The organism is Roseovarius halotolerans, from assembly GCF_900172255.1.
Taxonomy (GTDB): Bacteria; Pseudomonadota; Alphaproteobacteria; order Rhodobacterales; family Rhodobacteraceae; genus Roseovarius; species Roseovarius halotolerans.
Genome location: NZ_FWFU01000003.1, coordinates 111,651 through 221,800, shown reverse-complemented (window position 1 = coordinate 221,800; position 110,150 = coordinate 111,651). Strand labels below are relative to the sequence as shown.

Sequence of the window (110,150 nt, the reverse complement as noted above, 5' to 3'; positions counted from 1 at the left end):
GGTGAGGACGGCACCAACCCAGAACCGCCGGGTGAAGTCGACCAGTTCGGGGTTCGGGCCTTCGTCCTCTGCGCTGACGGTCGCGGGCTCCAGCCCCATACCGCAGATCGGGCAGGAGCCAGGGCCGGGATGCCTGACTTCGGCGTGCATCGGGCAGGTGTAAATCGTTCCGGTGTAGCCTTCGGGCACGGTGTCGTATTCACCCCCCTTGACCCCCACGGTCGCGGCCCCGTGGGCGTGACTGTGACCGGAGTGATCATGGCCGTGGTGGGCGTGGTCCATGGACTCGCCCTCGGGGGCCAGGAACATGCCGCATTTCGGGCAACTACCTTCTTCCGTGCTGCGTATCTCGGGGTGCATCGGGCAGGTGTAGACCGTCCCGGCGTAGCCTTCCGGAACTGTGTCCAAGGTTTCGTGGCCTTCGGTCTTCCTGGCTGGTTGGCTTTTGCTGTCGTTCATCTTGCGTCCTTTCCTGTCCCGTTCCGGCGAGATGCTGTCTATCGCCGGACCGAGAACTCGAAAATGTGCCGGCGCCCGGCGGAAATCAGGTGTCTTCGCTGACCCGTATTCAGACAGGCGTGTCTTTCAGCTTTTCCATCTGCCGCGCCGCCCCGTTCCTCGGTTGCAGTCGATGCCGGGGCGGGTCGGACAATATCGGCACTTCACGCTCCTTTCTTTGCCGAAAAGAAATTGAATGTCGGCACGAAGATCACGGCGATATACCAGCCATAGGCAAAGCTCTCGACCAAGCCCAAAACGGCGCTGGACCAGCTGATCCAGGTCACGCCGGGCAGCAGCGGCAGCCAAGCCTGATACATTGTGGCACCGGGAAACACGAGGCCGAAGACAACGCACAGCAGGAAGCTGACCGCCAGCAGGGTCCCAAGCGCCATGCCTATGGGAACAATGCGAATAGATGCGAAATCCGACATGATTTCTCCTTTCAAACCACTTGGAGCGATCCTGTTATAGAGGTGGATGCACCCACAGACGCGCGAGTGTCACGAGGTTTTCTGTATCGTTTTGTCGCAATAACCCTCGAGGAAATCGGCCGTTTTAGGATGCCGGTCGAGGAAAATCGGGATGGCAATTTCGCTATTTCGCAGCGAGCGAGATGAGTGGATTAGAAGCAGGGTAGAGAGCCCTACAATTGCGCTTAGCGTAATCATGACTGTGATCTCCTTTCATTGCCGAATTACTGGCCTGACCTTCTCGCCATGTAAGGTTTCTTCGCGATTAGCTTCAGGTTTTGCTGCAACAGCATCCCTTGGACCGTGAAGCAGTCGCCCGGGCCACGGGCTTGACATCGGCGGCCAAGGTGACGGAATTACTGCCACAGCACCCGCCAGATTTTGGGCTTTCGGTTTGAGAGTTTTCGCTTTGGGTGGTTTTCTGGTCCATTTAGGCCTCCTTCAATTAAGGTTTCAGATCGGAGACGCCCACCACGACCTTCCATTACAGGGAGAACTGTAGATTTCGCGTATTTTCTGCTAGATCATGCAATTCCAACCTTCAGCAGCAGATCGGACCCGAGACTATAAGGCGGAAAATCGAGGTTGCGCGGTGCGGGACCTTTTCGAATTCGGCCTGATAGATCGTAATGCGATCCGTGACACGGACAGAACCACCCGCCGAATTCTCCAACGCTGGACCCATCTTGACCGATCGGCACACAGCCAAGGTGCGTGCAGATGCCTATCACGATCAACCACTCGCCAGCTTCATCGGCCGCTCGGTTCCCGTCAAGGGCAGGCAAGGGTTCACTGATATTGGGATCCCCCTCGCTGTCATCAATCGGATCAGGAAGATCATCAAGCAGTGTGGCCCTTGCCTTTGCGACGGTCTCAGGCGTGCGACGCCAAATGAAGACTGGCTTGCCAGCCCATTTAACGGTTATCCGCGTCCCCAATTGTACGCCGGTCAAATCTACGGCAATCGTTGACTGACTGATCACATCGGCCGAGGGGTTCATGGAATCGACCAATGGCCAGACCGCGGCCCCTCCGGCAACTGTTCCTGCTGCTGCGGTTGTATAGTAAAGAAAGTCGCGTCGGTTGGTAGCTTCTACACGGTCAGCAGTTTGTTGTAAAAGGGCATCGTGCTCTCCTTCGCTTGCCTTTGGTCGGTTCCGCGACAATCAGAGGCCTCGTGGCGGCCCTGTTTCTTAGCTGCCAAGGCGTCAATCTGGCGGCTTTGAATCGCTCTTGTGGTCTGCAAAATTCTGTTACGACGTCTGGAAATTCAGCAGCAGCTCACAAGTTCGGTCGCTATGTCGCGACGTAATCCGGCAGAGAGATACGCGCCGTCTATGGACCAGAGGCCCAGAAGCATCGCGGCTTCAACCAAGGTCCGGACTTCGCCTCCTACCCGCAGAAACAGTTCCTGTGAAATCGGCGCATCGACATGGCGCGAACTCGCGGCGCATGTGCGACTCAAACCCTGAACAAGGCCAAGCATTTCCTCCCAGGTGACGAGACGCTCGGGCGTTGCCGGATCCGACATATACCCCCTCGGTATATCATTTCGGGGTCTCCCGTCGTGGTGCCCGAAAACGGGCTTTTCACAGGAGTGGACGCTCCCTGACGTAAACCATTACACTTAGTCGAGTCAGTACTCGCCTATTTGGCTACGTCCCTTGGAGCACAATGCAACTCGTCTTCCGGGCTTTCACAGCCGATCGGAGGGCAGTAGCAATCGTCCCATCCTGTCTTGCAGCACTTTCCACAATGGCCCGTCAACGCGTCACGTAAGGCCATGCGGGCTCGGTGAAGCCGTACTCCAAGCGCGTTCCGCGTAAGGCCCATGTCGGTGGCAACAGTGGCGCGGTCCTCCTCGCCAAGGTCAATCCGACGGATCAGGTCGGCATCCGCATCGCGCAAGGTGGGTATCAGACCGTTCACGCAACGGCAAAATTGCGCCATCTGTTCGGGGGCATCATGAGCTAGTTCCTCGGGTTCTCCGCCATATGCTTCGGTCAGGCGCCCTCGACGTGCCGCCTTGCGGAAATGATCGTTCATCGTCGAACGCAATATGGCGTAGAGCCAAGAATCCACCCGTTCCACATCGCGCAATTGTTCTTTGCGCGTAAGCACGCGGATGCAGAATTCCTGCAAAACATCCTCGGCATCCGCTTTGTTGCCCAAACGGCGCATCAGAAAGCCCCAAAAAGCCTGCCTGCCTTCTGAAAGCGCCATTCTGGCTGCGTCGTGATCATGCGTGACTCCGCACGATTTATTTTCTGTGCCCGTCATACTTCGCCGCCTCCTGATTGAGATGCTGGCCGCTCGCTATCAACTTCATTTCCAAGCATCGCTTTCCGCCGGTGAACTAGCGCTATACCCAAGAATATCATAACGATCCCGATGATCTGCAAGAGCGATAGACGCTCGCCATAGATCACGAAACCCAAGGTCAACCCGAAGACTGGAATGAGAAAGCTGAAGGCGTTGGCCCGGTTCAAGGGAACCGTTTCAAGCGCCGTAAACCATAACCAATAAACAAGAGCGGAACCTGCCAAGGCCAAGGCAAGAAGTGAAGCTATAAACGTGAACGTCCAATTTATTGTGGTAGGCTCCTCCGTGACCAAAGCCGCAATGGCCAGTGGTACGCTACCCAACAGCATCTGCAATCCCATCGCCGAAAGGCTATCAACCTTTCCTGCGATGGATTTAATCATGACGTTGCTGAACGTAACGCCTGCGGCTGCAAGAATGATGTAGAGAACGCCAATTGCATAACTCTCGTTTCGTTCCGCAAGAAAATCTGGCAACGCAATCAGCACGATTCCCGCGAAGCCCGCGAACAAACCCGAGCTACCTCGGATAGACAACTTTTCTCCCAGCCAAAGCGCCGCGAGAACAGCTGCCAGGAGAGGTTGTGTATTCGCTATCACTGTAGCAAGACCGGGCGAGACGAACTCTGCCGCATGAAACATCCCAAGAAAGCCGAGACTTGTCGCACCTAGGCCAACTCCTGAAAGCGTCATCCAAACCCGCCATCCGCGCGGAAAGGGTCGACCCAGGACAAGCGCCAAAAGCGTAAGAATAATGCCTGCCAGGGCCGCCCTCATAGCTGCGAAGGTCAGGTGGGGCGAGTATTCGAGTCCGGCCACGATGACGGGAAAACACAACGCCCAAAGCACCATGGCAAAGACAATCTTCAAAGTCGCAACTGGTGTCATGGGTAGTCCCAACGTCAAAAAATAACACCTTCGTCCTCAGCTGCATTTACAGGATAAAGCGCCGCTTGCCGCGGAAATCTGTCACCAAATGTAACCAGTTGGGGTTTTGCGACAGAACGTTACACGACCACTCCATGAGCCCGTTGCATAGCACATCCGATTTGCCATGTTTGTCAGGCAAAAAGCCAAAAGGAGGCATTCTATGAAACGCAACACAACACTTATCCTCGCAACCTTGTTTTCCACAGCGCTCGGCGGAGCCGCACTCGCAGACATGGGGTATGTAACCGGGCATCACGAACTGCCCGACCGCGACAACAATGTTCACATGAATGACACGATGCGCGGACATTTCGATCACGCAGACCAGAACGATGACGGCAAGGTCACGCGCGCGGAAATGGAAGCGCACATGGAGGCGGCATCAGAGTTCAAGAGCATGTTCGAAGAGCGTTTTGACAATCCGCAGAGAGGCCAATGAGGCTACCGAACAGCCGCTCTGGCTGAAAATCGAGAGCCATCGTGTCTGCAAGTGGGAAATGGCTGCGGCGCTTGATATGCGCCGCAGTCAGGGCCGACATCGAGCGGATAATGACCATGATGTCTTCCAAGCATTGGCTCCGTTCGAATGGCGCACGATCAACACTGCGCGCCCGTCTTAGCGGCATACTGGGATCAACGCCGACACAGAAAAGCTAAGTCCGAAAGAGGAAACGATCTTATGAGAACTCCGCTCATGACTATTGGGGCTGCATTAGTGGCTAGCAGCGCTGCAATAGCCGATGTCTACATTCCTGAGGGAGAGCTCGGAACGGTTCTTCATCTGGACGAAAATTACGAGGTGGCGGGCCGCATAGAAGGGCTTGACAATGTTCACGGGCTGGCAGGCGCACCGAAACGAGGCATTCTGGTGGCCGGCAGTCTTTCGGAAACCCGAGGCGATAAGATGGCCAAGCCCTCCCAAGTTTCCGAGGAAGATCACGAAGCCCATCACGGCGGCGGAGCAATGGCTGAGCCAACCGCGGCGAGTCTGGTCACCTTGGTCGATGCCGACAGCCACAAAATACTGCGCCGCACCGAAGTGCCCGGCATTGTTCACCATGTTGGCATTTCTATAGATGAGCGCTTTGCGGCAGTGACGCATCCCGGCCTTGATGCCGTCTCGTTGATAGACCTCGACAGCGGCGACGTAACGGGCACAATCGCTACGGGACCGATCCCCGAATATGTGGTTGCGGATCCGGAGACTGGGACATTCTTCGTTTCGAATGCGGGAAACAACACAATCAGCGAACTCGATCCAGACGACGGGATCGTAACTCGGAGCTTCAAATTGCAAGGCCCACCCAAGCACATGCTGCTGCTTGCAAAAGCCCGTCAACTGATTGTCAGCGAGTCTGATACCGGCAGGGTTTCCATAGTCGATGCCGACAATGGCGAAACTCTTGATACGTTCGAAATTGGCGGCGACCTTCATGGCGTCGCGGCCGACAACGGCGCAATCTGGTCAAGCGCACGCGAACGCGACCGGGTGGTGCGCATTGATCGCAACACAGGTGAACGCCTTGAAGTTAAAGTCGGACCTGAACCCTATCATATGGCGCGCGTCGGCGACGCGCTTATGGTGAGCAGCGCCGTCAAGAACGAGCTATGGGTTCTCGATCCGAAAACGCTTGATCTGCTCGTGATTGTCGAGACGGACAGCACCGGGCATCAATTCGTCCCTATGCCATAGACGAAGCGAACCAAGGTTGCGGGCGCAAACGTACCCGCCACCGCACCGATCAGCCGATGGGTCAAACTTCATCCGGTTAACGCATTTTTGCCTACAATTATACGCCCTTAAAGTTGACATCTTTCTCGAGTTCCAAGGACTTCTTTCGGGCACTTTCCCTGACCTGCCCCCCGAAACTTCCCTCGTTTTGATGTAGAGTTTGCTCAATCTTTCGAAGGAGCAAACGAATGCGAAAGAGCCGTTTCAGCGAAGCCCAAATCATCGGGATGATCAAAGAGCAGGAGGCCGGGATGCCGACAGCCGAGGTGTGCCGCAAGCATGGCCTCAGCCAAGGCACCTTTTATAAATACAAATCGAAGTATGGCGGCATGGAGGTGTCCGACGTCGCGAAGCTGAGGGCAATGGAAGACGAGAACGCCCGGCTTAAACGCCTGCTGGCTGACACGATGCTGGACAATGCTGTTCTGAAGGATCTGCTGGGAAAGAACTGACGACGCCGATTGAGCGGCGAGAGGCAGCGCTCAGGGCGATGCGGGATCACGACATCTCGCAACGCCGGGCCTGCCGACTTGTCGGTGTCGATCCAAAGACGGTCCGGCGTGAACGCCCGCCGGATAACCCTGAGATACGCAAAGAGATGAAAGCGGTCGCCGCCAAGCGCCGCCGGTTCGGCTACCGGCGGATCGGGGTGATGCTGGAACGCAAAGGGATGATCATGAACCACAAGAAGCTGTATCGGCTTTACACCGACGAGAAGCTGGGGGTCCGGCGACGACGGGGCCGCAAACGGGCCCGCGGATCGCGGACACCAATGCCAGACGCTTTGAGACCCGGCGAACGCTGGTCCCTGGACTTTCTGTCCGACACCTTCGGGACCTCGCGCCGGTTCCGCATCCTGGCGGTGAACGATGATTGTTGCCGCGAGAACCTGTGCCTGATGGCGGATACCAGCATCTCGGGTGCTCGGGTCGCGCGGGAGTTGGATGCACTGGTCCGGGTCTATGGAAAGCCCGGCAGTATTGTCAGCGACAATGGAACCGAGTTCACCAGCCGGGCGATCCTGAAATGGGCAAACGACAATAACGTCGGGTGGCATTACATCGACCCGGGCAAGCCGCAGCAAAATGCCTTCATAGAGTCATTCAACGGCAGCCTGCGTGATGAACTCCTGAACGAGGAGATGTTCGACAGCCTGGACGATGCTCGCCGGAAGCTGGCGCTTTGGCGCTACGACTACAACAATGTCAGACCGCACTCATCGCTCGAAAATCAAACACCCGCAGAAGCGCGCCGGACGCTTGAGCAATTTGAGGGCTCCGCGCCCGGCGCGCTTGCCCAAACTGACGACGAAGAATATGAAAACCAGACCCGCAGACTCTCGTTATGAATGAGGGAGCCTCGGGGGGCAGGTCACAAGCTCGAAAACGAGCTGCTGGTCGGCGGTGTTGTGTTCTCCGAGTGGACAACACTGATGTCATACGAGGCGCACAGTTGTTTTGTCGCTGGTTTAGACATATCGACGATAATTATCTGTGCTAGCGCTTGCGAATCCTACCTTCGCTCGGAAGCCGAAGATTTCGACTCACCACTTTATCATCTCATTAATGTGTCAGATATTCCTTTAGATTTACGTGAACGGTTGCATGGGCTCCGAAAGGCTAGAAATGAATGGGTGCATTCTCTTAACGCAGAGAAAAACCAAGAGCCAAAGTGTTATTCTACAGTGTATACGCCTGTTTTGGAAAAGCAGGCGCAACTCGCTTATGAGACCATGCTCCAATTATTGCTGGTTGACCAATCAATCTAGCAAACACTACCCGCTTTTCTTGCTTGTCGTTGCCCAGTTTTAACATCGGTTTAGGCGCGGGGAGAACTCGCGAAGTGTGCTAGGGTTTTGGCCGCCACAAACATCTGGTTCTTCTCGCGCCGGCAACCCATAAAATGGGAGTATTGAAGCGTGAAGTCTGGATGGTTCTGGCGCACAGCTTTTGCGTCAATCCGCTGTGAGCGATCAGTGCGTTCTACCGACTGTCGCTTTTCGCTTCGCGTTAACCCCGCCTTAACCATCCTGGCCTCATCCTGCATCTCATGCAGAATCGAAACTCACCCCTGTCGCCCGACATCTGGCTGCGTGACCTCTTTGCATCCAAGGCGGTGCAGCAGGGCGAAGTGATCCGGCGCAAGGCGCGGGATGTGGAACGTTTCGCGGGGATGGAGCGGTTCATGCGTGAAATCCACCGGCGGGGATACCAGGTGGTGGAAAACTCGGGGCAGATCGTGATCTTCTGCAACCGTGCGCCGGTCCGTTGGCTCACGCCCGGCGCACAGCCGATTTCTTCAAAAGAAATCGTTCAGAAATCCCTTCGGGATTTCGCTTCCACCGCAGGCCCAGACAGCTGAACGTCCGGGTCCGCCTGATGGTGGGGCCGCGTCCTCACTTTGTCCAGTGCGCGCCCACGTCGAAGCCTTCGGGTCGGGGTATCTCGGCCAGGTGGTCCGCCATCCTCTTCCAGAGCGCGGTCACCTTGTCGGCATTCGCGTCCGAAAGTTCACGGGTCTCGACCACTGACACCACGTAACCTTTGCCGTCCTCATTCATGACGTTGATGAATTCCTTCAGGCCCGGCAGCGCCATGATGTCGGCTTTCATGCTTTCCATCGTGGCCATCGCCGCGTCGCGGGTGCCGGGCTTCAATTGAAATCGCGTAATGCGTGCAAACATGGCACGTCCTCCCTCTTATTATGATTTGTTCGTTTGAGGCGCCCCTTATTGACGCAACGTCAATATAGCACGCATCGACCTTGCAGAGGTGGCTTTTCTCGGCACCGGCCGCCAGGGATGCCAAACGCGTGAGCAGTTGACCCTGCGGCCTCTTCGCATTGGCTCACCTCACCGAAGCGGCGAGACAGCTATGACAATGCGGCCTGTTCGGATTATCTCGGCGCACTCTGCCGGATGCCGGACGGGCAGGCGCATGACTGCGCACTGCCCGACGTTTCGCGCTGAAGCCTCAGAAGTCGAACAGGTCTTCCAGGAATCCGCCACGCTTCTTGCGCTTGTAATCGCGCGCGTCGCCGCGGGGGCCGTGTTCGCGGTGTTCACCGGTTCCGCCCTGCGGGGCCGATCGCTCGACGATCTTGTCCAGTTCACCGCGATCCAGCCAGACGCCCCGGCATTTGGGGCAGTAATCGATCTCGACTCCGGCGCGGTCGGTCATGACCAGGTTCTCTCCGTCGATCGGGCATTGCATGGGCGTCATCCTTCCTGAAGTGAACATATGCCTTCAAGATGGGGTCGCGCCTCACGCGCTCAAGCCCGCTCAGTCGCCTGTGACAGAAAGCCCCAGAACGCGCCAGCTCTGCATCCCGCCGCGATAATAGAAGATCCGCTCCGCCGGATAGCCGGCCGAAATCATGTTGCGGATCGCCGAGGGGCTTTGCCCGCACCAGAGACCATTGCAGAAAAGCGCCACGCGGCGGGCGTTCTCGCAATCCCAGCCGTCGAAATCGATCTCGCAGCCCAGATCGCCCAAGCGGTCCACCACCTGCGTATAGGGAATGTTGATCGCGCCGGGGATGGTGCCGCCCTCGAACCAGTCGGGCGTGCGGCTGTCCACCAGCACGGTTTCGGAATCCTCCAGCATGTCCAGCAATTCCAGTTCGCCGATGGTGGTCACGCCCGGCGCCGGGGTCATCGGCTGGATGCAGAAGGGCGGGCAGGGGCGCGAGGTGCGCGCCCATTCGCCGGTGATCTCGTGGTCGTTGTCCTGAAGCCGCTTGATCTCGACCGGGCCATTGGGGGTTTCGACCGTGACCGAGGGGCGGTCGGGCCGGATATTCACCGGCTCCTGCGCGGCCAGCGGCGCGGCCCCAAGGCCAAGGCAAATGGTCGCCAGCGTGATGATCGCTCGCATGATGTCCTCCCGTCCTGTGGATCGGGCGGCGCCGGGGCCATATCCCCCGCGCCGCCATGTCTCGCAATCGCGTGCCGCCAGTCTAGCGGATCACATGCACCGCGCAATTGGCATGGCGCACGACCTGACCCGCCGTGCTGCCCAGAAGCAGGTCCTGCATGCCGGGGCGGTGGCTGGCGATCACGATGCAATCGCTGCCGTTCTTTTCGGCATAATCAAGGATCGTGCGGCTGGAATGGCCGCTCACCACTTCGCTCGCGCCATTGGCCAGCGGTGCCGCCATGTCGCGCAGCTCGGTTTCGATCGCCTGACGGCTTTCGACAAGGTAGTTTTCAGGCACATAGCTGATCGCATAGCCCGGAATTTCTTCCATGACATGCACCAGCGTGATCTTGCCATCCGCGCCTGCCAGCGTTTCGGCCACCTTGATGGCGCCTGCAGCGTCGCGGTCTTCCTCGAATGAGATGGGAACCAGAATATTCTTGTACATGCTATCCTCCAGTTATGAATTCGGCCCATCCTCGCAGAACGCAAGATGCGCCACATTGATACAGGTCACACCGGCGTCACCGCGGTGCGGTCACTCCACACTGGCCTCGATCTGGCGAAGGATCTCCGAGACCCATTCCCCGATGATCGGCAGGAACTCCACCTGGCTCAGCGCCCATGCCACCAGCGACAACAGAACAGACGCCCCCAGCACCGTGCCCAGACCGAACGCCAGCCCGCGCGCCAGGTTGAACATCAGGAGTCGCGGGATCGAATTGTGAATCCGCACGAAACGATGCGCATTGAGCTGCGCCACCTCGGCGCGCAGCGCGTGCAATTCCTCGGCCAGCGGGCTTTGCGGGGCGTCGCCGTCGTTCTTCATGGTCAATCGAAGGTCGCCGTCACGTCATACATCACCGGCTCGAAACTCTTGCACATCTCGTTGATCCGCCGGTTGCGCGCGCGCATCTCGTCGCTGCGCAGCATCGCCAGGAAATCCTCGCGCCGGCGCCATTGGGAATAGTTGGCGATCCGGGTCTGGGCATCGTTCACATGCAGCCCCGCAGCGATGAACCCGGGCTGTTTCGAGATGAATTCCCGATAGGCCTCGGTCAGCTCGTCCATCAGGTCCTGACAGGTGCCGGGGGTCGTTTCGAAGGTGGTGATGACGGTTTGGTAACTGGTCGACGTCTCGATCTTGGGCATGGCACACCTCCTTGGCCGAGTCGCAGCCTAGCAGCTTGACCGCGCAGGGCAAATTCTTCTCTTCGGTTCCGGCCTGCGGCGTTTTGAGCGCGAAACCCGGCGTTAACCCTTGGTTTACCTCTATTGACGATAAGTGAATCCGGAGGTGAGCCATGCCTGTGCTGTTGATGCTCCTGCTGATGTTTCATGCCCTGCCGCTTCATGCGGGCCCGTGGCTGCGCGAAAAGGGCGAGTCGTTCCTGTCCTTCTCGCTCGAGGCCGATCTGCTCGAGGGCGGAGATTTCGCAGCCTTCTACGGCGAATATGGCTGGAGCGAGAGGACAACCGTCGGCCTCGACCTTGGCGGCCATTCCGGCGAGATGTCCAAGGCGCTCATCTTCGTGCGCCGCCATTTCGGCACGGCGCCCGGCGGCATGTTGCTGGCGGTGGAACTGGGCAGCGGTCTTGCCGGTGGCGACCGGGCGCTGCGTCCGGGCCTGTCCTTCGGGCGCGGGTTCGACTGGAAGGGGCACAGCGGCTGGCTGGTGCTCGATGCGCGCGCGCTGATCCTCGACGAGGGGCGCGAGACCGCCTGGGAAGGCGACCTGACCTTCGGCTTCCGGGCCTTTCGCAAGTCGCGCGCAATCCTGCAATTGCAGGCGCGCCAGCCCGTTTCGGGCGATGCGCAGATCAAGCTGGCGCAATCCTGGGTCATTGAACGCGCCCCCGGCCGCCACCTCGAGATCGGGATGACGGCCGGCATCAGGAACAGTGACGCGCTGGCGCTGAAACTGGCGCTTTGGCACAGCTTCTGACACCCGGCACCTCAGAACGGATCGTCGATGCGCAGCTTGATCATGACCGTGCCTTCGACCGGCTCTTCCCATCGCAGGGTGATGCGGTCGTTGTTCGGCCCCTGCTTGGCCAGATAGTAAGGCGCGCCATAATGGACCGCGCCGCTCGCATTCCGGACCGGCCCTTCGGCGATGACCGACTCGACCACCTGCGCCCAGGCATCGAATGGCAGCTTCCCCGCCGCGTTCACGTCCCAGGCCTGCGACGGGCTGGCCTCGGTATGTTCGATGACCACCGGGCTTGCGACCGGCTTCGCCACGTTGTTGAAGGTGTTGTCGCGGAAGGTCACGTTGTAGAAGCGGTTGTAGTCGAGATCGGCAAAGCTGGTATCGACCTTCTCGACCCGGTCGATCTCGTCGCCGATGACCCTGAACGCATTGCCGGTGACGGTCAGCCCGTTTACGAAATGCCCCGGACCCATCGGCTTGATCACCAGCCAGTTGAACCAGGGCGCCACATGGCTCACGATAAATGTGTTGTCAGTGATGCTGAGTTGGCTGAACGAGAATTCAGACGCAAATTCAGGTGCTTGGTCGTGCTCGTTCACCCATTCGATGAAGTTGTTGTCGATGTAGTTCCCGTCGATCGTGCCGCGGTTGTTGATGCGCGTGAGAACCAGCCCGCCCACGCGCGGCGAATTCTGCAGCGTGTCGCCCTGGAACCAGTGATTGCCCGAGATGATCGAACTCGACCCCCCGATCACCGCGAAATGGCGGAAATGCACCGCGCGGTTGTTGCGCAGCTTAACGTCATTGGCGTTGGTATTGATGGCGATGGTCTTGCGCTCGGTCGCGGGCAGCGGGCTTTCGTCAGACAGGAACTGGCAGCGGTCGACCAGCATCCCCTGGCAGCCCTCGCCGTGGCTGGTGATGCCGCGATCCTTGGGGCGCGTGATGAAGCAGTCGCGCAGTGCAAAGACACTGCCCTGGGGCGGCAACAGGATACCGCTGCACTCGCCGCTGCACTGAAGCTCGATATCCGCCAGGTGAAAGCGCCCCAGGTCCGAGAAGCCGCTGAAATCGAGGATGTATTTGAACCGCCGGAAGGTAAAGACTTGGGTGCCGTCCGCATCATAAAGCGGCGCGCTCAGATCCAGGGTCTGCGCGGCGATGTTGCGGTCGCGCACATAGACCTCCCGCCCCACGCCATTGCCCTCGATCAGGGACCCAACCGGCACATTGGCGACGTTCTGCACCCCGGTCAGACGCTTGGGATCGTTCGGCGAATAGCTGGCCTGCGACGTGACCACCTCGGTGTCCCATGCGCTGCCGGGATAGACCGAGAACTGCCCGTTGCGGATCACCCGGCGCTGGTTGAAAAAGGTCCGGTTGGCCAGCGCCCCCTGCAGGTCGATCGGCGCGCGCACCCCGATCAGCCGTCCGCCAAGGTCCAGCTCGTTATGCCCGGCGGTATTCAGCAGCGCCTGAAACGCCTTCTTGAAGGCCAGTTCTTCGTCATCGCCAAAGGCGTCTACATAGGTCGGCAGGTCGAAATTCTTGGTCAGGCCGAGAATCTTGTCCTCGGGCATGGTCAGCGTTCCCTCAAAGCGCACGCGGCTCTGGAAGGTGACGCTGTCGCCAAGGAAATAACTGCCCGCCGAGACCAGCACCTCGCGCCCGTTCGCGGCCGCGTCGGCGGCCTCGAAGGCGGCGCTGTCGTCGCTCACCCCGTCGCCCATTGCGCCGAAATCGCGCACGTCCACCATGCCCAGCATGTCGCGCAGGAAAACCTGCGTCACGTCCTCGATCTCGATATCGTCGATCCGCAGGATGCCGCCATTGGGGCCGGTCAGGTCGAGTCCGACATGGGCATAGACGGGCGCCGTGCCCCAGGCCATGTCGACGCCGTTGCGCTGGCCGGGTCCGATGATCGCGCTCAGTTCGACCACCTCGCCATAGGCGGACAGACTGACCTGCGGGCCGGTCTCGACCAGTCCGGCGACATGGACGCCGCCCGCGCCACCCGCCCAGGCGGCGATGCGCAGGCTGGGAAGGTTGCCGCTCATCGCCTTGGCGCGCACCCGCACCTGCAGATAGCAGCCCGGCAGGATCGGGGTTTGCCCCATATAGCGCAGCTTTTGCAGGGTCTCGGTCTTGATCAGCTCAAGCGCGCCGCCGAAATCCTGGTCGATGGGCACGAAGGCCGCATTGATGGCACCGTCATAGCTGTCCGAGCCCGGAACCCCGTCGCCGCTCGACCACATGTCGAGCCCCGCCTCGAAGGGCGGCGGCATGAAGACGACCCCATCGGTGATAGCCTTGTTCATCGAATATCCCTTTCCGCATCCGGGCGGCGCCACGGATGCCCCATGTTTCTGCGTCCACGGGAAGGGGAAATATCAACGGGGGGTTAACGGTGCCCGACAGCACCGTGACGGTGGTGGCGCGCAGGCGCAACAGGCGCCGCGCGCCGCCGCTCTAGTCGTCCTTCAGCAGGCGGTCGGCCTTCTTGCGCACCAGAACCGAGCGCAGGTCATGCATCGCCAGCAGCAGAGCGTCGGTGATGTTGTCCAGCTGCTCATTGGTGGCGCGGCTCTGCACCCAATGGGTGGTCTGATTGAGATAATCCACGGCGCGGTGAATATCGTCGATGTCGCGCTCCGCCAGCAGGGCGTTGCGGTCCTCCATCCACTCCTCAATCTCGCGAAGGTCCTCCGGGGTCAGTTCACGGTCGCCATGCGGCTTGATCTGGCCGTTGCGGATGTTGACCACCGCGATCTGTTCCATGTCGATCCGGCGTTGCCGGTTCTCGGTGTCGACGCGAAACACGAAAGCGCCGTTCTCACGCACCCTGAAATAATAATCAGGCAGGTCGCCCGCCATCGTATCCGCCCCTTCACTCACTTCAGTGCGGCGCAGAATGTCTGGATCCGCCCGCAGGCCTCTTCCAGGGCCTCATCCGCGGTAGCGTAGCTCACACGGAACGCCGGGGAAAGCCCGAAGGCAGCGCCGAATACCACTGCAACGCCGGTTTCTTCCAGAAGCGCGGTGGCGAAGGCCTCGTCATCGGTGATCTTCGTGCCTGCCTTGCTGGTCTTGCCGATCAATCCCGCGATCGACGGATAGACATAGAACGCACCCTCGGGCACCGGGCACTCGATCCCCTCGATCGCGTTCAGCTTCTCGACCACCAGGTCGCGGCGGCGCTTGAAGACCGCGTTATTGGCCTTGATGAAATCCTGCGGCCCGTTCAGCGCCTCCAGCGCCGCCCACTGACTGATGGTGCAGGGGTTTGAGGTGCTCTGCGACTGGATCTTGCGCATCCCCCCGATCAATACCTCGGGGCCGGCCGCATAGCCGATCCGCCAGCCGGTCATCGCATAGGCCTTCGAGACGCCGTTGCAGGTCAGCGTCCGCTCGTAAAGGCCGGGTTCCACCTCAGCGGGGGTGCAGAACTCGAAATCGTCATAGGCCAGGTGCTCATACATGTCGTCCGTCATCACCCAGACATGGGGATGGCGCATCAGCACATCGGTCAGCGCCTTCAGCTCCTTGCGCGAATAGCCCGCGCCGGTCGGGTTGCTGGGCGAGTTGAAGATGAACCAGCGCGTCTTGGGCGTGATCGCCGCCTCCAGCGCCTCGGGTGTCAGCTTGAAGGCGGTCTCGATGCCCGCGGGCACCACCACCGGCTCGCCGCCCGCCAGCAGCACCATGTCGGGGTAGCTGACCCAATAGGGTGCCGGAATGACCACCTCGTCGCCGGGATTGAGGGTCGCCATCAGCGCATTGTAGAGGATCTGCTTGCCGCCGGTGCCGACGCTGACCTGCGCTGGGCTGTAGGTCAGCCCGTTCTCGCGCGCGAACTTCTCGCAGATCGCCTGCTTCAGCTCGGGAATGCCGTCGGGCGCGGTATATTTCGTCTTGCCCTCGTTGATTGCACGAATGCCCGCTTGCTTGATATTGTCGGGCGTGTCGAAATCGGGCTCGCCCGCGCCCAGGCCGATCACGTCATGACCCGCCTGGCGCATTTCCGCCGCCTTGGTGGTGACCGCGATGGTCGGAGACGGTTTGACGCGAGATAGTGTCGCGGAAAGGGGGTTCATGACGGCCTCCGGTTTGTATAGCGATAACGCATGTCATAGGTTCTGTGCCAACCCGGATCAAGCATCCCGGCAAGACCACTTGAAAGGAAGACAGATGAACGACGATTCGACCGAAGGCTGGTTCGACCCCGACGCCACCACATTCGGCGACCGTGTCGCCGGCGCGCGCGAACAGGCCGGGATGACCCAGGCCGAACTCGCCAAGCGCCTCGGCGTCAAGCTCAAGACCCTCAAGGGCTGGGAAAACGACCTCAGCGAACCGCGCGCCAACAAGCTCTCGATGATGGCCGGGCTCCTGAACGTGTCGCTGCTCTGGCTTCTCTCGGGCGAGGGCGAAGGCCCCGACGGCCCCGGCGAAGACCGCGAACTGTCGCGCGACGTGACCGAAATGCTGACCGAGATCCGCGATATCCGCACCCATCTCGTGCAGTATACCGACCGGCTCGGGCGCCTTGAAAAGACCCTGCGCGCCAAGCTCAAGGACGAGGCCGGTGCCTGAAGAAGACCGCGACACCCGGATCAGGCGCCTGGCCATGCGCTCGATGCGCCGCGGCATCAAGGAGATGGATATCATCCTCTCGCGCTACGCCGCGGCCCGTCTCGATGCGCTTGGCGAGGCGCAGCTGGACCTTTATGACCGGCTGCTCTGCGAGAACGATCAGGATCTTTACCAGTGGGTCACCGGCCAGGTCGCGCCGCCCGATCCCTTCGGCGACCTCGTCGCCGAGATCGCGCTCTTGTCGGACGCCTCGCGTTCAGCGGTGAAATAGCGCGCATTTTAGACGTTATTGCTTCGGTTTACGGATTTTTCGGTATTTTCGCTCAACCTCCTCTCCAAGACCAATCGCACGGAGACGAAGATGAGCTTGCACACCCAGATGGCCGCGGCCGAACAGCAGAGCTTCGTGACAGGCTATCTCGATGCCCTGTCACTGGTGGAGCGCCTGCACCGGCTGCTTCTCGATGTCATCAAGGACGAATTTGAACGCCTGGGCGTGCTCGAGGTGAACCCGGTTCAGGCGCTGCTGATGTTCAACATCGGCGAGAACGAGGTGACAGCGGGCGAATTGAAGACCCGTGGTTACTACCAGGGCAGCAATGTCAGCTACAATCTCAAGAAACTGGTGGAAATGGGCTACATGCACCACCAGCGATGCGAGATCGACCGCCGCTCGGTCCGGGTCCGGCTGACAGAAAAGGGCCGCGCGGTCCGCGATGTCGTCGCTGCGCTATTCGGCCGCCACGCCGACGGGCTGCAGGGCAAGGGCGTGCTTGGCGCCGACGGGATCGACCAGATCACTGGCGCGCTGCGGCGGGTCGAACGCTACTGGACCGACCAGATCCGCTACATCTATTGAGCCGTCGGGCCGGCCGGGCAGGGCGCCCAGCATGATGTCGTTGATCTCGCGGAACAGCTTGCGCGACATGGCGCGCCTGTAGTCGTCGTAACCGCTCGCGACCTCGACAAAGGCATTGGTCCCGCGGATCACCTCGCTGCGGTAGAAATCCAGGACCTCGGGCGCATCGCCCAGCACCACCAGCCCGTTCACGGTGACATTGCTCAGCGGGAAATGCCGATAGGCCAGGCGCGGGCCGAACCCCTCGTTGTTGACGCCGTCGCCCGACACATCGATCACCCGGCGCGCACAGACGGGCGCGCGCGCCAGAAGCCCCGCCGCATAGCCCAGACCATAGCCCATCGCGGTCGGAAACTCGGATTCGCTGCGCGTCGCGCGCGCCAGCGCCGCGACCGCCCGGTCGATATCGCCGTGTCCCTGCAGCAGGCTCCAGTCCAGCAGCATCGCCTGCTTGTAGCGCCCGCTCCATTCATAGATCGCCAGCGCCACATGGCCCTTGCCACCCTTCAGGATCGCGTGGCGGATCTCGGGCGCATTGAGCGCGCCCGCCAGCCCGGTGCGCTGCAATTCATATTCCTGCGCATCCACCGAAGATGACACATCCAGCGCCAGGACCAGCGCAAGACGACAGGTGGCAGCGGCAGGCCATGCGCCCGCCGCCCACAGCCCCGCCGCCAGCAACGCGGCCCTTACCAATGGCCTGTATTCTCCATGCTCGCCCAAGGCTCCTCGGGGGGCTTGGCATCGCCCGCCTGCAACAGCTCGATCGAGATATTGTCGGGGCTGCGCACGAAAGCCATCCGCCCGTCGCGCGGCGGGCGGTTGATGGTCACGCCATTGGCCTGCAAATGCGCGCACATCGCGTAGATATCCTCGACCTCGTAGGCCAGGTGCCCGAAATGGCGGCTGTCCGAAGGCAGCCCTTCATCGCCGTCCCAGTTCCAGGTCAGTTCGACGGGGCATTCCTCCTGCCCCTCGGGAGCCATGAAGATCAGCGAGAACCGCCCGGCCTCGACATCCATCCGCCGGGTCTCGCGCAGGCCCAGCAATTCATAGAACTTCATGCTTTCCTCAAGGTCCTTCACCCGGACCATCGTGTGCAGATATCGAATGCGCATTGCCTGTCTCCTTGTTGCCTTCGCCCCACAGAATAGTCCCATTCCGATCCCTGTCGACCCACCCGCATGGCGGCGCGGCAATTACACCCGATATTGGCGTTTTCACCGATGGCCTCCGCAAGATATAGTGGGGCGCGACTCGCGACGATGGCTTTGCACCGAAAGGATTCCCCGATGCCCCTCACGCCCGACCAACAGGCCGAAATCGACAGCCTGCGCAGCCAGCCCCAGGACACGCTTCGCACCGTCGCGCCGGGGATGGAAAAGCACCTTTACACCGCGCATCCGGTGCTCGATCATGGCTTCGTGCGGGTGGTGGATTACATGGGCGACGATGCCGCCATCTGCCAGGCCGCGCGCGTGAGCTACGGCAAGGGCACGAAATCCGTGTCCAATGACGAGGGGCTGATCCGCTATCTCATGCGCCACTGGCACTCGACCCCGTTCGAGATGTGCGAAGTGAAGCTGCATGTGAAGCTGCCGGTGTTCGTGGCCCGCCAGTGGATCCGCCACCGCACCGCCAACGTGAATGAATATTCCGCGCGCTATTCGATCCTTGACCGTGAATTCTACATCCCCGCGCCCGATGCGCTGGCCGCGCAGTCCACCACCAACAACCAGGGAAGGGGCGCGGCGCTCGAGGGCGAAGAGGCCGACCGCGTGCTGCGCATCCTCCAGGACGACGCGATGCGCTGCTATGACAATTACGAGGCGATGATCTCGGACGAGGGGCAGCAGGGGCTCGCGCGCGAACTGGCGCGCATGAACCTGCCCGCCAATATCTACACCCAATGGTATTGGAAGGTGGACCTGCACAACCTGCTGCATTTCCTGCGCCTGCGCGCCGATACCCACGCCCAGTATGAAATCCGCGTCTATGCGGATGCGATCTGCAAGATCACCGCAGACTGGGTGCCCGCCGCCTACAAGGCGTTCGAGGATTACCGCATGGGCGGCGCCACGCTCTCGGCCCGCGCGCTCGACTGCGTGCGCCGCATGATCCAGGGCGAAGAGGTCACCCAGGAAAGCTCGGGCATGTCCAAGGGCGAATGGCGGGAATTCAAGGAGGTGATTGGCTGATCACCTCGTCCGCACCCTGGCGATCAAGACGTTGGGCGGTGATCGCGCCGCCCACCACCCCCCGCCCGTGACCTTGTCACGGGCCGCGCCCGACCCGCCCCAAGGGCGGGCGCGTCTGCACCGTTGTCCACGCCGCTGAACGTCCGCTCACTCAACCCGTCCTCTCCAACGCATTGTCCCAAAGCGCCCGCCCCGGTCCGGGCGCGCCCCTTTGTTGTTCTCACCAAACCCGCGATCCGTTAACATTTCCCAACCCCAGCGCACGCCTGAATCCGATCCAATCCGCCCCTTCCCGCGTATCCATTCCAAAGACCCCAGACGCCGAAAGGGCCGACATGCTCAACATTCTGCTGCTTTACCTTGTCACCGCCGCCGTGTTCCTCGGCCTTGATGCGATCATGCTCAAGACCGTGATGAAGCCACTGTTCGAGGCCCATATCGGCGACATGATGGCCGAGGAGATCCGGCTGGCCCCGGCGGCGCTGTTCTATCTCTTCTACGTGGCGGGCGTCTTGTGGTTCGTCTCGCTGCCCGCGCTGCGCGCCGGTGCGCCGCTCAACGCGCTGCTGGCGGGGGCGGCCCTGGGGGCGATGGCCTATGGCACCTACGAGTTCACCAATTTCGCCACCCTGCGCGGCTGGGACTGGCGGATGGTCGCGACCGATGTGACCTGGGGTGCGGTGCTGACCGGGGTGTCGGCCTGGTCCGGGGTGATGGTGGCGCGGGCGACCGGATGGCAGGGCTGAAACGGGGGCTTTCGGAGCCCTGATCGGGGCGCTCTGGCGGGTTTTGTACAAAACGAACCGGGCCACGCGCGGATTCGGTACAAAACCCGCGTACAAACCGGACGTTTTGTACAGCGTCCGGCTGTGTCGATCTCCCTCACTGCGGGGCTGCGCAGCCCCGCGCCGGGGTCATGATTGGATGATTATAACAGCTTCAGATCGCTCGCCATCTGGCGTCCGTCGCGCCCCTCCTGCAGGTCGTATCCGACCTTCTGATTGTCAGCCAACCCGGTCAGTCCAGACCGCTCGACAGCCGAGATGTGAACGAACACATCCTTGCCCCCTTCGTCCGGCGCGATGAAGCCGTATCCCTTTGTGGTATTGAACCATTTAACGGTGCCTGTGGGCATTCCGTCTCTCCTTCTTGTCGTCCTTCTTCCCGGAGAACCGGGTGTTCTTCACCACAAGCGCCGCTCAAAATCCGGCCCGCGAAATAAGCTGGCCGAGCCTGACGACGCCTCTGGCGCGTCCGATGATTGCACGGGCCATGTAAAAAGCAAGCAAAACACAGGTGACGCCACCGCCGCTGCCCGTTATTGAGGCGATATGAGCTGGAGGCTGCGATGATCCTGTATGGTCTGAAAACATGCGATACCTGCCGCAAGGCATTGAAATCACTTCCGAATGCGACATTCGTGGATGTCCGCGCCGAGGGCGTCCCCGAGGCGGTGCTGAAATCCGCCCATGCTCGTTTCGGCGCCGCTTTGCTCAATACGCGCTCGACCACATGGCGCGGCCTTGACGATGCAGACCGCGCCCGCAACCCACTGGAATTGCTTAAGGATCACCCGACCCTGATGAAGCGCCCGCTGATCGAGGAGGCGGGCGAGCTCTATCTTGGCTGGGGTCCGGATTCTCAGGCCGCATTGCTCGGCTAAGCCACGGGGCATCAGCCCGAAGGAGACGAAATCATGCGCAACGCGGCCCTTGTTCTTGGCATCATCGGCGGGCTTTTCGCCATGCTGGTCGGGTTCTTCAGCTTCGGCTATACCGAATTCATCAACGAATACGGTGAGATAGAGGGCCTTGCGCGACAGGTCGACAGGGTCGGGCTTATCCGCACGGTCAGCTTCCTCGCGCCGCTTCTGGCGATTGCCGGGGGTGCGATGGCGCGGGTCCGGGCGCTCTGGGGCGGGGTGTTGATGCTGATCTCGGCGGGTGCGATGTATTACGCCTTTGATTTCAACGTCTTCACCATGTTCCCCATCGGCTTCACGGCGCTTGGCGCTGTGCTGGCGCTGGCCGCGGGGAAGCCTGACGAGCCCAAGGCGCATTTCTGAGAACCAGCCGGTCCAGCGAGATCGGCCCCGCACCCTTGATCGCCAGGACCACCAGAACGAACACCCAGAACGCCCGCTGATCCGCGATGACGGAATCCGGCAGCCTGTCGAACCACGCGCCGATCGTGCCGGGCTCGGCGATGGCGCCATGACCGAAAAGATCTGTCAGCGTCTGCAGCGCGACAAATCCGATCATCCCGAGCGCGGCCAGCCGTGTGAGAAGGCCCGTAACGATCAGAAATGACAGTAGAAATTCAGCCCATGTGCCGGCCAGAACCACCAGCCAGTGAAGCACGCCAAGCTGGCCGTGATCATAGCCGACCGCCTCCATCGCGCGGGGGAATATCTGCGCATAGGCACCGGCGGAGGGCATGAAGATCCCAAACAACCCGTCGCCCAGCTTTGTCAGGCCCGACACCCAGAAATAACTCAGAAGAACCCCGGCAAAGACCAGCCGCGCAAGTGTCGGCACCAGCCAATCCGCGCGCGCCATCAGGGCGCAGAAACGGAGGTAATAGGTGACAAGGATCATGTGGCTTGCTCCTTAGGGGGAAAGATTGCGGTGATGGCACGACCCGTCAGAAGCAGTGACAGCATCCCCGCCAGATCGAAATCCTGCGCCTCGCCAAGTGCCGCATCGACCGCGTCCGACAGGCTTTGCGCGCTCAGAAGCGCGGTCACGAACACCGCGCCACCGGGCGGCAGAAGCTGAACGACGGGATCGAATTCCGGTCGGGTGATCAGGACATCCTCGGCCACGGCCGAAGGCTTGGGCGCGCCACCGTCGCAAGCATAACGCCAGATCCCATGTACCGGCCAGGGCGACCGCAGCACGCGCAGCGCAGGCGCCAGTTCAAGGCGCGCCTGTGCCATCAGATCAGGGGACAGGCGCTCAAGTCTGTCCGCCTCGACCGGGGCGCGGTCGGCCGCGTGGTAGGCCTCGCGCTGTGCCTGTTCAAGGCGCGCCACATCGCCCAGGTAACGCAGATGCGAGAGCGGAGCGAAGCGTTCAAGAAAGTCTGGAAATTCAGTGCCATACTGCATGATCATCGGTGTCGATGGCGGGTGCTGCCGCAGGTAGAGGCCCGCCACCTTCTTGAAGTTTTCAGGCCCGATCAGCGAACGGATGGCAGGAAACCCCACCTCAAGCGCCTCGGTGAGGCTGACCGCGACATTGTTGCGATAGACATCGAAACGCCGCCCCGCCGCGCGGCCCTGGCCGTCGCTGAGGCCATCAGGGATCGGGGCGCTGCCATCAAGCAGCGCGCGGTGAAACACGGTCTGGGTCGGACTCATGCCGGAACCTGCTGCAGGGCGTTGGCGGCGCGTTGCGCCTCGGCGGCCAGGACATGCCAGTCCGGCACGTCGGAATCCCACTCGATCAACAGTGGACGCGCACCCGCGCGCGCCAGCGTGTGGTCCAGCAAGGCCCAAACCGGATCGGCCACCTCGCGCCCGTGGCTGTCGATCAACAGCGGCGCGCCGTGATCGTCATGGTCCTCGTCATGCCCGCCAAGATGGATTTCACCCACCTGCGCAAGCGGGAAGGCGTCGATATAGGCGCGCGGGTCCAGATCGAGATTGGTGGCCGAGACGAATACGTTGTTCACGTCCAGCAACAGCCCGCAGCCCGTGCGCCGCGCGACTTCGGTCAGGAATTCCGTCTCGCTATAGGTGCTCTCGTCAAAGGCCAGATAGCTTGACGGGTTCTCCAGCAGCATCTTCCTTCCGATTGTTTCCTGCAGCGCGTCGATATGGTCGGCGACGCGGGTCAGCGTTTCCCCGGTATAGGGCAAGGGCAGGAGATCGTTGAGAAAATGGCTGTCATGGGTCGACCAGGCAAGGTGCTCGGAGAAGCTGGCGGGTTGCAGCCAGTCGCACAGATACCTGAGCCGCGAAAGATGATCGGGATCGAGCCGCCCCTCGCCGCCGATGCTGAGACCGACGCCATGAACAGAGATCGGAAATTGTTCTGCCAGGTGACGCAACTGCGCCAAAGGGCGCCCGCCATCGCCCATGTAGTTCTCGGCATGGATCTCCAGCCATTCGACCGGGCGCGGATCATCCAGGATGGCGGTGAAGTGCTGTGGTTTGTAGCCGACGCCAGGACCGGCGGGCAGGGTGGGAAAATGTGAAACTGCATCAAGCATCGCAAGCCTCCTGTCGCAAAACTCTGTCGGGACGGGATGCGCGGTGACCGCGCATCCCCAGCGTCGCGTTTACGAGGGCAGGTCGCGGTCCAGCGGTTCGAGCGAACCCATGCGTTCCGACCCGTCGGCCATTGCGGGCAGGTCGATATCGGCGCAGGTGCCTTCGGGGACCAGCGTCCAGGCATTGCCCTGGTAGTCGACGGTCGAGGAACCGGCACAGGTGGTTCCGGCACCTGCCTTGCAATCGTTTTGCCCGGCCAACGAAACGCCATAGCATTTTTCCTTGGCGTCCTGAGCAGCGGCGGGGCTGCTGTAGGCGGTCAATGCGGCGGTCATGGCGCCGGCGATGGCAACGGTCTTCATGGTCTTGGACATAGTGTCTCTCCCTCACTGGGTTGCAGGTCATATCGCCGAGGATACCCGACGATAACGCAAGGGTAGAGCGGAAGGCGCGCGCGGGCCTATTCACGAGGACGTCAGACACGGAGCCGTCAAAAGCCGTGAAGACAAGCGGTAGCGCAAGGTGCTTGAAAATCAAGGATTTCGTGTCGGCCCCGGCGCACGCCGTAACAATCGCGTGCCGGAACCGAGGATCAATTTCGCCCTTTGTTACAGCTGGTCGGGCGGCGTGGCCTCGCGCGAAAGGGCTGTGATCACGTCATCGAGCGCCTGCACGCTGGTCTGTTTCTCACCAAGGCGGCGCAACGATACCGTGCTTTCCTCGACCTCTCGCAAGCCGCAGGCCAGGATCACCGGGACCTTGCCGACAGAGTGTTCGCGCACCTTGTAATTGATCTTTTCGTTGCGGATGTCGGCCTCCGCCCGCACACCAGCGGCGCGCAGGGCTTCAACCACCTTGGCGACGTAGGCGTCGGCTTCGGACACGATCGAGGCCACCACGACCTGCCGCGGTGCCAGCCAGAAAGGCAGTTTGCCAGCGTGTTCCTCGATCAGGATACCAATGAAGCGCTCGAAACTGCCCAAGACCGCGCGGTGCAGCATGACGGGACGATGCTTGGCGCCATCCTCGCCGATATAGGTCGCGCCGAGCCGTTCGGGCAGGACAAAATCCACCTGCAGCGTTCCGCATTGCCAATCGCGCCCGATTGCGTCGGTCAGCACGAATTCCAGCTTTGGACCATAGAAAGCGCCTTCGCCGGGGTTGAGCTCGAATTCGGCTCCGGCGGCCAGTGTCGCGGATTTGAGCGCGGCTTCGGATTTGTCCCAGACCTCGTCGCTGCCGGCGCGCTTTTCGGGCCGGTCCGAGAACTTCACGGCGAATTTCTCGAACCCCAGATCGCGATAGATCTCGGACAAAAACCCAATGAATTTCTGGGTTTCCGACTCGATCTGATCTTCGCGGCAGAAGATATGCGCATCGTCCTGCGTAAAGCCGCGCACCCGCATTATTCCGTGCAGCGCGCCCGAAGGTTCGTAGCGGTTGCAACTGCCGAACTCGGCCATGCGCAGGGGCAGATCACGATAGGACTTGAGGCCCTGGTTGAAGATCTGGACGTGACAGGGGCAGTTCATCGGCTTGAGGGCGTTGATGGATTTCTCGCGGGCGTGGTCTTCGTCGACTTCGACGATGAACATATGCTCCTGATACTTGTCCCAATGGCCTGACGCCTCCCACAATTTGCGGTCGACAACCTGCGGGGTGTTCACCTCGACATACCCGCCACTGCGCTGTTTGCGGCGCATGTAGTCTTGCAGGGTGGTGTAGATCGACCAGCCATTGGGGTGCCAGAAAATCTGTCCCGGCGCCTCTTCCTGCATGTGGAAGAGGTCCATTTCACGACCCAGCTTGCGGTGGTCACGCTTCTCGGCTTCCTCAAGGAAGTTCATGTATTCCTTAAGTTTTTCGCGATTCATGAAGGCCACGCCATAGATGCGTTGCAGCATCTGGCGGTCGGAATCCCCGCGCCAGTAGGCACCGGCGACGGACATCAGCTTGAAGGCGTCGGCGGGGACCTGGCCGGTGTTCTGGAGGTGGGGGCCGCGGCAGAGGTCTTGCCAGGGGCCGTGCCAGTACATGCGCAGGGGTTCGGTGCCGGGGATGGCCTCGATCAGCTCGACCTTGAAGGGTTCGCCATTGTCCTCATAGTGCCGGATTGCGCGCTCACGGTCCCAGATCTCGGTCCGCACGGGGTCACGCAAGCTGATGATTTCCTTCATCTTTTTCTCGATTGCGCCGAGGTCTTCGGGGGTGAAGGGCTCGGCGCGGTCGAAGTCGTAGTACCAACCGTTCTCGATGACGGGGCCGATGGTGACCTTGACGTCGGGCCAAAGTTCTTGGACGGCGCGGGCCATGATGTGGGCGAGGTCGTGGCGGATCAGTTCGAGCGCCGGAGCTTCGTCCTTCATGGTGTTGATTTCAATGGAAGAATCGGCCTCTATCGGCCATTGGAGATCCCAGTGCTGGCCGTTCACATTGGCCGAGATCGCCTTTTTGCCAAGCGAGGTCGAGATATCTGCCGCCACTTCGGCGGGCGTGATCCCGGCATCGTAGTGGCGTTGGCTATCGTCAGGAAAAGTAAGGGAAATCTGGGCCATTGGCCTGAAGCTCCTCGTCGGTTTGGCGCCCACGGAACGCCCGGTTGCGGGTATGGTCTGGTTCGACCCGGTTTTACGCCTTGAGGAGAGCAAGTCAAGCCGGGTGTTTCCGTACAAAACGTCTGTTTTGTACGGCGGTTTTGTACCGAAACCGCGGATGTAGCGCCAGGGTTTGTACAAAACCCGGAAATCCGCCCCGAAACGCGCGCCAAAACGGTTTGCTCAGGGCCGCGCCGGGATGCAAGATTGGCCGCAACATGACACAGCATCAAACAGCGATGAAGCGAGAAGGGCCGGCATGAGCGACGCAGATATCCTGACCACAGCCGAGGGGCGCAGGCTGGCCTATCACCGGAGTGCGGGCGCGGCGCCGGGCGTCGTTTTCCTGGGCGGGTTCAAATCCGACATGGAGGGCACCAAGGCGGTGCATCTGGAGGCCTGGGCACGCCGGAACGGGAGAGCGTTCCTGCGGTTCGACTATTCCGGGCACGGGCTGTCATCCGAAGAGTTCACAGATGGCTGCATCGGCGATTGGACGACTGATGCGATGACGGCGATCAGCGAGCTGACCGAGGGGCCGCAGATCCTGGTCGGGTCGTCGATGGGCGGCTGGATCGCGCTGTTGTGCGCCCGGGCGATGCCCGAGCGGGTGGCAGGGCTGGTGACAATCGCCGCCGCCCCCGATTTCACCGAGGATTCCATGTGGGCGGGGTTCGACGAGGCGCAGCGCGCCGCGCTGATAAATGAAGGGCAGGTGGCGCTGCCAAGCGACTACGGCGAACCCTATGTCATCACCCGCCGCCTGATCGAGGACGGGCGCGATCACCTCGTGCTGCGTGCGCCCTTGTCGCTGCCGTTCCCAGTGCGGTTCCTGCAGGGCACGGCGGATGAGGATGTGGAAATGGCGGTGGCGTTGCGGCTGCTGGATCATGCGCGCGGCCCCGACATGCGCCTGACGCTGGTCGATGGCGCGGATCATCGGTTTTCCGACCCCGACTGCCTTGGGTTGATCGAGGCCGCGCTGGAGGAGGTATTGTCGCGGGCGGGTGGTGGCGCTTGACGCTGCGCAGGCCTGTGGCAAGGTGGGCGGGCACGATCCCGAAGTCAGAAGGAACAGAGCCGTATGCGTGATCCCTTGGTGCTGCTGCCGGGATTGATGTGCGATTCCCGATTGTTTCGAGACCAGATCGAGGCGCTGAGCGCCGATCACGCGGTCATGGTCGCGCCGGTGTCGCAGGGCGAGCGGATGGAGGAGATCGCCTCGGCGTTGCTGGATCAACTGCCGCCGCGCTTTGCGCTGGCGGGGCATTCGGTCGGCGGGATGGTGGCGATGGAAATCCTGCGCCGCGCACCCGATCGGGTGCTGCGGCTGGCGCTGATGAATACATCGCCTCTGGCCGAGACGCCGCAAGCGGCGGCGGATTACGAGCCCGCGATCATCAAGCTGAAATCGGGCCGTCTGGACGAGGCGGTGCAGGCGTTGATACCTGCCGAGTCACTGGCGCCGGGCAGTCGCCGTCAGGCGATGGTGTCCGAACAGGTGGCAATGGCGGCGCGGGTCGGCGAGGGCGCGATCATCCGCCAGATCAGGGCGATGCAGCGACGGCGCGATTACCAGCCGGTATTGCGCCGCTGCCGGGTGCCGACGCTGGTTCTGTGCGGGGCCGAAGACGCGTTGATCCCTGTGAAGCGGCATGGATTCCTGGCGGAACTGATCCCCTATGCGCGCCTTGAGGTGATAGAGGGCGCGGGCCACCTGACGCCGATGGAGGAGCCGGAGGCGACGACGGCGGCGCTGCGGACCTGGATCGCGCAACCCTATGTCCTGCAAAGCCGCACGGATGCCTGAACCCGGACAGAGCTGGCAGGCGCGGCTGCGGCGCAGCCGGCGGCGGGTCCAGGTCTGGAGCAAGCGGAGGCTGCCGCCGGGGACAAGACTGCTGGCGGGGCTGCTGCTGATGCTGGGTGGGGTCTTTGGATTCCTGCCGGTGGTCGGGTTCTGGATGTTTCCGCTGGGTGTGGCGGTGGCCGCCCTCGACGTGGTCCCTGTCTGGCGCTGGCTGCGCTGGCGCTGGCGCGGTGAAGGCAGGGACGGGCGCGACAGCGGCCCGGATCGCTGAGGCGCATCCGGGCCGCGCTGTCGGATTTCTCAGGCCGCCTTGGATTTCCTGGCGCCGTCCTTCTTTTTCTTCTTGCGCGGTGCGGTGCGGTTGCGCTGCGCCGGTGCTTCGGAATTGGCGTCGATGAAATCCAGAACCAGCGGGCGGATATTGTTGCGCCAGCTGCGCCCGGCGAAGATGCCGTAATGCCCGGCCTCGGGCTCGACATGGCTGGCCTTCATGCTGTCGGGCAGGCCGGTCAGAAGATCGAGCGCGGCGACGCATTGACCGGGGGCCGAGATGTCATCCTTGGCACCCTCGACTGTCTTGACCGCGACCTTGGTGATCGCGCCGATATCGACCTTGTGGCCGCGCACGGTGAAGGCATTGCGCGCGATTTCGAGGTCCTTGAAGATGCGTTCCACCGTGGACAGGTAGAATTCCGCGGGCATGTCCATGACGGCGAGATACTCGTCGTAGAACTTGTTGTGCGGGTCGCGGTCGCTGGCCTCGCCGCGGCTGACGCGCAGGATCTGATCGGAAAACGCCTTGGCGTGGCGTTCGCCGTTCATCGACATGAAGGAGGAAAGTTGCAGGAGACCCGGATAGACCGAGCGCCCGACGCCCTTGTGCTTGAAGCCGACGCGCTGGATCATGGTTTCCTCGAGCTGGCCCATCGTGACGCGGCGGCCGAAATCGGTCACGTCGGTCGGGGTGGCGTCGGGGTTGATCGGGCCGCCGATCAGGGTCAGCGAGCGGGGCTGGGATTCAGGTTCGAGTTCAGCGAGGTAGGCGGTGGCGGCCAGGGTCAGGGGCGCGGGCTGACAGACGGCGATGACATGCAGGTCGTTGCCGAGCGCGCGCATGAAATCCATCAGGTAGAGGGTGTAGTCCTCGATGTCGAAGCGGCCGGCGGAAACCGGGATGTCGCGGGCATTGTGCCAATCGGTGACATAGACTTCGCAATCGGGCAGCAACGAGCGCACGGTCGAGCGCAGGAGAGTCGCGTAGTGACCCGACATCGGCGCCACCAGAAGCACGCGGCGGTCCATCTCGTCGCGTCCGGCGACGTCGAAATGGATGAGGTCGCCGAAAGGGGCCTCGACCACGGTTTCGATATTGATCAGGTGATCGCGCCCGTCTTCGCCGGTGATGGATTCGATGCCCCAGTCGGGCCGGGCTGTCATGCGCTGAAAGGTGCGTTCCGTAACCTCGCCCCAGGCGGCCATCCATTGCAGCGCGGGGTTTGGCGTCATGGCGAAAACCGGATAGGATGCAATCGACAGGGCCGATGCGCCCAACCATTGGTTCGTGTTCCGGAAGGTTTCCATCAGGTCATATGTCATCATGTAACGCATCGACGTCTCCTTCTGAACCGGCGGATCGGTTCGTTTCGCCGCACTGTCCGGCCGGAAGGTGGACGGTATGCTGCATAGCAGAAACTTAAAAGGGATTCGTGAATATGGCAACGAATGAGGAGGTCGCGGGTGAGACTCTCGATAAAATGACCGAGAATCTGGCGCGGATCGAGGAGTTGTCGCAACGGTTGATCAAGGCGCTTTCCGCAAGAAACCCGCCCAATCCGGGGTTGAGCGGCCCGTCGCAGGAGCTGTTCGCGCGTGCGGCGTCGTCCTATTGGGCCGAGATGCTGGAAAACCCCGGCAAGCTCTATGAGCGGCAGTTGCAGTACTGGGGCGAATCGGTGCGCCACTTCGTTGAGGCGCAACAACAGCTGGTGCAGGGCCATGCGCCGGAGCCCGGCGAGCTGACGGATGTGGATGAATCGCTGAAGGGCGACAAGCGATTCGCGAATCCGCTGTGGGAGACGCATCCGTTCTTTCATTACGTGAAGCAGCAATATGCGCTCAATGCCCGCGCGATCCGGGACGCGGTGCAGGAGGTGGATGATCTCGATCCGGTCGAAAAGCGGCGGCTGGAGTATTTCTCGCGCCAGATCATCGACATGATGAGTCCGACGAATTTCCTGGGCACCAATCCCGACGCGCTGGAAAAGGCGGTGGAGACCGAGGGCGAGAGCCTGGTGCGGGGGCTGGAGAACCTGGTGGCGGATCTTGAGGCCAATCACGGCGAGATGCTGGTGCGGCTGGCGGATGAGAGCGCGTTCGAACTGGGCCGCAACATCGCCACCACGCCGGGCGAGGTGGTCTATCGTAACCGGATGATGGAGCTGATCCAGTATGCGCCCGCGACCGAGCAGGTGCATGAAACGCCGGTGGTGATCTTTCCGCCCTGGATCAACAAGTATTACATCCTCGATCTCAAGCCCGAGAACAGCCTGATCAAGTGGATCACCGAGCAGGGCTATACGCTGTTCGTGGTGAGTTGGGTAAACCCGGATGCCAGCTATGCCGATGTGGGAATGGCGGATTACGTCGAAGAAGGGTTCATGACCGCGATCCGCGAGGCCAAGGCGATCTGCAACACCAAGCAGGTCAACGCGGTGGGGTATTGCATCGCGGGCACGACGCTGCACCTGGCGCTGGCGCTGTTGGCGAAGCGGGGCGACAAATCGGTGCGCTCGGCGACGTTCTTCACCGCGCTCACGGATTTCTCGGAGCAGGGCGAGTTCACGCCATTCCTTCAGAATGATTTCGTCGACGGGATCGAGAGGGAGGTCGCCGAACAGGGGGTTCTGCGCTCGTTCATCATGTCGCGCACGATGTCGTTCCTGCGCTCGAACGACCTGATCTATCAGCCCGCCGTGCGCAGCTACATGATGGGCGAGGCGCCGCCGGCATTCGACCTTCTGTTCTGGAACGGCGACGGCGCGAACCTGCCGGGGCGCATGACGGTCGAGTATCTGCGCGGGCTGTGCCAGCAGAATGCATTCGTCAACGAGGGGTTCGACCTGTGCGGCGAGCGGCTCCATATCAAGGATGTGAAAATCCCGCTGATGTCGGTGACCTGCCAGAGCGATCACATCGCCCCCTGGAAGGACTGCTATCGCGGGTTTCGCCAGACCGGCGCCCGCCAGCGCGATTTCATCGTGTCGCAGTCGGGCCATATCGCGGGGATCGTCAACCCGCCCTCGAAGAAGAAATACGGCCATTACACCAATGACGACCTGAGCGGGGATGCCGAGGCCTGGATGGCGGGCGCGACCTTCAACGAGGGGTCATGGTGGCCGCGCTGGGAGGCCTGGCTGCGCAGGCGTTCGGGCAAGAAAGTTGACGCTAGGACACCCGGCGATTCGGCCCATCCGCCGCTGGCTCCGGCGCCTGGAACCTATGTAAAAACCAAGTCAAGCGACTGATTTCATTGCACTTCCATATTTATGCTGCAGTGCAGCAAATTGGGGTTGATTTTCTGCGCTGCAGCGCGCATATTGTTTGCAGACGCAGAAACGTGCGAAACAACTCGCAGCAATGCAAAGCAATCAAGGATTGGATTTACCAATGGCCAAAGCACAAGACTTCAGCACCGTCATGAAAGACATCATGGGCGCATTCCCCGTCGACACCAAAGCGATGGAAGACGCCTTCAACAGCCAGGCAGCCCTGAGCGAGAAGCTCTCGGGTGTGGCGCTGGACGCGGCAGAGAAATCGGCCGACATCTCGAGCAAATGGGCCAAAGAGACCCTGTCCAAGATGACCGAGATGAGCAAAGCCAAAGCCGAGCCGGCTGACTATGCCAAGGCAATGACCGATTTCGCATCGGCAAACGCCGAAGTGGCCGCCGAGAACATGGCCGCCTTCGCCGAAATCGCCAAGAAAGTTCAGATGGACACCGTCGAACTGATGATGAGCGCCGGCAAGGACATGCAGGAAGACGCCGCCAAGGCCGTCAAGAAAGCCACCGACGAGGTGACTTCTGCTGCCAAGAAAGCAGGCGCCGCCAAGTAAGCGGTAACAGACATACGGCCTGATCTCCTCCTCCTCCCTGAGAGGGCCGGTATGACAAGGGCGAGCCAATTGCGGCTCGCCCTTTCTTTTTATTCTGCACTGGCATAAGCTATGCTGCAGCGCTGAAACATCCGGGAGGACCGCGCAGTGGCCGAGACAGAGAAACCGTTACTGATCAAACGCTACGCCAGCCGCCGTCTGTATAATACCGAGACATCGGATTACGTGACGCTGGAAGATATCGCGGAGTTCATCCGCGACGGGCGCGAAGTGCAAATCATCGACCTGAAATCGGGTGACGACCTGACCCGGCAATACCTGTTGCAGATCGTCGCCGAACACGAAAGCCGCGGTGAAAGCGTGCTGCCGATCAGCGTTCTGACCGATCTGGTGCGCAGCTATACCACCCAGGCCACCAGCGTCGTCCCTGAGTTCCTGGCCGCCAGCTTCGAGATGCTGCGCGAAGGGCAATCGGCGATGATGGAGAACATGACCAAGAATAATCCGCTGGCCAGCATGCCGGGCATGGAGGCGATGCGCGCCCAGCAAGAGGCCTTCATGAAGGCGGTCACGGGCGGGATGGGCGGCCTCAAGAGCGGCCCCGAGCGCGAGGAGTCCAAGCCGTCGGCGGCGGCAGGAGAGGACGAAGACCTGAGCGAGATTCGCAAGCAGCTTGCGGAATTGCAGGAAAAACTGTCGAAGATGCACAAGTGACCGGGTGATGGTCGACAGTCCGGGCCGGATAACGCTCTGGGGTATCGAAGTGTTCATGGCGGCCGCCGATGAACGCTCGATTTCGGCAGCGGCCAAGCGCCTGGGGGCGAGCCCCTCGGCGGTGAGCCAGCAATTGACCAACCTTGAAAGCGCGGTGGGCGCGACGCTGTTGCAGCGCAACGCGCGCCCCGTGCGCCTGACGCCGGCGGGCGAGATCATGAAGCGCCATGCGCAGGTGATCCTGAACGAGGCGACGCAGGCGCGCGCCGAACTGGCGATGTCCGACCTGTCGATGCTGACCCGGTTCCGGCTGGGCATGATCGAGGATTTCGAGGCCGATGTGACGCCGCGATTACTGACGCATATGGCGACCGAGATGCGCGGCTGTCAGTTCCTGCTGGAGACCGGCGCGAGCCATTACCTGTTCGATCTGCTGGACCAGCGGGCGCTGGATGTGATTGTGGGCGCCGATCTGGGCACGCCGGGCGATTGGGCCGAGGTGCACCCGGTGCTGCGCGAGGGATTCGTGGTGGTGACGCCCAAGGGGGCGATCGACCCGCAAAAGGACGTGCTGCGCCAGCTGAAGCGCATGGCGCTCGTGCTTTACACGCAGCGCCATTACATGGGGCGGCTGGTCAGTGCGCATCTGACGCGCCAGAGCATGACCCTGCGCCACCGGTTCGAAATAGACAGCTATCACGCCATCATGGCGCTGGTCGGGCAGGGGGCGGGGTGGACCATCCTGCCGCCGCTGGCCCTGATGCGGGCGCGCCGTTTTGCCGACCAGATCGATGTGATGGAGCTGCCGTTCGAGCCGCTGTCGCGCACCATCAGCCTGACCGCGCGCAAGGATATCCTGGGCGAAATGCCCGCCAGCGTCGCCGGAACGCTGCGCCCGATCCTTCAGGAGCGCATCGTGGACCCGGCGATCGCGCGCTATCCGTTCCTTGAGAAAACGCTGACGGTGCTGTGAGGCACCTGCGCGTTCATGTGCCGTAGCTGCGCGCTTCGCCCATCACGTCGCGTGCGGCGGCGATCAGTGCATCGGCGATCAGATCGAGTTCGGGGCGCTGGAGGCGCGCGGGCAGGCGCACGTCGCAGGCGCGCATCAGCATGGCGCGGGTGCGCGGCAGCGGGCCGGGATCCTGCGGCAGGAAGCCCCAGTTCCAGAAGGCGCGGGCGTTGTCGGTGGACAGGCCGAAGATCTGCACCTTGATGCCACGCGCCTGGGCGGCGCTGGCAAAGGCGCTGGCGTCGGCGTCGCTCATGGCGATCAGGTTGAACTGGATCGAATCCGGCGCGCGCTCTTCGGGGGCGAGCTTCGGCGGGACCTGTAGCCAGGGGCTGGCATTGAGTTTCGCCGCGACATGGTCGTGATTGGTGCGCCCGTCGGCGACGCGGCGGGGGATCTCGGCCAGCTGCGGGCGAATGATCGCGGCGCTGAGGTTGTTCATGCGCAGGTTATAGAGGGGCAGGCGGTTCTGCCAGCGGGCGAAGGCGGCGGCGAGGTCGGGATCGTCGCGGCCCATATGCTTGGCCCAGTTGTGTTCATAGGCGCCGGACATGATGACGGCGCGGGCCACCAGGTCGGCATCGTCGGTCACGAGGATCCCGCCTTCGCCGGCATTGAGCAGCTTGTAGGACTGGAAGCTGAAGCAGCCGACTCGCCCGATCGTGCCGATCTTGCGCCCCGCCCACGTAGTGCCGAGCGAATGGGCCGCGTCCTCGATCACGGGGATGTCGCGGGCGGCGCAGAGCGACATGATCGCGTCCATGTCGCTGGTATGGCCGCGCATGTGGCTGACGATGACCGCCTGCACATCGTCCAGCCGGGCGGTGAAATCGGCGACGTCGATGCGGTAGTTCTCGCCGACCTCGCACAGGACGGGGATGCAATCGGCATGGATCACCGAGGAGGGGACCGCGGCGAAGGTGAAACCGGGGATCAGCACGCGCGCGTCGCGCGGCAGGCCGAGCGCCTTGAGCGAGAGGAACAGGGCCGCTGAGCAGGACGAGACCGCCAATGCGTAGCGGGTGCCCATATGGGCGGCGAATTCCTGCTCGAGCAGGGTCACCGGCGCATCCTGCGGCGCTGTATAGCGGAAGAGGTCACCCGACTGCAGCATCCGGTCGATTTCGGCGCGGGCGGCTTCGGGGATGGGTTCGGCGTCGAAGGCATTGGGCGGAAGGGTCATCTTCTTCGGCTTTCCTGAAGTGTGTTTTCGGGAAAACTAAAACATATCCGCGCGCGGCCCAAGCGAAATCTCTGTGACAGGGTGCCACGGCGGTAAAACGCATCGGGCGCCCGCTGAGGGGCGCCCGAAGGGTCGCGAGTGGCGTGCGGGTTACGAGCCCGAGCGCGTGACCTGCATCATGCCGTCGCCCGAATTGAGGGCCTGGTCGACATAGGCACGGCTCTCGGAGGGGGTGCGGTCGCCGATCAGCACACGCTGGCCGCGCTTCTGGGCGACGTCGATCATGTGGATGTCGTGCTCGCTCAGCTGGTTGAAGCTGGCCTCGCTGTAATGGCGGGGCATCATTTCGATCTGGCTGTAGTCCATCGCGCTGACGGGCAGGGCGACGGTGGCCGCGAGGGTCGCGCCGATGACGAGGGCGCCAAGACCGCGGGTCGGGGTATGTGTCGTTCTGGTCATGTCTGTCTCCTTTTTCGGTTTCGCTGACTACAAGCTATGGGGGGAGGGGCATGGGGCAAAACACGACTGGAACACGGATCGGTGAGGCGGGCCGTGAGCAGGGCCGCGTGTGAAGTCTGTTATCGGTGCGTGAGGGGGGTGGCGCGATCGGTGTGAGACAAGACAGACTATTGATATGTATGTAAAAATCAGCGTCCAGTGCGAGAAAGCCCGGCGCTGCATCCGGTGTCTGAAATCATGCGCGGTTCGGGCGGAACACGATGCGGACACGACACGGTGAGTGGCGCGCGGCGCGTTCAGACGCCCAAGCGGTCGCGCATGGCGAACCATGTCATCGCCAGCACCAGAAGCGGCGAACGCAGCGCGCTGCCGCCCGGAAAGCCGGGTGCGGGCACGCGCGCCATGGTGTCGAAACCGTCGGCCTGACCGCGGATCGCGTCGGCCATCAGCTTGCCCGCATGGGTGGCGCTGCCGACACCGTGACCGGAATAGCCCGAGGCCGACAGCATGTTGGGCGCGGGGCGCGTGAGGTAAGGCATGCGCTTCATGGTGATTCCGAGCGTGCCGCCCCAGGTGTAATCGAACCGCACATCCGCAAGATGCGGGAAAATCTGCGCCATCGGCTTGCGCACGGTGGCACCGATATCGCGCGGAAAGCGGTAGCCATAGCTTTCGCCGCCGCCGAAGAGCAGGCGCTTGTCGGAGCTGAGGCGAAAGTAATTCACCACGAACTTGCTGTCGGCCACGGCGATGTCGCGGGTCAGCACGCGGGCGGCCTCGTCGCCAAGGGGTTCTGTCGCGGCGATGAAATTGTTGATCGGCATGACGCGGGCCGCGACCTTGGGTTCAAGACCGCCAAGATAGCCGTTGCAGGCGAAGATCACGTGATCGGCGCTGACCGCGCCATGCCCGGCCTGAACGCGCGCCGGGCTGCCCTTGTGGACCTGCGAGACCAGCGTGTTTTCATGGATGCGCACCCCGGCGTCCCGCGCCGCGCGCGCCAACCCGAGCGCGTAGTTGAGCGGATGGAGATGCGCCGCGCTCATGTCGAGCGAGCCGCCGACATAGCGCGGCGAGGGGCAGATCGCCTGCGCGGCGTCGCGATCCAGCTTTTGCAGTTCGCCATAGCCGTAGCGCGTGGCGAGATGGTCGGCATAGGCATGTTCGGCGGCGGTCTCGGCCTCGGAAAAGCACATGTGCGCGATGCCGGGTTTCAGATCGCAATCGATCCGGTGGCGCGCGATCAGGGATTTCACCAGCGCCTTGGCGTCTTCGGCCAGATCCCAGAGCTTTGCGGCATCGTCCGGGCCGACCAGCTCTTCCAGCGCGTCCTGTTCCATCCGCTGGCCCGAGCCAAGCTGTCCGCCATTGCGCCCGGAGGCGCCGAACCCGACGCGATGCGCCTCGAGCAGCACCACGTCGAGCCCGGCCTCGGCCAGGTGCAGCGCCGCCGACAGCCCGGTATAGCCCGCACCGATGATACAGACATCGGCCCTGGCCTGTCCGCGCAGCGGCGCGAAAGCATCGAGCGGGCGGGCGGTGGCGGTATACCAGCTGTCGGGATACTGGCCCTGCCGGTCATTGGCGAAGAGCAGATTCATGGGTCGGGCGGTCCGCTCTCAGACGTTCATCAGAAGGTGTTCGCGCTCCCAGGGGCTGATGACCTGAAGGAATTCCTCGTATTCGGCGCGTTTCACGATGGAATAAACGCGGGCGAATTCCGGTCCCAGGATGTCATGCAGGTCGGTGGCCTCGTCGAACATGTCGAGCGCCTCGCCGAGCACGCGGGGGATATCGGGTTCGCCCTCATAGGCATCGCCCTTGAATTGGGCGTCGGGGCGGGTTTCGTTCATCATCCCCAGAAGCCCGCACGCCAGGCTGGCGGCGATGCCGAGATAGGGGTTGCAATCCATCCCGGCCATCCGGTTTTCGACCCGTCGCGCCTCGGGCGGGGAGAGCGGCACGCGGATGCCGGTGGTGCGGTTGTCGCGCGCCCAGGCCAGGTTGATCGGCGCGGCGTGGTCCTTGACGTAGCGGCGGTAGGAATTGACGTAGGGCGCCAGCACGGCCACGGCGTCGGGCAGGTGTTTCTGCAGGCCGCCGATGAAGTGGAAGAACGCGTCGGTTTCGCCGCCCTGCGGGCCGACGAAGAGGTTGCGCCCGGTCTCGGGATCAAGGATCGAGTGGTGCACATGCATCGAGCTGCCCGGCTCGTCCTCGATCGGCTTGGCCATGAAGGTGGCGAAGCAGTTATGCTTGAGCGCGGCCTCGCGGATCAGGCGTTTGAAATAGAACACTTCATCCGCCAGCTTGACCGGGTCGCCGTGGCGCAGGTTGATTTCCAGCTGTCCGGCGCCGCCTTCCTGGGTGATGCCGTCGATCTCGAATCCCTGGGCCTCGGCGAAATCATAGATGTCGTCGATCACCGGGCCGAATTCGTCCACGGCGGTCATGGAATAGGCCTGACGCGCGGCGGCGGGCCGGCCCGAGCGGCCCATCATCGGCTCGATCGCCTTGGCCGGATCGAGGTTGCGCGCCACAAGGAAGAATTCCATTTCCGGCGCGACCACGGGGTTCATGCCGTGTTTGCGGTAGAGATCGACCACCCGCTTGAGCACGTTGCGCGGGGCGAAGGGGATCGGCTTGCCGTCGCGGTTATAGGCGTCGTGGATCACCTGAAGGGTCCAGTCGCCGGTCCACGGGGCGGCGGTGGCGGTGGACATGTCGGGCTTGAGGATCATGTCGCGTTCGATGAAGCCCTCGTCGCCCGCCGCCTCGCCCCAGTCGCCGGTGATGGTCTGGAAGAAGATCGAATCCGGCAGGTGGAAATGCTGCTGGCGGGCGAATTTCGACGCCGGGACCGCCTTGCCGCGGGCGATGCCGGGCAGGTCGGCGATGATGCATTCCACCTCGTCGAGGCGGCGGCCTTCGAGATAGGCCTGCGCCGCCTCGGGAAGGGTGTCTGTCCAGTCGGCCATGTCAGCGCTCCTGTTTGAAGAATGCGGCGATGCGTTCGGCGATGGCGTCGCTTGCGATCGGGGCATCGAGTTGGGTTTCGGCCTGTTGCAGAAGGGGGTCTGGCACCACGCCGGGGCCGCGATGGCGAAGCAGCTGACCGATCATATGCGCGGTGAACTCGGGATGCGGCTGGATCGTGTAGGCGCGGTTGCCGTAAAGCAGCGCGGCATAGGCGCAGGCGTCGTTGCTGCCGATCACCTCGGCATCCCGCGGCAGCTCCACCACCTGGTCCTGGTGCCAGGCATTGAGCGGCAGATGCGCGCCCTCGATCTCGTATTCGGTGCGCCCGATGACCCATCCGCCGGGATGCTTCACCACCTTGCCGCCAAGGGCCTGGGCGATGATCTGGTGGCCAAAACAGACCCCCACCAGCGGGCGGCCATCGGCATAGACCGCGCGGATGAACGACTCGAGCGGGGCGATCCAGGGGTGGTCCTCATAGGCGCCGTGCTTGGAGCCGGTGATGAGCCAGCCATCGGCGTCGGCGGGGCTGTCAGGATAGTCCTCGTCGACGACGTTCCAGGTCTGGTAGCTAAAGCCATGCCCTTCGAGCAGGCGCGCGAACATGGCGTCATAATCGCCCAGTTCACGGCGCACGATATCAATGGCATGTCCGGTCTGCAGAATCCCGATCTTCATGGGAGCTCCATAATTTGATCAAATTCAGGCTAACCCAGGCCGGAGGCGCGGGCAAGCCCCTCGCTTGCACGCTGACGGGATGGTGCCTTGCGCCACAGCTTACACCGTTTCGAGATAGGTTTTCCACTGGGCTTCGGGGGCGATGTCGCGCATCAGGCGCAATTCCTGGCGCTTGGTCATCACCAGGTTGGCGATGAGTTCGCGGGGGAGGAATGTGGCGAGCAGCGGGTCGCCCTCGAAACGGTCGATCGCGGCTTCCCAGTCCGAGGCCATGCGCGGCAGGTCGTGCTCATAGGCGTTGCCGGTGATCGGGTCGGGGGGCTCCATCCCTTCCTCGACCCCGGTGATCGCGGCGCCGAGGATGGTGGCGAAGCTGAGATAGGGGTTGATGTCGCCCCCGGCGGCGCGGTGCTCGATGCGGCGCGCCGCGGGCGGGCCGCCGGGGATGCGGAGCGCGGCGGTGCGGTTCTCATAGGCCCAGGCGGCGCTGATCGGCGCGTGCGAGCCGGGGACGAGGCGCGCGTAGCTGTTGGCATGGGGCGCAAAGACCAGGGTCGAAGCGGGCAGTGCCGCAAGGCAGCCCGCCACTGCGGCGCGCAGTGTGTCGGTGCCCTTGGCGCCGCCATCGTCGAAGACATTGCGCCCGTCGCCATCCAGCACCGAGAAATGCAGGTGCATCCCGTTGCCCGCGTCATTGCTGAAGGGCTTGGCCATGAAGCTGGCGGAAAACCCGTGCCGGTGCGCCAGCCCCTTGATCAAGGTCTTGAAGAGCCAGGTATCGTCGGCGGCGCGCAGTGCGTCCTGGTGATCGAGAGTCACCTCGAACTGGCCGATCCCGGCCTCGCTGGTTGCTGTCTGCGCCGGGATGCCCATGGCCGCGCAGGCCTCGTAAAGCGCGGTCAGGAACGGGTCGAACGCATCCATCTGCGCCATCGAGAGGATCCCCGGCGCTTCGAGGCGGCGCCCCGAGCGCGGGTCGCGCACATGGCGAAGGGCCTCGCCGCTGTCATCGACCAGGGTGAATTCCAGTTCGGTCGCGGCGATCACCTGCCAGCCGCGCTCGCCGAAACGGTCCAGCACCCCGACGAGCGCATGGCGCGGGTCGCCCTCGAACGGCGTGCCGTCTTCGTGGTGCATGGCCATCGGCACCAGCGGCTGGGGCGCATCGAGCCAGGGCAGGGGCACCGGGCCGCGCCCTGTGGGATAAAGCACCCCATCCGCATCGCCCGAGTCAAAGACCAGCGGCGAGCCTTCGATATCGGCCCCGAAAATATCCACGTTGAGCACGGAAAGCGGCATCCTGACCGCGCCTGCATCGAGCTTCAAGGCATAGGCGCCGGGGATGCGCTTGCCGCGCATCTGGCCATTGAGGTCGCAGGCGGCGACCCGGATCGTGGGATGATCGGCAAGCTCCATCGCGGAACACTCCTGAAAACAGCGCTCCCAGAGGCTAATCCGTCATTGCGCCGGACGCCACAAGAATTTGATCAAAATATCGCGCGGAGCGCCGGACCGCGCCCTTCTTCTGTTCCGAAAATATCCCGGGGGGAGTCCCGGACCTGTCCGGGACGGGGGGCAGCGCCCCCCCCCCTTTGGCGCCCTCAGCCCGCGACGGATGCGTCGTAAATACTGCGGATCGACTCGCCGATCGTGGCGTTGAACTCGTCATCCGTCTGTGCGTCAGACAACCCTTCGGTCAGGGCGCGGCTGAAACTTGCGACCATGCCGGTGTTGCGCGCCAGCCGGGCATTGGCCTCGTCGCGCGCATAGCCGCCCGAGAGCGCGACCACGCGCATCACGCGCGGATGGGCGATGAGCGGCGCATAGAGATTCGCCGACTCGGGCAGGGTCAGTTTGAGCATGACCTGGCTATCCTCGGGCAGCGCATCGAGCTCGGCGGCGATGGCGTCGCGCAGGATATCCTCGGCCTCGGCCTTGTCGGCGATGCTGATCGTGACCTCGGGTTCGATGATCGGCACGAGGCCATGACCGAGGATCTGGCGGCCGACCTCGAATTGCTGCGCCACAACGGCCTTGATCCCTTCGGGATTGGCGGCGTTGATGACCGACCGCATCTTGGTGCCGAAGATCCCGGCCTTCACCGCCCGTTCGAGCAGCGCATCGAGATCGGGCATCGGTTTCATCAGCTGGACGCCGTTTTCCTCGTCCGCAAGCCCTTTGTCGACCTTGAGGAAGGGCACCACGCCGCGCTCCTGCCAGAGGTAGTCGGGTGCGGGCTTGCCGTCGATATCGCGCTCCATCGTCATCTCGAACAGGATCGCGCCGATGATGTGATCGCCGCTGAAGGCCGGGGCACGGGCGATGCGCGAGCGCATCTCGTGGATGAGGTCGAACATCTCGGCATCCGAGCTGTAGCGGTCCTCTTCGATGCCATAGAGGCGCAGGGCCTTGGGGGTCGAGCCGCCCGACTGATCGAGCGCCGCGATAAAGCCGTTTGCGTTGCGGACCTGCTCGGCCTGACGTTCCCTGGACATGATCTGACTCCCCGGTTCATGGACGTTGTTTTACTGCCTCGCGCCTGCGCGCGCGAGGGTCTGCGCCGTCTTAGGCGAGGGGGCGCATTTATGCAATCGTGGTGGCGCTAACGGGTGGCGCGTGGCGGTCCGGTTTCAGAGAGTGCCGGCCTGAGCAAAGGAGATGAGGCGCCGGGACTCCTCGTCCCAGAGATTGAGCCGCACGGTATGAAGGCTTTCGCGGATCGTCATGCGATTGCTTTGGGCCAGTTCCGCATGATCGCGCAGGACTTCGGGCAGGCGATAGAAGGGGATGCGGCTGTAAAGGTGGTGCACATGGTGGACGCCGATATTGGCGCTCAGCCATTGCAACACCGGCGGCAGCACGTAATGCGAGCTGCCGTGGAGGGCGGCGTCATGCAGCTGCCAGTCCTCGTCGTCATCCCAATGGGTCGTTTCAAACTGGTGCTGCACGTAGAACAGCCAGACCCCGGCCGTGGCCGCAAGAAGTGTCGAGGGCAGGAAGATCAGCAGGATCGGCACGAGGCCGCCGAAATAGAGGACAAGCGCGACCCAGACGAAGATCGCGGCATTCGTGCACATGGCGCTGACCCAATACCTGGCATTGCCCATCAGCCCCAGCGGCAACCGGTTCTGGAGCAGGAACAGGTAGCCCGGCCCGAGGCAGAACAGGACAACGGGATTGCGATAGAGCCTGTAGATCAGCTTGTTGAGCGGCGTGAGTGCGTGATATTCGGCGACGGTGACGGTATGGATGTCGCCCATCCCGCGCCGCCCGAGATTGCCCGACGAGCTGTGGTGAATCGAATGCGAGCGCCGCCACACGTCATAGGGTGTGAGGGTCAGGACACCAATCACGCGTCCGAGCCAGTCGCTCAGGGTCCGGTTCTGAAAGAATGCGCCATGCCCGCAATCATGCTGGATGGCGAAGAGGCGCAGCAGGAAACCCGCGTTCACGAGGGACAGCGAAACGGTCAGCCAGTAGCTGATCGACATGGACCACCATGCAAGCGCCCATAGGATCAGGAACGGCCCCAGCGTGACCGCGAGTTCAAATGAACTGCGCAGCGGGTCGGGTTCACGATATTCTGCGAGGATTCGGATCCAGTCCCGTGCAGGACGGGCCGCGCCAAGCTGTCGGGCAGCTTCGGATTGATCGGGCATTGCCTGCTTTCTCATTTGTTGTGCCGACCTGTTACAAGATCGGAGGCTCTTCGCAAAGCTGTCTTTTTGAAGCAGGCGCAAAGATACCGCCGCACTGTCCCGCGCCGGGGTGCAGCACCCGGCAGGGGCGGTCTCACGTCTGGAGTGCGGCCACGCCGGGGAGATCCTTGCCTTCCATCCATTCAAGGAAAGCGCCGCCCGCGGTCGATATATAGGTGAAATCCGCCGCAGCGCCCGATTTGTTCAGGGCCGCGACGGTATCGCCGCCCCCGGCCACCGACACCAGTTTGCCCGCGCGGCTGAGTGCTGCGGCATGGGCGGCAGCGGCATTTGTGGCGGCGTCGAAGGGTTCGATCTCGAAGGCGCCGAGCGGCCCGTTCCAGATCAGCGTGCGCGCAGCGTCGAAGGCGGTGGTGATGCGGGCCACCGATTGCGGCCCGGCATCGAGGATCATCGCATCCTCGGGGCAGGCATGGGCGGGCACGGTTTCATGCGCCGCACCGGCCTTGAATTCGCGCGCCACGACCACGTCGGCGGGCAGCAGGATCTCGCAGCCCGCGGCCCCGGCCTTGGTCATGATCTGGCGGGCGGTGTCGGCCATCTCGTGTTCGCACAGCGATTTACCCACGCTCAGCCCCTGCGCGGCCAGAAAGGTGTTGGCCATGCCGCCGCCGATCACCAGTTGATCGACCCGTTCCACGAGGTTGCCCAGGAGGTCGAGCTTGGACGAGACCTTGGCGCCGCCGACCACCGCCACGAGAGGGCGCTGCGGCGTGCCGAGCGCGGCCTCGAGCGCCTCGAGTTCGGCCTGCATGAGGCGACCGGCGCAGCTTGGCAAGTGGCGCGCCAGCGCCTCGGTCGAGGCATGGGCGCGATGGGCGGCAGAGAAGGCATCGTTGCAGTAGATGTCACCGAGGCCCGCCAGGCGCGCGGCGAAATCGGGGTCATTGGCCTCTTCGCCGGGGTGGAAGCGGATATTCTCGAGCAGCAGCACCTCGGCGGCGCGGGCCTCGTCGGTGAGGTTCTCGGCGCCGTCGAGGGTCTCGATGAAGGTGACGCGCCGCCCGAGCGCCTTTTCCAGCGCGGGCACAACCGGGCGCAGTGACATTTCATCCACCACCTTGCCCTTGGGGCGGCCGAAATGGGCGATCAGCATGGGCTTGCCGCCCGCCGCGAGGATCGCCTCGATGGTGGGCGCGATGCGGGTGATGCGGGTGGCGTCGGTGACGCGGCCGTTCTCGATGGGAACGTTGATGTCGACGCGGGTCAGCACCGTCTTGCCGTCAAGATCCATGTCGTCGAGGGATTTCCAGCTCATGCCCACCAGTTCTGCTCCTGTCGCCATACCAAAACGCGCGCTTCTCATGGCCTGTCGGGGGCGGGGCGTCAAGCTCTGCGCTTGGCAATCGCGGCGTGGCGTCTTAGGTATCGGGCAACAAGTGTAGTGAAGGAGGGCCAGATGGCCGAAATCAAGGATCCCGAGAACACCGTCCTGATCGAGTTGAAGGACGGCACGGTCACCATCGAGCTGATGCCCGACATCGCGCCGGGCCATTGCGAGCGGATGAAGGAGCTGGCGCGCAGCGGCCAGTATGACAACGTGGCCTTTCACCGGGTGATCGACGGCTTCATGGCCCAGACCGGCGATGTGGCGAATGCGAACATGGAAAAGGATTACAATCCCGGTCGGGCAGGCACCGGGGGCAGCGATCTGCCGGACCTCAAGGCCGAGTTCAGCCGCATCCCCCATGACCGCGGCACCATCGGCGCGGCGCGCAGCCAGAACCCGAACAGCGCCAACAGCCAGTTCTTCATCAATTTCAGCGACAACCATTTCCTCAACGGGCAATACACAGTCTATGGGCGGGTGATTTCCGGCATGGAGCATGTGGACGCGATCACGCGCGGCGAGCCGCCCGCAAATCCCGATCGGATGATCAGCGTGAAGGTGGCGGCTGATGCGTAAACTGGCCGTTCTTTTCAGCCTGATGGCCGGCCCGGCGCTGGCCACCGGCTTGCAGGTCGAAGTGGCGGGCGAGGCCAATGGCACCGTCACCATCGACCTTTTCGAGGATGTCGCCCCGCAGCATGTGGAGCGGATCACCGCGCTGGCCGAGGCAGGCGCTTATGACGGCGTGGTGTTTCACCGCGTGATCGAGGGCTTCATGGCTCAGACGGGCGATGTGGAGTTCGGCAAGCTCGAGGGCGGCGACATGCGCCGCGCCGGGATGGGCGGCAGCGAACTCCCCGATCTTGAAGCCGAGTTCTCGGATATCGCCTTCGAGCGCGGCGTGATCGGCATGGCCCGCAGCCAGGACCCGAACAGCGCCAACAGCCAGTTCTTCATCATGTTCGCCCCGGCGACGCATCTCAACGGGCAATATACCGTTGTCGGCGAGGTGACGGATGGCATGGATGTGGTGGATGCGATCAAGCGCGGCGCGGGCCGAAACGGTTCGGTCGTCGGCAAACCCGACGTGATGCAGTCGGTCACGGTCACCGAGTAGGCCATGCAGGCCACGGGATACGAGCCGCTCGACACGCTCAAACCCGTGGCCGACGGGCTCTGGCTGATCGATGGGCCGGCGATCCGCTTTTTCGGAATGCCGTTCTCGACCCGCGCCACCGTGGTGCTGTTGGCGAATGGCGATCTCTGGGTGCATTCGCCGACGCGGCTGACCGACGGGCTGCGGCGCGAGCTTGACGCGATCGGCCCGGTCCGTCACCTGATCGCGCCGAACTGGCTGCATTACGCGCATCTCGATGACTGGCAGGCCGCCTATCCCGAGGCGCAGGCCTGGGGCGCGCCGGGTGTGGAAGCGCGTGCGCGCAAGAAGGGGCTTGCGCTGCGGATCGACCACACGCTGCAATGGGATCGCGCCGAGGCGCCGTGGGACGGTCAGATCGAGCAGATGATCGTGCGCGGCAGCAAGCTGCATCGCGAGGCGGTGTTCTTTCACCATGCCAGCCAGACCCTCATCTTGACCGACCTGATCGAGGCCTTCGAGACCGCCAAGCTGCCGGTCTGGATGCGCCCGCTCGTCTGGATCGCCGGGATCGACGATCCCGATGGCACCATGCCGCCCGACATGCGGCGCAGCTTTCGTGATCGGACCGCATTGGGCACGGATCTGGAGCGGATGATCGCCTGGGCGCCCGAACGTGTCATTATCGCGCATGGCCGTTGGTACGAGAGCAACGGCGTCGCCGAACTGGAGCGTGCCTTTCGCAAGGTGCTGAACCACAGCCGCTGGGACAAGGCGATCGGCGACATGAAGGCGCGCGAGAGGGATGCCGGGCGGCGCTGAGCGGCCAGTTCCGGATGCCTCCGGCGGGCGTATTTCGAGCAAGACGCGGCTCGCGCTGCTGCCTTCATCTGGCGAAAAATACCTCGGGGGAGTCGCAGCTTGCTGCGACGGGGGCAGCGCCCCCATTCCCGCCTAGCGGATGATGTTGATCCTGAGCTTCAGGCCACGGCGCGCGCTCTGGGGCAGGTGGCGGTTGAGGCGGCGGTTGATCAGACCGAAAAACGCGATGATTCCCAGTGTCAGCAGGATGAAATAGCCAGCAAGGATCGGGTAGGGCACGAAGGGATTGAAGGTCTTGTCGGCGAAGAAATTGGCATAGTAGAGCGCATCGCCGCGTTGCTGCCAGGCCGGGAAGCCGGAAAAGAACACCAGCGTCGTGGCGTGAAACAGGAAAATCGCCTCGTTGGTATAGGCCGGCCAGGCGAGGCGCAGCATGGTTGGCCAGACGATGCGGCGAAAGCGCGGCCAGCCCGAGAAGCCATAGGCGTCGGCGGCCTCGATATCGCCCTTGGGGATTGAGCGTAGCGCGCCGTAGAAAATCTCGCCGGAATAGGCGGCGGTGTTGAAGAACAGCACGATCAGCGCCCCGAGCCAGGCCGAGGTGAAGGGATCGAAGGCCGGACTGACGGATTTCAGTTGCAGGAAGGCGAAATAGGCGAAGAAGAACTGGATGAAGAGCGGCGAGCCACGAAAGACGAAGATGAACCAGCTCGCGCTTTTGCGGATCGCCCGGTTCTTGGCGCCCTTGCCCACGGCCAGCGCAGTTGCGAGGAAAAACCCCGCCAGAAGCGCCAGCGCGCCGAAATAGATGTTCCAGAGCAGCCCCGAGCCGATCAGAGTCACCTGTTCGCACAGGGTGAAGCCTTCGCGCGGGAGCAGGCGCTCGCCGATCCCGAGGCTGCGCAGGCCGTAGTCCTGGACTGTCTGCCAGCAGCTCATGCGGTGACCTTTCGCTGCGCTTCGCCGCCGCTGGTTGCCTGTCCGCGGGTCAGTTTCAGCATCAGCCGTTCAAGGTAGATCTCGGAAATCCGCGTGAAGCCGAGGTAGAAGATCAGCAGGGCCAGGAAATACCACATCCGCCAGTCGCCATGCGGATACTCTGTGAAGCGCGGGTTGGCGGTGCCGCCGAGACTGCGCGCCCAATAGACGATGTCCTCGATCCCGAGGAGAAACAGAAGCGGCGTTGCCTTGACCAGCACCATCCACAGATTGCTGAGGCCGGGCAGCGCATAGACCCACATCTGAGGTACGAGGATGCGCCAGAAGGTCTGGCGGCGGGACATGCCATAGGCTTCGGCGGTTTCGATCTGCGCATGGGGCACGGCGCGCATGGCTCCGAACAGCACATTGGCGGCAAAGGCGCCGAACACGATCGAGAAGGTCAGCACGGCGAGGAAGAAGCCATAGACCTCGTGAACCCATTGCGCGGTATTCCCGCGCGGCAGCTTGGCCTGGGCGCAGACGATGAAATCATTGCCCTGGCGGATCGGCTGATCCCAATCGGGGCAGAGCACCTGGTGGCGGACCCATTCGAAGCCCTGATCGAGAGCGATCACGAAGAAGAGGAAGAAAGCAATATCGGGGACGCCGCGCACGATGGCGATATAGCCCTTGCCGAACCACGCGACGGGCCAGATGCGAGAGCGCGCGGAGGCCGCGCCGAAGAAGCCGAACAGCAGCGCCGAGGGGGCGGTGATCGCCAGCAACAGCAGCACCGTGCCGAAAGAGAGGTAGAACTGCATGTGCTTGCCGGTCGTGAGGTAACACGACAGCCAGGTCAGGCCGGAGAGCGTGTCTGGATCGGCGCAGTAGGAGAACATGGGGTGCGTCCGCTGGTTTCCGCCTTGGCGAGGGCGCGCCCGGCCGGGGCCGGGCGCGCCTCAGTGGTTCAGAAGGTCGAAGCGACGTCCCATTTCTCGATCATGGCATTGAGGCTGCCATCGTCCTTCATGGACTGGATCGCCGCGTCGAGCGTGGCCTTCAGTTCAGGGTCGGATTCACGCACGCCCAGGCCGACGCCGCCGCCGAGTGCCACATCGGGGCCGACGATCATGAGATCGGCATCTTCGTCCGCGACGGGGGTGAGGAAGGACTTGTCGGCCAGCACCGCGTCGGCTTCGCCGTTGCGCACGGCGGCGATGGTTTCCTCGGGGGTGGCGAATTCGACCAGGGTCGCGCCGCTTTCGGCAACATATCCGGCCTGAATCGTTCCGGCCTGCGCCGCGATCACGCCGCCTTCGAGATCGACGTCCTCGGACATGGCAAGGTAGGCCGAGGGATCGGGCGGCGTGTAGTTCTGGGTGAAGTCGATCACTTCGTCGCGTTCGTCGGTGATCGACATGCCCGCGATGATCACGTCATAGTTGCCCGAGACGAGGTTGGGGATGATCGAATCCCAGTCATTGGTGACCCATTGGCAGTTGAGTTCGGCGCGCTTGCAGAGCTCGTCGCCCAGTTCGCGCTCGAACCCGTCCACCTCGCCGGAATCATTGATGAAGTTCCACGGGGGGTAGGCGCCCTCGGTGCCGAGGCGCACCACATCCTGGGCCATCGCCATGCTGGCCGAGATGGCCAGAGCAGCGGTAGAAAGAATGATTTTCTTCATGAGGTTACTCCCTTTTTCTTGATGTGATCAGGCGGCCATCGTCGAGCTGAGAAACTGCTGCAGCCGCCCGGATTTGGGGGCGCCGAAGAGGGTGTCGGGCGAGCCCTCCTCTTCGATCAGCCCCTGGTGCAGGAAGATGACGTGATCCGAGACATCGGCTGCCATCTTCATGTCATGTGTGACGATCATCATGGTGCGCCCCTCGGCGGCGAGGGCCTTGATGACGCGCACGACCTCCTGTTCGAGTTCGGGGTCGAGCGCGCTGGTGGGTTCGTCGAAAAGCAGTGCCTCGGGCTCCATGCAGAGCGCGCGGGCGATGGCGGCGCGCTGTTGCTGGCCGCCTGAGAGCTGCGCGGGGTAGGCATCGCATTTGTCGCCGATGCCGACCTTGTCGAGGTAACGACGCGCGGACTCCTCGACCTCGGCACGGTCGCGCCCCAGTACGGTGACGGGCGCTTCCATCACGTTCTGCAGGATGGTCAGATGCGCCCAGAGATTGAATTGCTGAAACACCATCGAAAGATTGGTGCGGATGCGCAGCACCTGTTTGAAATCCGCCGGGTGACGATGCAGCCCGCTGCCGCGCCATTTCACCGGCTCGCCCTTGAACAGGATATCGCCCTGCTGGCTGTCCTCCAGAAGGTTGGCGCAGCGCAGGATCGTCGATTTGCCGGAACCCGAAGAGCCGATGAGCGAGACCACGTCGCCGCTATGGGCGGTGATGTCGACGCCCTTGATGACCTCAAGCGCACCGTAGGCTTTGTGCAGGTTGCGGATTTCGATGACCGGCGTGGGTTCTGACAAGGGCGGTATCCGTTGGTTGCAGACAGGTCTGACCCGACAATAGGACGGAAAAAAACGCATGATGCAACTTGCAAAACGGGCGATGAGGCGGATTCACCCCCGAATTGACGCCGGGTCAGCCCGTTTCGGAGGCGGGTGGCGGCGGATTGGGCACCGCGAGATAGGCCGCGGCGGGCAAGGGCAGCACCGCGCGTAGGCCAAGCGTTTCGCGATCAGCGTCCTCGAGCGCGGCGATTGCGGCGTTGAGCGCGCGCAAGAGGAGCGCGGGGTCGTTGCCGGTGGCCGTGATGTAGGGCAGCGCCGGGCTGGGCGGTGTGCAGGCGATCACGCGCAGATCGGCGGCGAAGGCGTCATAGCGCGCGATCATACGCCATGTCTGGGCGTCGATCGCGGCGATGTCGGCGCGCCCTTCGGCCACGGCCTGCGCCGAGGCGCGGTGGCCGCCGGTGCGCACGGGGTTGGCGAAGGCATATCCCTGCGCCGCCGCCATGTTCTGCGGTGCGGCCCAGCCGCTTTGGCTGAGGGCTTCGTTATAGGCGAAGGGTGCCGCGGCAAAGGCGCTCGCATCGCCGCGCGGATCGTCGTGGCGGGCCACGAGCAGGCTGCGGTAATGCCCCGGCGGGCAGCCTTCGAGGCCGAAATCGGGCGTGCCGACAAGGGTGACATGGCCGTGCAGGCGCGCGCGGTAGGGATAGCCGCAGGTCTGCGAGAGCAGGAGGTCGGGGCTTTGCCAGTGCTGCCAGGGGTCGCCGCCGCGCGTCAGGGCGGCGGGGCCGTGGCCCAGTTGATCGCGGATCGCGTGCCAGAACCGATCATGTGCCGCCGCGGTTTCGGGGCGGTCATACATCGGCAGGCTGGCGATCAAGGGCGCTTATCCACCCGCTGGCGGGCCTTGGCGCTGTCCATGTCCGACACGCCCAGAAGGTTGGACACCAGCCGCACGAGCGCGTCTTCCTCCTGATCGCGGCCACCATCCGCAAGCGCAACTTCCCAAAGCGCCTCGATCACGCCGACGCGGTCCTCATAAGGCACGGCGTCCTTGATGGCGCGGGTGAAACGCACGGTGTCGGGGGCCTCGGATTCAAGCTGCTCGGCCTCGGCGCGCAGGCTTGCGGCCGCGTCCTTGTCGAGGCCGTAGCGGGCCGAGATGATCCGGTCGATGCGGATGATTTCGGTTGCGGCGTAATGGTTGTCGGAGCGCGCGAGGCGCACCAGCAGGGCGGTAAGGGCGCGGCGCGAATCGAGCGTATCGATCGGCTCGGGGGCGGCGCCGGTGAGTCTGTTGAGGAGTTCTGCAAACATGCGGGGAATATAAGCGCATCGCGCGCCCGCGCCAATGGCTATTGCGCCTCGGCGCGAACGCGGGCGCTGTCGCTGTCGGCGTCCGAAAGGCCAAGCGCCTCTTGCGCGGCGGCGATCACGGCACGTTCCTCATCGGTGCTGACATTGTCGGACAGCATCACCTCCCACATGGCTTCCAGCGCGTCGATCCGGTCTTCGTAGGGCAGGGATTCGCGGATGAGATGGGCGAGATTCGCGGTTTGTGTCCCGGCGACATGTTCCAGCTTTTCGCAGGTGGCGCGCATCTTGGCGGCTTCGACGGGATTGAGCCCGTGAAGGCGCGACAACAGGCGGTCGATCCGGCTGATTTCCTCGTAACGGTAAAGACGGTCGGATTTCGCGACACGCACCATCAGGGCGCCAAGCGCGAGCTTGGCATCGGGTTCGGGCAGGGGCGCTGCGGGGCGCGAGGGCGCGGCAAGGGCCGCAAGGAGCCTTGTGAACATCTCAGGCCCCGATGCAGCGCAAGGGCAGTGCCGGCGCAGAAACGTGAGTCATCGTTTGCCTCTCCCTCAGAATGACATGGGTGCGGTTTGATAGAGGATATCATCAAGAGCTATCCCGCCGGGATCGTCATTGGCAAGCGTGAATGCAGCGATATCGGCGATGCCGCCCGCGCGGCGAAACCCCTGTTCGTTGATGCCGCCAGAGAGGCGGCGGCGGACCTGTCCGATCACCTGCCCGTCGGCGCGATAGAAGGTCAGCGTGACGGTGCCCTGCGGGCGTGCCCGACCCAGAGGGGCGGGGTAATCGCTGTGGATGCGCAAGCCGATGGCGCGCTGGCCGTGGTCGAACACAACCGCCACAGCGCCTTCGCCGCGCGCTTCGAGCGCGGGAAAGTCCGCTGGCCCCAAAGGGAAGAGAGCAGTCGAGCCAAGGCCGCGATGATAGGCGAGCGATAGGTTGGCGCCCGGCGCGCCCGCACGCACCGCCAGAGGCAGAGTCGGGGTGCCGCGCGGATCATCGTGAAGCGGGCCGGTGACCCGCTGGCCCGCAAGGCGCTCGCCCAGCCATGCCCCGCCGTCGCGGATCGGCGCATCGAGGTTTATTCCCGGTTCGGCGCGCCGAGGCAGGGTCTCGAAATCGATGCGGGTATCAAGCTCCTTTTCCAGTTGCGCATAGGGCGCGGGCGCCAGCGCGGGCTCGGCCGCGGCGGTGCCCGGCAGGGATGCGAAAACCACGAGGCCAGCGAGGCAACACGCGAAAATCCGCCTGATCTGCAATGGCCGCATCTCGGTCACAATTGCTCCCTAGAAATTGCGATTTCTGAGGACAATCTAAACGCGACCGACGTCAAAGCAGAAGTGACTTCTGCGTTTGTGGAGCAAGGCATGGATTCCATCGCTGATTTCGACTGGAGCACGGCGACCGAGGAGGAGCATCTCGAGTTCGCCCGCAAGGCGAGGCCGGCGGTGCTGCGTGACCTTGCGCGCAGCTATGACTGGAACATGTATCCCGAGCGGGTCATGACCTATGTCATGGCGCAGCGTTGCATTGACCTTGGCTCGGCGCTGACGGCGTTCCTGAATGGCGAGCCGGAGCGGTTCAATTATCTGTCGAAGCGTCATGTCACCCCGGAATATCAAGGTGTTGCGCGGCTGCTGGACAATATCTGCCTGCGGGTGAACAGCGGATTCTACCTGGTCGATCCGGGTCGTGACGTGGAGCAGCGCAAGCGGCTTGCGAAATGGATGAACTACCAGCGCGACGATCATGCCAAGGCCCGCAAGGGGCGCTATTTCCTCGATGAGGATGTGGTGAATACGTTGCTTGACGATACGCTGCGGCTTGATCGTTCGCAGGAAACGGCGGTCTATGACGCGCCGTCGAGCCTGTTGAGCGACCTGCTGAGCCCGCTGGCGGGGCTGGGCGTGTCGCGGCGCATCCTGCGATTCAAGAACGGCCGCTAGGGGCGGCGATTCGCCTCGTGAAAGACGGTTACGCAGGCGCGTAACCCCCGGCCGGGGGATGACAATCCAATAGACAGGCGATCAAGCGGCGGCTTGATGGCCGCTATCGGCGCGCCGGGGCGAGACCCCGCCCGTTCACACCAGACGTGAGGTCGCCAGAGCGGCGCGGATGAAATCGGCGAAGAGCGGATGGGGATCGAAGGGCTTGGATTTCAGCTCGGGGTGGAACTGCACGCCGATGAACCAGGGATGATCGCTCCATTCCACGATCTCGGGCAGGCGGCCGTCGGGAGACATGCCCGAAAAGCACAGGCCGACCTCTTCGAGCTTCTCGCGATACTTGATGTCCACCTCGTAGCGGTGGCGGTGGCGTTCGTCGATCGCGGTGGTGCCGTAGATCTCGGCGACGCGGGTGCCTTCCTTGAGGGTCGCGTCATAGGCGCCCAGGCGCATGGTGCCGCCCTTGTCGTCGCTGACCTTGCGCTTGACCTTTTCGTTGCCCTGCACCCATTCCTTGAGGTGATAGACCACCGGGGTAAAGCGCTTCTTGCCGGCCTCGTGGTCGAATTCCTCTGAGCCGGCATCCTGCAGGCCAGCCAGATTGCGCGCCGCCTCGATCACCGCCATCTGCATCCCGAGGCAGATCCCGAGATAGGGGATCTTGCGCTCGCGGGCGAATTGCGCGGCCTTGATCTTGCCCTCGGTGCCGCGCTCGCCAAAGCCACCGGGCACGAGGATCGCATGGAAGCCTTCAAGATGGGGGGCGGGGTCTTCGGTGTCGAAGATTTCGGCATCGACCCATTCCACGCGCACCTTGACGCGATTGGCCATGCCGCCGTGGGTCAGGGCTTCCTTGATGGATTTATAGGCATCCTCGAGCTGTGTATACTTGCCGACGATGGCGACACTGACCTCGCCATCGGTGTTGTGGATGCGGTCGGACACATCTTGCCAGGTGCGCAGGTCGGGCTTGGGCGCGGGCGAGATATCGAAGGCATCAAGCACCGCCTGATCGAGCCCCTCGCGGTGATAGGCCAGCGGCGCCTCGTAGATCGAGCCGAGGTCATAGGCGGCGACCACGTCTTCCTTGCGCACGTTGCAGAACAGCGCGATCTTCTCGCGTTCCTTTTCGGGAATGGGCTGTTCGGAGCGGCAGACCAGGATATCGGGCGCGATGCCGATGGATTGCAGTTCCTTGACGGAGTGCTGCGTCGGCTTTGTCTTGAGCTCGCCGCTGGCCGCCAGGTAGGGCAGCAGCGTAAGATGCATGAAGATGCAATTGCCGCGCGGGCGGTCATGGCCGAACTGGCGGATCGCCTCGAAAAAGGGCAGGCCCTCGATGTCGCCTACCGTGCCGCCGATCTCGCAGAGCATGAAATCGACCTCGTCATCGCCGATGGCGAGCCATTCCTTGATCTCGTTGGTGACATGGGGGACCACCTGGATGGTCTTGCCCAGGTAATCGCCGCGGCGTTCCTTTTCGAGAACGTTGGAATAGATCCGCCCCGAGCTGACCGAGTCGCTCATCCGGGCGGGAACGCCGGTGAAGCGTTCGTAATGACCAAGGTCGAGGTCGGTTTCCGCTCCGTCGTCGGTGACGAAGACCTCGCCATGCTCGAACGGCGACATCGTGCCGGGATCGACGTTGAGATAGGGGTCCAGCTTGCGCAGCCTTACCGAGAACCCGCGCGCCTGCAACAGCGCACCGAGCGCCGCCGAGGCAAGCCCCTTGCCCAGCGAAGAAACGACGCCGCCCGTGATGAAAATATACCGTGCCATGCGCTGGCGTTCCCCCGTGATTTGAAGCCTGATTTCAGGCCGTTTCCAAGCCCAGTCCGGCCCGATTCGGCCGCGGCATCACGGGACTCAAGACATAAAGGATTCGCGTAACATGCGCAAGGCGACCGCAAGATGCTGTTGCGGTCGCTTTTGCACCCTCAATCGCTGGTGTCAGTCCGCGGTCGGTGTCAGCGGCGCAGTGTCATCCGCCGAGGGCGGCAACAGATCCTCGCCGGTGCCGGGCAGGGCGGGTTCGGGCGCTTCCTCGCGCGCGGGTGCGTCCATGATCCGGTCGAGCACCGAAGACCCGGCGCCTTTTTGCGCGGCCAGGATGGTCAGCGTCAGCGAGGTCGCAATGAAGGCCGCCGCCAGAATCCATGTCAGCTTGCCAAGAGCCGTCGCGGCCGCGCGCCCGCTCATGGCTCCGCCGCCACCGCCGCCCATGCCCAGGCCACCGCCTTCCGATCGCTGCAGCAGCACGACGCCGATCAGCGACAGCGCAAGAAGAAGATGGATGATGAGAACGACGTTTTCCATGTCGGGCGGCCTTTTTCGGATGCGTGTGGCGTCTCGCGCGGTATCTATGCAATTAAAGCGCCCCCCGCAACCCGGCAATCCAATCTGGCGGCGCGCGCCGCACTTGCGGCGAATTAGCGGTTTCACGTTGCCGCGCGGGCCGGTATACGGGCGCGGGCCGCTGCGGTGCGCCCGGCAAAGGACCAGCATTCCTGCGAGAGGATCATCATGGCAAATGTCGTCGTCGTTGGCGCCCAGTGGGGCGACGAGGGAAAAGGCAAGATCGTCGATTGGCTGAGCGAGCGCGCCGATGTGATCGCGCGCTTTCAGGGCGGGCATAATGCCGGTCATACGCTGGTAATCGACGGCAAGGTCTACAAGCTCAACGCGCTGCCCTCGGGCGTGGTGCGCGGCGGCAAGCTCAGCGTGATCGGCAATGGCGTGGTGCTGGACCCCTGGCACCTGGTGAACGAGATCGCCTCGATCCGTGAGCAGGGCGTCGATATCTCGCCCGAGACGCTGATGATCGCCGAGAACACGCCGCTGATCCTGCCGATCCACGGCGAACTGGACCGTGCCCGCGAGGAGGCCTCGTCGAAAGGCACCAAGATCGGCACCACCGGGCGCGGCATTGGTCCGGCCTACGAGGACAAGGTGGGGCGGCGCTCGGTGCGGGTGGCGGACCTCTCGGACGACGCCACGCTCGAGGCGCGGGTCGACCGTGCGCTGCAACATCACGATCCGCTGCGCCGCGGGCTTGGCATCGCGCCGGTCGATCGCGACGGGCTGATTGCAGAGCTGCGCGCGATCGCGCCACAGATCCTGCCCTTCGCGGCACCTGTCTGGAAGGTCCTGGGCGAGCGGCGCAAAGCCGGTCAGCGGATCCTTTTCGAGGGCGCGCAGGGCGCGCTGCTGGATATCGATTTCGGCACCTATCCCTTTGTCACCTCATCGAACGTGATCGCCGGACAGGCGGCGACGGGCGTGGGCATGGGGCCGGGTTCGATCGATTACGTGCTGGGCATCGTGAAGGCCTACACCACCCGCGTCGGCGAGGGGCCGTTCCCGACCGAACTCGACGACGAGGACGGCAACCGTCTGGGCACGCGCGGCCGCGAATTCGGCACCGTGACCGGGCGCAAGCGGCGCTGCGGCTGGTTCGATGCGGCGCTGGTGCGCCAGACCTGCGCCACCAGCGGGGTGAACGGCATTTCCCTGACCAAGCTCGACGTGCTGGACGGGTTCGAGACGCTGAAGATCTGCGTCGGCTACGACCTTGACGGCACCCATCTCGATTACCTGCCCACGGCCGCCGACCAGCAGGCGCGCTGCACGCCGGTCTACGAAGAGATGCAGGGCTGGAGCGAATCGACCGAAGGCGCACGCAGCTGGGCGGACCTGCCGGCCAACGCGATCAAATACGTGCGCCGCGTCGAAGAGCTGATCGATTGCCCGGTGGCGCTTTTGTCCACCTCGCCCGAACGCGAGGACACGATCCTCGTCACCGATCCCTTCGCAGATTGACGGGGGCGCGCGCATGGCACTGAGCTACAAGGCGCGCCGCCGCTGGGCGCTGGTGATCCTGCTGATCGGGTTGCCGCTCTACATCGTGCTGGCGGTCAACCTCGTCGACCTGTTCGAGCGCCCGCCGCTCTGGCTGGAATTGCTGATTTTCGTGGCGCTGGGCGTGGTCTGGATCCTGCCGTTCAAGTTCATCTTCCTTGGAATCGGTCAGGCAGACCCCGATGCGGATGACGACGAGACGCAGGGCTGAGGCACACCGCGTCCCGGCTTTCATTGTTCCTGAAATACTCAATTCGCGACGCCCGCCAGGGGCGCTGCGCTCAGAGCAGGTGGCCCGACTTCGCCGCCTTGGTCGCCAGGTAGTCGCGGTTATGCGGGTTTTCGCCGACTTTCAGCGGCACGCGCTCGGCCACGGTGATCCCGCAATCTTCCATCATGGCGATCTTGCCGGGATTGTTGGTCATCAGGCGCACCGATGAGAACCCCATCCGCTTGAGAATATCCGCGCCGATGCGGAAATCCCGTTCGTCATCCTCGAATCCCAGCCGGTGATTGGCTTCGACCGTGTCGAATCCCTGATCCTGAAGGCTGTAGGCGCGCATCTTGTTGGCCAGCCCGATCCCGCGCCCCTCCTGGTTGAGATAAAGCAGAACACCCGCGCCCGCCGCGCCCATCTGCGCCAGCGCGCCGCGCAGTTGCGGGCCGCAATCGCATTTGAGGCTGCCCATCAGGTCGCCGGTGAAACAGGCCGAATGCAGCCGCGCCAGGACCGGCACGTCGCGCCGGGGCTGACCGATCTCGATGGCGTAATGTTCCTCGCCGCCATCCTCGGGGCGAAAGATGTGCAGCCGCCCGGCTTCGGACACCTCGAGCGGCAGGCGGGCGCTGACCACGGGGTGCAGCGGGCTGGTTTCGGCAATGAGCGCGCGTGCCTCGGTGGCGGGCACCGAAGTCAGGCGATGGCGGGCCGCAAAGGTCTCGGGCGTTTCGAGTTCAAGCAGCAGCGCGGCGGGCAGGAGGCGCGCCGATTTCACCAGCGCCAGCGCCAGGCGGTGCGGATCGGCACTGCCTTCGCGCACCGTCAGAAGCGGGCCTTTCATCGGCGTCTTCAGGTCGTCCGCAGGGTCGGCCACGCCCAGCACCCAGGCCAGCGAGGCATCCGGGGGCAGGGCGATGCGCGCGATGTCGCCGTCATAGGCGCGTGCCTTGAGCGTCGCGGCGCGCCGGGCGCTGATCGCCAGAACCGGTTGCCCGCCAAGCGCGCGCAGATCCGCCAGCCGCTGCCCGTCCAGCGTTTCGGCCGCCAGCACCAGTGCCGCGCCCTCAGCGGTTTCAAGCACCACCGGAACGCCCATGCGCAGATCGGCGCGGGCGCGGGCAAGCGTTTCTGTCAGGTCTGGTGCAAGGGTCATGCCGGTATCCGTTTGTTATTCTGTAACATGTAGCGTCTTTTGAAACGAATTGAAATATTCCCTCGCGCTGTAACACGTGGCTGTGAAGCGAGTGTTGCAAATCTTGCCGAACCCGGCCTCGTGGCGCATCTGTTGTGAAACAGCAAGAGGACCATGACCATGGGGCAGCTCAAGAAAATCCTTCTGGTGGACGATGACGAGGACCTGCGCGAGGCGCTGAGCGAGCAGCTTGTGATGACCGAGGATTTCGACGTGTTCGAAGCGGGCAACGGCAGCGAGGCGATGGCGCGGGCGCGTGACGGGATCTATGACCTTGTCATTCTCGATGTCGGTCTGCCCGATACGGACGGGCGCGAGCTGTGCCGGCTGATGCGCAAGCAGGGCGTCAAGGCGCCGATCATGATGCTGACCGGTCATGACGGCGATGCCGACACGATCCTGGGGCTGGATGCGGGCGCGAATGATTACGTCTCGAAACCCTTCAAGTTCCCGGTGCTCCTGGCGCGCATCCGCGCTCAGCTGCGCCAGCACGAACAATCCGAGGACGCGGTGTTCCAGCTTGGGCCATATACGTTCAAGCCCTCGATGAAGATGCTGATCGACGAATCCGAGCGCAAGATCCGCCTGACGGAGAAGGAAACCAATATCCTCAAGTTCCTCTACCGCTCACCGGAAGGGGTGGTGGCGCGCGATGTTCTGCTGCACGAGGTCTGGGGCTACAATGCGGGGGTCACGACGCATACGCTTGAGACGCACATCTATCGCCTGCGCCAGAAAATCGAACCCGATCCGTCGAATGCGCGTCTGCTGGTGACGGAATCGGGCGGTTATCGACTGTTGGCCTGAGGCATGCTGGCAACATACCCTTGGTTGAACCGGATTGAGGTTGCTCAATGACTGTGGCACTATACATTAGTATATGAATCCCGGTCCGCCGGGGGCAGAATCCCGTTGCATGTGCGGGTTATCGCATGCACCTCCCTGTTGGACTGGCCCCGGCTTCGTGCCGGGGCCTTTTTTTGCCGCGGCGCGCGCACGGGCGGATCCGGTTCGGCCGCACGGGAGGCGTTATACGGGTGGCGTCCGGCGCGGATGCCGGGTTAGAACACGGGCAATTGCAACGCGAGGATCGGGGGCGTCATGGCATTCACGCTGGCCACATGGAACATCAACTCGGTGCGGCTGCGCGAGGCGCTGGTCGCCCGGCTGCTCAAGGACGAGGCGCCCGATATCCTGTGCCTTCAGGAATGCAAGAGCCCGGTCGAGAAGATCCCGACCGAGGGTTTTGCCGAGCTTGGCTATCGCTACATGGTGGCGCGCGGGCAGAAAGGGTATAACGGCGTCGCGATCCTGTCGCGCCTGCCGATCGAGGATGCGGGCGACATGGATTTCGCCGCGCTGGGACATGCCCGCCACGTTGCCGCGCGGCTCGAGGACGGCACGCTCATTCACAATTTCTATGTTCCGGCGGGCGGCGATATCCCGGACCGCGAGAAGAACGAGAAATTCGGCCAGAAGCTCGACTACCTGACCGGGATGCGCGACTGGTTTCGCGATTCACGCCCCGAACGCGCGGTTCTTGTGGGGGATCTCAACATCGCGCCGCGCGAGGATGACGTCTGGTCGCACAAGCAGCTTCTGAAAGTGGTCAGCCACACGCCGGTCGAGGTCGACCATCTTGGTGCGGTGATGGAGGCGGGGGGCTGGAACGATGCGACCCGCGCCGACATCCCGGAAGGGCAGCTTTACAGCTGGTGGTCCTATCGTGCCCGCGACTGGGACGCTGCCGACAAGGGGCGGCGGCTGGATCATGTCTGGGTCTCGGAGGACCTGAAGAACGCCGTCCATTCCAGCCGCATCCTGCGCGCTGCCCGGGGCTGGGACAAACCCAGCGACCACGCACCGGTCTTTGCAAGCTTCGATCTCTGAAAGCGCCTTTTTCGAAATTCAATTTCACCAGGTATGGATTTCCTTACTTATCATTTCGGCCATACCTGCGAAAAGAACCCGGCGAAGGCAGGAAGTGCCGAGTGCTTTGTTTGCGATTGTCAGGGTCTTGTCTTCAGGGCGGCGTGTCCGACCTTCGGGGCGGCCGCCGCCCACTCGCTTTGAGCCCCGGCAGGCTTCCCTTGCGGACGGATAAATCCGCGCCCCCCTTGCAAGACCTTGCGCGCTGCTCCATTTAGTCGCCAATGACACGCATAGCAGCCGGAGCCAGTGACATGCTTGAACTTGGCGGACAGACACCCCCTCAAACCGATCTGATCAAGGACGTCTCCGAGGCGGACTTCATGGCCGAGGTCGTCGAGGCCAGCCAGCAGGTCCCGGTCATCGTGGATTTCTGGGCGCCTTGGTGCGGGCCCTGCAAGACTTTGGGACCGGCTCTTGAGGCGGCGGTGACCAAGGCCAAGGGCGCCGTCAGGATGGCCAAGGTAAATGTCGACGAGAATCAGGCCATCGCGGGCCAGCTCAGGGTGCAGTCGATCCCGACGGTTTATGCGTTTTGGCAGGGCCAGCCGGTAGACGGGTTCCAAGGCGCGGTGCCGCCGTCGGAGATCGACGCCTTCGTGGCCCGCGTCATTGCCGCCGCTGGCGGCGAGGCGGGGGGCGATGACGGTCTGGCCGAGGCCGTGACTGCCGCCGAGGAGATGCTGGAACAGGGTGCCGCGGCAGATGCCGCGCAGACCTTTGCCGCCATCCTCCAGGAAGACCCGCAGAGCGCCGCCGCCTATGGCGGGCTGGTGCGCGCCCATATCGCGCTGGGCGAACTGGACCAGGCCGAGGCGATCCTGAACGGGGCGCCGGTCGAGATTTCCAAGACCCCCGAGCTTGAGGCCGCGCATGCACAGCTGGACCTGGCGCGGCAGGTGGCCGATGCGGGGCCGGTCAACGAGCTGCGCGCCAAGGTCGAGGCCGATCCCGGCGATCATCAGGCGCGGTTCGATCTGGCGAAGGCGCTTTACGCGGGCGGCGAGACCGAGGCGGCGGTGGATGAGCTGCTGGAGCTGTTCCGCCGCGACCGCGAGTGGAACGAAGAGGCCGCCAAGACGCAGCTTTTCACGATTTTCGACGCGCTCAAGCCGAACGATCCTATCGTTCTGGGCGGGCGGCGGAAACTGAGTTCGATGATATTTGCCTGACGGCGGGCATGGGCTAGTTCATCGCCATGTTCAATACGGCCGATCTGCCCGATGTGATTCCGATCTTTCCGCTGTCCGGTGCGCTGCTGCTGCCGCGCTCGCGACTGCCTTTGCACCTGTTTGAGCCGCGTTACCTGGCGATGCTGGATGATGCGCTGAAAACACCGGGGCGGCTGATCGGGATGGTGCAGCCCAATCCCGGCCCAGGGAAATCGGCGCAGGGGCTGCATGCGATCGGCTGCGCGGGGCGGGTGTCTCAGTTCTCGGAGACCGAGGACAGGCGCTACATGATCACGCTCACCGGGATCTCGCGTTTTCGCATCAAGGAAGAGGTCGAGGGGTTCACGCCCTACCGGCGTGCGCGCGTCTCGTGGCAGGGATTCGAGCCCGATACCGGCCCGCCCGATGACGATTGCTGCTTTGACCGGAGCGCGTTCCTGTCGCTGCTCGACCGCTACTTCCAGTCGCGTGAGTTGCAGACCGATTGGGATACGCTGACCCAGGCCGACGACGAGTTGCTGATCAATTCTCTTTCGATGCTGCTGGGCTTCGAGCCCGAGGACAAGCAGGCGCTGCTGGAGGCGCCGTCGCTGAGTACGCGGCGCGAGACATTGGTGACATTGATCGAATATGCTCTGCGCGGGGGTGATGACGAGGAGATCATGCAGTGAATGAGCCCAAGGAACAGCCGGCCTTCGACCGGCGCATGCTGGAGGCGTTGGTCTGCCCGCAGAGCCAGGCCACGCTGGAATATGACGCCGAGGCGCAGGAACTGATCAGCCGGTCCGCCGGGCTGGCCTTTCCGATCCGCGACGGGATTCCGGTGATGCTGCTGGACGAGGCGCGACAGCTCTAGCGCGTTGCCCCCGACGTTACGCCGGGGGACGCTGTCCCCCGGACCCCCTGAGGTATTTTCAGCCAGATGAAGGGGCGCGCGACCTGGCGGCCCTGTCGGCGCGCGAGGCCATCACGTCGCGCCCCAATGTGAGCGTGTAGGCCGACAGTTCCTGAAGCGCGCTGTCGGCCGCGGCGGGGTCGCGCGCGGCGACGGCGTCGGTGAGGCGCGCATGCAGGGATTCGATGGTTTCACGCGAGCGGGCGGTGAAGGTGATCATGTTCATCAAGGGCTGCATCGCCTCGACCGCGCCGGCAAGCTGGTAGCTGAGAACCGGGTTGGCGGCAGCATCGACGAAGGCGCGGTGAAACGCCACGTCCGAGGCGCAGAAGGACTCATCGCTCAGGCCGGGGCGGGATTGGCGGCGCAGTTCGGCGCGCATGGCGGCAAGATCGCTTTCGCCGCGGCGCGCGCAGGCCAGCGGCGCGCAGGCGCGTTCAAGCGTGTAGCGCGCCTCGCAGGCGGTTTCAAAGCTGACCGCGTTCATCGACAGGAGCAGGGTCGAGGTGGTGATATGCTGGCCATACGCCTCGGCGTAGCTGAGCCGATTGACGAAGGCGCCGCCGAAGGCGCCGCGCTGGGTGCGGATCAGCGATTGCGCGGCCAGGCGTTTGAGCGCCTCGCGCACGGTGGGGCGCGAAACCGCGAATTGTTCGGCCAGTTCGGCTTCGGAGGGCAGGCGCTGATCGACGATCATGCGCCCCGAGACGATGGCGTCTCGGATTGCCTCTGCGATCTGGGCCGGCAGGCCGGCCTTGTTGGCGGGGTCCATTTTCATTTGTCATACATTTAAATGTCTGACAATTTAAACGCAACCATCGAGTCGGGCGGGGGCGACATGATTTCAGCACGGATCAGACGGATGACGGGCATGCACTGGCTGGTGCTGTTCGGGACGATCGTGCTGGCCTGGATCCTGCTTTACGTCATGGCGCTGCCCGAGGGTATGCGCGCGGCGGGGCGGATCTATGGCGCCGACTTCCTCGCGAGCCTGTGCGTCGTGACGCCGGACAGCGCCGGGTTCGCGCGCATCGCCGCCATGTGGGCGCTGATGTCGGCGGCAATGATGGCGCCGACGGCGCTGCCCGCGCTGGCCACTTATGACGAGCTGTCGCATAGCGGGCAGACCCGGTTCGGGCTGTTGCTGGCGGGTTACATGGTGGTGTGGCTGGGGTTCTCGCTTCTGGCGGCGGCTGTGCAGATGGCGCTGTTTCGCGCCGGGCTGGTCAGCGCCTTCGGCGACAGCATGTCTGGGTTGCTGTCGGGAGGGCTTCTGTTGCTGGCGGGGGCGTATCAGTTCAGCCCGCTCAAGGCGGCCTGCCTTGCGAAGTGCCGCGCGCCGCTCGGCTTTTTCATGCAGCATTGGGACGAGGGCGCCTGGCGCAACGGCCTGCGGCTTGGGCTCGTGTGCCTGGGATGTTGCTGGGCGCTGATGGCGCTGGCCTTCGTGGGCGGGGTGATGAACCTTGCGTTCATGGGGCTGGCGACGGCGATCATGGTGATCGAGAAACTGCCCGATCTCGGGCGTTGGCTGACGCGGCCACTGGGTGGCCTGCTCATGATGGGCGGGCTCTGGTGGTGCCTTTCGGCGATCTGATCTGAGTTGTTCTGAAGGAGGAAGAGAAATGCCATTCGACCAACCGGGCACGGTGCCCTGGACCATCAAGGGGGAGCTGATCCTCAATTGCAACTGCACGGTGTTCTGCCCCTGTGTCGTGTCTCTGGGCCAGCATCCGCCCACCGAGGGCCATTGCCAGGCCTGGGCCGGGGTGCGCATCGATGAGGGGCAGTATGGAGACGCGGATCTGTCGGGTCTCAACGTGGGCCTGATGCTGGAGATCCCCGGCATGATGGCGCGGGGCAACTGGAAGGCCGCCGCCTATATCGACGAGCGCGCGAGCGAGGAGGCCTATGACGGGCTGGTCAATATCTTCAGCGGCAAGGCGCGGGGCACGACGGGTCTGTTCAGCGTGCTGGTGAGCGAATTCCTGGGTGCCGAGCGCGCGCCGGTGGTGTTCGAGACCGAAGGCAAGGCGCGCCGCCTGATGGTGGGCAAGACGATCCAGGGCGAGGTGGTGCCGGTCGAGGGCCATGGCGGCGAGGATATCGTGGTGACCAACACGCAATACTGGATGGGGCCGGACATTACGGTTGCCACCGCCACCAAAGGCCGCGTGCGTGCCTTTGGCCGGGTGTGGGATTTCGACGGGCGCAGCGCAGAGATCTGCCAGATCGACTGGAAAGGCCCGCGCTGATGATCCTGCCCGGCTATGTCGTGACGATGGCAGGCTACAATGGCTGGCAGAACCGCCAGCTGGAGGCGGCGCTGGATGCTGTGCCCGATGCCGTGCTGCGCGCGGACCGGGGCGCGTTTTTCGGTTCGATCCTGGGGACGCTCAATCATCTGCTCTGGGGGGATCTCATGTGGATGAGCCGCTTTGCGCCGGAACGGGCGATGCGCCCCGAGGGGGGCATTGCGGACAGTCCGGGGCTTTGCGAGGCTTACGGGGATTGGCGCGCCGCGCGGCGTTCGCTTGACGGTGAGATCGAAGAGTGGGCCGCGGGGCTTGATGCGACAGCGCTGGCGGGGCCGCTCAACTGGTTCTCGGGCGCGCTGGGGCGGGATGTCACGAAGCCGATGGCGCTTTGCGTGGTGCATATGTTCAACCACCAGACCCATCACCGCGGGCAGGTTCACGCGATGCTGACGAAAGAGGGGTTGAAGGCGCCGGTAAGCGATCTGTTCGCCATGCCGGAGGACGTCTGAGTCTGCGGGCGGGGGCGAGGGGCCAGCCCCTCGCGCTCCCCGGAGTATTTACGAAACGGTGAAGCGGGTCGAAGGCCCGCATAACAGAAGGGAGCTTGCGATGTTCAACGCATTGGTGGTCGAGAAGGACGAGGAAAGCGGCAAGACCGCAGCTGCGGTCAGGCAGATCGGGGTCGATGACCTGCCCCATGGCGAGGTGCTGGTCGCCGTCGAGTATTCAACGGTGAATTACAAGGACGGGCTGTGCATCGGGCCGGGCGGGGGACTGGTGCGGAACTACCCGCATGTGCCGGGGATCGATTTCGCGGGCGTTGTCGAGGAAAGCGCGGATGCGCGATACAAGCCCGGTGACCGGGTGGTGCTGACCGGCTGGCGCGTGGGCGAGGCGCATTGGGGCGGTTATGCCCAGAAGGCGCGGGTGCTGGCTGATTGGCTGGTGCCGCTGCCCGAGGGGCTGGATACGCGCGCGGCGATGGCCGTGGGCACGGCCGGTTTCACCGCGATGCTGTCGGTCATGGCGCTTGAGGATCATGGGCTGGCGCCAGGCCACGGGCCGGTGCTGGTCACCGGGGCTGCGGGCGGTGTCGGCTCGGTCGCGACGGCGATTCTGGCGCATCTGGGATATGAGGTGGCTGCGGTGACGGGGCGACCCGAGACTGCGGACTACCTGAAGGACCTCGGCGCGAGCCAGATCGTGGCGCGTGAGGAGCTGAGCGAAGTGACGCGCAAGCCGCTGGAATCCGAGCTTTGGGCGGGCTGCGTCGATGCGGTGGCCGGCGTGATGCTGGGACGTGTCCTGAAGCAGATGAAATACGGCAGCTCGGTCGCCGCCGTGGGTCTTGCGGGGGGCGCTGCGATCGAGGGTGCGCTGATCACACCCTTCATCCTGCGCGGTGTCAACCTGCTGGGGATCGACAGCGTGATGCAGCCCTATGAGAACCGGCTGCGCGCCTGGGAGCGGATCGCGAGCGACCTGCCGATGGACAAGCTCGAGGCGATGATCCAGCCGGCGACCCTGTCGGACCTTCCCGAACTGGGGCGCGGTATCCTTAAGGGCCAGGTGAAGGGGCGTGTCGTTGTCGATGTGAATGCCTGACACGGGAGCCGCGTGAGACTGCGGGGGCAAGGCGCGATGTCGCGTCTGCCCCCGCAAGGGGCGCGATTGATTGATTTTCTGCCCCTTGGCGCGTTACCGTCGCACCAAGGGGCATCCTGCGGAGGCGCCGCAGGCCCCCATTTGGCATGGTGACCGGACCCGGCGCGCATTGGTCGCCTGTGCCGGATTGCCGTGCAAAAGGAGGATTTCGGATGTTCAAGAAGATCATGACGCCGGTTGATCTGGCGCATCGTGGCGACCTGAAAAAGGCGCTGGCCGTCACTGCAGACCTGGCCAAACATTACGGCGCCGAGGTGGTGTTTGTCGGGGCGACCACCTCGACCCCCAGTTCGGTTGCCCACACGCCAGAGGAATACAAGGAGAAGCTTCTTGAATTCGCATCCGGACAGGGCAGCGAGAACGGGTTCGAGGCCACGGCGGACGTGGTGATCGCGCATGACCCCAGCGCCGATATCGATGATGTGCTGCTCAAGGCGGTGCGCGATACCGGTGCCGATGTCGTGGTGATGCAAAGCCACATGCCCGACATCATGGACTACATCTGGCCCTCGAATGGCGGCAAGATCGCGGAGCATGCCAAGTGCTCGGTTTTCGTGGTGCGCGGCTGAGAACGGGGCGCGCCGGTTTCCGTCCGTTTCGGGCGCAGTTCGGCGCGCCGCTTTCGGGTTGCAGCGATGCTTGCCGTTTGCGGCAACCCGGGTATGTTGTGCCCCGAGATGCCAAACAGGGGGTCAGCGGGTGAGCGCAGCAGATGAGGTCGTGATTCGTCCGTTCCGGGACGAGGATGGCGAAGCCTTGTGGCCGATCCTGCGTGATGTGATCCGGCTTGGCGACACCTATGCCATCGATCCGGGTCTCAATCGCGACCGGATGCTGGATCTGTGGACGGTGCAGGCGCGCGCCTGTTTCGTGGCGGAGCGCGCTGGCGAGATCCTTGGCACCTATTACATCAAGTCCAACCAGGCCGGGGGCGGCGCGCATGTCTGCAATTGCGGATACATGACCGCGCCCCAGGCGCGCGGGCAGGGCGTTGCGCGCGCCATGTGCCTGCATTCGCAGATCGAGGCGGTCAAGCTGGGCTACAAGGCGATGCAGTTCAACCTTGTGGTCTGCACCAATACCGGCGCGATCCGGCTTTGGAGCAGCCTCGGCTTTGAAACCGTGGGCCGTCTGCCGCAGGCCTTCGATCACCCCGAAGAAGGGCTGGTTGACGCGCTGGTCATGTATAAGTGGCTGGGCGAGGCGCCGACGGCCTGATCTTTTCACGACATTGACGCAAGGACGGAACGGCCCACGGGAAATCGTGGGACCGTGCTGCGCCGCGATGCGGGCAAACTGCGCCTCACAGGCGAATCACGGGGGTGTGAGCGCGTCCCGGGGTGAATTCCGGGCCCGTTTTTCAGTGGATTCGAAGCCTTCCCGGAGCGATAGATGAAAAAAAGCGGGAATTCGTGGGAAAAATTCGGCTCGGGTGATCTCTACCATATTTTGTGTTGATCTATCTGGATAACGCTAAGTACTGCGTTTGGGTCGCGCTTCTACCCACATTATCTTGTTCTCCAAGGGACGCTTAAACAAGATGATGTGGCTGTTTCCCTCAAAAACTTATTGATTTCCATGAATTCCCATGCCATCCCTTGATGCACGATGAAGACGGGAACAAAGGGGCGCTACAAAGACCCCGAACAAAAAACTCCCAAGTCAGGTTTCATACAGGCACCCGCTTTCATCGAAACAAGAGATCCGGCGCGCGGGCGAGCAGACATCCCCCCAGGTGGCGCGCGCAGTCGGACACCCCGCAAGGCGGGACGAGGGCGGCGGATTGGGCAGTGGCAGCAGCTCAATCCGCCGTTTCGTTTCAAGGGCCCGGTTTTCGGGCGCATGAAGAGAGGCGGACAAGACAGTGGTTCGCAGGTTCAGAGGCGAGAGCCAGCACAAGGTGGACAGCAAGGGCAGGGTGTCGATCCCGGCCTCGTTTCGCCGTGTGCTCGAAGCCTCGGACCCGCATTGGACCGACGGGCTGAATCCCGAGCTTGTCATCGTCTATGGCGATCATCGCCGCAATTACCTTGAATGCTACACGATGGAAGCCATCGCAGAGGTCGATTCCAAGATCGACGCCCTGCCGCGCGGCTCGATGCAGCGCAAGATGCTCCAGCGCCTGTTTCACGGGCAATCCTATCCCACCAATGTCGACGAGACCGGCCGCCTGGTGCTGCCAGCCAAGCTGCGCCAGAAGATCGACCTTGAGGGCGAGGCCTTTTTCATTGCAGCGGGCGATACGTTCCAGATCTGGAAGCCCGAGACATATGAAGAGGAAGAGCTGGCCAAGACCGAGGAATGGCTTGACGAGTTGCCCGAGGATTTCGATCCGCTGGTTTTCCTGGATGACGCGAAAGGCGAGTGAAGCATGGCTGCCGCTGCCCTCGCATCAGGTTCCGCTCCGCATATCCCCGTTCTCCTGCGTCCGCTTTTGGCGGCGGTTGCCCCTGTCGAGGGGGTCTGGGTCGACGGGACACTGGGTGCGGGTGGGTATGCGCGCGGCCTGCTCGATGCCGGTGCTCAGAAGGTGATCGGCGTGGACCGCGACCCGCTGGCGCTTGAGATGGCGCGCGATTGGGGCGCGGAATATGGCGCGCGCCTCGAGCTGGTCGAGGACCGGTTCTCAAATCTCGACGATCATGCCGAGGGCGTTGCGGGGGTGGTGCTGGATCTTGGTGTGTCCTCGATGCAGCTTGACCGCGCCGAGCGCGGATTTTCCTTTCACCGCGACGGCCCGCTCGACATGCGTATGAGCCAGCAGGGGCCGACCGCCGCTGACCTCGTGAACAACGCGGACGAGGGTGAGCTGGCCGATATCCTGTTTCTGTATGGCGAAGAACGCGCCAGCCGGCGCATTGCCCGCGCGATCCTGCGCGAACGTGCGCTTGAACCGATCGAAACCACCCTGCGCCTTGCCGGTATCGTCGAAAAATGCCTGCCGCGCCCCAAGCCCGGCCAGATCCATCCGGCGACCCGCAGTTTTCAGGCGCTACGCATCGCGGTGAACGATGAATTCGGCGAATTGGTGGCCGGACTCGAGGCCGCCGGGCGCGCGCTGGCGCCGGGGGGCAAGCTTGCGGTTGTTACCTTCCATTCCATCGAGGACCGGATGGTGAAGCGCTTTCTTCAGGCCAAGTCGGGCGGCGGGGGCGGCGGCAGCCGCCATGCGCCGCGCATCACTCCGGCCCCGGCGGAATGGGAGCTGAAGAACCGCAAGGCCATCGGCCCGGACGATCAGGAACTGGGCGAGAATCCACGCGCCCGCAGCGCCAAGCTGCGCGTCGCCATCCGCACCGAGGCGCCCGCCACGCCCGCCGACCGCAAGGCGATCGGCATGCCATTGCTCAAGGGGGACAGATAATGCGAAGCCTGTTCTATGTGTTGACCGCCCTCGCGGTCATTGGCCTGGCCTTCTGGGCCTACCGCGAGAATTACCGCACGCAGGCGGCGCTGTCGCAGGCCGAGCAGCTTCAGCACGAGATCGCCCGCACCCGGCAGCGCCTGCGGGTCTTGAATGCCGAATGGGCCTATCTCAACCGGCCCGAGCGGCTGATGGAGCTGGCTGAACTTAATTTCGACAAGTTGGGGCTGTTGCCGCTGCAACCCTACCAGTTCGGCAAGATCGACCAGGTGGCCTATCCGCCCGAGGACGAAATGCTGCCGATCCTGAACCCGATCGAAGTGTCCGGCATGGAGGTGCAAGAACCATGATCCGCACGCCACTACGCCCGCTTGCCCGCATTCTCGATGCCCGCGCCAAAGGTGAGAACCCGGACGCCATCGAGCGCGAGAACATTCGGATCCGTCATGAACAGATGCGCGACCGTGCCCGGATGCGGGCCGAGGGGCGGCTTCTGGTGCTGGGGGTGATGTTCTTTTGCGCCTTCGGGGTGATCGGCGGGCGGATGGGGGTGCTGGCCAGCACCGAACCCAGCGAGCCGCGCAGCTCGGTGGCCGGGGCGCAGATATTGGCGCAGCGTGCCGATATCGTGGACCGTCAGGGCCGGATTCTGGCCACCAATTTCGAGACCCACAGCCTTTATGCGCAGCCGCCCCAGATGGTCGACCCCGAGCGTGCGGTCGAAGAACTGGTGCGGATCTTCCCGGACCTCGACCGCGAGCGCCTGACCAAGGACCTGACTGGCAAGCGTAAGTTCCTGTGGATCAAGAAGAAACTCAGCCCCGAGCAGAAGCAGGCCGTGCATGATATCGGCGAGCCGGGCCTGCTGTTCGGCCCGCGCGAGATGCGCCTCTACCCCAACGGCAAACTGGCGTCACATGTGCTGGGAGGTGCCAGCTTCGGGCGTGAGGGTGTGCATGCGGCCGAGGTGATCGGCGTTGCGGGCGTGGAAAAGACCTTTGACGAGCGCTTGCGCGACCCCGCGCATGGGCATGAGCCGCTGCGCCTGTCGCTGGATCTGTCGGTGCAGGCGGCGACGGAACGGGTGCTTGATGGCGGCATGAAGCTGATGAATGCCAAGGGTGCGACCGCGATCCTGATGGAGGTGAAGACCGGCGAGATCCTTGCGCTGGCTTCGCTGCCGGATTTCGACCCCAATGACCGCCCGCGTGCGCCCACCGAGGGCAATCCGAGCGACAGCCCGTTGTTCAACCGCGCGGTGCAGGGGGTCTATGAGCTTGGTTCGACCTTCAAGATATTCGCGGTGGCGCAGGCGCTGGAACTGGGGCTGATCAATCCCTCGACGCTGATCGACACCAAGGGGCCGCTGCGCTGGGGCAAGCACCGGATCCGCGATTTCCATGATTACGGCTCCGAGATGACCGCCACCAAGGTGATCGTCAAATCTTCGAATATCGGGACGGCCCGTATTGCGCAGATGATCGGCATCGAGCGCCAGCAGGATTTCATGAAACGTCTGGGCTTCTTCGAGCCGACGGCAGTCGAGATGGTCGAAGCCAAGGGCGGGCAGCCGCTGTTGCCGCCGCGCTGGTCCGAACTGTCGACGATGACGATTTCCTATGGTCATGGTCTCTCGGCCACGCCGATGCACCTGGCCGCCGCCTATGCGACGCTGGCGAATGGCGGGCGCAAGGTGACGCCGAGCCTGTTGCGCCAGCCCGCGGCACAGCTTGGACCGCGCGTGATGTCCGAGCAATCCGCGCGCGCGTCGATGACCATGCTGCGCAAGGTGGTGTCCGAAGGCACTGCCAGCATGGGCGAGGTCGAGGGTTATGCCGTCGCGGGCAAGACCGGCACCGCCGACAAACCCAAGGAACGCGGCGGCGGCTATTACGACGACAAGGTGATCGCCACCTTCGCGAGCGTCTTTCCCGCGCATGATCCGCAATATGTGCTGGTGGTGACGCTTGACGAACCGGTCGAAACCTCGGGCGACGAGCCGCGCCGCACCGCTGGCTGGACCGCCGTGCCCGTCGCCGCCGAGATCATCCGCCGGGTGGCGCCCCTGTTGGGATTGAGACCGCAGATTGAACCCGGCGAACTGGCTGGTATAACGCTCACATCGAACTAGGCCGACGGGCGGAAAAATATGGCGGCGGGGCAGACCAAATCTTTGGCGGAACTGGGGCTTACGGCCCAGGGCGGGCGCCGGGCCGAGATCACCGGCCTGTCCGTCGACAGTCGCGAGGTGCGCAAGGGGCATCTCTTTGCGGCGCTGCCCGGCACAAAGGTGCATGGCGGTGATTTCATCCAATATGCGCTGCGCATGGGTGCGGCGGCGATCCTGACGGATGCGCGCGGCGCGCGGCTTGCGGCGGACGAGCTTTCGACCAGTGACGCCGCGCTGATCCTCGCCGAGGACCCGCGCCAGACGCTGGCCTATGCCGCCGCGCTGTGGTTCGGTGCGCAACCCGAGGTGGTGGTCGCCGTGACCGGCACCAACGGCAAGACCTCGGTCGCAAATTTCTGCCGACAGATCTGGACGGAACTGGGTTTCGCGGCGGTGAATATAGGCACCACCGGGGTCGAGGGCGCCCATGAAGCCCCGCTGGCCCACACCACGCCTGAACCCATCACCCTGCATCGGGTGCTTGCGGATTGCGAGGCGGCGGGCGTGACCCACGCCGCGATGGAGGCATCCTCGCACGGGCTTGAGCAGCGCCGCCTTGACGGGGTCCGCCTGGTGGCAGCGGGGTTCACGAATTTCAGCCAGGATCACCTGGATTACCACGCCGGTTTCGACGAGTATTTCGCCGCCAAGGCGGGGCTTTTTGCCCGTGTCCTGCCCGAGGACGGGATCGCGGTCATCAATGTCGATGATGACAAAGGCCCCGCGATGGCCGAGATCGCCTGCGCGCGCGGTCAGGACCTGATCACGGTGGGCCGCGCGGCGGGCAGCGACATTCAGCTTCAGGCGCAGCGATTTGCCCCGACCGGGCAGGATCTGCGATTTGACTGGAAGGGGCGTGCGCATCAGGTATCGCTTGACCTGATCGGCGGCTTCCAGGCCGAAAACGTGCTGCTGGCCGCCGGGCTGGCCATCGCCGCCGGGGCCGATCCCGAGCGCGTCTTCGAGACATTGGGACAGATGAAGACCGTGCGCGGGCGCATGCAGCTGGCTGCGACACGGGCCAATGGCGCGACGGTATTCGTCGATTTCGCCCATACGCCCGATGCCATCGCCACCGCGTTGAAGGCGCTGCGTCCGCATGTGATGGGCCGTCTCGTGGCCGTCGTCGGGGCAGGCGGTGACCGCGATACCGCCAAGCGGCCCCTGATGGGGCAGGCGGCGGTCGAGAATGCCGACCTCGTGATCGTCACCGATGACAACCCACGCCGCGAAGAGCCGGCCGCGATCCGTGCCGCGGTGATGGCGGGCGTTGCCGATGCCGGCGGTGCCGAGCTGGCCCGCGAGGTAGGCGACCGCGCCGAAGCCATCCTGCGCGGTGTCGACATGCTGGGGCCGGGCGATGCGCTGCTGATCTGCGGCAAGGGTCACGAGACCGGGCAGATCGTCGGCGACGATGTCTTTCCCTTTGATGACAGCGAACAGGCCAGCGTCGCGGTGGCGGCGCTTGACGGGGGGCTGGCATGACATTGTGGCGCGCAGACGACGCTGCCCGCGCCACCGGCGGGCGCGCCACGGGTGACTGGCAGGCAGATGGCGTGTCGATCGACAGCCGCAGCTTGCAGGCGGGCGATCTGTTCGTGGCGCTCAAGGTGGCGCGCGACGGCCATGATTTCGTCGCGCAGGCGCTGGCCAATGGTGCCGCCGCCGCGCTGGTCAGCCGCATACCTGACGGACTTGACGACAATGCTCCGCTGCTGATCGTCGATGATGTTCAGGCCGCGCTCGAGGATCTGGGACGCGCCGCACGGGCGCGCAGCGATGCGCGCGTGGTGGCGGTGACCGGCTCGGTCGGTAAGACATCGACCAAGGAAATGCTGCATGTGGTGCTTGGCGCGCAGGGCCGCACTCACAGCGCCGAGGCGAGCTACAACAACCAGTGGGGCGTGCCGCTGACATTGGCGCGGATGCCGGCTGATACCGAATTCGCGGTGATCGAGATCGGCATGAACCATCCCGGCGAGATCGCGCCGCTCAGCCGCATGGCGCGCCCGCATGTGGCGCTGATCACCACCGTCGCCGCCGCCCATCTCGAGGCGTTTGAAAGCATCGTCGGCATTGCCCACGAAAAGGCCGCCATATTCGATGGGCTCGAGCCGGAAGGCACCTGCATCTTCAACGCCGATATCGACGCGGACGCGCTGCGCGCCGTCACGGATGCGGCGCAGGTCACCGGCGGGCCGGTGGTCCGGTTCGGGGCGCGCGAGGACTGCGACTACCGTCTGGCTTCGGTTCAGCTGACCGCGGACGCCACCGTGATCAAGGCCGACCTGCCCTCGGGGCCGCAGATCGTGAAACTCTCGGCGCCGGGGCGTCACTTCGCCGCCAACGCGCTTGGCGTGCTTGCCGTCGCCGAGGCGCTTGGAGTGGATGCGACGCTGGCGGCGCGTGATCTGTCGAACTGGCAGCCCCCGGCGGGGCGCGGAACGCGCGAAGTGATCGTGCTGGACCCGGTCGACGATCATTCGATCACCCTGATCGACGACGCCTTCAACGCCAACCCGACCTCGATCAAGGCCGCTCTCGAGGTGCTGGCTGCGGCCATGCCCGAAGACAGCGTCGGGCGCGTGTCCAAGGGACGGCGCATCGCCATCCTGGGCGACATGCTGGAACTTGGCCCCGACGAGATCGCCCTGCATCAGGCGCTGGCACAGCTGCCGCAGATCGAGGCGCTGGATACCGTCCATTGCGTCGGCCCGCGTATGCAGTCCCTCTGGGAGGCTTTGCCGGAGGCGAAGCGCGGCCGCGTGGTCGCCAGCGCCGAGGAACTGGCAGAGCAGGCCCATCGTGTGATAGACGCCGGCGATGTCGTGCTGGTCAAGGGCTCCAAGGGGAGCCGGGTCAGCCTTGTCGTCGACGCGCTGCGCCGGATCGGGCGTGCCGCCGGGCAGCAGATGGAGAGGCGCTGAAATGTTGTATTGGTTGACAGGGTTGTCGGATGGCGGGGATGTGTTCAACCTGTTCCGCTATATCACCTTCCGGGCCGGGGGAGCCTTCATGACGGCGTTGTTCTTCGGCTTCATATTCGGGCCGCCGTTGATCAACGTTCTGCGCAAGCGCCAGGGCAAGGGGCAGCCGATCCGCTCCGACGGGCCGGAAACGCATGCTGCCAAGTCCGGGACACCGACAATGGGCGGGCTTCTGATCGTCGGGGCCTTGATGACGTCGACCCTGCTATGGGCGCGGCTCGACAATCCCTATGTCTGGATGGTGCTGTTCGTCACCCTGTCCTTCGGGCTGATCGGCTTTTGGGACGATTACGCCAAGGTCAGCAAGCAGAACGTCCAGGGCGTGCCGGGCAAGCTGCGGCTCGGGCTTGGCTTTCTCATTGCCGCTATCGCCGCCGCCTGGGCGGCTTGGTATCATCCGGGCGAGCTCCAATACCAGTTGGCGTTGCCGGTGTTCAAGGACACGCTGATCAACCTGGGCTGGCTGTTCGTGCCCTTCGCGATGATCGTGATCGTCGGGGCGGCCAATGCGGTGAACCTGACCGACGGGCTCGATGGGCTGGCGATCATGCCGGTGATGATTGCGGGCGGTGCGCTTGGGGTCATCGCCTATGCGGTGGGGCGGGTCGATTTCACCGAGTATCTTGACGTGCATTACGTGCCGGGGACCGGCGAGATCCTGATCTTCACCGCGGGTCTTTTCGGCGGCGGCCTGGGGTTCCTTTGGTATAACGCGCCGCCTGCGGCGGTGTTCATGGGCGATACCGGGTCACTGGCGCTTGGCGGGGCGCTTGGGGCGATCGCGGTCGCCACCAAGCACGAGATCGTGCTGGCCATTGTCGGCGGGCTGTTCGTGGTCGAGGCGCTGAGCGTCATCATCCAGGTTCTCTATTTCAAGCGCACCGGGAAACGGGTTTTCCTGATGGCGCCGATCCATCATCACTATGAAAAGAAGGGCTGGGCCGAGCCGCAGATCGTGATCCGCTTCTGGATCATCGCGCTTATCCTTGCCATGATCGGGCTGGCGACACTGAAAATTCGTTGACCGGCGCTCCGGTCGCGTCGGCGCGGATACGATGCCGACGCGATACCGACATGAGACCGACGCGATGCAGATTGGCCAAGGATGACGGAACGCCCTTGTTAACAAGGCGTGACTCGCATCGTGGCCCTGATGGTCGCCTTGCCGGTTAAGGTTTCGTTAACCGCTTGCGCGCAAGGCGTTCCGGGGGCAGTTTGGCGCGGCGAATGAACGAAGGGGTGAGGCATGATCGAGGTGCAGGGCGTGTCCGGGCAGCGCGTGGCGGTATTGGGCCTCGGGCGTTCGGGCCTCAGTGCGGCGCGCGCCCTGCGGGCGGGCGGGGCGCAGGTTCTGGCCTGGGACGACTCACCCGAGGCGCGTGAAAAGGCGCTGGAAGAAGGCTTCGAGATCAAGGACTTGACGCGTGACGGGGCCTTTGGCGATATCGCCATGCTGATCGTCAGCCCCGGTATCCCGCATCTTTATCCGCAGCCCAACAAGGCGGTCGCCAATGCCCTGCGCGAAGGGGTCGCGGTGGACAATGACATCGGGCTGTTCTTTCGCTCTTTCGCGGCGGCCGGATGGGCCGCGCATGACGTGCCGCCCCGGGTGGTTGCGGTCACGGGAAGCAACGGAAAATCAACGACTTCGGCACTGATCCACCATGTGCTGCAAGAGGCCGGCAAGGATGTGCAGCTGGCCGGGAACATCGGACGGGGGGTGTTGGACATCGACCCGCCGGAGGATGGCGGTGTGGTGGTGCTGGAGCTGAGCAGCTATCAGACCGAGCTGGCCCGCGCCCTGACCCCGGATGTTGCTGTTTTCACTAACTTATCTGCCGATCACCTGGATCGTCACGCAGGGCTGGGTGGCTATTTCGCGGCCAAGCGGCGGCTGTTCGCCGAGGGCGGGCCGGACCGGGCAGTGATCGGGGTGGACGAGGCCGAGGGGCTGTTCCTGGCCGGGCAGATGGCCGAGGCGCCGGGGGATGACCGGGTGATCCGGGTGTCGGTCAACCGCAAGCTGGCGGGGCCGGGATGGTCGGTATTCGCGCGCAAGGGGTTCCTTTCGGAATACCGCAAGGGCCGTCAGGCAGGCTCTATAGATTTGAGAAATATCAAGGGCTTGCCCGGTGAGCACAACCACCAGAACGCCTGCGCAGCCTATGCCGCCTGCCGCACGCTGGGGCTGTCGCCCAAGGTGATCGAGCGGGCATTTCACAGCTTTGCGGGGTTGCCGCACCGCAGCCAGTTGATTGCCGAGAAGGACGGGGTGAAATTCGTCAATGACAGCAAGGCCACCAATGTGGATTCGGCCCTCAAGGCCCTGAAAGCATTCGGGAAAATCCGCTGGATTTGCGGCGGACTGGAAAAGGAGGGCGGCCTTTCGGCGCTGGCGCCTGCGCTGGAAAATGTCACGAAAGCCTATGTGATCGGGCGCGAGGCGGCGGAATTTTCCCTGCAACTTGAAGGGGTTAAAGCCGAAATCTGCACCACGATGGCGCGCGCCGTAGAGGCTGCCATGAGCGAGGCGCAGCCCGGTGAAACGGTGCTTCTGGCGCCGGCGGCGGCCAGTTTCGACCAGTATGACAACTTTGAAAAGCGCGGCGAGGACTTCATCGAGGAGGTCCGCAGCCGGCTGTGAGTTTCCGTACGAAACGTCCGGTTTGTACACCGGTTTCGTACATGAATGAGGCGCGCGCCGGGCTGGAATGTACAAACCCGCATGAAGTGCCGCTGATCAGCCCGTTTCGCCGCCCGCGATCGCCTGTCCCGCGGCCCAGCCCGAGGACCACGCCCACTGGAAGTTATATCCCCCCAGCCAGCCGGTCACGTCGACACTTTCGCCGATGAAGTAGAGCCTTGGCAGGTGGCGCGACATCATGCTGCGCGACGAGAGCCCGTCGGTCGAGACGCCGCCAAGGGTGACTTCGGCGGTGCGGTATCCTTCCGAGCCGCCGGGGCGAAGGTGCCAGGCGCGAAGCCCCGCGACCATCTCGGCGAGCGTCGCGTCGGACTGGTCGGCGAGATTGCCCGCCGGCAGGCCGGGAGCGAGGTGATCGACGAGGCGGGCGGGCAGGTGGCGCGCGAGTTCGGTGGTGAGGTTGCGCCGCCCGGCGGATTGCCGCTGTTCGCGCAGGGCCGCCAGCAAGCCGCCAGCCGGGTCGAGATCGAGGGTGATCTCTTCGCCCTCGCGCCAATAGGATGAGATCTGAAGGATCGCCGGCCCGGAGAGGCCGCGATGGGTGAAGAGCACCGCCTCTTCAAAACTGGTGCGCTCATTCGCGACGCGGGCCGGGGTGGCGATGCCGGAGAGGGCAGAAAAGCGCCCCTCGGGAAAGGTGAGGGGCACGAGCGCGGGGCGGGTCTCGGTGACGGAGTGGCCGAATTGGCGGGCGATGTCATAGGCGAGGCCGGTCGCGCCCATCTTGGGGATCGACCTGCCGCCGGTCGCCACCACCAGGTTGCGCGCGCGCACCGTGCGGCGCGCGCCCTCATGGTCGATCTCGGCGCGAAAGCCCTGATCGTCATGGGAGAGACCCGCCAATGATGCCTGAAGCCAGAGATCGGCGCCCGCGCGGGCCATCTCGGCACGCAAGAGGGCGATGATCTGCCCGGAGCGCCCGTCGCAGAAGAGCTGCCCGAGGGTCTTTTCGTGCCATGTGATATCGTGACGCGCGAGAAGGTCGATGAAATCCCATTGCGTGTAGCGGCTGAGCGCGGATTTGCAGAAATGGGGGTTTTCGGAGAGGAAGTTTTCCGGCCCGGTATAGAGATTGGTGAAGTTGCAGCGCCCGCCGCCGGAAATGCGGATCTTTTCACCCGGCGCCTTGGCATGATCCAGCACGAGGACGCCCGGCCCGGCATGGGCGGCGCACATCATGCCGGCGGCGCCGGCGCCAAGGATCAGCGTGTTGACCTGCATCGGATTGCCCTTGGCGCAAGCGGCGTGCGGGGTCAACGGGTTTCGGTTGGCGCGGGCGGGGCATGAGTGCTTCCCACGGCGCGGTTCTGGTGCTAAACTGGAAGGCGAGACCCCGAAAACGGGGCGGGACATGAGGCAGTAGTCGGCGGTTCATATGACAGAGATGGTCTATGGCACGATCCCGGTCAGGGATTCGGAGCCAATCCTTCCGAAATGGTGGCGCACCATCGACCGGTGGTCGGTGTCCTGTGTCCTCATTCTTTTCAGCATCGGCATCCTGCTGGGGCTGGCGGCCTCGCCGCCGCTGGCCGAATCGAACGGGTTTCAGCCGTTTCACTACGTGCAGCGGCAAGCGGTGTTCGGCGGTGCCGCGCTGGTGGCGATGGTGCTGACCTCGATGATGAGCCCGCAGCTGGTGCGCCGCCTTGCGGTGCTGGGGTTCCTTGGGGCCTTCGTTGCGCTGGTATTGCTGCCGGTTTTCGGCACCGATTTCGGCAAGGGCGCGGTGCGCTGGTATTCGATGGGGTTCGCGAGCGTGCAGCCGTCGGAATTCCTCAAGCCCGGTTTCGTGGTGGTGGCGGCCTGGATGATGGCCGCGAGCCAGGAGATCAACGGCCCGCCGGGCCTGTCGTGGTCGTTCGGCCTGACGCTGGTGATCGTGGCGTTCCTGGCGATGCAGCCGGATTTCGGGCAGGCGTGCCTGGTGCTGTTCGGCTGGGGTGTCATGTATTTCGTGGCCGGTGCGCCGATCCTGCTGCTGTTGGGCATGGCGGGCTGCGCGGTGCTGGCGGGGAGCCTCGCCTATTCCAGTTCCGAGCATTTCGCGCGCCGGATCGACGGCTTCCTGAGCCCGGATGTGGACCCGACGACGCAGCTTGGCTTTGCCACCAATGCGATCCGCGAGGGCGGTTTCTTTGGTGTCGGCGTGGGCGAGGGCGAGGTGAAGTGGTCCTTGCCCGATGCGCATACGGATTTCATCATCGCGGTCGCGGCCGAGGAATACGGGCTGGTTCTGGTGCTGTGCATCATCGCGCTTTACACATGGGTGGTGGTGCGGTCGCTGCTGCGCCTGATGCGCGAGCGCGATCCGTTCATCCGCTTGGCGGGCACCGGGCTTGTGGCGACCTTCGGGGTTCAGGCGATGATCAACATGGGTGTCGCGGTCAGGCTGTTGCCTGCCAAGGGCATGACCCTGCCATTCGTGAGCTATGGTGGCTCTTCGCTGATCGCGGGGGGGATATTGATGGGGATGCTGCTGGCATTCACGCGCACGCGCCCGCAGGGCGAGATTGGCGACATTCTGCGCGGGCGGGGACGGTGAACCGCGCCGCGGCGACGAAAGAGGTGGAGCGGTGAGTGAAAAGGACCCATTGCTGGTGATCGCGGCCGGGGGCACGGGCGGGCACATGTTTCCCGCGCAGGCGCTGGCCGAGGTGATGTTGCGGCGCGGCTGGCGGGTGCGGCTGAGCACGGATGCGCGCGGTGCCCGCTATACCGGCGGCTTTCCCCATTCAGTCGAGATCGAGCAGGTGGCGAGCGCCACATTCGCGCGCGGCGGTTTCGTCAACAAGGTTCTGGCGCCGTTTCACATTCTGGGCGGTGTTCTGGGTGCTAGCCTGCGGATGCTGCGCGACCGTCCGGCTGTGGTGGTGGGGTTCGGCGGTTATCCGACGATCCCGGCGCTGGCGGCGGCGTGGCTGTTGCGCCTGCCGCGCATGGTGCATGAGCAGAATGGCGTGCTGGGCCGTGTGAACCGGATCTTTGCCCGTCGCGTGGATCGTGTGGCCTGTGGCATCTGGCCGACCGATCTGCCCGAGGGGGTCGAGGGCGTGCATGTGGGCAACCCGGTGCGCGCCGCCGTGCTGGAGCGGCAGGGCGCGGGATATATCCCGCCAGGCGACTATCCGATGTCGGTGCTGGTGATCGGCGGCAGCCAGGGTGCGCGCATCCTGAGCGAGGTGGTGCCCGAAGCGATCGCGGCGCTGCCCGAGGCGTTGAAACGCAACATCCGTGTCGCGCACCAGGCACGCGAGGAAGATGGCGCGCAGGTGGCGGCGTTCTATGCCGAGCAGGGGATAGATGCGGATGTGGCGGCCTTTTTCCGCGATGTGCCGCGCCGGATGAGCGAGGCGCAGCTGGTCATCAGCCGTGCGGGCGCGAGCAGCGTCGCCGATATCAGCGTGATCGGGCGGCCCTCGATCCTGATCCCTTACGCGGCCGCGGCGGGCGACCATCAGAGCGCGAATGCCAAGGGCCTGTCGCGCGCGGGCGCCGCGATCGTGATCCCGGAGTCGAAACTGGCCGCCGATACGCTGGCCGAGCAGATCGTCAGCGTGCTGACCAACCCCGAAGGGGCCGAGCAGATGGCCCGCGCCGCGCTTGGCGTGGCGCAACCCGACGCGCCGCGGCAGCTGGCCGATATGGTCGAGGCGCTGGCGGGGCGGCACCAAGAGCAAGATCAGGGGCGGGGCTGACGCATGGCCGGGCCGAAGGAGACAGCATGATGAACGCAGCAACGAAGCTGCCCCAGGACGTGGGCCCGATCCATTTCGTGGGAATCGGCGGTATCGGGATGTCGGGCATCGCCGAGGTGCTGATCGACCATGGTTACCGCGTGCAGGGGTCGGACCTCAAGCGCAGCCCGATCACCGCGCGGCTCGAGGGCATGGGCGCCAAGGTGTTCGAGGGGCAGAGCCCCGGCAACGTGGAAGGTGCCGCCGTGGTGGTGATCTCGAGCGCGATCAAGCCGGGGAACCCGGAGCTTGACGAGGCGCGCAGGCGCGGATTGCCGGTGGTGCGGCGCGCCGAGATGCTGGCCGAACTCATGCGCCTCAAATCCAATGTCGCGGTGGCGGGCACGCATGGCAAGACCACCACGACCACGATGGTCGCGGCGCTGCTGGATCACGGGAATTTCGACCCGACGGTCGTCAATGGCGGGATCATCCACGCCTATGGAAGCAATGCCCGCGTCGGGCAGGGCGAATGGATGGTGGTGGAGGCCGACGAGAGCGACGGCACCTTCAACCGCCTGCCCGCGACGATCGCCATCGTCACCAATATCGACCCCGAGCACATGGAGCATTGGGGCACCGAGGAGAACCTGCACCGGGGCTTTTACGAATTCGTGAGCAACATCCCGTTCTACGGGCTGGCGGTGTGCTGCACCGATGATGCGGATGTGCAGGCGCTGGTCGCCAAGCTGACCGACCGGCGGGTCGTGACCTACGGGTTCAACACCCAGGCCGATATCCGCGCGGTGAACCTGCGCTATGAAAAGGGCGTGGCGCATTTCGACGTGGCGTTGCAGGCCGAGGGCACGATGATCGAGGGCTGCACCCTGCCGATGCCGGGCGACCACAACGTGTCGAACGCGCTGAGCGCGGTGGCGGTGGCGCGCCATCTGGGCATGAAGCGCGACGAGATCCGCGCCGCGCTGGCCGCGTTCGGCGGCGTCAACCGGCGTTTCACCCGCGTGGGCGAGGTGAACGGCGTCACCATCATCGACGATTACGGCCATCACCCGACCGAGATCGCCGCCGTGCTGAAAGCCGCGCGGCAGGCCTGCGAGGGGCGCGTGATCGCGGTGCATCAGCCGCACCGCTATACCCGCCTGCATCATCATTTCGACGCGTTCTGTGCCTGCTTCAACGAGGCCGACGTGGTCGCCATCGCCGAGGTCTATGCCGCGGGCGAAAACCCGATCGAGGGCGCGAGCCGCGACGATCTGGTGGCCGGGCTGGTGCGCGCGGGGCATCGCGACGCAAGGGCGATCAGCACGCTGGACGATCTTGTCGCGCTGGTGCGCGAAGAGGCGCGCGAAGGCGACATGGTGGTCTGCCTTGGCGCGGGCACGATCAGCGGCTGGGCCAATGCCTTGCCCGACAAGCTGAAGGGGTGATCCCATGACGACCGGGCGCCTTGAAATGTGGGACATTCGGGCGCGTCCGGGCACATGCGCGGATGGGATTGCCATCGGCGCGATCGACGAGCCGTCAGTGGACGCCGGGATGTCACATGCGCCTGAGGCGAACGACATGAGCAAGCCGGGGCGCAGGGGCGCGCAAGGAGAGCAGGGATCGTGGCGGAGCATCTGAAACGACGGATCGGACTGGGCCTGCTGACAGCCTATGGCGTGGGTGTCATGGTGGGCGCGGGCATCTATGTGCTGGTCGGCGCGATTGCCGCCGAGGCGGGTATTTGGGCGCCGTTGTCCTTTCTATTGGCGGGTCTGATCGCCGCGCCATCTGCGCTGAGCTATGCGGAATTCTCGACCCGTTTGCCCGAAGCGGCAGGCGAGGCGATCTTCGTGGCCAAGGGGCTGGGGCGGCCCTGGCTGGCGCTGGTCGTGGGGCTGGCGGTGGTGGCTGCCGGGACCATTTCGGCGGCGGCGGTATTGCGCGGCGGCACCGGGTATCTTGTGTCGGTGGTCGAGTTGCCATTCGCGCCGACCGCCATCGTGATGGGCCTGTTCCTGGTCGGTGTCGCGATTGCCGGGGTGCTGGAAAGCCTGACCGTCGCGGCGATATTCACCGTGATCGAGGTCATCGGTCTGGCGCTGGTGATCTGGGCGGGGGCCAGTGCGGAGCCTGTGGCCGATTGGCAGGCGCCTGCCGGGATTGTCTGGTCAGGCGTGGCCTCGGCGGCGGTGCTGGCGTTCTTCGCCTTCATCGGGTTCGAGGATATCGTGAACATGGCCGAGGAGGTGCGCGACCCGACCCACACCTTGCCCCGCGCGATCCTGCTGTCGCTGTTGATCACCAGCCTGCTTTACGCGCTGGTGAGCTGGGCGGCGGTGCGCGCGGTGCCGCTTGAGCGGCTTGCTGTTTCGGAACAGCCGCTGGCGCTGGTCTGGAGCCATGCGCGGGGCGGGGGGGCGGCGTTCCTGTCGGTGATCGCGGTGGCGGCGGCGATGAACGGCATCCTTGCGCAGATCGTGATGGCGAGCCGGGTGCTGTTCGGCGTCGGCAAGCGCAGCCCGGCATTGGCCGTTTTCCACCATGCGCATCCGCGCCTTGGCACGCCGGTTCTGGCGACGGCGGTGATCGGGGTGCTGGTGATCTTCATGGCGGTGACGCTGCCGGTGGCGGACCTTGCCGAGGCGACCTCGGCGATCCTGCTGGCGGTCTTCGTGCTGGTCAATAGCGCGTTGATCGCGATGAAGCGCGCCGAGCCCGAGGCGCCCTTCCGGGTGCCGATGGTGGTGCCGGTGCTGGGGCTTCTGGGGTCGCTTGGGGCGCTGGCCATCAGTTTCGGAGCTGTCTCATGAGCCTTTCGTTGATACTTGCCTGTCTGTGGGCGGTCGCCGCCAATCTGCTTGCGATGATCCCGAGCCGCGACAATCACTGGCGGCGCGCCTATCTTCTGATCGCCGCCGGGGTTCCCATTCTGGGTTTTGTGACCTATCAGAATGGCCCGTGGTGGGGGCTGGCGGTTCTGGCCGCCGGCATGAGTATCCTGCGCTGGCCGGTGATCTATCTGGGACGCTGGCTGGTGCAAAAAAGGTAAGGACCAGCGATGCGGATGCCCGAGACGCGCGGCAAGCTGACCGAAAAGCGCCCCTTGAACGATCTCACATGGCTGCGGGTGGGCGGCCCGGCGGACTGGCTGTTCCAGCCTGCGGATATCGACGATCTGGCGCAGTTCCTTGCGGCGCTTGACCGGGATGTCGCGGTGTTCCCGATGGGTGTCGGCAGCAACCTGATCGTACGTGACGGGGGGTTGCGCGCCGTGGTGATCCGGCTTGGGCGCGGCTTCAATTCAATCAGCATCGAGGGGAACCGGGTGGTTGCGGGCGCCGCGGCGCTTGATGCGCATGTGGCGCGCAAGGCGGCGGCGGCGGGGCTTGACCTGACGTTCCTGCGCACCATCCCCGGTGCGATCGGCGGCGCGGTGCGCATGAACGCGGGCTGCTATGGCACCTATACCGCCGACCGTCTGGTGAGCGCGCGCGCGGTCACGCGCGAGGGCGCGGTCGTGACGCTGAGTGCCGCCGACCTCAACTATCGCTATCGCCAGAGCGACCTGCCCGAGGGCTGGGTCATCGTCGAGGCGACCTTCGAGGCGCCCGAGGGCGAGCCGGAGGCGCTGGAGGCGCGGATGGCCGAACAGCTGCGCAAGCGCGACGAGACCCAACCCACCAAGGAGCGCAGCGCGGGCAGCACCTTTCGCAACCCGGCCGGGTTTTCCAGCACCGGGCGCGAGGACGATGTGCATGATCTGAAGGCCTGGAAGGTGATCGACGAGGCTGGAATGCGGGGCGCGCGCCGGGGCGGGGCGCAGATGAGCGAGATGCATTCCAACTTTCTGATCAATACCGGGGATGCCAGCGCCGCCGATCTGGAAGGATTGGGCGAGGAGGTGCGAAAAAGGGTTTTCCAAAACAGTGGAATAGAGTTACATTGGGAAATCATGAGGGTCGGCGAAACGGCCCCGTAACGCCAAGGCAGGCGAAGACAATAAAATAGGGTCGGCAAAACGGCCCTGGGTTTTGAGGCACACATTGGGACTTTCGAGCGGAAAATCCCCGATTGTGGCGGTGATCATGGGCGGACCTTCGGCCGAACGCGAAGTGTCGCTCTCGTCAGGACGTGAATGCGCCGCCGCATTGCGGGAAGCAGGATACACGGTGGTCGAGGTCGATGCCGGGCCTGACCTGTGTCAGCGCCTGACCGAGATTGCACCCGACACCGTTTTCAACGCATTGCATGGCCGTTGGGGCGAGGATGGCTGCGTGCAGGGCCTGCTGGAATGGATGGGGCTGCCCTATACCCATTCGGGCGTGCTGGCCTCGGCGCTGGCGATGGACAAGCAGAAATCGAAGGCGGCCTATATGGCCGAGGGGCTGCCGGTGGTCGAAAGCCACCTGGCGGCGCGCGACGATGTGTGCGGTGCGCATGTGATGGACCCGCCCTATGTGGTGAAGCCCAACAACGAGGGATCGTCGGTCGGGGTTTACCTTGTGAACGAGGCGGCCAATGCGCCGCCGGCGCTGTCGGCGGACATGCCCGAGATCGTGATGGTCGAGGCCTTCGTGCCGGGGCGCGAGCTGACGGTGACGGTGATGGGCGACCGGGCGCTGACGGTGACCGATATCCTGACCGATGGCTGGTATGATTACGATGCCAAATACAAGGCCGGGGGATCGCGCCATGTGGTGCCTGCCGAGATTCCGGCCGAGATTTCCGAAGCCTGTCTCGATTATGCGCTGCGCGCCCATGAGGTGCTGGGCTGTCGCGGGCTGAGCCGGACCGATTTCCGCTGGGACGAGGCACGCGGGCTGGAGGGGCTGGTCCTGCTTGAGACCAACACCCAGCCGGGCATGACCCCGACATCGCTGTCGCCCGAACAGGCCCAGGTGATGGGCATCTCGTTTCCCGAGCTGTGCCGCTGGATGGTGGAGGATGCGTCATGCAACCGGTGACGCGCCCCGATCCCGCGCCCTCGCGCTGGTCCTATCGGCTTCAGCGGCTGATGCTGACGCCGCTGTTCACGCGGGCGCTGCGATTTGGCCTGCCGCTGGGCGTGATCGCGGCGCTGGGGCTGGGGTATTTCGCCGACGAGGCGCGGCGGGATGCAGTGACGGACACGCTGGCCGAGCTGCGCCGGGATTTCGAGACGCGGCCCGAATTCATGGTCGAGTTGCTGAGCGTCGAGGGGGCGAGTGCCCGCGTCGAGGAGGATATCCGCGAGATATTTCCCTTCGATCTGCCCGCCAGTTCGTTCGATCTCGATCTTGAGCATGTGCGCGAGATGATCGAGGGCCTGCCTGCGGTGGCCTCGGCCAGCCTCAGGGTGCGGCGCGGCGGCATTCTGGCCGCCGAGATCACCGAGCGCGAGCCGGTGGCGCTGTGGCGCACACGCGATGGGCTGGGTGCGGTCGATCTGGAAGGTGTCGTGGTCGATGACATGCTGGCGCGTCAGGATCGCGCCGACCTGCCGCTGGTGGTGGGTGAGGGTGCGGACAGGGCGGTGCCCGAGGCGCTGGAGATCATCCGCGCCGCGACGCCGATCGAGCCGCGTCTGCGCGGGCTGGTGCGGATGGGCGAGCGGCGCTGGGATGTGGTTCTGGACCGCGATCAGCGCATCATGCTTCCCGAGCGCAACCCGGTGCGCGCGCTGGAGAGGGTTCTGGCGCTGGACGAGGTGCAGGACATGCTGGCGCGTGACCTGGTGGCGGTGGACATGCGGCTCGCCGCACGGCCCACCATAAGAATGAATGCCCGCGCGGTCGAAGACTGGTGGCGGGTCACGAAGATGACAGTCGGAGCGGAATGAAAACATGATCGAGCTCTACGAAACCCAACGTGCGATGCGCAACATGCGCAAGGCGGCGATGCAACGCGGCGTCGTGGCGGTGCTGGATGTGGGGACATCGAAGATCGCTTGCCTCGTGCTGCGCTTTGACGGCACGTCGCGGCTGGTCGAATCCGACGGGATCGGCGCGATGGCCGGGCAGGCCGGGTTCCGGGTGATCGGCGCGGCGACGACGCGTTCGCGCGGGGTGCGCTTTGGCGAGGTCAACGCGATGGCCGAGACCGAGCGCGCGATCCGCACCGCCCTGCAGGCGGCGCAGAAGATGGCCGGTATCCGGGTCGATCATGTGATCGCCTGTTTCGCCGGGGCCTCGCCGCGTTCCTACGGGCTGGCCGGGGCGGTCGACCTTGAGGGCCACAATGTCAGCGAGCAGGATATCAGTCGGGTGCTGAGCGCCTGCGATGTGCCCGATTACGGCGAGGGGCGCGAGGTGCTGCACGCGCAGCCGGTCAATTTCGCGCTGGATCATCGCAGCGGGCTGGCCGATCCGCGCGGGCAGATGGGGCAGACCCTGTCCACGGACATGCATATGCTGACCGTCGATGGCGCCGCGATCCAGAATATCGCGCATTGCGTCAAGCGCTGCGACCTGGAACTGGCCGGGATTGCCAGCTCGGCCTATGTGAGCGGCATTTCGGCGCTGGTCGAGGATGAACAGGAGCTGGGTGCAGCCTGTATCGACCTTGGCGGTGGCACGGCGGGCGTGTCGATCTTCATCAAGAAACACATGATCTATGCCGACAGCGTGCGTATGGGCGGCGATCACGTGACGGGTGATATCTCGATGGGGTTGCAGGTGCCGCAGGCCACCGCAGAGCGCATCAAGACCTTTTACGGCGGCGTCGTCGCCACCGGCATGGACGATCGCGAGATGATCGAGATCGGCGGCGAAACGGGTGACTGGGAGCATGACCGGCGCACGGTCAGCCGGGCCGAGCTGATCGGCATCATGCGGCCGCGCGTCGAGGAGATCCTCGAAGAGGTGCGTGCGCGGCTCGATGCGGCGGGTTTCGACCACCTGCCGAGCCAGCAGATCGTGCTGACCGGCGGCGGCAGTCAGATCCCCGGTCTCGACGGGCTGGCGAGCAAGATATTGGGTCACCAGGTGCGGCTGGGACGGCCCCTGAGAGTACATGGATTGCCGCAGGCGGCGACCGGTCCGGGCTTTTCGAGCGCGGTCGGGATGTGCCTGTTCGCGGCGAATCCCCAAGACGAATGGTGGGATTTCGAGATCCCCGTGGATCGCTACCCGGCGCGCTCGTTGAAGCGGGCTGTGAAATGGTTCAAGGATAATTGGTGAACGCTAGATATGGTCACATCGGCGAAATCCCGCGTGTTAGCGCAAAAATGTGGCCATATTTTGTGTCATTTCGATGATTTTGGGGTGACGCAAGGGTCAAGCATCGGTAAGAATGCCGATGATTAGGCGGAAAAACGGTCTGTCGGGCAGAGGCAGGCACAACAGCAGGCGGATAGAGCAATGACATTGAATCTCACGATGCCAGGTCAGGACCAGGAGAACGAACTGAAGCCCCGGATCACCGTTTTCGGTGTTGGCGGCGCGGGGGGCAACGCGGTCAACAACATGATCGAGAAGCAACTCGACGGTGTTGACTTTGTCGTTGCCAATACCGACGCGCAGGCGCTTCAGCAAAGCCAGGCCGAGCACCGCGTCCAGTTGGGCGTGAAAGTGACCGAGGGGCTAGGCGCGGGCGCCAAGGCCTCGATCGGGGCCGCAGCCGCCGAAGAGAATATCGAACAGATCGTCGATCACCTCGCGGGCGCGCATATGTGCTTCATCACCGCGGGCATGGGCGGGGGCACCGGCACCGGCGCCGCACCGATCATCGCCCAGGCGGCGCGTGAGCTGGGTGTGCTGACGGTGGGTGTCGTCACCAAGCCGTTCCAGTTCGAGGGCGCCAAGCGGATGCGCCAGGCCGAGGAAGGCGTCGAGGCGCTGCAGAAGATGGTCGACACGCTGATCATCATTCCCAACCAGAACCTGTTCCGGCTGGCCAATGAGAAGACGACCTTCACCGAGGCGTTCTCGATGGCGGACGACGTGCTTTACCAGGGCGTGAAGGGTGTGACCGACCTGATGGTGCGCCCCGGCCTCATCAATCTCGACTTTGCCGATGTGCGCGCCGTGATGGACGAGATGGGCAAGGCGATGATGGGCACGGGCGAGGATTCCGGCGAGGATCGCGCGATCCAGGCGGCCGAGAAGGCCATAGCGAACCCGCTTCTGGACGAAATCAGCCTGAAGGGCGCCAAGGGTGTGTTGATCAACATCACCGGCGGGCACGACCTGACGCTGTTCGAACTGGACGAGGCCGCCAACCGCATCCGCGAGGAAGTGGACCCCGACGCCAATATCATCGTCGGCTCGACGCTGGATACCAGCATGGAAGGCACGATGCGCGTCAGTGTCGTGGCCACCGGGATCGACGCCAATGCCAGCGACCGCGACCTGCCGATGCCGCGCCGCTCGATGGCCGAGCCGCTGCGCCCCGTCGCCGTGGAAGAGCCGGAGGCCGAGCAGGCCCCCGAGCCGATGCCGGTGGCGGCAAGCGCCGAGCCGAGCCTTTTCAACCCGAACGAGTTCGACTCGCAGCGTGCGGCCGCCGAAGAGCTGCACGAGGACATCTTTGACGAGCGCGTCGACAGCCAGCAGGATGACGACCTGCCGCCGCCGGCCTATCAGCCGCGCGATGACAGGTTCGAGCCCGCCGCGCATCACGGCCATCAGGAGGATGCCGAGCTGGAAGCCTATGTGGCGCCGCGCGCCGCAGGCACGCCGTCGCCCGAGGCGATGGCCCGCCTGCAGGCTGCCGTCAACAAGGCGCCCGAGGCACGCCGCCGCGACCAGCAACCGCCCCAGCAGGCAGCCGCCACGCGCGATGCGCAGGGCGAGGCGCGCCAGCGGTTCGGTATCAACTCGCTGATCAACCGGATGACCGGCCATGCCGAGCAGGAAGCACCGCGTCCCGCCCGCCAGCAGCCGACCGTGGAAGCGCCGCAGGCGCGTCAGGCCGAACCCGAGCCGCAGGAAGAAACCGACGATCAGATCGAGATCCCGGCGTTTCTGCGCCGACAGGCGAACTGATCCGGCGAACGGACAGGCAAGAACGGGCCGCCTTTGGGCGGCCCTTTTTCGTTTCAGAACAAGGTATTGGCGCTGACTGCCAGGGGATAGGCAAGATTCCGCCCGCCGGGCCGCGGCGATGTTTCATTACGTTGCAAAGATTGAATTGAGCCTCGGCGGTGGCGGATTTAAACCCTTTGGAAACTTTCAGTGAGTGCGAACGTTACGCACCGATGAGGATAGTCTTGCAGACAACGATCCAGACAGCGGTCTCGTTTCATGGGGTAGGCCTGCACTCGGGAGAGCCGGCCCGTGCAACGATCCTGCCCGCCCAGGCGGGGCAGGGCATCGTGTTCCGTCGCAGCGACGTGGCCGCCGGCCACGGGCGCATTCCGGCGCTGTGGGATCATGTCCATCAATCGCCGCTCTGCACCCGTCTCGAGAACCGCCACGGGGTGACGGTGTCGACGGTGGAACATATCATGGCGGCACTGGTGGGCTGCGGCATCCACAACGCAACGATCGAGATCGACGGCCCCGAGATTCCGATTCTCGATGGCAGCTCGGCGGCCTTCGTGCGCGGGATCCTGCGTCACGGTGTGCGGCACATGAATGCCCCGGTTTCCGCCCTGCGCGTTCTCAAGCCGGTCGAGGTGCGCCGCGGTGCCGCGATGGCGCGACTGTTGCCGAATGAGAGCCTGACGATCGAATTCGCCATCGATTTCGAGGATGCCGCGATCGGCAGCCAGCGCAAGCTGCTGAACATGTCCAATGGCAGCTTCGTGCGCGAGCTTTCCAACAGCCGGACATTCTGCCGCAAGGCGGATGTGGACATGATGCGCGCCAACGGGCTGGCGCTTGGCGGGACGCTGGAAAACGCCGTGGTGGTTGACGGTGAGCGGGTGCTGAGCCCTGGCGGGCTGCGTCACGACGACGAGGCCGTGCGCCACAAGATGCTGGACGCGGTGGGCGATCTGGGCCTTGCCGGCCTGCCCATCCTTGGCCATTATCAGGGTATCCGTGCCGGTCATGCACTGACCAACAATCTTCTGCGCGAACTGTTTTCGCGCCCCGACAGCCATGAAATCGTCCTGTGCGACAGCGCAACGGCGGGACATCTTCCCGGCGCCGGTGTTCATTGGGGCGAGATTCCGGAAGTGGCCTGAGCGCGGCAATAAAACCGCCAAAGACGTTTTGCACCGGAAATTTATGTGCTAGGACCAGTCGGGAAACGTGGGGTTCTACCCCGGCATCGCGCAAGATAGGTGAGTTCGAGCATGACAATCGGCAAGTCCCGGGCAAAGCTGGTCGGTGCAATCGTCGTGGGCCTGAGCCTCGCGGCCTGTGGTGACAGGGCACGGATCGACCGTGGCGATGTCGATTTCGAGCAATACACCGCACAGCAGATCTTCGAGCGCGCGGAATACGATCTGGCGCGCAACAATCCCGGCCAGGCCGCCGATGTGTTCGGCCAGGTCGAGCGGCTCTATCCCTATTCGGAATGGGCCAAGCGGGCGCTGATCATGCAGGCCTTCTCCTATCACAAGGACAAGGATTACGAGAACAGCCGCGCCGCCGCGCAGCGCTATATCGATTTCTATCCGACCGATGAGGATGCCGGTTACGCGCAATACCTGCTGGCGCTGAGCTATTACGACCAGATCGACGAGGTCGGCCGCGATCAGGGCCTGACCTTCCAGGCGCTGCAATCCCTGCGCGAGGTGATCGAGCGCTATCCCGACAGCGAATATGCCCGCTCGGCGATCCTGAAATTCGATCTCGCCTTCGACCATCTGGCCTCGAAGGAAATGGAAATCGGGCGCTACTATCTCAAGCGCGACCATTTCGCAGCGGCGATCAACCGCTTCCGCGTCGTGGTCGAAGACTTCCAGACCACCAGCCACACGCCCGAGGCGCTGCATCGCCTGGTCGAGGCCTATCTTTCGCTGGGTCTTACCGACGAGGCCCGCACCGCCGGTGCGATCCTGGGGTATAACTTCCGTGGCACCAAATGGTACGAGGACAGCTACAAGCTGTTGACCGGTCAGGGACTCACGCTGGAGGCGGCGGGCGACAACTGGCTGCGCCAGGTCTATCGCCAGATGATCCAGGGCCGTTGGTTGTAAGGGGGTTGCGGGGCCTGACCCGCAACCGGGAAACCTCCGATGCTGCGCGCGCTTGATATCCGCAATATCCTGATTATCGACCATCTCGACCTGGCGTTTCAGCCAGGCCTGAACGTGCTGACCGGCGAGACCGGCGCGGGCAAGTCGATCCTGCTGGATTCGCTGGGCTTCGTGCTGGGCTGGCGCGGGCGCGCCGAACTGGTGCGCCAGGGTGCGGATCAGGGCGAGGTGACGGCGGTGTTCGATCTGCCCGAGGGTCACGGCGCGCGCGAGGTGCTCGAAGAGGCGGGGCTGCCGCTGAGCGACGAGCTGATCCTGCGTCGGGTCAACACGCTTGACGGGCGCAAGACCGCCTGGGTCAATGACCGGCGCTGCTCGGGCGAGGTGCTGAGACGGCTTTCGGACACGCTGGTGGAACTGCACGGCCAGCAGGATGACCGTGGCCTGCTCGATCCGCGCGGGCACCGGGTGCTTCTGGACGCCTATGGCCGCCTTGACGGGTTGAAATCCGACACGCGCAGCGCTTGGCGCGGCGTGGCGGCGGCCCAGAAGGCGCTGTCGGCAGCCGAGGCGGCGCTCGAATCGGTGCGCGCCGAAGAGGACTTCCTGCGCCACGCGGTTGCCGAGCTTGATGCGCTCGATCCGCAACCCGGCGAGGACGAGGCGCTCGATACGCGCCGCCGCCTGATGCAGCAGGGCGAACGGATCTGTGAGGATATCGCGCGCGCGCAGGCGGCGCTGGGGCAGGACGGGGCCGAGGGTGCGGCGGGCGATGCGCTGCGCTGGCTCGAAGGGGTGGCGCCACGCGCCGAGGCGCAGCTTGACGCGCCGATCGCGGCGCTTGGCCGGGCGATGGTGGAGCTTGACGAGGCCGCGCAGGGCGTGGCGCGCTGCCTTGAGGCGCTGACCTTCGATCCGCTCGAACTGGAAGAGACCGAGGAGCGCCTGTTCGCAATCCGCGCGCTGGCACGCAAGCATGGGGTCGGGGCGGATGACCTGGGCGATTTCGCCGGTGATCTGCGAGCGCGGCTGGCCTCGCTTGACCAGGGCGATGCCGATCTCGAAACCCTGCGCCAGTCGCTGCGCGCCGCCGAAGAAACCTATGACGCAGCCGCAACCGCGCTCAGCGCCGCGCGTGCCAAGGCCGCGGCGGCGCTTGATAGCGCGATGCGCGACGAACTTGCCCCGCTCAAGATGGAGCGTGCGGCCTTCACCACCGCCATCGCCGCCGCCGATCCCGGCCCAGAGGGGCGCGACAGCGTCACCTTCACCGTGGCCACCAATCCCGGCGCTCCGGCGGGTCCGCTCAACAAGATCGCCTCGGGGGGCGAGCTCAGCCGCTTCCTCCTGGCGCTCAAGGTTTGTCTGACCGGCACCGAGAGCGGGCTGACGATGATCTTCGACGAGATTGACCGGGGGGTGGGCGGCGCCACTGCGGATGCGGTGGGGCGGCGGCTTGCACAACTGGCCGATGGGGGCCAGGTGCTGGTGGTCACCCATTCACCGCAGGTTGCCGCGCGCGGGGCGCATCACTGGCGGGTCGAAAAGACCGTGGCGGACGAGTCGACGCTGTCGCGCGTGACGCCGCTGGCGCAGGACGCGCGCATCGACGAGATCGCACGGATGCTGTCGGGCGACCGGATCACCGACGAGGCCCGTGCCGCGGCCGAGGCTCTGATGGCGGGCTGACCGGCCTCATCCGGCGAAAAAATACCTCGGGGGAGTCGCGGCCCGGGCCCCGGCGGGGGCAGCGCCCCCACACCTCCGCGCCGTGCATGACCCCGCTTCAGGATGGCTCGCGCGGCGGCACCAGCTTGCCGGGATTCATGATGTTGCCGGGATCGAGCGCCTGCTTCAGCGCCCCCATCATCGCCCATCCGCCGCCATGTTCGCGCGCCATGTAACCGAGCTTCCCGCGCCCGATCCCGTGTTCGCCGGTGGCGGTCCCGCCAAGGTCGAGCGCACGCAGGACCATGCGTTCGGAGAGCGCGCTGGCGGCGGCCGCCGCCTCGTGGTCGGTTTCGTCGAACAGCAGGATGGCGTGGAAATTTCCGTCGCCCACATGGCCGAGGATCGGCCCCTCGATGCCGGATTGCGCGAGATCCGCCTGGGTGGCCTCGATCGCCTCGGCGAGGCGCGAGATCGGCACGCAGAGATCGGTCACCAGCGCACGCGCACCGGGGCGGGCGGCGAGGATCGCGTGATAGGCGTTGTGGCGCATGGTCCAGAGCGCGGTGCGATCTTCGGGCCGGGTGGCCCAGTCAAAGCCGGTGCCATCATGCTCGGCGGCGATCATGCCGAAGGTCTCGGCCTGTTCGGCGACGTTGGTTTCCGAGCCGTGAAATTCAAGCAGAAGGTGCGGCTGTTCGGGCAGATCCATCCCGGCATAGGCGTTGACGGCGGCGACGCTGGCGCTGTCCATCAGTTCGATCCGCGCCATCGGCAGGCCCATCTGGATGGTTTCGATCACCGCCGCGACCGCGTCGCCGACACTGTTGAAGCCACAGACCGCGCTTGAAATCGCCTCGGGCTGGCCTTGCAGGCGCAAGGTGAGTTCGGTGATCAGCCCCAGCGTGCCTTCGGCGCCCACAAACAGCGCGGTCAGGTCATAGCCGCTGGATGATTTGCGCGCGCGGCTGCCGGTGCGGATCACCTCGCCCGAGGCTGTCACCACTTCGAGCCCCAGCACGTTGTCGCGCATCGTGCCGTAGCGCACCGCCGTGGTGCCGCTGGCGCGGGTCGAGGCCATCCCGCCAAGCGAGGCGTTGGCGCCCGGATCGACCGGAAAGAACAGCCCGGTGGCGCGCAGTTCCTGATTGAGCGCCTCGCGGGTGACACCGGGTTGCAGGGTCACGTCCATGTCCTCGGGACGGATTTCGAGTATCCGGTTCATCCGCACGAAATCGACGACGATGCCGCCATCGAAGGCCTGGGCCTGACCTTCGAGAGACGTGCCCGTGCCCCAGCCGATCACCGGGCAGCCATGAGCCGCGCAGATGCGCACGAGGCGCGCGACCTCGTTGGTGGTCTCGGGATAGGCGACCGCGTCGGGGGGTGATTGGGGGAAATGGCTTTCGCTGCGGCCATGAATTTCCAGATCGGACTTGGACCGGGTGAGCCGTTGCCCTAGAAATGTGGAAATTTCGGCGATTGCGTCCTGAACACCCATATCGGCCCCTTCGGTCTTGCGTTTGGCGCAGGTTAGGGCAAGCAGGGGACAGGGGAAAGGCCGCCGGACCCGATAAGTGACAGGCGATGACGGACGGCGAACCCTCGATCCTCAGGCAGAAGGCGACCGCGGCGCAGGAAGCGATCCGCAAGGGCTGGGCGGTGCTGCGCACGCGCGGGCCAAGCCAGTTCCAGTTCTGGCTGATCGCCCTTTTGATCGGGATCGCGGCGGGCTTCGCGGCGCTGTTCTTTCGCAAGGGCATCACCGCACTTCAGGCGCTGGTCTATGGCGCGGATGATCCGGGCCGCCTGCATTCCCTGGCTGAAACGCTGCCCTGGTACTGGCTGTTGATCGTGCCGATCTGCGGCGGGCTGGTGGTGGGGCTGATCCTGCATCATTTCACCGACGACGCGCGGGTGCGATCGGTTTCGGACGTGATCGAGGGTGCTGCGCTCAAGGATGGGCGTGTGGAGACCCGCGAAGGCATCGCGTCGGCGCTGGCCTCGCTGATCACGCTGGGGACGGGCGGCTCGTCGGGGCGCGAGGGGCCGGTCGTGCATATGGCGGGGGTCATTTCAAGCTGGGTCAGCGATCGCATCCATGCCAACGGAATCACCGGGCGCGACCTCCTGGGCTGCGCGGTGGCGGCGGCGGTCTCGGCGTCGTTCAACGCGCCGATCGCGGGGGCGCTTTTCGCGCTCGAGGTGGTGCTGCGCCATTTCGCGGTCCACGCCTTCGCGCCGATCGTCATCGCCAGTGTGGCGGGCACGATCATCAACCGGCTGGAATTCGGCGATATCACCGAATTCACGCTGCCGGTGACCAGCGTGCTGGAATTCTACGTGGAGCTGCCGGCCTTCCTCTTGCTGGGTCTGGTCTGCGGGGTGGTGGCGACGGCGCTGATGCATGCGATCTTCTTTGCCGAGGACATGGCGGGCTATGTCCAGGTGCGCACACGCCTGCCGCGCTGGCTGCGCCCGGCGGTGTCGGGGGCGATGCTGGGGGCGCTGGCGATCTGGTTCCCGCATATCATCGGGGTCGGTTACGAGACCACGTCGGCGGCGCTGACAGGGCAGCTTCTGCTGCATGAGGCGGTGGTCTTTGCGGTGCTCAAGGTGGTGGCGGTGGCGATCACCTTTGGCGGGCGCATGGGGGGCGGGGTCTTTTCGCCCTCGCTGATGGTGGGGGCGCTCACCGGGCTGGCCTTCGGGCTGATCGCGACCGGGCTCTTGCCGGAGGTCTCGGGCTCGGCCACGCTGTATGCGCTGGCGGGGATGGGGGCGGTCGCGGCCGCGGTGCTGGGCGCGCCGATCTCGACCACGCTTATCGTGTTCGAGTTGACCGGCGACTGGCAGACCGGGCTGGCGGTGATGGTGGCGGTGTCGATGTCCACCGCGCTTGGCGCCAAGCTGGTGCGGCGCTCGTTCTTCCTCACGCAGCTTGAACGGCGGGGCAGGCGGCTGGCGGCGGGGCCGCAGACCTACCTGCTGGCGATGTTCCGGGCCGACCGGCTGATGCGCGGCACCGACCATGAGCGCGCCGCCAGTGCCGACCGGTGCTGGACGATGATCGAGGAGGGAACCTATATCGATGGCACCGCCACGCTGGAAGCGGCGATGCCGGTCTTCGAGCGCACGGGCGTGCCCTTCATCCCGGTGGTCACGCTCAAGGGCGCGGGCAGCCCGCCCGAGCTTATGGGCGCGCTGTTCCATGTGGATGCGCTCAAGGCCTATAACCGCGCCTTGGCCGCCGTGTCGGAGGAAGAACATAGCTGACGGGCGGGTGGGGGGCAGCCGCGCTGAAGCGCAGCCGTGATGAGCCGCGCTGTGTCGGGCTGCGATGGGGCGATCCGACCTGCGTTATCCCCGCTGTATCGTGCGAGTACCGGAAAACCCCGGAACGCCGCGCCGACCTCATCCGGAACGCGGCCCGGCGATGCGTGGCGGTCTGAAGGCCGCAGCTGGTGCCTGATGTCGGTGGGGGCGGGCGGCGCCCGCCCGCAGCCTCACACCCGCTCGACTGTCACCGTGTCGCTGGAGTAAAAGGCCAGGTGGTCCTTGATGCGCGCGACGTCGGGCTTGGGGTCGGCATAGCTCCAGGCGGCGTTTTCGAGGGTCTGGCTCTTGGTGACTATGGAGAAATACCGCGCCTCGCCCTTGTGCGGGCAGGTGGTGCGGTGATCGGTGTCGTCGAGGAAGGCCATGGCGATATCGCCGCGCGGGAAATAGATCACATCGGGATAGCCTGGCTCGCTCAGCTCCAGCGCATTCTTGCTTTCAGCAAGCACCGCGCCGCCTGCGCGCACGGTCCAGGTGCCTTCTGCCTTGCGTATCGTGATATCGGCCATCTCCATCCCTTTCAAATCTTGTTATGCGTTCTGCTCTGCCGTCTGAGTGTTACATCAATATGTCACCCTTTGGGCAGGGGGGCTGTCGCGTCGCGCAACCATAGACGTGCGGTCTGCGATAGCCGAGGGCCGATATTGTCACGGCATGTCGCGTGATAGGCATCGATCCAGCTGCGCTCGGGGGCGCTGAGCATGTCGCTGCGGATCAGCCGCCGGTCGATCGGCACGAAGTTCAGCGTTTCGAAACAGAGTTTCGCGGCCATGTCACCGCCGGGCAGGGTTTCGGCCTCGGTGACGACGAGAAGGTTCTCGATGCGGATGCCGAAGGCGCCTTCGCGGTAATAGCCGGGTTCGTTCGAGACGATCATCCCCGGTTCCAGCGCCACCTCGCTCATCCGCGATAGACGCTGCGGACCTTCATGGACGCAGAGGTGCACGCCGACGCCATGCCCGGTGCCGTGGGCGTAGTCCTGATCCGCCAGCCACAGGGGATGGCGCGCGATGGCGTCAAGGTCGCGCCCGGCAAGGCCACGCGGCCAGCGAGTGCGGCTCATGGCGATCATGCCTTGCAGGACACGGGTGAAGGCGGCGGATTCCTCGTCCCCCACTTCGCCCACGGGCAGGGTGCGGGTGATGTCGGTGGTGCCGTCAAGATATTGCCCGCCGCCATCGAGCACCAGAAGATCGCCCGCCCGCAGCACCCGGTTGCTGGCATGTGTCACCCGGTAATGCGCCAGCGCGCCATGCGGGCCGGACCCGGCGATGGTGTCGAAGCTGATATCCAGAAGGTGCCCGGTATCGCGGCGGCACTGTTCGAGTCGCGTCACCACGTCGATCTCGGTGATCGTGCCGGGTTCCTGGGAATCGAACCAGGCAAGGAATTCACAGACCGCCGCACCGTCGCGCAGATGCGCGTTCCGCGTGGCGGCGATTTCGGCGGCGGTCTTGCGGGCCTTGGGAAGCACGCAGGGATCGTCGCCCCAGACATGCTCGGTATTGGATTCGTCGAGCTGTGCCACCACCCAGAGCGGCACGCTGGCCTTGTCGAGCCGCACCGGCCCGCCAAGGCTGCGCAGGCCCGGGCCGAAGGCATTGGGCGGGCGGATCGTGACCTCGTCGCCCAGATGGTCGCGCACGGTCTGGTCCAGTTTCGCGGCCTCGACATACAGCGTGAGATGCGCGTCGCCATGCAGCACCGCAAAGGCATGGGGTACCGGGTTGCGGGGGATGTCGCTGCCGCGGATATTGAGCAGCCAGGCGATTGAATCGGGCAAGGTGATGACCGCCGCCGCATGGCCCGCATTGCGCAGGGCAGCGGCCAGCCGACGGCGCTTGTCGCCCTGGGATTCGCCGGCCAGTTCCTCGGGATAGACGCGGATCGCGCCCATCGGGGCGGCGGGGCGGTCGGCCCAGATTTGGTCGACCAGGTTGGCGCAGGGCCTGAGCGCGATGCCGGTGCCCGCGAGGCCTGTCTCGATGGTCTCGATCTGTGCGGGTGTGTAGAGCCAGGGGTCGAACCCGACGATGGCGCCATCGCCAAGATGCTGGCCAAGCCAGTCCGCGAGCCGGATATCGGGCCAGTCGACCGGGGTGAAATGCCCGGTTTCGACCTGCGTCTTGACCTGTGTGCGGTAGCGCCCGTCGACGAAGACCCCGGCATGCTCCATCAGCGCGGCGCAGAACCCGGCCGAGCCGGTGAACCCGGTGAGCCAGGCCAGCCGGTCATCACAGGGCGCGACATACTCGCCCTGAAAGGCATCGGCGCGCGGCACGAGATAGCCCGAGAGCCCCTCGGCCGCCATCACCGCACGCAGCTGCGCCAGACGCGGCGGTCCCTGTTCGGGGCGGGCGGTCTCGTCGAAACTCTGGAACATGGGGCCTCCTGCAAGCGTGGCTGACCCTGACGTGCTAGAGAAGCGATGCGCGAAGATCAATCGTGTTCGCCCCGGGGCGATGCGGGGGCAGGGGTGCAGGCGGCGGTGATGCGAGGGGTGCGCCCGCGCCTCAGCCCGCCTTGCGGATGCCCATCACCCGTGCCCGCGCGCGCGGATCGGGATCGAACAGCGCGGCCAGCTGTTCGGTCATCGCCCCGGCAAGCTGGTCGACATCGGTAATGGTCACCGCGCGCTCGTAATAGCGCGTCACGTCATGGCCGATACCGATGGCCAGCAATTCCACGGCCTTGCGCCGCTCGACCATGGCGATCACGTCGCGCAGGTGCTTTTCAAGGTAGTTCGCGGGATTGACCGATAGGGTGCTGTCATCCACCGGCGCGCCGTCCGAGATCACCATCAGGATCTTGCGGGCCTCCTTTCGCGGTGCCAGCCTGCGATGCGCCCATTCCAGCGCCTCGCCGTCGATGTTTTCCTTCAGCAGGCCCTCTTTCATCATCAGCCCGAGATTGTCGCGGGTGCGCCGCATCGGCGCGTCGGCGGACTTGTAGATGATATGGCGCAGGTCATTGAGGCGGCCGGGCAGTTGCGCGCGCCCTTCGTTGAGCCACGCCTCGCGGCTCTGACCGCCCTTCCAGGCGCGGGTGGTGAAGCCCAGGATCTCGACCTTGACGCTGCACCGCTCGAGCGTGCGCGCCAGCACATCCGCGCAGATCGCCGCGATCGAGATGGGACGGCCACGCATGGAGCCGGAATTGTCCAGCAGCAGCGTCACGACCGTGTCGCGGAATTCCATGTCCTTCTCGACCTTGAAGCTGAGCGGCGTCGTCGGGTTAGCGACCACGCGCGCAAGGCGCCCGGCATCGAGGATGCCTTCCTCGCGGTCGAATTCCCAGCTGCGGCTCTGCTGTGCCTGAAGGCGGCGCTGCAGCTTGTTGGCCAGCCGGCTGACGGCGCCCTTGAGCGGGTCGAGCTGCTGATCGAGATAGGCACGCAGACGCTCCAGTTCGACTGGCTCGGCCAGCTCCTCGGCACGGATTTCCTCGTCATATTCGGTGGAATAGACGGTGTAATCCGGGTCGGCATCCGAAACGGGGTGGGCATCGGGCGGCTCCATCGGGGCCTCGCCCTCGGGGAGCTCGGCCTCGTCGCTCATCTCCTCGTCGGCAAGGTCGTCCATCGAGACCTGGGCCTGCGCCTCGTCCTGCTGCTCTTCCTGGCTCTGCTCGGGATTGGCTTCGGAGTCGTTCTCGTCGCTGTCATCCTGGCCAGAGCTGTCGGGCTGTTCGTCCTCGTCGGGCGAGGTCTCGGCGTCCTCGTCCTGATCGTCATCGGGCGCGTCCGGGTCATCGCCCAGCTGGTCGCCATAACCCAGATCGCGGATCACCTCGCGCGCAAAGCGGGCGAACTCGGTCTGATCCGCCAGGATGTCCTGAATGGTCCCGAGCGTGTCGCCGGCCTGGCTCTCGATGAAATCGCGCCAGAGGCCCATGACGTTCTGCGCGCCCGCGGGCAGGTCGCGCCCGGTCGCAAGGTGGCGCACGAGATAGCCCGCGGCGGTGGCCAGCGGCGCATCGGCGCGATCGGTGATCTCGCCATAGCCCAGACGGTCGGCCTCGGCGCCGATCTTGGCGTCGATATTGCCCGCGGTGCCGGGCATTTCGCGCGCGCCGATCGCCTCGCAGCGGGCGGTTTCCATCGCCTCATACAGGTCGCGCGCCATCTCGCCGGCGGGATTGTAGCGCGCATGGGTCTTGGCGTCGTGATAGCGGTGGCGCAGCGCCAGCGCATCGGCGGTGCCGCGCGCCTGAAGCACCTCGTCGCGGGTCATGCGGCGGCTGATCTGGGGCAGGCGCATTGCGTCGCCGGTCAGGCCCGCGGGATCGACCGAATAGCTGACGGTCAGTTCGGGGTCGTCGGCCAGCACCTTGGTCGCTTCGGCCAGCGCCTTCTTGAACGGATCGGCCGGGTTGTCACTGTTCTGCGCCATCTTCGCCCTTTCCCTCAGCCCCGGTGGTCTTCATCTGGCGAAAAATACCTCGGGGGAGTCGCGCCGGAGGCGCGGCGGGGGCAGCGCCCCCATGTTCCGCGGCCTTTCGCGCCGCGGTATCCTTGTGCCTGACGGCTCACCCCAGGCTCATGCTGGCCGCGCTTTCGGGCAGTTCCTCGTCAAAGCAGCGCTGATAGAACTCGGCCACGGTCTGGCGTTCGAGCTCGTCGCACTTGTTGAGGAAGGTCAGCCGGAACGCATAGCCCACATCGCGGAAGATGGTGGCGTTCTGCGCCCACGCGATCACGGTGCGCGGGCTCATCACCGTGCTGAGCTCGCCATTCATGAAGGCAGTGCGGCTCAGGTCGGCGACGGTGACCATCTGGCTGACGGTCTTGCGCCCGGCGGCGGTGTTGTAGACGGGGTTCTTGGCCAGCACGATATTGGTTTCGGCGTCGTGGCTGAGATAGTTTAGCGTCGCCACTAGGCTCCAGCGGTCCATCTGGCCCTGGTTGATCTGCTGGGTGCCGTGATAAAGCCCCGTCGTATCCCCGAGGCCAACCGTGTTGGCGGTGGCGAACAGGCGGAAATACGGGTTGGGCGAGATCACCTCGTTCTGGTCGAGCAGTGTGAGCTTGCCGTCGGCCTCGAGCACGCGCTGGATCACGAACATCACGTCGGCGCGCCCGGCATCGTATTCGTCGAACACGATGGCGGTCGGGTTGCGCAGAGCCCAGGGCAGGATGCCTTCGTGGAATTCGGTCACCTGCTTGCCGTCGCGCAGTTTGATCGCGTCCTTGCCGATCAGGTCGATGCGGCTGATGTGGCTGTCCAGATTGACCCGCACGCAGGGCCAGTTCAGCCGGCTGGCCACCTGTTCGATATGGGTGGATTTGCCGGTGCCGTGATAGCCTTGGATCATCACCCGGCGGTTATGGCTGAAGCCCGCAAGGATCGCCAACGTGGTGTCGGGATCGAACTTGTAGGTGCTGTCATGCTCGGGCACGCGCTCGGTGCGCTCGGGGAATCCCTTGACGATCATGTCGGAGTCAATTCCGAACACCTCGCGAACGGAGATTTCCTCGGTGGGTTTGGCGTTCATGTCAATGCTGCCGTCGGCCATTCGCGCGGTCCTTCAGTATCGGTGATCTCAATCGGGCTCTGTCGTGCAACAAATCGCGCGAAAGGGCAAGGGGAAGGGGCGAAATCGGGGCGCGCCCTTCAAGGCGGCACTGTTGTCGCGCGCGGCTTTGAGGTAGACCGGGGCAATGGCGACGCGCAACGAGATAGAAGCTTGGCTGGGAAAGGCTGCCCTGGGAGACCGGGCGGCCTTTGACGCGCTCTATTTGGCGACATCGGCGAAACTTTTCGGCATCTGCCTGCGTGTGTTGGATAACCGGGCCGAAGCGGAAGAGGTGTTGCAGGACATCTATGTCAGGATCTGGAACCATGCCGGGCGCTACCAGGTGAACGGGTTGAGCCCGATGACCTGGCTGATCACGATCGCCCGAAATGCCGCCATCGACCGGCTGCGCCGGCGCCGTGCGGCACGGGCAGGCGAGAGTGACGGCACCGACATGGCCGAGGCGCAGGCCGATCCCGCGCCCGGCCCCGAGGCCCGCGTGATCGCGGCGTCCGAGGGCGCACGGCTCGATGATTGCTTTGACGAGCTTGATTCGGGCCATGCGGAGGCGGTTCGGGGCGCCTATCTTGATGGCGAGAGCTATGTCGAGCTGGCGGAACGTTTCGACGTGCCGCTGAACACGATGAGAACCTGGCTGCGACGCAGCCTGTTGAAACTGAGGGAGTGCCTGTCGCGATGAGCGATGAGATGCCCGAACGCGATGCCGACAAGGCGCTGGCCGGGGAATATGCCCTGGGCCTGCTGTCGCCCGAAGAGGCGGCCGCCTTTGAATCGCGTCTGGCGCATGAACCCGAGTTGCGCGTTCTCTATGCCCAATGGGCCGAAGACCTGGCGGCGCTGACCGACCCGATCGCGCCGGTCGCACCGCCCGTGCACCTGCATGGCGCGGTGATGACGCGCCTGTTCGGCGGCGATGACGCGGCCACGGCAAGGGAAGGGGGGCTGCAATGGTTCCGCTGGCTGTTGGGCGGGCTCACGGCGTCGGTGCTGGCGCTGGTGCTGATCTTTGCAACCGGCCTGCCCGAGCGCGGGCCACAGCCGCCCGACGCGCCGGCCTATGTGGCGCAACTGGCCGCCGAGGATGAAAGCCTGCTCATTTCCGCGGCCTATGATGCGGAGGCGGGCCGGTTCCATCTTGAGCGGGCGCGCGGCGAGGCGGCGAGCGGGCGCGCACTGGAGCTGTGGCTGATCGCGGGCGATGATGCACCGGTGTCGCTGGGTGTTCTGCCCGAGGCGCGCAGAGCCAGCGTGACGGTGCCCGAACCCCTGCGCGCGCGTCTTGACGGTGCGGCGCTGGCGGTTTCGGACGAGCCCGAGGGCGGCTCGCCCACCGGCGCGCCGACCGGCGCCGTGCTGGCCGTGGGCGCGATCACGAACACGTGAACGGACATTGTGAAACTTCCTGAGCGGGGCCGCGTGGCTTCGGGCGTCTCCGGGCAATCGCGCCCGGTTGAAACCAAGGAGGAACACCATGTTCAGCAAGACACTTTTCGCCACGACCGCAGCCGTTCTGGGCCTGAGCGCAGGTATTGCCAGCGCAGAGAACCCGATGGTGGGCGGCGCAGCGATGTATGCCGACAAGACCATTGTCGAGAATGCCGTCAACTCGAAGGACCACGAGACGCTGGTTGCCGCCGTCAAGGCCGCAGGGCTGGTCGATGTGCTGAATTCCGAGGGGCCGTTCACCGTGTTCGCGCCCACTGACGATGCTTTCGGCATGCTCAAGGAAGGCACCGTCGAAGCCTTGCTGGAGCCGGCGGCCAAGGATCAGCTGGCCAATATCCTGAAATGCCATGTTGTCGGCGCCGATGCGATGTCGATGGCGATCAAGGGCATGATCGACGATGACGGCGGCGTGCACCCGGTGCCGACGCTGGGGACCTGCACGCTGCAGGCCACCTATGAAGGTGACAAGATCATGCTGGAAGACGAGCGTGGCCGCACCATTACCGTCACCATTGCCGATGTCGAACAGTCGAATGGCGTCATCCATGTGGTCGACCGGGTGATCCTGCCCCCGCAGTCGTAAGATCGATCACCTGATTGTGCGGGGCCGTGCATTGTGCCGCGGCCCCGCATTGCGCATCTTTGATACTATACCCGAAACGACCTTGGGAGGTCCGTCATGAACCGCCGCAGCTTTATCGCAACGACCCTTCTTGCCGGGACCGGCCTGTCGCTTGCCGGTCGCGGCGGGGCCGACGAACGTTTTGAAGTCACCCGCAGCGAGGCCGAGTGGAAGGCCATGCTGAGCGACACCGAATATGCCGTGATGCGCGAGGAGAGCACCGAGAGGGCCTTCTCCTCGCCGCTGCATGACCAGAAGACCAAGGGCACGTATCTGTGCCGTGGCTGCGATCTGCCGCTTTACTCAAGCGAGCACAAGTTCGACAGCAAGACCGGCTGGCCGAGCTTCTGGCAGGCGATCGACGAGGGTGCCGTCGCCACCAAGCGCGACTGGAAGCTGGTGATCCCGCGCACCGAATGCCACTGCAGCCGGTGCGGCAGCCATCTGGGCCATATCTTCGATGATGGTCCCGAACCCACCGGCAAGCGCCACTGCATCAACGGCGTGAGCCTGGTGTTCAAGGCGGCCTGAGCCGGTTCGAGGGTGCAATTGCAGGACCGTCACGGCGGTCCTGCCGACCTGTTTACTTGAAATTGCGGCTCTGCTTGATCTGGTCCCAGGCCCAGACAACCTGTTGCAGCTGTTCTTCCTGGCTGCGGTCGCCACCGTTGATGTCGGGGTGCAGCACTTTGATCAACGCCTTGTAGGCCTTGCGGATCTCGGTCTTGGTCCAGTCGTCCTTGGCTTCGAGTATCTCGATCGCACGGCGCTCGGTGGGGGGCAGCTTGCGCCCGCCAGCCTTGACCCGGCCGGGGTTCTGCGTGGCATTGCCGCCCAGAACCTGATGCGGGTCTTCGATTCCGAGGCGTGACCACGCGCGCTGTTCGGGATCGACGAAGGATTTCGTTTCGCGCTCCCAGACCTTGTCCTTGGACATCTGGGCATTCATCTCGGCTTCGGTGGTGCCGTGGAAGAAATTCCACTGCTGATTGTACTCGCGCACATGATCCTTGCAGAACCAATAGAAGTCATCCAGCACGTCCGGCGCCTTGGGCGCGCGATACTTGCCGGGTTGGTTGCAGCCCTCTTTCTCGCAGATGCGAGTCGAGGTTTCTGAGGCGCCCGACATGCCACGACGTCCACGCGGATTGTTCTTTTTCGCGGACGAAACCGACATGTCGAAACCGAATGGGTCTGTCTTGGACATGGCTCTACCTTTGCGACTCGGAGCGAGGAGTTTATTCCAAACGAGGGTGAATTGAAGGGGGCTGGACCGAAAAAATTGAGTGTTGCAGCGGAAATCCGCGAAGTTTTGGTAACAGACGCGCGGATCGCTCAGAGGTAATGCACAATGCTGGCGAGGCCCGTTGGGGCCAGGCCGATGATCGGGCGGGCGGCGAGAGCGGATGACACCTGCGAGCCGCCGCGTGCGGAGCCGGAGTTGATGACACGGATCGCGCGGGATCGCAAGGCGGGGGCTGATCCGAGCCGTGATGGCCCGCTGAAACCGGCAGGCGCTGCGCCCCCCTGATGCGCGCTCAGCCGCGCGGAGGCTCCTTTGATTGGTCCGGCTCGGTTTCGGTTTCCGTTTCGTCGATGGGATCGGCCCCGGCCGCAGTGTCCTCATTCGCGACGATATCCGGGTTATCCCCGGCACTGTCCTCGGCGGGTGCCGCCACCGGCGGCAGATCGGCCAGCGGCGCATGCAGGGGGCGGCGAAACACCAGCACGCTGCGATAGACCGTCTGGCTTGATGTCAGGCCCTGACGCTCTTCGGAGGGCAGGATATCGGAGCGATGGTATTCCCAGCCATCCGCGGCCACCTCGTTCATGGTCGCTTCGAGCGCGTGTGCGAAACGCTGCGCCGGGCCCTTGAGGCCAGCGGCCTTCTTTCCCTTGGTCGGTGCGGGAAGCACCTTGTATTCATACATTTCAATCAAACCGGTTCGGATTCAAGCTGCGGCGCATCCTAGCGTTCCGCGCCGGGCGCACAAGGGCACACGGCACGAACGCAGACGACCCCGGCTGATGGCCGGGGTCGCTCGATCCGCCTGTAGATGGGGTCACTCGGCGGGGTGAGGATGCGCCATCCGCGCGGGCACGCCGCGCAGGGCGCGGTCGGTCACAAGCCCGCCCGCAACGATCGACAGGATCGCCAGCACGGCGGCCACCGACAGTGTCGGGACACCCGAAAGGCCCGCGCCGACGGTGCAGCCACCGGCCAGCACGCCGCCCAGCCCCATCAGCACCGCGCCCGCCATGTAGCGGCCGGTCTGGCGGGGGCTTTCAAAGCTCTGCCATGCGAAGCTGCCGCTCAGCAGCGCTGCAGCCAGCGCCCCGACCAGCACGCCACCGACCAGCCCGGTGCCGAAGCTTGCCGGGATCGCCGAGGCGGCGACGGTGTAGAACATCGATTCCGCCGCCGGCGAGGTGAAGGACAGCGACTCCATCGCGATCGGGTCGAAGTCGTCATAAAGCACATAGCCCGTGCCGACCCATGCGAGCGGCACCAGAAGCCCGATCAGCGCCGCCAGCGCCAGCATGACGGGACGGTTGCCCGAGCGCAGTGCAACGGCCAGCGCGCCGATCACGATCAGCGCCGTCCAGATCAGCGGGCTGCCCGGCAGCGCCGCGCTGTCGAGCCCCAGAGTGACCGAGCCGAGCGATGTGCGCAGCGGCGCCAGCACGCCCTTGAGCGCGGCATGGGCGGTCACCGCGAAGACCAGCAGCACCAGAAGCGCGCGCAGGTTGCCCGAGCCGCTCAGCACCGTCAGGCGCGAGATGCAGCCGCGCGTCAGCACCATGCCCGCGCCGAACATCAGCCCGCCGGCGACAATCGCCAGAACCGGCAATTCACTGGCCATGAAGCGATGATCGCCGAACCCGATCCAGCCCAAGGCCACGGCGCCCTGCGTGCCCAGAACGGCAACGGCCAGCGCCGTCAGCCAGACGCCGGCGGCCTGCCGGCGATCCTCGCCCACCAGCGCACGGCGCAGGCAGAACCGCGTCACCTGCGCGAGCGCGCCGAAGACGACGCCCAGCCCAAGCGCGAACCAGATCGCCGCTTGCGGTGCCGTCAGGGTCTCGAAACCCAGAGATTCAAACATGGTCTCTCCCCCAGAACAGGAATTTTGTCCCAGATGAGGCCGAATCCATGCACGATCAAGCATATCTCGATATGTCACCCCCGGCTTGAGCGGGACCATGTTCCGGTTTGCGCAGTTCCTTAGAACGCCTGTCTTGCGCGTGCGTCTCTCGGTGCCGATGTGTTCGGCTGTTGTCGGGCGGGGGCGATCCCGGTCCTTTTTCGCCTTGCGTGCGCATCGACGGGCTTGGGGCTTGAATTCCGCCCGGCGCTGGCGGATTGTCGACCCCCGAGAGACGACCAATCCCAGTGGAAGGCAGCACCATGATCGCCCAGACCCCCGGCCTGATGGAGGCCGTGCGCGCACGTTTCGCACATGTCGAGGCCTGCCCCTTTGAGGGGCCGCGCATCTTTTTCGAGAATGCGGGCGGCGCGCTGCGGCTGAAATCGGTGATCGAGACATCCGCGGCCTATGCCGGTTATCCCGACAACCAGGGGCGGGACAATGCGGCCTCGGCGGCGCTGATGGCGGCGATCGCACGCGGCAAGGCCGACATGGCGCTGTTCTTCAATGCGCGCGGCGGGCAGGTCTTTGTCGGTGAAAGCGGCACCGAGGTGCTGTTTCGCCTGGTCCGAACCGCCGCGCTCGGGGCGCAACCGGGGGGCATGATGCTGGGCTCGACGCTGGAACATCCGGCATCGGCCAGCGCCATGAGCCGTTGGGCCGAGGTGACGGGCCGCCCGCTGGTGAGCGTGGCGCATGACGATGCAAGCGGCACGGTGGATGTGGCCGCCTATCGCGCGGCGCTGACGCCCGAGACCCGCGTCGCCAGCATTGTGCATACCTCGCCGGTCACGGGCATGGCGGTCGATGTCGAGGCGATCGCGGCGGCGATCCGCGAGGTTGCGCCCGAGTGTTTCATCATCGTCGACGGCATCCAGCATGCCAGCCACGGGGCGGTCGATGTGGATGCCATCGGCGCGGATGGCTACGCGATCTCGCCCTACAAGATGTTCTCGCGGCATGGTTACGGGGTCGGCTGGGCCTCGGACCGGCTGACCGATTGCCCCAAGGAGCAGATCCGCAACGGCCCGGCGGCAAACTGGGAGATGGGCACGCGCGATACCGGCGCCTATGCGGCGTTTTCGGATGTGGTGGACTATCTCGAGTGGCTGGGCGGCGCGTTCAGCGACAGTGCCGACCGCCGCGTCAGGCTGGAGGCCGCGGCGCATGCGATCCGCGCCCAGGAACAGGGCCTGACGCGCGCCATGATGCAGGGCGCAGGCAATCTGCCGGGACTGGCGGACATGCCGGGGGTCGAGATCATCGGCGGTACCGCCATCGAGGGGCGCGAGGGCGTGGTGTCGCTGCGCTGCCGGTCCATCGGCGCGGCGGACCTGGTGGCGCATCTGCGCGAGAACGGCATCCGGGTGCATATCCGCAAGAATGACCATTATTGCGGCAATGTGCTTGGCCCGCTGGGGTTCGATGAGTGCGTGCGCGTGTCGATGAGTCATTACAATACCGAGGACGAGGTGCGCCGCTTCCTCTCGGCCATGCAACAGGTCGTGGCCTGAAGGCCGCACCCGGACAAAGGACAGACCCATGCCCGTGAAGAACCGTTTCGCCGAACTCCATGACGAGATCACCGCGTGGCGGCGCGATCTGCACCAGCATCCCGAATTGCTGTTCGACACCCACCGCACCGCCGACCTGGTCGCAGAGAGGCTGCGCGCCTTCGGCTGCGACGAGGTGGTGACGGGGCTGGGGCGCACAGGGGTGGTCGCTGTGATCAAGGGGCGCAAGACCGGATCGGGCAAGGTGGTGGGGCTGCGCGCCGACATGGATGCGCTGCCGATCCACGAGACGACAGGTCTGGATTATGCTTCGACGGAGCCGGGCAAGATGCATGCCTGCGGCCATGACGGGCATACCTCGATGCTGCTTGGCGCGGCGCGCTACCTGGCCGAGACGCGCAATTTCGACGGCACCTGCGTCGTGATCTTCCAGCCTGCCGAAGAAGGCGGCGGCGGCGGTCGAGAAATGTGCGCTGATGGGCTGATGGAGCGTTTCGCCATCGATGAAGTCTACGGGATGCATAACTGGCCCGGCATTCCCGAGGGCCGTTTCGCGATCCGCAGCGGACCGTTCTTCGCCGCGACCGACAAGTTCGAGATCGTGATCGAAGGGCGGGGCGGCCATGCCGCCAAGCCGCATGACACGATCGACCCAACGGTGATCGCAAGCCACCTCGTGCTGGCGCTCCAGACGATCGTCAGCCGCAATGTCGATCCGACCGAGCAGGCGGTCGTCTCGGTCACCGCGATCAAGACCAGCTCGGACGCCTTCAATGTGATTCCCGACCGCGTCGAGATGATCGGCACCGCCCGCACGCTCAGCGCCGAGATGCGCGACCTGGTGGAGACCCGGATGCAGGCGCTTTGCGAGACGA

Annotated in this window: 118 protein-coding genes and 1 pseudogene (2 of these 119 cut by a window edge); 66 read left to right on the top strand and 53 right to left on the bottom strand. The window is 64.3% G+C overall.

The annotated features are described in order from the left end of the window. The 5 genes from ROH8110_RS12160 to ROH8110_RS12140 all read right to left on the bottom strand — a co-directional run. Positions 1-459, bottom strand: partial view of a copper-transporting P-type ATPase gene (locus ROH8110_RS12160; RefSeq protein ID WP_176236605.1) — the 5' end (the start) only. Its footprint begins 1,950 nt before the window's first position; 459 of the gene's 2,409 nt are visible here — the first part of the coding sequence; its start codon is at positions 457-459; the stop codon falls past the left edge of the window. A 203-nt stretch (positions 460-662) separates the two neighbouring features. Next, positions 663-932 (bottom strand): DUF5676 family membrane protein, encoded by a 270-nt coding sequence (locus ROH8110_RS12155; RefSeq protein ID WP_085818064.1) that lies wholly within the window; start codon positions 930-932, stop codon positions 663-665. Positions 933-1,495: 563 nt separating this feature from the next. After that, the gene (gene petA / locus ROH8110_RS12150; protein WP_085818063.1) at positions 1,496-2,137 is read right to left on the bottom strand and encodes a ubiquinol-cytochrome c reductase iron-sulfur subunit; all 642 of its coding nucleotides are present in this window, start codon (positions 2,135-2,137) and stop codon (positions 1,496-1,498) included. A gap of 481 nt (positions 2,138-2,618) precedes the next feature. Next, positions 2,619-3,251, bottom strand: coding sequence for an RNA polymerase sigma factor (locus ROH8110_RS12145; protein WP_085818062.1), 633 nt, complete (start codon positions 3,249-3,251; stop codon positions 2,619-2,621). Next, positions 3,248-4,180 carry a DMT family transporter gene (locus ROH8110_RS12140; protein ID WP_085818061.1) on the bottom strand — a complete coding sequence of 311 codons (933 nt, stop codon included), beginning with the start codon at positions 4,178-4,180 and terminating at the stop codon, positions 3,248-3,250. The genes ROH8110_RS12145 and ROH8110_RS12140 overlap by 4 nt, the downstream gene beginning before the upstream one ends. 202 nt (positions 4,181-4,382) lie before the next feature. Between ROH8110_RS12140 and ROH8110_RS12135 the strand changes: the two genes are divergently transcribed. From ROH8110_RS12135 to ROH8110_RS12110, 5 genes are all read left to right on the top strand, one after another. Then, positions 4,383-4,661, top strand: a complete 279-nt coding sequence (locus ROH8110_RS12135) for a hypothetical protein (protein WP_139837411.1) — start codon at positions 4,383-4,385, stop codon at positions 4,659-4,661. Positions 4,662-4,901: 240 nt separating this feature from the next. Further along, on the top strand, positions 4,902-5,915 hold the full coding sequence (locus ROH8110_RS18505; protein WP_147430609.1) for a YncE family protein: 1,014 nt from the start codon (positions 4,902-4,904) through the stop codon (positions 5,913-5,915). Between the two features lie 227 nt (positions 5,916-6,142). After that, positions 6,143-7,302 (top strand): IS3 family transposase gene (locus tag ROH8110_RS12120; RefSeq protein WP_121143690.1). Its coding sequence is split into 2 segments (ribosomal slippage): positions 6,143-6,392 and positions 6,392-7,302, totalling 1,161 coding nucleotides; the frame shifts between segments, so codons are not numbered across the junction. Further along, positions 7,303-7,722 carry a hypothetical protein gene (locus tag ROH8110_RS18815; protein ID WP_139837409.1) on the top strand — a complete coding sequence of 140 codons (420 nt, stop codon included), beginning with the start codon at positions 7,303-7,305 and terminating at the stop codon, positions 7,720-7,722. Between the two features lie 281 nt (positions 7,723-8,003). Continuing rightward, positions 8,004-8,315: an aspartate aminotransferase gene (locus ROH8110_RS12110; RefSeq protein WP_085818056.1), complete on the top strand. Its 312-nt coding sequence runs from the start codon at positions 8,004-8,006 to the stop codon at positions 8,313-8,315. Between the two features lie 34 nt (positions 8,316-8,349). Here the strand turns inward: ROH8110_RS12110 and ROH8110_RS12105 are convergent, their stop codons facing one another. From ROH8110_RS12105 to ROH8110_RS12080, 6 genes are all read right to left on the bottom strand, one after another. Further along, positions 8,350-8,637 (bottom strand): hypothetical protein, encoded by a 288-nt coding sequence (locus ROH8110_RS12105; RefSeq protein WP_085818055.1) that lies wholly within the window; start codon positions 8,635-8,637, stop codon positions 8,350-8,352. 289 nt (positions 8,638-8,926) lie between these two features. Next, positions 8,927-9,166, bottom strand: a complete 240-nt coding sequence (locus ROH8110_RS12100) for a TFIIB-type zinc ribbon-containing protein (RefSeq protein ID WP_085818483.1) — start codon at positions 9,164-9,166, stop codon at positions 8,927-8,929. Positions 9,167-9,235: 69 nt separating this feature from the next. Further along, positions 9,236-9,829, bottom strand: a complete 594-nt coding sequence (locus ROH8110_RS12095; RefSeq protein ID WP_085818054.1) for a rhodanese-like domain-containing protein — start codon at positions 9,827-9,829, stop codon at positions 9,236-9,238. 82 nt (positions 9,830-9,911) lie between these two features. Further along, the gene (locus ROH8110_RS12090; protein ID WP_085818053.1) at positions 9,912-10,319 is read right to left on the bottom strand and encodes a universal stress protein; all 408 of its coding nucleotides are present in this window, start codon (positions 10,317-10,319) and stop codon (positions 9,912-9,914) included. Positions 10,320-10,409: 90 nt separating this feature from the next. Further along, positions 10,410-10,700, bottom strand: a complete 291-nt coding sequence (locus tag ROH8110_RS12085; protein ID WP_085818052.1) for a DUF5665 domain-containing protein — start codon at positions 10,698-10,700, stop codon at positions 10,410-10,412. Positions 10,701-10,702: 2 nt separating this feature from the next. Next, the gene (locus ROH8110_RS12080; RefSeq protein ID WP_085818051.1) at positions 10,703-11,023 is read right to left on the bottom strand and encodes an antibiotic biosynthesis monooxygenase family protein; all 321 of its coding nucleotides are present in this window, start codon (positions 11,021-11,023) and stop codon (positions 10,703-10,705) included. A gap of 152 nt (positions 11,024-11,175) precedes the next feature. Here ROH8110_RS12080 and ROH8110_RS12075 point away from each other — a divergent pair, with 152 nt between their 5' ends. After that, the gene (locus ROH8110_RS12075; RefSeq protein WP_085818050.1) at positions 11,176-11,817 is read left to right on the top strand and encodes a hypothetical protein; all 642 of its coding nucleotides are present in this window, start codon (positions 11,176-11,178) and stop codon (positions 11,815-11,817) included. An 11-nt stretch (positions 11,818-11,828) separates the two neighbouring features. Here ROH8110_RS12075 and ROH8110_RS12070 read toward each other — a convergent pair whose 3' ends face one another. The 3 genes from ROH8110_RS12070 to ROH8110_RS12060 all read right to left on the bottom strand — a co-directional run bounded on the left by ROH8110_RS12070 (position 11,829) and on the right by ROH8110_RS12060 (position 15,899). Next, complete coding sequence (locus ROH8110_RS12070) at positions 11,829-14,123, bottom strand: glycosyl hydrolase family 28-related protein (protein WP_085818049.1); 2,295 nt, start codon at positions 14,121-14,123, stop codon at positions 11,829-11,831. Between the two features lie 151 nt (positions 14,124-14,274). Further along, on the bottom strand, positions 14,275-14,679 hold the full coding sequence (locus tag ROH8110_RS12065) for a hypothetical protein (protein ID WP_085818482.1): 405 nt from the start codon (positions 14,677-14,679) through the stop codon (positions 14,275-14,277). A 17-nt stretch (positions 14,680-14,696) separates the two neighbouring features. Further along, positions 14,697-15,899: a pyridoxal phosphate-dependent aminotransferase gene (locus ROH8110_RS12060; RefSeq protein ID WP_085818048.1), complete on the bottom strand. Its 1,203-nt coding sequence runs from the start codon at positions 15,897-15,899 to the stop codon at positions 14,697-14,699. A gap of 94 nt (positions 15,900-15,993) precedes the next feature. On the opposite strand from ROH8110_RS12060, the gene ROH8110_RS12055 reads away from it, so the two are divergent. The 3 genes from ROH8110_RS12055 to ROH8110_RS12045 all read left to right on the top strand — a co-directional run bounded on the left by ROH8110_RS12055 (position 15,994) and on the right by ROH8110_RS12045 (position 17,257). Next, positions 15,994-16,398, top strand: a complete 405-nt coding sequence (locus tag ROH8110_RS12055) for a helix-turn-helix domain-containing protein (protein WP_085818047.1) — start codon at positions 15,994-15,996, stop codon at positions 16,396-16,398. Beyond that, positions 16,391-16,669: a succinate dehydrogenase assembly factor 2 gene (locus ROH8110_RS12050; RefSeq protein ID WP_245962842.1), complete on the top strand. Its 279-nt coding sequence runs from the start codon at positions 16,391-16,393 to the stop codon at positions 16,667-16,669. Before ROH8110_RS12055 ends, ROH8110_RS12050 begins: the two co-directional genes overlap by 8 nt. Positions 16,670-16,759: 90 nt before the next feature. Beyond that, complete coding sequence (locus ROH8110_RS12045) at positions 16,760-17,257, top strand: MarR family winged helix-turn-helix transcriptional regulator (protein WP_085818480.1); 498 nt, start codon at positions 16,760-16,762, stop codon at positions 17,255-17,257. 48 nt (positions 17,258-17,305) lie between these two features. Here ROH8110_RS12045 and ROH8110_RS12040 read toward each other — a convergent pair. Together ROH8110_RS12040 and ROH8110_RS12035 are read right to left on the bottom strand one after the other, a co-directional pair. After that, positions 17,306-17,938, bottom strand: a pseudogene (locus tag ROH8110_RS12040) (DUF1194 domain-containing protein); the annotation flags it as partial. A gap of 8 nt (positions 17,939-17,946) precedes the next feature. Beyond that, positions 17,947-18,375: a VOC family protein gene (locus tag ROH8110_RS12035; protein ID WP_085818046.1), complete on the bottom strand. Its 429-nt coding sequence runs from the start codon at positions 18,373-18,375 to the stop codon at positions 17,947-17,949. A gap of 174 nt (positions 18,376-18,549) precedes the next feature. On the opposite strand from ROH8110_RS12035, the gene thyX reads away from it, so the two are divergent. Together thyX and ROH8110_RS12025 are read left to right on the top strand one after the other, a co-directional pair. Further along, positions 18,550-19,455 carry an FAD-dependent thymidylate synthase gene (gene thyX / locus ROH8110_RS12030; RefSeq protein WP_085818045.1) on the top strand — a complete coding sequence of 302 codons (906 nt, stop codon included), beginning with the start codon at positions 18,550-18,552 and terminating at the stop codon, positions 19,453-19,455. Between the two features lie 335 nt (positions 19,456-19,790). Beyond that, a complete protein-coding gene (locus ROH8110_RS12025; RefSeq protein ID WP_085818044.1) occupies positions 19,791-20,201 on the top strand; it encodes a DUF2177 family protein in 411 nt (136 codons plus the stop codon). Positions 20,202-20,383: 182 nt separating this feature from the next. On the opposite strand, the gene ROH8110_RS12020 is transcribed toward ROH8110_RS12025, so the two are convergent. Then, the gene (locus tag ROH8110_RS12020) at positions 20,384-20,590 is read right to left on the bottom strand and encodes a cold-shock protein (RefSeq protein ID WP_085818043.1); all 207 of its coding nucleotides are present in this window, start codon (positions 20,588-20,590) and stop codon (positions 20,384-20,386) included. A gap of 213 nt (positions 20,591-20,803) precedes the next feature. Between ROH8110_RS12020 and ROH8110_RS12015 the strand changes: the two genes are divergently transcribed. Together ROH8110_RS12015 and ROH8110_RS12010 are read left to right on the top strand one after the other, a co-directional pair. Beyond that, on the top strand, positions 20,804-21,118 hold the full coding sequence (locus ROH8110_RS12015) for an ArsC/Spx/MgsR family protein (RefSeq protein WP_085818042.1): 315 nt from the start codon (positions 20,804-20,806) through the stop codon (positions 21,116-21,118). A 33-nt stretch (positions 21,119-21,151) separates the two neighbouring features. Further along, positions 21,152-21,520 (top strand): hypothetical protein, encoded by a 369-nt coding sequence (locus ROH8110_RS12010; protein ID WP_085818041.1) that lies wholly within the window; start codon positions 21,152-21,154, stop codon positions 21,518-21,520. On the opposite strand, the gene ROH8110_RS12005 is transcribed toward ROH8110_RS12010, so the two are convergent. The 5 genes from ROH8110_RS12005 to thrS form a co-directional block, all read right to left on the bottom strand. Continuing rightward, a complete protein-coding gene (locus ROH8110_RS12005) occupies positions 21,453-22,052 on the bottom strand; it encodes a DoxX family protein (RefSeq protein WP_085818040.1) in 600 nt (199 codons plus the stop codon). The genes ROH8110_RS12010 and ROH8110_RS12005 overlap by 68 nt on opposite strands. Further along, positions 22,049-22,816 carry an HvfC/BufC N-terminal domain-containing protein gene (locus ROH8110_RS12000; RefSeq protein ID WP_085818039.1) on the bottom strand — a complete coding sequence of 256 codons (768 nt, stop codon included), beginning with the start codon at positions 22,814-22,816 and terminating at the stop codon, positions 22,049-22,051. Before ROH8110_RS12000 ends, ROH8110_RS12005 begins: the two co-directional genes overlap by 4 nt. Then, positions 22,813-23,670 carry an MNIO family bufferin maturase gene (gene bufB, locus ROH8110_RS11995; RefSeq protein ID WP_085818038.1) on the bottom strand — a complete coding sequence of 286 codons (858 nt, stop codon included), beginning with the start codon at positions 23,668-23,670 and terminating at the stop codon, positions 22,813-22,815. The genes ROH8110_RS12000 and bufB overlap by 4 nt, the downstream gene beginning before the upstream one ends. Positions 23,671-23,739: 69 nt before the next feature. Next, positions 23,740-24,045 carry a BufA1 family periplasmic bufferin-type metallophore gene (locus ROH8110_RS11990; protein ID WP_085818037.1) on the bottom strand — a complete coding sequence of 102 codons (306 nt, stop codon included), beginning with the start codon at positions 24,043-24,045 and terminating at the stop codon, positions 23,740-23,742. Positions 24,046-24,279: 234 nt separating this feature from the next. Beyond that, positions 24,280-26,226, bottom strand: a complete 1,947-nt coding sequence (gene thrS / locus ROH8110_RS11985; protein ID WP_085818036.1) for a threonine--tRNA ligase — start codon at positions 26,224-26,226, stop codon at positions 24,280-24,282. Positions 26,227-26,524: 298 nt separating this feature from the next. Between thrS and ROH8110_RS11980 the strand changes: the two genes are divergently transcribed. The 3 genes from ROH8110_RS11980 to ROH8110_RS11970 all read left to right on the top strand — a co-directional run bounded on the left by ROH8110_RS11980 (position 26,525) and on the right by ROH8110_RS11970 (position 28,346). After that, entirely contained in the window at positions 26,525-27,286 is a 762-nt protein-coding gene (locus ROH8110_RS11980; protein ID WP_085818035.1) for an alpha/beta hydrolase, read from the top strand. A 63-nt stretch (positions 27,287-27,349) separates the two neighbouring features. Next, positions 27,350-28,075: an alpha/beta fold hydrolase gene (locus tag ROH8110_RS11975; protein ID WP_085818034.1), complete on the top strand. Its 726-nt coding sequence runs from the start codon at positions 27,350-27,352 to the stop codon at positions 28,073-28,075. Continuing rightward, positions 28,068-28,346, top strand: a complete 279-nt coding sequence (locus tag ROH8110_RS11970) for a hypothetical protein (protein WP_085818033.1) — start codon at positions 28,068-28,070, stop codon at positions 28,344-28,346. Before ROH8110_RS11975 ends, ROH8110_RS11970 begins: the two co-directional genes overlap by 8 nt. A gap of 29 nt (positions 28,347-28,375) precedes the next feature. On the opposite strand, the gene phaZ is transcribed toward ROH8110_RS11970, so the two are convergent. Then, a complete protein-coding gene (phaZ, locus tag ROH8110_RS11965; protein WP_085818032.1) occupies positions 28,376-29,683 on the bottom strand; it encodes a polyhydroxyalkanoate depolymerase in 1,308 nt (435 codons plus the stop codon). 104 nt (positions 29,684-29,787) lie between these two features. On the opposite strand from phaZ, the gene phaC reads away from it, so the two are divergent. The 4 genes from phaC to ROH8110_RS11945 all read left to right on the top strand — a co-directional run bounded on the left by phaC (position 29,788) and on the right by ROH8110_RS11945 (position 33,875). Next, complete coding sequence (gene phaC, locus ROH8110_RS11960; protein ID WP_085818031.1) at positions 29,788-31,599, top strand: class I poly(R)-hydroxyalkanoic acid synthase; 1,812 nt, start codon at positions 29,788-29,790, stop codon at positions 31,597-31,599. 142 nt (positions 31,600-31,741) lie between these two features. After that, a complete protein-coding gene (locus tag ROH8110_RS11955; protein WP_085818030.1) occupies positions 31,742-32,188 on the top strand; it encodes a phasin, PhaP in 447 nt (148 codons plus the stop codon). A gap of 147 nt (positions 32,189-32,335) precedes the next feature. Beyond that, a complete protein-coding gene (gene phaR, locus ROH8110_RS11950; protein WP_085818029.1) occupies positions 32,336-32,902 on the top strand; it encodes a polyhydroxyalkanoate synthesis repressor PhaR in 567 nt (188 codons plus the stop codon). 7 nt (positions 32,903-32,909) lie between these two features. Further along, positions 32,910-33,875, top strand: coding sequence for a LysR family transcriptional regulator (locus ROH8110_RS11945; RefSeq protein ID WP_085818028.1), 966 nt, complete (start codon positions 32,910-32,912; stop codon positions 33,873-33,875). Between the two features lie 13 nt (positions 33,876-33,888). Here ROH8110_RS11945 and ROH8110_RS11940 read toward each other — a convergent pair whose 3' ends face one another. From ROH8110_RS11940 to ROH8110_RS11900, 9 genes are all read right to left on the bottom strand, one after another. Then, a complete protein-coding gene (locus ROH8110_RS11940) occupies positions 33,889-35,097 on the bottom strand; it encodes a DegT/DnrJ/EryC1/StrS family aminotransferase (protein WP_085818027.1) in 1,209 nt (402 codons plus the stop codon). Positions 35,098-35,247: 150 nt separating this feature from the next. Next, positions 35,248-35,556: a hypothetical protein gene (locus ROH8110_RS11935; RefSeq protein ID WP_085818026.1), complete on the bottom strand. Its 309-nt coding sequence runs from the start codon at positions 35,554-35,556 to the stop codon at positions 35,248-35,250. A 296-nt stretch (positions 35,557-35,852) separates the two neighbouring features. Continuing rightward, positions 35,853-37,157, bottom strand: coding sequence for an NAD(P)/FAD-dependent oxidoreductase (locus ROH8110_RS11930; RefSeq protein WP_085818025.1), 1,305 nt, complete (start codon positions 37,155-37,157; stop codon positions 35,853-35,855). Between the two features lie 18 nt (positions 37,158-37,175). Beyond that, complete coding sequence (locus tag ROH8110_RS11925) at positions 37,176-38,534, bottom strand: glutamine synthetase family protein (RefSeq protein ID WP_085818024.1); 1,359 nt, start codon at positions 38,532-38,534, stop codon at positions 37,176-37,178. A gap of 1 nt (position 38,535) precedes the next feature. Next, positions 38,536-39,213, bottom strand: a complete 678-nt coding sequence (locus tag ROH8110_RS11920; protein ID WP_085818023.1) for a type 1 glutamine amidotransferase — start codon at positions 39,211-39,213, stop codon at positions 38,536-38,538. Positions 39,214-39,312: 99 nt separating this feature from the next. After that, positions 39,313-40,629: a glutamine synthetase family protein gene (locus ROH8110_RS11915; RefSeq protein ID WP_085818022.1), complete on the bottom strand. Its 1,317-nt coding sequence runs from the start codon at positions 40,627-40,629 to the stop codon at positions 39,313-39,315. 185 nt (positions 40,630-40,814) lie between these two features. Further along, entirely contained in the window at positions 40,815-41,708 is an 894-nt protein-coding gene (locus tag ROH8110_RS11910) for a fructose bisphosphate aldolase (protein WP_085818021.1), read from the bottom strand. Positions 41,709-41,843: 135 nt separating this feature from the next. Beyond that, on the bottom strand, positions 41,844-42,872 hold the full coding sequence (locus tag ROH8110_RS11905) for a fatty acid desaturase (RefSeq protein ID WP_245962866.1): 1,029 nt from the start codon (positions 42,870-42,872) through the stop codon (positions 41,844-41,846). A 133-nt stretch (positions 42,873-43,005) separates the two neighbouring features. After that, positions 43,006-44,190, bottom strand: coding sequence for a phosphoglycerate kinase (locus tag ROH8110_RS11900; protein ID WP_085818019.1), 1,185 nt, complete (start codon positions 44,188-44,190; stop codon positions 43,006-43,008). Positions 44,191-44,331: 141 nt separating this feature from the next. Between ROH8110_RS11900 and ROH8110_RS11895 the strand changes: the two genes are divergently transcribed. From ROH8110_RS11895 to ROH8110_RS11885, 3 genes are read left to right on the top strand one after another with little or no spacing between them, the layout of a single operon-like run. Further along, the gene (locus ROH8110_RS11895; protein WP_085818479.1) at positions 44,332-44,838 is read left to right on the top strand and encodes a peptidylprolyl isomerase; all 507 of its coding nucleotides are present in this window, start codon (positions 44,332-44,334) and stop codon (positions 44,836-44,838) included. After that, complete coding sequence (locus ROH8110_RS11890) at positions 44,831-45,379, top strand: peptidylprolyl isomerase (RefSeq protein ID WP_085818018.1); 549 nt, start codon at positions 44,831-44,833, stop codon at positions 45,377-45,379. Before ROH8110_RS11895 ends, ROH8110_RS11890 begins: the two co-directional genes overlap by 8 nt. A 3-nt stretch (positions 45,380-45,382) precedes the next feature. Then, on the top strand, positions 45,383-46,180 hold the full coding sequence (locus ROH8110_RS11885) for a DUF4336 domain-containing protein (protein WP_085818017.1): 798 nt from the start codon (positions 45,383-45,385) through the stop codon (positions 46,178-46,180). A 132-nt stretch (positions 46,181-46,312) separates the two neighbouring features. Here the strand turns inward: ROH8110_RS11885 and ROH8110_RS11880 are convergent, their stop codons facing one another. From ROH8110_RS11880 to ROH8110_RS11845, 8 genes are all read right to left on the bottom strand, one after another. Then, positions 46,313-47,119: an ABC transporter permease gene (locus ROH8110_RS11880; RefSeq protein WP_085818016.1), complete on the bottom strand. Its 807-nt coding sequence runs from the start codon at positions 47,117-47,119 to the stop codon at positions 46,313-46,315. Next, positions 47,116-48,000 carry an ABC transporter permease gene (locus ROH8110_RS11875; RefSeq protein WP_085818015.1) on the bottom strand — a complete coding sequence of 295 codons (885 nt, stop codon included), beginning with the start codon at positions 47,998-48,000 and terminating at the stop codon, positions 47,116-47,118. Before ROH8110_RS11875 ends, ROH8110_RS11880 begins: the two co-directional genes overlap by 4 nt. A 68-nt stretch (positions 48,001-48,068) precedes the next feature. After that, a complete protein-coding gene (locus ROH8110_RS11870) occupies positions 48,069-48,785 on the bottom strand; it encodes a transporter substrate-binding domain-containing protein (protein WP_085818014.1) in 717 nt (238 codons plus the stop codon). Positions 48,786-48,812: 27 nt separating this feature from the next. Next, positions 48,813-49,589 (bottom strand): ABC transporter ATP-binding protein, encoded by a 777-nt coding sequence (locus ROH8110_RS11865; RefSeq protein WP_085818013.1) that lies wholly within the window; start codon positions 49,587-49,589, stop codon positions 48,813-48,815. A gap of 115 nt (positions 49,590-49,704) precedes the next feature. Continuing rightward, positions 49,705-50,454, bottom strand: coding sequence for a phosphate/phosphite/phosphonate ABC transporter substrate-binding protein (locus ROH8110_RS11860; protein WP_085818012.1), 750 nt, complete (start codon positions 50,452-50,454; stop codon positions 49,705-49,707). After that, on the bottom strand, positions 50,451-50,891 hold the full coding sequence (locus ROH8110_RS11855) for a tellurite resistance TerB family protein (protein ID WP_085818011.1): 441 nt from the start codon (positions 50,889-50,891) through the stop codon (positions 50,451-50,453). The genes ROH8110_RS11860 and ROH8110_RS11855 overlap by 4 nt, the downstream gene beginning before the upstream one ends. A gap of 38 nt (positions 50,892-50,929) precedes the next feature. Further along, positions 50,930-51,376 (bottom strand): tellurite resistance TerB family protein, encoded by a 447-nt coding sequence (locus ROH8110_RS11850; protein WP_085818010.1) that lies wholly within the window; start codon positions 51,374-51,376, stop codon positions 50,930-50,932. Positions 51,377-51,442: 66 nt separating this feature from the next. Then, positions 51,443-52,111: a hypothetical protein gene (locus ROH8110_RS11845; RefSeq protein ID WP_085818009.1), complete on the bottom strand. Its 669-nt coding sequence runs from the start codon at positions 52,109-52,111 to the stop codon at positions 51,443-51,445. A gap of 150 nt (positions 52,112-52,261) precedes the next feature. On the opposite strand from ROH8110_RS11845, the gene ROH8110_RS11840 reads away from it, so the two are divergent. After that, the gene (locus ROH8110_RS11840) at positions 52,262-52,840 is read left to right on the top strand and encodes a hypothetical protein (protein ID WP_085818008.1); all 579 of its coding nucleotides are present in this window, start codon (positions 52,262-52,264) and stop codon (positions 52,838-52,840) included. 135 nt (positions 52,841-52,975) lie between these two features. Here ROH8110_RS11840 and pyrG read toward each other — a convergent pair whose 3' ends face one another. Further along, a complete protein-coding gene (gene pyrG / locus ROH8110_RS11835; RefSeq protein ID WP_085818007.1) occupies positions 52,976-54,619 on the bottom strand; it encodes a CTP synthase in 1,644 nt (547 codons plus the stop codon). Between the two features lie 171 nt (positions 54,620-54,790). Continuing rightward, entirely contained in the window at positions 54,791-55,156 is a 366-nt protein-coding gene (gene secG / locus ROH8110_RS11830; RefSeq protein WP_085818006.1) for a preprotein translocase subunit SecG, read from the bottom strand. A 207-nt stretch (positions 55,157-55,363) separates the two neighbouring features. Here secG and ROH8110_RS11825 point away from each other — a divergent pair, with 207 nt between their 5' ends. Beyond that, the gene (locus ROH8110_RS11825; RefSeq protein WP_085818005.1) at positions 55,364-56,659 is read left to right on the top strand and encodes an adenylosuccinate synthase; all 1,296 of its coding nucleotides are present in this window, start codon (positions 55,364-55,366) and stop codon (positions 56,657-56,659) included. A gap of 13 nt (positions 56,660-56,672) precedes the next feature. Next, positions 56,673-56,909: a DUF2842 domain-containing protein gene (locus tag ROH8110_RS11820; protein WP_085818004.1), complete on the top strand. Its 237-nt coding sequence runs from the start codon at positions 56,673-56,675 to the stop codon at positions 56,907-56,909. A 70-nt stretch (positions 56,910-56,979) separates the two neighbouring features. On the opposite strand, the gene ribA is transcribed toward ROH8110_RS11820, so the two are convergent. Beyond that, on the bottom strand, positions 56,980-58,071 hold the full coding sequence (gene ribA, locus ROH8110_RS11815; protein WP_085818003.1) for a GTP cyclohydrolase II: 1,092 nt from the start codon (positions 58,069-58,071) through the stop codon (positions 56,980-56,982). A gap of 159 nt (positions 58,072-58,230) precedes the next feature. On the opposite strand from ribA, the gene ROH8110_RS11810 reads away from it, so the two are divergent. From ROH8110_RS11810 to ROH8110_RS11790, 5 genes are all read left to right on the top strand, one after another. Next, the gene (locus ROH8110_RS11810; protein ID WP_085818478.1) at positions 58,231-58,917 is read left to right on the top strand and encodes a response regulator transcription factor; all 687 of its coding nucleotides are present in this window, start codon (positions 58,231-58,233) and stop codon (positions 58,915-58,917) included. A gap of 294 nt (positions 58,918-59,211) precedes the next feature. After that, the gene (locus ROH8110_RS11805; protein ID WP_085818002.1) at positions 59,212-60,000 is read left to right on the top strand and encodes an exodeoxyribonuclease III; all 789 of its coding nucleotides are present in this window, start codon (positions 59,212-59,214) and stop codon (positions 59,998-60,000) included. A gap of 293 nt (positions 60,001-60,293) precedes the next feature. Further along, positions 60,294-61,211 carry a thioredoxin family protein gene (locus ROH8110_RS11800; protein ID WP_085818001.1) on the top strand — a complete coding sequence of 306 codons (918 nt, stop codon included), beginning with the start codon at positions 60,294-60,296 and terminating at the stop codon, positions 61,209-61,211. 26 nt (positions 61,212-61,237) lie between these two features. Beyond that, entirely contained in the window at positions 61,238-61,882 is a 645-nt protein-coding gene (locus tag ROH8110_RS11795; protein WP_085818000.1) for an LON peptidase substrate-binding domain-containing protein, read from the top strand. Positions 61,883-61,917: 35 nt separating this feature from the next. Continuing rightward, positions 61,918-62,067: a Trm112 family protein gene (locus ROH8110_RS11790; RefSeq protein WP_121143707.1), complete on the top strand. Its 150-nt coding sequence runs from the start codon at positions 61,918-61,920 to the stop codon at positions 62,065-62,067. 58 nt (positions 62,068-62,125) lie between these two features. Here ROH8110_RS11790 and ROH8110_RS11785 read toward each other — a convergent pair whose 3' ends face one another. Next, positions 62,126-62,884, bottom strand: a complete 759-nt coding sequence (locus ROH8110_RS11785; RefSeq protein WP_085817998.1) for a FadR/GntR family transcriptional regulator — start codon at positions 62,882-62,884, stop codon at positions 62,126-62,128. Between the two features lie 84 nt (positions 62,885-62,968). On the opposite strand from ROH8110_RS11785, the gene ROH8110_RS11780 reads away from it, so the two are divergent. The 14 genes from ROH8110_RS11780 to murD all read left to right on the top strand — a co-directional run bounded on the left by ROH8110_RS11780 (position 62,969) and on the right by murD (position 77,194). Then, positions 62,969-63,703 carry a DUF2182 domain-containing protein gene (locus ROH8110_RS11780; protein ID WP_085817997.1) on the top strand — a complete coding sequence of 245 codons (735 nt, stop codon included), beginning with the start codon at positions 62,969-62,971 and terminating at the stop codon, positions 63,701-63,703. A gap of 28 nt (positions 63,704-63,731) precedes the next feature. Beyond that, complete coding sequence (locus ROH8110_RS11775) at positions 63,732-64,361, top strand: DUF1326 domain-containing protein (protein ID WP_085817996.1); 630 nt, start codon at positions 63,732-63,734, stop codon at positions 64,359-64,361. Continuing rightward, the gene (locus ROH8110_RS11770) at positions 64,361-64,873 is read left to right on the top strand and encodes a DinB family protein (protein ID WP_085817995.1); all 513 of its coding nucleotides are present in this window, start codon (positions 64,361-64,363) and stop codon (positions 64,871-64,873) included. The genes ROH8110_RS11775 and ROH8110_RS11770 overlap by 1 nt, the downstream gene beginning before the upstream one ends. 100 nt (positions 64,874-64,973) lie before the next feature. Next, complete coding sequence (gene acuI, locus ROH8110_RS11765; RefSeq protein WP_085817994.1) at positions 64,974-65,969, top strand: acryloyl-CoA reductase; 996 nt, start codon at positions 64,974-64,976, stop codon at positions 65,967-65,969. A gap of 212 nt (positions 65,970-66,181) precedes the next feature. Next, the gene (locus ROH8110_RS11760) at positions 66,182-66,598 is read left to right on the top strand and encodes a universal stress protein (RefSeq protein WP_085817993.1); all 417 of its coding nucleotides are present in this window, start codon (positions 66,182-66,184) and stop codon (positions 66,596-66,598) included. Between the two features lie 130 nt (positions 66,599-66,728). Beyond that, positions 66,729-67,247 (top strand): GNAT family N-acetyltransferase, encoded by a 519-nt coding sequence (locus ROH8110_RS11755; protein WP_245962841.1) that lies wholly within the window; start codon positions 66,729-66,731, stop codon positions 67,245-67,247. A gap of 646 nt (positions 67,248-67,893) precedes the next feature. Then, a complete protein-coding gene (gene mraZ, locus ROH8110_RS11750) occupies positions 67,894-68,397 on the top strand; it encodes a division/cell wall cluster transcriptional repressor MraZ (protein WP_085817991.1) in 504 nt (167 codons plus the stop codon). A 3-nt stretch (positions 68,398-68,400) separates the two neighbouring features. Continuing rightward, entirely contained in the window at positions 68,401-69,393 is a 993-nt protein-coding gene (gene rsmH / locus ROH8110_RS11745; protein ID WP_085817990.1) for a 16S rRNA (cytosine(1402)-N(4))-methyltransferase RsmH, read from the top strand. Next, positions 69,393-69,743, top strand: a complete 351-nt coding sequence (ftsL, locus tag ROH8110_RS11740; protein WP_176236604.1) for a cell division protein FtsL — start codon at positions 69,393-69,395, stop codon at positions 69,741-69,743. The genes rsmH and ftsL overlap by 1 nt, the downstream gene beginning before the upstream one ends. Further along, positions 69,740-71,524 carry a peptidoglycan D,D-transpeptidase FtsI family protein gene (locus tag ROH8110_RS11735; RefSeq protein WP_085817989.1) on the top strand — a complete coding sequence of 595 codons (1,785 nt, stop codon included), beginning with the start codon at positions 69,740-69,742 and terminating at the stop codon, positions 71,522-71,524. Before ftsL ends, ROH8110_RS11735 begins: the two co-directional genes overlap by 4 nt. Positions 71,525-71,542: 18 nt before the next feature. Beyond that, a complete protein-coding gene (locus ROH8110_RS11730; RefSeq protein WP_085817988.1) occupies positions 71,543-73,048 on the top strand; it encodes a UDP-N-acetylmuramoyl-L-alanyl-D-glutamate--2,6-diaminopimelate ligase in 1,506 nt (501 codons plus the stop codon). Further along, positions 73,045-74,490, top strand: a complete 1,446-nt coding sequence (locus tag ROH8110_RS11725) for a UDP-N-acetylmuramoyl-tripeptide--D-alanyl-D-alanine ligase (RefSeq protein ID WP_085817987.1) — start codon at positions 73,045-73,047, stop codon at positions 74,488-74,490. Before ROH8110_RS11730 ends, ROH8110_RS11725 begins: the two co-directional genes overlap by 4 nt. A gap of 1 nt (position 74,491) precedes the next feature. Then, positions 74,492-75,574 (top strand): phospho-N-acetylmuramoyl-pentapeptide-transferase, encoded by a 1,083-nt coding sequence (gene mraY / locus ROH8110_RS11720; RefSeq protein WP_085817986.1) that lies wholly within the window; start codon positions 74,492-74,494, stop codon positions 75,572-75,574. A gap of 222 nt (positions 75,575-75,796) precedes the next feature. Continuing rightward, positions 75,797-77,194 carry a UDP-N-acetylmuramoyl-L-alanine--D-glutamate ligase gene (gene murD / locus ROH8110_RS11715; RefSeq protein ID WP_085817985.1) on the top strand — a complete coding sequence of 466 codons (1,398 nt, stop codon included), beginning with the start codon at positions 75,797-75,799 and terminating at the stop codon, positions 77,192-77,194. Between the two features lie 96 nt (positions 77,195-77,290). On the opposite strand, the gene ROH8110_RS11710 is transcribed toward murD, so the two are convergent. Next, positions 77,291-78,475 carry a BaiN/RdsA family NAD(P)/FAD-dependent oxidoreductase gene (locus ROH8110_RS11710; protein WP_085817984.1) on the bottom strand — a complete coding sequence of 395 codons (1,185 nt, stop codon included), beginning with the start codon at positions 78,473-78,475 and terminating at the stop codon, positions 77,291-77,293. A gap of 154 nt (positions 78,476-78,629) precedes the next feature. Between ROH8110_RS11710 and ftsW the strand changes: the two genes are divergently transcribed. The 14 genes from ftsW to recN all read left to right on the top strand — a co-directional run bounded on the left by ftsW (position 78,630) and on the right by recN (position 93,691). After that, entirely contained in the window at positions 78,630-79,796 is a 1,167-nt protein-coding gene (gene ftsW, locus ROH8110_RS11705; protein WP_085817983.1) for a putative lipid II flippase FtsW, read from the top strand. A gap of 31 nt (positions 79,797-79,827) precedes the next feature. After that, the gene (gene murG / locus ROH8110_RS11700; protein WP_085818476.1) at positions 79,828-80,949 is read left to right on the top strand and encodes an undecaprenyldiphospho-muramoylpentapeptide beta-N-acetylglucosaminyltransferase; all 1,122 of its coding nucleotides are present in this window, start codon (positions 79,828-79,830) and stop codon (positions 80,947-80,949) included. 29 nt (positions 80,950-80,978) lie between these two features. Further along, a complete protein-coding gene (gene murC / locus ROH8110_RS11695) occupies positions 80,979-82,376 on the top strand; it encodes a UDP-N-acetylmuramate--L-alanine ligase (RefSeq protein ID WP_085818475.1) in 1,398 nt (465 codons plus the stop codon). A 4-nt stretch (positions 82,377-82,380) separates the two neighbouring features. After that, positions 82,381-82,572 (top strand): hypothetical protein, encoded by a 192-nt coding sequence (locus ROH8110_RS11690; protein ID WP_085817982.1) that lies wholly within the window; start codon positions 82,381-82,383, stop codon positions 82,570-82,572. Continuing rightward, positions 82,557-83,744, top strand: coding sequence for an APC family permease (locus tag ROH8110_RS11685; RefSeq protein WP_085817981.1), 1,188 nt, complete (start codon positions 82,557-82,559; stop codon positions 83,742-83,744). The genes ROH8110_RS11690 and ROH8110_RS11685 overlap by 16 nt, the downstream gene beginning before the upstream one ends. Beyond that, positions 83,741-83,983, top strand: a complete 243-nt coding sequence (locus ROH8110_RS11680) for a DUF2484 family protein (RefSeq protein WP_085817980.1) — start codon at positions 83,741-83,743, stop codon at positions 83,981-83,983. Before ROH8110_RS11685 ends, ROH8110_RS11680 begins: the two co-directional genes overlap by 4 nt. A gap of 9 nt (positions 83,984-83,992) precedes the next feature. Then, positions 83,993-84,913, top strand: coding sequence for a UDP-N-acetylmuramate dehydrogenase (murB, locus tag ROH8110_RS11675; protein WP_085817979.1), 921 nt, complete (start codon positions 83,993-83,995; stop codon positions 84,911-84,913). A gap of 106 nt (positions 84,914-85,019) precedes the next feature. Further along, positions 85,020-85,898: a D-alanine--D-alanine ligase gene (locus tag ROH8110_RS11670; protein ID WP_176236603.1), complete on the top strand. Its 879-nt coding sequence runs from the start codon at positions 85,020-85,022 to the stop codon at positions 85,896-85,898. Beyond that, a complete protein-coding gene (locus tag ROH8110_RS11665; protein ID WP_085817977.1) occupies positions 85,886-86,752 on the top strand; it encodes a cell division protein FtsQ/DivIB in 867 nt (288 codons plus the stop codon). Before ROH8110_RS11670 ends, ROH8110_RS11665 begins: the two co-directional genes overlap by 13 nt. A gap of 4 nt (positions 86,753-86,756) precedes the next feature. Next, positions 86,757-88,091 (top strand): cell division protein FtsA, encoded by a 1,335-nt coding sequence (gene ftsA / locus ROH8110_RS11660; RefSeq protein ID WP_085817976.1) that lies wholly within the window; start codon positions 86,757-86,759, stop codon positions 88,089-88,091. Between the two features lie 180 nt (positions 88,092-88,271). Next, on the top strand, positions 88,272-89,897 hold the full coding sequence (gene ftsZ, locus ROH8110_RS11655) for a cell division protein FtsZ (RefSeq protein ID WP_085817975.1): 1,626 nt from the start codon (positions 88,272-88,274) through the stop codon (positions 89,895-89,897). 224 nt (positions 89,898-90,121) lie between these two features. Beyond that, on the top strand, positions 90,122-91,042 hold the full coding sequence (gene lpxC, locus ROH8110_RS11650; protein ID WP_085818474.1) for a UDP-3-O-acyl-N-acetylglucosamine deacetylase: 921 nt from the start codon (positions 90,122-90,124) through the stop codon (positions 91,040-91,042). A gap of 111 nt (positions 91,043-91,153) precedes the next feature. Further along, positions 91,154-92,002: an outer membrane protein assembly factor BamD gene (locus ROH8110_RS11645; RefSeq protein WP_085817974.1), complete on the top strand. Its 849-nt coding sequence runs from the start codon at positions 91,154-91,156 to the stop codon at positions 92,000-92,002. Between the two features lie 39 nt (positions 92,003-92,041). Then, positions 92,042-93,691 carry a DNA repair protein RecN gene (gene recN / locus ROH8110_RS11640; RefSeq protein ID WP_085817973.1) on the top strand — a complete coding sequence of 550 codons (1,650 nt, stop codon included), beginning with the start codon at positions 92,042-92,044 and terminating at the stop codon, positions 93,689-93,691. A gap of 97 nt (positions 93,692-93,788) precedes the next feature. Here the strand turns inward: recN and ROH8110_RS11635 are convergent, their stop codons facing one another. Continuing rightward, complete coding sequence (locus ROH8110_RS11635; RefSeq protein WP_085817972.1) at positions 93,789-95,171, bottom strand: FAD-binding oxidoreductase; 1,383 nt, start codon at positions 95,169-95,171, stop codon at positions 93,789-93,791. An 86-nt stretch (positions 95,172-95,257) separates the two neighbouring features. Here ROH8110_RS11635 and ROH8110_RS11630 point away from each other — a divergent pair, with 86 nt between their 5' ends. Further along, positions 95,258-96,946, top strand: a complete 1,689-nt coding sequence (locus tag ROH8110_RS11630; protein ID WP_085817971.1) for a chloride channel protein — start codon at positions 95,258-95,260, stop codon at positions 96,944-96,946. Between the two features lie 230 nt (positions 96,947-97,176). On the opposite strand, the gene ROH8110_RS11625 is transcribed toward ROH8110_RS11630, so the two are convergent. From ROH8110_RS11625 to cobS, 4 genes are all read right to left on the bottom strand, one after another. Next, positions 97,177-97,518 carry a DUF427 domain-containing protein gene (locus tag ROH8110_RS11625; protein WP_085818473.1) on the bottom strand — a complete coding sequence of 114 codons (342 nt, stop codon included), beginning with the start codon at positions 97,516-97,518 and terminating at the stop codon, positions 97,177-97,179. 62 nt (positions 97,519-97,580) lie between these two features. After that, positions 97,581-99,392 (bottom strand): aminopeptidase P family protein, encoded by a 1,812-nt coding sequence (locus tag ROH8110_RS11620; RefSeq protein ID WP_085817970.1) that lies wholly within the window; start codon positions 99,390-99,392, stop codon positions 97,581-97,583. A gap of 130 nt (positions 99,393-99,522) precedes the next feature. Further along, entirely contained in the window at positions 99,523-101,400 is a 1,878-nt protein-coding gene (gene cobT / locus ROH8110_RS11615; RefSeq protein ID WP_085817969.1) for a cobaltochelatase subunit CobT, read from the bottom strand. 136 nt (positions 101,401-101,536) lie between these two features. Continuing rightward, entirely contained in the window at positions 101,537-102,523 is a 987-nt protein-coding gene (cobS, locus tag ROH8110_RS11610) for a cobaltochelatase subunit CobS (protein WP_085817968.1), read from the bottom strand. A 145-nt stretch (positions 102,524-102,668) separates the two neighbouring features. Here cobS and ROH8110_RS11605 point away from each other — a divergent pair, with 145 nt between their 5' ends. The 4 genes from ROH8110_RS11605 (at position 102,669) to msrB (ending at position 105,143) form a co-directional block, all read left to right on the top strand. Beyond that, positions 102,669-103,223: a sigma-70 family RNA polymerase sigma factor gene (locus tag ROH8110_RS11605; RefSeq protein WP_085817967.1), complete on the top strand. Its 555-nt coding sequence runs from the start codon at positions 102,669-102,671 to the stop codon at positions 103,221-103,223. Beyond that, positions 103,220-103,927 (top strand): anti-sigma factor, encoded by a 708-nt coding sequence (locus ROH8110_RS11600; protein ID WP_085817966.1) that lies wholly within the window; start codon positions 103,220-103,222, stop codon positions 103,925-103,927. The genes ROH8110_RS11605 and ROH8110_RS11600 overlap by 4 nt, the downstream gene beginning before the upstream one ends. Positions 103,928-104,015: 88 nt before the next feature. Continuing rightward, positions 104,016-104,573 carry a fasciclin domain-containing protein gene (locus tag ROH8110_RS11595; protein WP_085817965.1) on the top strand — a complete coding sequence of 186 codons (558 nt, stop codon included), beginning with the start codon at positions 104,016-104,018 and terminating at the stop codon, positions 104,571-104,573. Positions 104,574-104,669: 96 nt separating this feature from the next. After that, a complete protein-coding gene (gene msrB / locus ROH8110_RS11590) occupies positions 104,670-105,143 on the top strand; it encodes a peptide-methionine (R)-S-oxide reductase MsrB (RefSeq protein ID WP_085817964.1) in 474 nt (157 codons plus the stop codon). A 52-nt stretch (positions 105,144-105,195) separates the two neighbouring features. Here msrB and ROH8110_RS11585 read toward each other — a convergent pair whose 3' ends face one another. The 3 genes from ROH8110_RS11585 to ROH8110_RS11575 form a co-directional block, all read right to left on the bottom strand. After that, on the bottom strand, positions 105,196-105,819 hold the full coding sequence (locus ROH8110_RS11585; protein WP_085817963.1) for a J domain-containing protein: 624 nt from the start codon (positions 105,817-105,819) through the stop codon (positions 105,196-105,198). A gap of 331 nt (positions 105,820-106,150) precedes the next feature. Further along, a complete protein-coding gene (locus ROH8110_RS18705; protein ID WP_176236602.1) occupies positions 106,151-106,543 on the bottom strand; it encodes a DUF4177 domain-containing protein in 393 nt (130 codons plus the stop codon). A gap of 132 nt (positions 106,544-106,675) precedes the next feature. Beyond that, entirely contained in the window at positions 106,676-107,719 is a 1,044-nt protein-coding gene (locus ROH8110_RS11575) for a YeeE/YedE family protein (protein ID WP_085817962.1), read from the bottom strand. A gap of 302 nt (positions 107,720-108,021) precedes the next feature. Between ROH8110_RS11575 and ROH8110_RS11570 the strand changes: the two genes are divergently transcribed. Together ROH8110_RS11570 and ROH8110_RS11565 are read left to right on the top strand one after the other, a co-directional pair. Beyond that, the gene (locus ROH8110_RS11570) at positions 108,022-109,275 is read left to right on the top strand and encodes an aminotransferase class V-fold PLP-dependent enzyme (RefSeq protein WP_085818471.1); all 1,254 of its coding nucleotides are present in this window, start codon (positions 108,022-108,024) and stop codon (positions 109,273-109,275) included. Positions 109,276-109,303: 28 nt separating this feature from the next. Then, on the top strand, positions 109,304-110,150 hold the 5' portion of the coding sequence (locus ROH8110_RS11565) for a M20 aminoacylase family protein (protein ID WP_085817961.1). The gene runs 317 nt beyond the window's last position; 847 of the gene's 1,164 nt are visible here — the first part of the coding sequence; it begins with the start codon at positions 109,304-109,306; its stop codon lies off the right edge, out of view.

Bases quoted from the DNA above. Each gene is read 5' to 3' on its own strand.
- ROH8110_RS12055 (WP_085818047.1), top strand. From the start codon at position 15,994: ATGAACGACGATTCGACCGAAGGCTGGTTCGACCCCGACGCCACCACA.
- murD (WP_085817985.1), top strand. From the start codon at position 75,797: ATGATCGAGGTGCAGGGCGTGTCCGGGCAGCGCGTGGCGGTATTGGGC.
- ROH8110_RS11810 (WP_085818478.1), top strand. From the start codon at position 58,231: ATGGGGCAGCTCAAGAAAATCCTTCTGGTGGACGATGACGAGGACCTG.
- murC (WP_085818475.1), top strand. From the start codon at position 80,979: ATGAACGCAGCAACGAAGCTGCCCCAGGACGTGGGCCCGATCCATTTC.
- ROH8110_RS11770 (WP_085817995.1), top strand. From the start codon at position 64,361: ATGATCCTGCCCGGCTATGTCGTGACGATGGCAGGCTACAATGGCTGG.
- ribA (WP_085818003.1), bottom strand. From the start codon at position 58,071: ATGACCCTTGCACCAGACCTGACAGAAACGCTTGCCCGCGCCCGCGCC.
- ROH8110_RS11890 (WP_085818018.1), top strand. From the start codon at position 44,831: ATGCGTAAACTGGCCGTTCTTTTCAGCCTGATGGCCGGCCCGGCGCTG.
- murB (WP_085817979.1), top strand. From the start codon at position 83,993: ATGCGGATGCCCGAGACGCGCGGCAAGCTGACCGAAAAGCGCCCCTTG.
- ROH8110_RS11800 (WP_085818001.1), top strand. From the start codon at position 60,294: ATGCTTGAACTTGGCGGACAGACACCCCCTCAAACCGATCTGATCAAG.
- ROH8110_RS12005 (WP_085818040.1), bottom strand. From the start codon at position 22,052: ATGATCCTTGTCACCTATTACCTCCGTTTCTGCGCCCTGATGGCGCGC.
- pyrG (WP_085818007.1), bottom strand. From the start codon at position 54,619: ATGGCACGGTATATTTTCATCACGGGCGGCGTCGTTTCTTCGCTGGGC.
- ROH8110_RS11875 (WP_085818015.1), bottom strand. From the start codon at position 48,000: ATGTTCTCCTACTGCGCCGATCCAGACACGCTCTCCGGCCTGACCTGG.
- secG (WP_085818006.1), bottom strand. From the start codon at position 55,156: ATGGAAAACGTCGTTCTCATCATCCATCTTCTTCTTGCGCTGTCGCTG.
- ROH8110_RS11775 (WP_085817996.1), top strand. From the start codon at position 63,732: ATGCCATTCGACCAACCGGGCACGGTGCCCTGGACCATCAAGGGGGAG.
- ROH8110_RS11625 (WP_085818473.1), bottom strand. From the start codon at position 97,518: ATGGCCGATATCACGATACGCAAGGCAGAAGGCACCTGGACCGTGCGC.
- ROH8110_RS11725 (WP_085817987.1), top strand. From the start codon at position 73,045: ATGACATTGTGGCGCGCAGACGACGCTGCCCGCGCCACCGGCGGGCGC.
- ROH8110_RS12085 (WP_085818052.1), bottom strand. From the start codon at position 10,700: ATGAAGAACGACGGCGACGCCCCGCAAAGCCCGCTGGCCGAGGAATTG.
- ROH8110_RS11790 (WP_121143707.1), top strand. From the start codon at position 61,918: ATGCTGGAGGCGTTGGTCTGCCCGCAGAGCCAGGCCACGCTGGAATAT.
- ROH8110_RS11900 (WP_085818019.1), bottom strand. From the start codon at position 44,190: ATGAGCTGGAAATCCCTCGACGACATGGATCTTGACGGCAAGACGGTG.
- thyX (WP_085818045.1), top strand. From the start codon at position 18,550: ATGCCCCTCACGCCCGACCAACAGGCCGAAATCGACAGCCTGCGCAGC.
- ROH8110_RS11605 (WP_085817967.1), top strand. From the start codon at position 102,669: ATGGCGACGCGCAACGAGATAGAAGCTTGGCTGGGAAAGGCTGCCCTG.
- ROH8110_RS12145 (WP_085818062.1), bottom strand. From the start codon at position 3,251: ATGACGGGCACAGAAAATAAATCGTGCGGAGTCACGCATGATCACGAC.
- ROH8110_RS11635 (WP_085817972.1), bottom strand. From the start codon at position 95,171: ATGGGTGTTCAGGACGCAATCGCCGAAATTTCCACATTTCTAGGGCAA.
- ROH8110_RS18705 (WP_176236602.1), bottom strand. From the start codon at position 106,543: ATGTATGAATACAAGGTGCTTCCCGCACCGACCAAGGGAAAGAAGGCC.
- ROH8110_RS11870 (WP_085818014.1), bottom strand. From the start codon at position 48,785: ATGAAGAAAATCATTCTTTCTACCGCTGCTCTGGCCATCTCGGCCAGC.
- ROH8110_RS12155 (WP_085818064.1), bottom strand. From the start codon at position 932: ATGTCGGATTTCGCATCTATTCGCATTGTTCCCATAGGCATGGCGCTT.
- ROH8110_RS11880 (WP_085818016.1), bottom strand. From the start codon at position 47,119: ATGAGCTGCTGGCAGACAGTCCAGGACTACGGCCTGCGCAGCCTCGGG.
- ROH8110_RS12110 (WP_085818056.1), top strand. From the start codon at position 8,004: ATGCAGAATCGAAACTCACCCCTGTCGCCCGACATCTGGCTGCGTGAC.
- ROH8110_RS11570 (WP_085818471.1), top strand. From the start codon at position 108,022: ATGATCGCCCAGACCCCCGGCCTGATGGAGGCCGTGCGCGCACGTTTC.
- ROH8110_RS18815 (WP_139837409.1), top strand. From the start codon at position 7,303: ATGAGGGAGCCTCGGGGGGCAGGTCACAAGCTCGAAAACGAGCTGCTG.
- ROH8110_RS11915 (WP_085818022.1), bottom strand. From the start codon at position 40,629: ATGGAGCTTGCCGATCATCCCACGATCCGGGTCGCCGCCTGCGACCTC.
- ROH8110_RS11935 (WP_085818026.1), bottom strand. From the start codon at position 35,556: ATGACCAGAACGACACATACCCCGACCCGCGGTCTTGGCGCCCTCGTC.
- ROH8110_RS11710 (WP_085817984.1), bottom strand. From the start codon at position 78,475: ATGCAGGTCAACACGCTGATCCTTGGCGCCGGCGCCGCCGGCATGATG.
- ROH8110_RS11670 (WP_176236603.1), top strand. From the start codon at position 85,020: ATGGGCGGACCTTCGGCCGAACGCGAAGTGTCGCTCTCGTCAGGACGT.
- ROH8110_RS12000 (WP_085818039.1), bottom strand. From the start codon at position 22,816: ATGAGTCCGACCCAGACCGTGTTTCACCGCGCGCTGCTTGATGGCAGC.
- ROH8110_RS11760 (WP_085817993.1), top strand. From the start codon at position 66,182: ATGTTCAAGAAGATCATGACGCCGGTTGATCTGGCGCATCGTGGCGAC.
- ROH8110_RS11840 (WP_085818008.1), top strand. From the start codon at position 52,262: ATGGATTCCATCGCTGATTTCGACTGGAGCACGGCGACCGAGGAGGAG.
- ROH8110_RS18505 (WP_147430609.1), top strand. From the start codon at position 4,902: ATGAGAACTCCGCTCATGACTATTGGGGCTGCATTAGTGGCTAGCAGC.
- acuI (WP_085817994.1), top strand. From the start codon at position 64,974: ATGTTCAACGCATTGGTGGTCGAGAAGGACGAGGAAAGCGGCAAGACC.
- ROH8110_RS11955 (WP_085818030.1), top strand. From the start codon at position 31,742: ATGGCCAAAGCACAAGACTTCAGCACCGTCATGAAAGACATCATGGGC.
- ROH8110_RS11910 (WP_085818021.1), bottom strand. From the start codon at position 41,708: ATGTCCAGGGAACGTCAGGCCGAGCAGGTCCGCAACGCAAACGGCTTT.
- mraY (WP_085817986.1), top strand. From the start codon at position 74,492: ATGTTGTATTGGTTGACAGGGTTGTCGGATGGCGGGGATGTGTTCAAC.
- ROH8110_RS11585 (WP_085817963.1), bottom strand. From the start codon at position 105,819: ATGTCCAAGACAGACCCATTCGGTTTCGACATGTCGGTTTCGTCCGCG.
- ROH8110_RS11920 (WP_085818023.1), bottom strand. From the start codon at position 39,213: ATGAAGATCGGGATTCTGCAGACCGGACATGCCATTGATATCGTGCGC.
- thrS (WP_085818036.1), bottom strand. From the start codon at position 26,226: ATGGCCCAGATTTCCCTTACTTTTCCTGACGATAGCCAACGCCACTAC.
- rsmH (WP_085817990.1), top strand. From the start codon at position 68,401: ATGGCTGCCGCTGCCCTCGCATCAGGTTCCGCTCCGCATATCCCCGTT.
- ROH8110_RS12045 (WP_085818480.1), top strand. From the start codon at position 16,760: ATGAGCTTGCACACCCAGATGGCCGCGGCCGAACAGCAGAGCTTCGTG.
- ROH8110_RS12100 (WP_085818483.1), bottom strand. From the start codon at position 9,166: ATGCAATGCCCGATCGACGGAGAGAACCTGGTCATGACCGACCGCGCC.
- ROH8110_RS11645 (WP_085817974.1), top strand. From the start codon at position 91,154: ATGACAATCGGCAAGTCCCGGGCAAAGCTGGTCGGTGCAATCGTCGTG.
- ROH8110_RS11850 (WP_085818010.1), bottom strand. From the start codon at position 51,376: ATGTTCACAAGGCTCCTTGCGGCCCTTGCCGCGCCCTCGCGCCCCGCA.
- phaC (WP_085818031.1), top strand. From the start codon at position 29,788: ATGGCAACGAATGAGGAGGTCGCGGGTGAGACTCTCGATAAAATGACC.
- ROH8110_RS11780 (WP_085817997.1), top strand. From the start codon at position 62,969: ATGACGGGCATGCACTGGCTGGTGCTGTTCGGGACGATCGTGCTGGCC.
- ROH8110_RS11785 (WP_085817998.1), bottom strand. From the start codon at position 62,884: ATGAAAATGGACCCCGCCAACAAGGCCGGCCTGCCGGCCCAGATCGCA.
- ROH8110_RS11925 (WP_085818024.1), bottom strand. From the start codon at position 38,534: ATGGCCGACTGGACAGACACCCTTCCCGAGGCGGCGCAGGCCTATCTC.
- ROH8110_RS12080 (WP_085818051.1), bottom strand. From the start codon at position 11,023: ATGCCCAAGATCGAGACGTCGACCAGTTACCAAACCGTCATCACCACC.
- ROH8110_RS11805 (WP_085818002.1), top strand. From the start codon at position 59,212: ATGGCATTCACGCTGGCCACATGGAACATCAACTCGGTGCGGCTGCGC.
- ROH8110_RS12065 (WP_085818482.1), bottom strand. From the start codon at position 14,679: ATGGCGGGCGACCTGCCTGATTATTATTTCAGGGTGCGTGAGAACGGC.
- bufB (WP_085818038.1), bottom strand. From the start codon at position 23,670: ATGCTTGATGCAGTTTCACATTTTCCCACCCTGCCCGCCGGTCCTGGC.
- ROH8110_RS11680 (WP_085817980.1), top strand. From the start codon at position 83,741: ATGAGCCTTTCGTTGATACTTGCCTGTCTGTGGGCGGTCGCCGCCAAT.
- ROH8110_RS12070 (WP_085818049.1), bottom strand. From the start codon at position 14,123: ATGAACAAGGCTATCACCGATGGGGTCGTCTTCATGCCGCCGCCCTTC.
- ROH8110_RS11825 (WP_085818005.1), top strand. From the start codon at position 55,364: ATGGCAAATGTCGTCGTCGTTGGCGCCCAGTGGGGCGACGAGGGAAAA.
- ROH8110_RS11735 (WP_085817989.1), top strand. From the start codon at position 69,740: ATGATCCGCACGCCACTACGCCCGCTTGCCCGCATTCTCGATGCCCGC.
- ROH8110_RS11980 (WP_085818035.1), top strand. From the start codon at position 26,525: ATGAGCGACGCAGATATCCTGACCACAGCCGAGGGGCGCAGGCTGGCC.
- ROH8110_RS12140 (WP_085818061.1), bottom strand. From the start codon at position 4,180: ATGACACCAGTTGCGACTTTGAAGATTGTCTTTGCCATGGTGCTTTGG.
- ROH8110_RS12010 (WP_085818041.1), top strand. From the start codon at position 21,152: ATGCGCAACGCGGCCCTTGTTCTTGGCATCATCGGCGGGCTTTTCGCC.
- ROH8110_RS11730 (WP_085817988.1), top strand. From the start codon at position 71,543: ATGGCGGCGGGGCAGACCAAATCTTTGGCGGAACTGGGGCTTACGGCC.
- ROH8110_RS12090 (WP_085818053.1), bottom strand. From the start codon at position 10,319: ATGTACAAGAATATTCTGGTTCCCATCTCATTCGAGGAAGACCGCGAC.
- cobT (WP_085817969.1), bottom strand. From the start codon at position 101,400: ATGGCGCAGAACAGTGACAACCCGGCCGATCCGTTCAAGAAGGCGCTG.
- ROH8110_RS11665 (WP_085817977.1), top strand. From the start codon at position 85,886: ATGCAACCGGTGACGCGCCCCGATCCCGCGCCCTCGCGCTGGTCCTAT.
- ftsZ (WP_085817975.1), top strand. From the start codon at position 88,272: ATGACATTGAATCTCACGATGCCAGGTCAGGACCAGGAGAACGAACTG.
- ROH8110_RS12035 (WP_085818046.1), bottom strand. From the start codon at position 18,375: ATGCGCATTCGATATCTGCACACGATGGTCCGGGTGAAGGACCTTGAG.
- ROH8110_RS12105 (WP_085818055.1), bottom strand. From the start codon at position 8,637: ATGTTTGCACGCATTACGCGATTTCAATTGAAGCCCGGCACCCGCGAC.
- recN (WP_085817973.1), top strand. From the start codon at position 92,042: ATGCTGCGCGCGCTTGATATCCGCAATATCCTGATTATCGACCATCTC.
- ROH8110_RS12060 (WP_085818048.1), bottom strand. From the start codon at position 15,899: ATGAACCCCCTTTCCGCGACACTATCTCGCGTCAAACCGTCTCCGACC.
- ROH8110_RS11575 (WP_085817962.1), bottom strand. From the start codon at position 107,719: ATGTTTGAATCTCTGGGTTTCGAGACCCTGACGGCACCGCAAGCGGCG.
- ROH8110_RS11885 (WP_085818017.1), top strand. From the start codon at position 45,383: ATGCAGGCCACGGGATACGAGCCGCTCGACACGCTCAAACCCGTGGCC.
- ROH8110_RS12020 (WP_085818043.1), bottom strand. From the start codon at position 20,590: ATGCCCACAGGCACCGTTAAATGGTTCAATACCACAAAGGGATACGGC.
- ROH8110_RS11930 (WP_085818025.1), bottom strand. From the start codon at position 37,157: ATGAATCTGCTCTTCGCCAATGACCGGCAGGGCCAGTATCCCGACAGC.
- ROH8110_RS12025 (WP_085818044.1), top strand. From the start codon at position 19,791: ATGCTCAACATTCTGCTGCTTTACCTTGTCACCGCCGCCGTGTTCCTC.
- ROH8110_RS11795 (WP_085818000.1), top strand. From the start codon at position 61,238: ATGTTCAATACGGCCGATCTGCCCGATGTGATTCCGATCTTTCCGCTG.
- phaZ (WP_085818032.1), bottom strand. From the start codon at position 29,683: ATGCGTTACATGATGACATATGACCTGATGGAAACCTTCCGGAACACG.
- ROH8110_RS11945 (WP_085818028.1), top strand. From the start codon at position 32,910: ATGGTCGACAGTCCGGGCCGGATAACGCTCTGGGGTATCGAAGTGTTC.
- ROH8110_RS11600 (WP_085817966.1), top strand. From the start codon at position 103,220: ATGAGCGATGAGATGCCCGAACGCGATGCCGACAAGGCGCTGGCCGGG.
- ROH8110_RS11895 (WP_085818479.1), top strand. From the start codon at position 44,332: ATGGCCGAAATCAAGGATCCCGAGAACACCGTCCTGATCGAGTTGAAG.
- ROH8110_RS11855 (WP_085818011.1), bottom strand. From the start codon at position 50,891: ATGTTTGCAGAACTCCTCAACAGACTCACCGGCGCCGCCCCCGAGCCG.
- ftsW (WP_085817983.1), top strand. From the start codon at position 78,630: ATGACAGAGATGGTCTATGGCACGATCCCGGTCAGGGATTCGGAGCCA.
- ROH8110_RS11905 (WP_245962866.1), bottom strand. From the start codon at position 42,872: ATGCCCGATCAATCCGAAGCTGCCCGACAGCTTGGCGCGGCCCGTCCT.
- ROH8110_RS11990 (WP_085818037.1), bottom strand. From the start codon at position 24,045: ATGTCCAAGACCATGAAGACCGTTGCCATCGCCGGCGCCATGACCGCC.
- ROH8110_RS11970 (WP_085818033.1), top strand. From the start codon at position 28,068: ATGCCTGAACCCGGACAGAGCTGGCAGGCGCGGCTGCGGCGCAGCCGG.
- ROH8110_RS11595 (WP_085817965.1), top strand. From the start codon at position 104,016: ATGTTCAGCAAGACACTTTTCGCCACGACCGCAGCCGTTCTGGGCCTG.
- ROH8110_RS11630 (WP_085817971.1), top strand. From the start codon at position 95,258: ATGACGGACGGCGAACCCTCGATCCTCAGGCAGAAGGCGACCGCGGCG.
- cobS (WP_085817968.1), bottom strand. From the start codon at position 102,523: ATGGCCGACGGCAGCATTGACATGAACGCCAAACCCACCGAGGAAATC.
- msrB (WP_085817964.1), top strand. From the start codon at position 104,670: ATGAACCGCCGCAGCTTTATCGCAACGACCCTTCTTGCCGGGACCGGC.
- ROH8110_RS11820 (WP_085818004.1), top strand. From the start codon at position 56,673: ATGGCACTGAGCTACAAGGCGCGCCGCCGCTGGGCGCTGGTGATCCTG.
- ftsA (WP_085817976.1), top strand. From the start codon at position 86,757: ATGATCGAGCTCTACGAAACCCAACGTGCGATGCGCAACATGCGCAAG.
- ROH8110_RS12075 (WP_085818050.1), top strand. From the start codon at position 11,176: ATGCCTGTGCTGTTGATGCTCCTGCTGATGTTTCATGCCCTGCCGCTT.
- ftsL (WP_176236604.1), top strand. From the start codon at position 69,393: ATGCGAAGCCTGTTCTATGTGTTGACCGCCCTCGCGGTCATTGGCCTG.
- ROH8110_RS12135 (WP_139837411.1), top strand. From the start codon at position 4,383: ATGAAACGCAACACAACACTTATCCTCGCAACCTTGTTTTCCACAGCG.
- ROH8110_RS11975 (WP_085818034.1), top strand. From the start codon at position 27,350: ATGCGTGATCCCTTGGTGCTGCTGCCGGGATTGATGTGCGATTCCCGA.
- ROH8110_RS12095 (WP_085818054.1), bottom strand. From the start codon at position 9,829: ATGCGAGCGATCATCACGCTGGCGACCATTTGCCTTGGCCTTGGGGCC.
- ROH8110_RS12015 (WP_085818042.1), top strand. From the start codon at position 20,804: ATGATCCTGTATGGTCTGAAAACATGCGATACCTGCCGCAAGGCATTG.
- ROH8110_RS11690 (WP_085817982.1), top strand. From the start codon at position 82,381: ATGACGACCGGGCGCCTTGAAATGTGGGACATTCGGGCGCGTCCGGGC.
- ROH8110_RS11620 (WP_085817970.1), bottom strand. From the start codon at position 99,392: ATGTTCCAGAGTTTCGACGAGACCGCCCGCCCCGAACAGGGACCGCCG.
- ROH8110_RS11940 (WP_085818027.1), bottom strand. From the start codon at position 35,097: ATGACCCTTCCGCCCAATGCCTTCGACGCCGAACCCATCCCCGAAGCC.